This is a genomic window from Pedobacter gandavensis (genome assembly GCF_014172405.1).
GTDB lineage: Bacteria > Bacteroidota > Bacteroidia > Sphingobacteriales > Sphingobacteriaceae > Pedobacter > Pedobacter gandavensis.
In genome coordinates this window covers 1-115,343 of sequence record NZ_WNXC01000009.1, presented here as the reverse complement: position 1 = coordinate 115,343, position 115,343 = coordinate 1, and the positions used below count along the sequence as shown (strand labels likewise).

General features: G+C 39.8%; 101 protein-coding genes (1 of these 101 running past the window's edge). 52 read left to right on the top strand and 49 right to left on the bottom strand.

What is annotated here, in order from left to right; all coding sequences use genetic code 11:
- Positions 1-258: the beginning of a DUF3352 domain-containing protein gene (locus GM920_RS20600; protein ID WP_182961039.1), read on the bottom strand. 1,305 nt of this gene lie to the left of the window's left edge; only the first 258 of its 1,563 coding nucleotides appear in the window; it begins with the start codon at positions 256-258; the stop codon falls past the left edge of the window.
- A gap of 92 nt (positions 259-350) precedes the next feature.
- Here GM920_RS20600 and GM920_RS20595 point away from each other — a divergent pair, with 92 nt between their 5' ends.
- From GM920_RS20595 to GM920_RS20585, 3 genes are all read left to right on the top strand, one after another.
- Positions 351-740: a DUF423 domain-containing protein gene (locus GM920_RS20595; RefSeq protein ID WP_182961037.1), complete on the top strand. Its 390-nt coding sequence runs from the start codon at positions 351-353 to the stop codon at positions 738-740.
- A gap of 2 nt (positions 741-742) precedes the next feature.
- A complete protein-coding gene (priA, locus tag GM920_RS20590; RefSeq protein ID WP_182961035.1) occupies positions 743-3,220 on the top strand; it encodes a replication restart helicase PriA in 2,478 nt (825 codons plus the stop codon).
- Positions 3,221-3,305: 85 nt separating this feature from the next.
- A complete protein-coding gene (locus GM920_RS20585) occupies positions 3,306-3,962 on the top strand; it encodes a protein-L-isoaspartate(D-aspartate) O-methyltransferase (RefSeq protein WP_182961033.1) in 657 nt (218 codons plus the stop codon).
- Positions 3,963-3,977: 15 nt separating this feature from the next.
- Here GM920_RS20585 and smpB read toward each other — a convergent pair whose 3' ends face one another.
- The 3 genes from smpB to GM920_RS20570 form a co-directional block, all read right to left on the bottom strand.
- A complete protein-coding gene (gene smpB, locus GM920_RS20580; RefSeq protein ID WP_182961031.1) occupies positions 3,978-4,427 on the bottom strand; it encodes an SsrA-binding protein SmpB in 450 nt (149 codons plus the stop codon).
- A gap of 95 nt (positions 4,428-4,522) precedes the next feature.
- Positions 4,523-6,385 (bottom strand): Nramp family divalent metal transporter, encoded by a 1,863-nt coding sequence (locus GM920_RS20575; protein ID WP_182961029.1) that lies wholly within the window; start codon positions 6,383-6,385, stop codon positions 4,523-4,525.
- 1 nt (position 6,386) lies between these two features.
- Positions 6,387-7,040: a metal-dependent transcriptional regulator gene (locus tag GM920_RS20570; protein WP_182961027.1), complete on the bottom strand. Its 654-nt coding sequence runs from the start codon at positions 7,038-7,040 to the stop codon at positions 6,387-6,389.
- A gap of 138 nt (positions 7,041-7,178) precedes the next feature.
- Between GM920_RS20570 and GM920_RS20565 the strand changes: the two genes are divergently transcribed.
- On the top strand, positions 7,179-7,649 hold the full coding sequence (locus GM920_RS20565; protein ID WP_048906633.1) for an Lrp/AsnC family transcriptional regulator: 471 nt from the start codon (positions 7,179-7,181) through the stop codon (positions 7,647-7,649).
- 105 nt (positions 7,650-7,754) lie between these two features.
- Here the strand turns inward: GM920_RS20565 and ung are convergent, their stop codons facing one another.
- Both ung and GM920_RS20555 read right to left on the bottom strand, forming a co-directional pair.
- Positions 7,755-8,447 (bottom strand): uracil-DNA glycosylase, encoded by a 693-nt coding sequence (gene ung / locus GM920_RS20560; RefSeq protein WP_182961026.1) that lies wholly within the window; start codon positions 8,445-8,447, stop codon positions 7,755-7,757.
- 6 nt (positions 8,448-8,453) lie between these two features.
- Positions 8,454-8,966: a thioredoxin family protein gene (locus GM920_RS20555; protein WP_182961025.1), complete on the bottom strand. Its 513-nt coding sequence runs from the start codon at positions 8,964-8,966 to the stop codon at positions 8,454-8,456.
- A gap of 124 nt (positions 8,967-9,090) precedes the next feature.
- Between GM920_RS20555 and GM920_RS20550 the strand changes: the two genes are divergently transcribed.
- Positions 9,091-9,630 carry a DUF2892 domain-containing protein gene (locus GM920_RS20550; protein ID WP_182961024.1) on the top strand — a complete coding sequence of 180 codons (540 nt, stop codon included), beginning with the start codon at positions 9,091-9,093 and terminating at the stop codon, positions 9,628-9,630.
- 45 nt (positions 9,631-9,675) lie between these two features.
- Here the strand turns inward: GM920_RS20550 and GM920_RS20545 are convergent, their stop codons facing one another.
- From GM920_RS20545 to GM920_RS20520, 6 genes are all read right to left on the bottom strand, one after another.
- Complete coding sequence (locus GM920_RS20545) at positions 9,676-9,888, bottom strand: hypothetical protein (protein WP_182961023.1); 213 nt, start codon at positions 9,886-9,888, stop codon at positions 9,676-9,678.
- A gap of 87 nt (positions 9,889-9,975) precedes the next feature.
- A complete protein-coding gene (lysS, locus tag GM920_RS20540; RefSeq protein ID WP_182961022.1) occupies positions 9,976-11,697 on the bottom strand; it encodes a lysine--tRNA ligase in 1,722 nt (573 codons plus the stop codon).
- Positions 11,698-11,900: 203 nt separating this feature from the next.
- Positions 11,901-13,808 (bottom strand): AMP-dependent synthetase/ligase, encoded by a 1,908-nt coding sequence (locus GM920_RS20535; protein WP_182961021.1) that lies wholly within the window; start codon positions 13,806-13,808, stop codon positions 11,901-11,903.
- Positions 13,809-13,923: 115 nt separating this feature from the next.
- On the bottom strand, positions 13,924-14,250 hold the full coding sequence (locus GM920_RS20530; RefSeq protein WP_062549731.1) for a HesB/IscA family protein: 327 nt from the start codon (positions 14,248-14,250) through the stop codon (positions 13,924-13,926).
- Positions 14,251-14,310: 60 nt separating this feature from the next.
- Entirely contained in the window at positions 14,311-14,724 is a 414-nt protein-coding gene (gene iscU, locus GM920_RS20525) for a Fe-S cluster assembly scaffold IscU (protein WP_182961020.1), read from the bottom strand.
- A 66-nt stretch (positions 14,725-14,790) separates the two neighbouring features.
- On the bottom strand, positions 14,791-16,002 hold the full coding sequence (locus GM920_RS20520; protein WP_182961013.1) for an IscS subfamily cysteine desulfurase: 1,212 nt from the start codon (positions 16,000-16,002) through the stop codon (positions 14,791-14,793).
- A 124-nt stretch (positions 16,003-16,126) separates the two neighbouring features.
- Here GM920_RS20520 and mce point away from each other — a divergent pair, with 124 nt between their 5' ends.
- From mce to GM920_RS20480, 8 genes are all read left to right on the top strand, one after another.
- The gene (mce, locus tag GM920_RS20515; RefSeq protein WP_182961011.1) at positions 16,127-16,534 is read left to right on the top strand and encodes a methylmalonyl-CoA epimerase; all 408 of its coding nucleotides are present in this window, start codon (positions 16,127-16,129) and stop codon (positions 16,532-16,534) included.
- On the top strand, positions 16,534-16,821 hold the full coding sequence (locus GM920_RS20510; protein WP_182961008.1) for a hypothetical protein: 288 nt from the start codon (positions 16,534-16,536) through the stop codon (positions 16,819-16,821). The genes mce and GM920_RS20510 overlap by 1 nt, the downstream gene beginning before the upstream one ends.
- 95 nt (positions 16,822-16,916) lie before the next feature.
- Positions 16,917-17,165 (top strand): type B 50S ribosomal protein L31, encoded by a 249-nt coding sequence (locus GM920_RS20505; protein ID WP_062549726.1) that lies wholly within the window; start codon positions 16,917-16,919, stop codon positions 17,163-17,165.
- A 71-nt stretch (positions 17,166-17,236) separates the two neighbouring features.
- Positions 17,237-18,403 carry a putative sugar nucleotidyl transferase gene (locus GM920_RS20500; protein ID WP_182961006.1) on the top strand — a complete coding sequence of 389 codons (1,167 nt, stop codon included), beginning with the start codon at positions 17,237-17,239 and terminating at the stop codon, positions 18,401-18,403.
- 67 nt (positions 18,404-18,470) lie between these two features.
- Entirely contained in the window at positions 18,471-19,235 is a 765-nt protein-coding gene (gene tpiA, locus GM920_RS20495) for a triose-phosphate isomerase (protein ID WP_182961003.1), read from the top strand.
- On the top strand, positions 19,235-20,074 hold the full coding sequence (prmA, locus tag GM920_RS20490) for a 50S ribosomal protein L11 methyltransferase (RefSeq protein WP_182961001.1): 840 nt from the start codon (positions 19,235-19,237) through the stop codon (positions 20,072-20,074). Before tpiA ends, prmA begins: the two co-directional genes overlap by 1 nt.
- Before the next feature lie 52 nt (positions 20,075-20,126).
- The gene (locus tag GM920_RS20485; RefSeq protein WP_182960999.1) at positions 20,127-21,482 is read left to right on the top strand and encodes a UDP-N-acetylmuramate--L-alanine ligase; all 1,356 of its coding nucleotides are present in this window, start codon (positions 20,127-20,129) and stop codon (positions 21,480-21,482) included.
- A gap of 40 nt (positions 21,483-21,522) precedes the next feature.
- Positions 21,523-21,852, top strand: coding sequence for a helix-turn-helix domain-containing protein (locus GM920_RS20480; protein ID WP_182960997.1), 330 nt, complete (start codon positions 21,523-21,525; stop codon positions 21,850-21,852).
- An 8-nt stretch (positions 21,853-21,860) separates the two neighbouring features.
- On the opposite strand, the gene GM920_RS20475 is transcribed toward GM920_RS20480, so the two are convergent.
- Both GM920_RS20475 and GM920_RS20470 read right to left on the bottom strand, forming a co-directional pair.
- Positions 21,861-22,979, bottom strand: a complete 1,119-nt coding sequence (locus tag GM920_RS20475; protein WP_182960995.1) for a GNAT family N-acetyltransferase — start codon at positions 22,977-22,979, stop codon at positions 21,861-21,863.
- Positions 22,980-23,051: 72 nt separating this feature from the next.
- Positions 23,052-23,237, bottom strand: coding sequence for a hypothetical protein (locus tag GM920_RS20470; protein ID WP_182960993.1), 186 nt, complete (start codon positions 23,235-23,237; stop codon positions 23,052-23,054).
- 640 nt (positions 23,238-23,877) lie between these two features.
- On the opposite strand from GM920_RS20470, the gene GM920_RS20465 reads away from it, so the two are divergent.
- Positions 23,878-24,540 (top strand): acetyltransferase, encoded by a 663-nt coding sequence (locus tag GM920_RS20465; RefSeq protein WP_182960991.1) that lies wholly within the window; start codon positions 23,878-23,880, stop codon positions 24,538-24,540.
- 308 nt (positions 24,541-24,848) lie between these two features.
- Here the strand turns inward: GM920_RS20465 and GM920_RS20460 are convergent, their stop codons facing one another.
- The gene (locus tag GM920_RS20460; protein ID WP_317171581.1) at positions 24,849-27,803 is read right to left on the bottom strand and encodes a ligand-binding sensor domain-containing protein; all 2,955 of its coding nucleotides are present in this window, start codon (positions 27,801-27,803) and stop codon (positions 24,849-24,851) included.
- The gene (locus tag GM920_RS23950; protein WP_182960989.1) at positions 27,790-28,572 is read right to left on the bottom strand and encodes a LytR/AlgR family response regulator transcription factor; all 783 of its coding nucleotides are present in this window, start codon (positions 28,570-28,572) and stop codon (positions 27,790-27,792) included. Before GM920_RS23950 ends, GM920_RS20460 begins: the two co-directional genes overlap by 14 nt.
- 229 nt (positions 28,573-28,801) lie before the next feature.
- Here GM920_RS23950 and GM920_RS20450 point away from each other — a divergent pair, with 229 nt between their 5' ends.
- Complete coding sequence (locus GM920_RS20450) at positions 28,802-29,518, top strand: ferritin-like domain-containing protein (RefSeq protein WP_182960987.1); 717 nt, start codon at positions 28,802-28,804, stop codon at positions 29,516-29,518.
- 16 nt (positions 29,519-29,534) lie between these two features.
- Positions 29,535-30,380, top strand: a complete 846-nt coding sequence (locus tag GM920_RS20445; protein ID WP_182960985.1) for a ferritin-like domain-containing protein — start codon at positions 29,535-29,537, stop codon at positions 30,378-30,380.
- Positions 30,381-30,452: 72 nt separating this feature from the next.
- Here GM920_RS20445 and mqnC read toward each other — a convergent pair whose 3' ends face one another.
- Positions 30,453-31,577 carry a cyclic dehypoxanthinyl futalosine synthase gene (gene mqnC, locus GM920_RS20440; RefSeq protein ID WP_182960983.1) on the bottom strand — a complete coding sequence of 375 codons (1,125 nt, stop codon included), beginning with the start codon at positions 31,575-31,577 and terminating at the stop codon, positions 30,453-30,455.
- A 98-nt stretch (positions 31,578-31,675) separates the two neighbouring features.
- Between mqnC and GM920_RS20435 the strand changes: the two genes are divergently transcribed.
- The 3 genes from GM920_RS20435 to GM920_RS20425 all read left to right on the top strand — a co-directional run bounded on the left by GM920_RS20435 (position 31,676) and on the right by GM920_RS20425 (position 34,834).
- Positions 31,676-32,920 carry a M16 family metallopeptidase gene (locus GM920_RS20435; protein WP_182960981.1) on the top strand — a complete coding sequence of 415 codons (1,245 nt, stop codon included), beginning with the start codon at positions 31,676-31,678 and terminating at the stop codon, positions 32,918-32,920.
- Positions 32,913-34,187, top strand: a complete 1,275-nt coding sequence (locus GM920_RS20430; RefSeq protein WP_182960979.1) for a M16 family metallopeptidase — start codon at positions 32,913-32,915, stop codon at positions 34,185-34,187. The genes GM920_RS20435 and GM920_RS20430 overlap by 8 nt, the downstream gene beginning before the upstream one ends.
- 170 nt (positions 34,188-34,357) lie before the next feature.
- Positions 34,358-34,834: a GNAT family N-acetyltransferase gene (locus GM920_RS20425; RefSeq protein WP_182960977.1), complete on the top strand. Its 477-nt coding sequence runs from the start codon at positions 34,358-34,360 to the stop codon at positions 34,832-34,834.
- Here the strand turns inward: GM920_RS20425 and GM920_RS20420 are convergent.
- Positions 34,824-35,654 carry an AraC family transcriptional regulator gene (locus GM920_RS20420; RefSeq protein ID WP_182960975.1) on the bottom strand — a complete coding sequence of 277 codons (831 nt, stop codon included), beginning with the start codon at positions 35,652-35,654 and terminating at the stop codon, positions 34,824-34,826. The two genes, GM920_RS20425 and GM920_RS20420, sit on opposite strands and share 11 nt — an antisense overlap.
- 85 nt (positions 35,655-35,739) lie before the next feature.
- Between GM920_RS20420 and GM920_RS20415 the strand changes: the two genes are divergently transcribed.
- From GM920_RS20415 to GM920_RS20405, 3 genes are read left to right on the top strand one after another with little or no spacing between them, the layout of a single operon-like run.
- Positions 35,740-37,080, top strand: a complete 1,341-nt coding sequence (locus GM920_RS20415; RefSeq protein WP_182960973.1) for a TolC family protein — start codon at positions 35,740-35,742, stop codon at positions 37,078-37,080.
- A 1-nt stretch (position 37,081) separates the two neighbouring features.
- On the top strand, positions 37,082-38,143 hold the full coding sequence (locus GM920_RS20410) for an HlyD family secretion protein (RefSeq protein WP_182960971.1): 1,062 nt from the start codon (positions 37,082-37,084) through the stop codon (positions 38,141-38,143).
- Positions 38,136-39,731 (top strand): MFS transporter, encoded by a 1,596-nt coding sequence (locus tag GM920_RS20405; protein ID WP_182960969.1) that lies wholly within the window; start codon positions 38,136-38,138, stop codon positions 39,729-39,731. Before GM920_RS20410 ends, GM920_RS20405 begins: the two co-directional genes overlap by 8 nt.
- On the opposite strand, the gene GM920_RS20400 is transcribed toward GM920_RS20405, so the two are convergent.
- A complete protein-coding gene (locus GM920_RS20400) occupies positions 39,728-40,678 on the bottom strand; it encodes a ketopantoate reductase family protein (RefSeq protein WP_182960967.1) in 951 nt (316 codons plus the stop codon). The genes GM920_RS20405 and GM920_RS20400 overlap by 4 nt on opposite strands.
- A gap of 109 nt (positions 40,679-40,787) precedes the next feature.
- Between GM920_RS20400 and GM920_RS20395 the strand changes: the two genes are divergently transcribed.
- From GM920_RS20395 to guaB, 5 genes are all read left to right on the top strand, one after another.
- Positions 40,788-41,618 (top strand): alpha/beta hydrolase, encoded by an 831-nt coding sequence (locus GM920_RS20395; RefSeq protein ID WP_182960965.1) that lies wholly within the window; start codon positions 40,788-40,790, stop codon positions 41,616-41,618.
- A gap of 6 nt (positions 41,619-41,624) precedes the next feature.
- Positions 41,625-42,125, top strand: coding sequence for a GNAT family N-acetyltransferase (locus GM920_RS20390; protein WP_182960963.1), 501 nt, complete (start codon positions 41,625-41,627; stop codon positions 42,123-42,125).
- Between the two features lie 187 nt (positions 42,126-42,312).
- Positions 42,313-42,954, top strand: coding sequence for a TetR/AcrR family transcriptional regulator (locus GM920_RS20385; RefSeq protein WP_182960961.1), 642 nt, complete (start codon positions 42,313-42,315; stop codon positions 42,952-42,954).
- A 398-nt stretch (positions 42,955-43,352) separates the two neighbouring features.
- Positions 43,353-43,799: a DinB family protein gene (locus tag GM920_RS20380; protein WP_182960959.1), complete on the top strand. Its 447-nt coding sequence runs from the start codon at positions 43,353-43,355 to the stop codon at positions 43,797-43,799.
- A 140-nt stretch (positions 43,800-43,939) separates the two neighbouring features.
- Positions 43,940-45,415, top strand: a complete 1,476-nt coding sequence (gene guaB / locus GM920_RS20375) for an IMP dehydrogenase (RefSeq protein ID WP_182960957.1) — start codon at positions 43,940-43,942, stop codon at positions 45,413-45,415.
- Between the two features lie 72 nt (positions 45,416-45,487).
- On the opposite strand, the gene GM920_RS20370 is transcribed toward guaB, so the two are convergent.
- Positions 45,488-46,195 carry a hypothetical protein gene (locus tag GM920_RS20370; protein ID WP_182960955.1) on the bottom strand — a complete coding sequence of 236 codons (708 nt, stop codon included), beginning with the start codon at positions 46,193-46,195 and terminating at the stop codon, positions 45,488-45,490.
- A gap of 81 nt (positions 46,196-46,276) precedes the next feature.
- Between GM920_RS20370 and GM920_RS20365 the strand changes: the two genes are divergently transcribed.
- Positions 46,277-46,972 (top strand): Dph6-related ATP pyrophosphatase, encoded by a 696-nt coding sequence (locus GM920_RS20365; RefSeq protein ID WP_182960953.1) that lies wholly within the window; start codon positions 46,277-46,279, stop codon positions 46,970-46,972.
- Positions 46,973-47,026: 54 nt separating this feature from the next.
- Here the strand turns inward: GM920_RS20365 and GM920_RS20360 are convergent, their stop codons facing one another.
- The gene (locus GM920_RS20360) at positions 47,027-48,337 is read right to left on the bottom strand and encodes a TIGR00341 family protein (RefSeq protein ID WP_182960951.1); all 1,311 of its coding nucleotides are present in this window, start codon (positions 48,335-48,337) and stop codon (positions 47,027-47,029) included.
- Between the two features lie 650 nt (positions 48,338-48,987).
- On the opposite strand from GM920_RS20360, the gene GM920_RS20355 reads away from it, so the two are divergent.
- The 4 genes from GM920_RS20355 to GM920_RS20340 all read left to right on the top strand — a co-directional run bounded on the left by GM920_RS20355 (position 48,988) and on the right by GM920_RS20340 (position 54,448).
- Positions 48,988-50,616: an acyl-CoA carboxylase subunit beta gene (locus GM920_RS20355; protein ID WP_182960949.1), complete on the top strand. Its 1,629-nt coding sequence runs from the start codon at positions 48,988-48,990 to the stop codon at positions 50,614-50,616.
- A 126-nt stretch (positions 50,617-50,742) separates the two neighbouring features.
- Positions 50,743-51,705 carry a thioredoxin-disulfide reductase gene (trxB, locus tag GM920_RS20350; protein ID WP_182960947.1) on the top strand — a complete coding sequence of 321 codons (963 nt, stop codon included), beginning with the start codon at positions 50,743-50,745 and terminating at the stop codon, positions 51,703-51,705.
- 183 nt (positions 51,706-51,888) lie between these two features.
- Positions 51,889-53,790 (top strand): beta-N-acetylhexosaminidase, encoded by a 1,902-nt coding sequence (locus GM920_RS20345; protein WP_182960945.1) that lies wholly within the window; start codon positions 51,889-51,891, stop codon positions 53,788-53,790.
- Between the two features lie 37 nt (positions 53,791-53,827).
- Positions 53,828-54,448: a hypothetical protein gene (locus GM920_RS20340; protein ID WP_182960943.1), complete on the top strand. Its 621-nt coding sequence runs from the start codon at positions 53,828-53,830 to the stop codon at positions 54,446-54,448.
- A 100-nt stretch (positions 54,449-54,548) separates the two neighbouring features.
- Here GM920_RS20340 and GM920_RS20335 read toward each other — a convergent pair whose 3' ends face one another.
- Both GM920_RS20335 and GM920_RS20330 read right to left on the bottom strand, forming a co-directional pair.
- Positions 54,549-55,181 carry a response regulator transcription factor gene (locus tag GM920_RS20335; protein ID WP_182960941.1) on the bottom strand — a complete coding sequence of 211 codons (633 nt, stop codon included), beginning with the start codon at positions 55,179-55,181 and terminating at the stop codon, positions 54,549-54,551.
- The gene (locus GM920_RS20330; RefSeq protein ID WP_182960939.1) at positions 55,174-58,092 is read right to left on the bottom strand and encodes a ligand-binding sensor domain-containing protein; all 2,919 of its coding nucleotides are present in this window, start codon (positions 58,090-58,092) and stop codon (positions 55,174-55,176) included. The genes GM920_RS20335 and GM920_RS20330 overlap by 8 nt, the downstream gene beginning before the upstream one ends.
- Positions 58,093-58,374: 282 nt before the next feature.
- Between GM920_RS20330 and GM920_RS20325 the strand changes: the two genes are divergently transcribed.
- On the top strand, positions 58,375-59,232 hold the full coding sequence (locus tag GM920_RS20325) for a helix-turn-helix domain-containing protein (RefSeq protein WP_182960937.1): 858 nt from the start codon (positions 58,375-58,377) through the stop codon (positions 59,230-59,232).
- An 84-nt stretch (positions 59,233-59,316) separates the two neighbouring features.
- Positions 59,317-59,772 (top strand): hypothetical protein, encoded by a 456-nt coding sequence (locus GM920_RS20320; protein WP_182960935.1) that lies wholly within the window; start codon positions 59,317-59,319, stop codon positions 59,770-59,772.
- A 192-nt stretch (positions 59,773-59,964) separates the two neighbouring features.
- Here the strand turns inward: GM920_RS20320 and GM920_RS20315 are convergent, their stop codons facing one another.
- Both GM920_RS20315 and GM920_RS20310 read right to left on the bottom strand, forming a co-directional pair.
- A complete protein-coding gene (locus tag GM920_RS20315) occupies positions 59,965-60,564 on the bottom strand; it encodes a hypothetical protein (RefSeq protein WP_182960933.1) in 600 nt (199 codons plus the stop codon).
- Positions 60,551-61,048: an RNA polymerase sigma factor gene (locus GM920_RS20310; protein WP_062549678.1), complete on the bottom strand. Its 498-nt coding sequence runs from the start codon at positions 61,046-61,048 to the stop codon at positions 60,551-60,553. The genes GM920_RS20315 and GM920_RS20310 overlap by 14 nt, the downstream gene beginning before the upstream one ends.
- A gap of 147 nt (positions 61,049-61,195) precedes the next feature.
- On the opposite strand from GM920_RS20310, the gene GM920_RS20305 reads away from it, so the two are divergent.
- The 4 genes from GM920_RS20305 (at position 61,196) to rpmA (ending at position 63,966) form a co-directional block, all read left to right on the top strand.
- Positions 61,196-62,581: a dicarboxylate/amino acid:cation symporter gene (locus GM920_RS20305; protein ID WP_182960931.1), complete on the top strand. Its 1,386-nt coding sequence runs from the start codon at positions 61,196-61,198 to the stop codon at positions 62,579-62,581.
- 38 nt (positions 62,582-62,619) lie between these two features.
- A complete protein-coding gene (locus GM920_RS20300; protein WP_182960929.1) occupies positions 62,620-63,132 on the top strand; it encodes a hypothetical protein in 513 nt (170 codons plus the stop codon).
- A gap of 84 nt (positions 63,133-63,216) precedes the next feature.
- A complete protein-coding gene (gene rplU / locus GM920_RS20295; RefSeq protein WP_182960927.1) occupies positions 63,217-63,528 on the top strand; it encodes a 50S ribosomal protein L21 in 312 nt (103 codons plus the stop codon).
- Between the two features lie 57 nt (positions 63,529-63,585).
- Positions 63,586-63,966 (top strand): 50S ribosomal protein L27, encoded by a 381-nt coding sequence (gene rpmA, locus GM920_RS20290; protein ID WP_182960925.1) that lies wholly within the window; start codon positions 63,586-63,588, stop codon positions 63,964-63,966.
- A gap of 58 nt (positions 63,967-64,024) precedes the next feature.
- Here rpmA and GM920_RS20285 read toward each other — a convergent pair whose 3' ends face one another.
- Entirely contained in the window at positions 64,025-64,378 is a 354-nt protein-coding gene (locus GM920_RS20285; RefSeq protein ID WP_182960923.1) for a helix-turn-helix domain-containing protein, read from the bottom strand.
- A 208-nt stretch (positions 64,379-64,586) separates the two neighbouring features.
- Between GM920_RS20285 and GM920_RS20280 the strand changes: the two genes are divergently transcribed.
- Positions 64,587-65,549, top strand: a complete 963-nt coding sequence (locus tag GM920_RS20280) for a response regulator (protein ID WP_182960921.1) — start codon at positions 64,587-64,589, stop codon at positions 65,547-65,549.
- Between the two features lie 49 nt (positions 65,550-65,598).
- Here GM920_RS20280 and GM920_RS20275 read toward each other — a convergent pair whose 3' ends face one another.
- Entirely contained in the window at positions 65,599-66,567 is a 969-nt protein-coding gene (locus GM920_RS20275; protein ID WP_182960919.1) for a polyprenyl synthetase family protein, read from the bottom strand.
- A gap of 38 nt (positions 66,568-66,605) precedes the next feature.
- A complete protein-coding gene (gene rnr / locus GM920_RS20270) occupies positions 66,606-68,735 on the bottom strand; it encodes a ribonuclease R (protein WP_182960917.1) in 2,130 nt (709 codons plus the stop codon).
- Positions 68,736-68,909: 174 nt separating this feature from the next.
- Between rnr and GM920_RS20265 the strand changes: the two genes are divergently transcribed.
- Entirely contained in the window at positions 68,910-69,803 is an 894-nt protein-coding gene (locus GM920_RS20265; RefSeq protein WP_235964599.1) for a mechanosensitive ion channel family protein, read from the top strand.
- Between the two features lie 27 nt (positions 69,804-69,830).
- On the opposite strand, the gene GM920_RS20260 is transcribed toward GM920_RS20265, so the two are convergent.
- Positions 69,831-71,546, bottom strand: a complete 1,716-nt coding sequence (locus GM920_RS20260) for an ABC transporter ATP-binding protein (RefSeq protein ID WP_182960915.1) — start codon at positions 71,544-71,546, stop codon at positions 69,831-69,833.
- A 95-nt stretch (positions 71,547-71,641) separates the two neighbouring features.
- Between GM920_RS20260 and GM920_RS20255 the strand changes: the two genes are divergently transcribed.
- Entirely contained in the window at positions 71,642-72,955 is a 1,314-nt protein-coding gene (locus tag GM920_RS20255) for a nicotinamide mononucleotide adenylyltransferase (protein ID WP_182960913.1), read from the top strand.
- A gap of 75 nt (positions 72,956-73,030) precedes the next feature.
- Here the strand turns inward: GM920_RS20255 and GM920_RS20250 are convergent, their stop codons facing one another.
- A complete protein-coding gene (locus tag GM920_RS20250) occupies positions 73,031-73,471 on the bottom strand; it encodes a GNAT family N-acetyltransferase (RefSeq protein WP_182960911.1) in 441 nt (146 codons plus the stop codon).
- Positions 73,472-73,517: 46 nt separating this feature from the next.
- On the bottom strand, positions 73,518-74,009 hold the full coding sequence (locus tag GM920_RS20245) for a YajQ family cyclic di-GMP-binding protein (protein WP_062549667.1): 492 nt from the start codon (positions 74,007-74,009) through the stop codon (positions 73,518-73,520).
- A gap of 151 nt (positions 74,010-74,160) precedes the next feature.
- On the opposite strand from GM920_RS20245, the gene GM920_RS20240 reads away from it, so the two are divergent.
- The 3 genes from GM920_RS20240 (at position 74,161) to GM920_RS20230 (ending at position 78,110) form a co-directional block, all read left to right on the top strand.
- A complete protein-coding gene (locus GM920_RS20240; RefSeq protein WP_182960909.1) occupies positions 74,161-75,033 on the top strand; it encodes a hypothetical protein in 873 nt (290 codons plus the stop codon).
- A 129-nt stretch (positions 75,034-75,162) separates the two neighbouring features.
- A complete protein-coding gene (gene ppk1 / locus GM920_RS20235) occupies positions 75,163-77,220 on the top strand; it encodes a polyphosphate kinase 1 (RefSeq protein WP_182960907.1) in 2,058 nt (685 codons plus the stop codon).
- A 5-nt stretch (positions 77,221-77,225) separates the two neighbouring features.
- The gene (locus GM920_RS20230) at positions 77,226-78,110 is read left to right on the top strand and encodes a Ppx/GppA phosphatase family protein (RefSeq protein WP_182960905.1); all 885 of its coding nucleotides are present in this window, start codon (positions 77,226-77,228) and stop codon (positions 78,108-78,110) included.
- A 3-nt stretch (positions 78,111-78,113) separates the two neighbouring features.
- On the opposite strand, the gene GM920_RS20225 is transcribed toward GM920_RS20230, so the two are convergent.
- The 7 genes from GM920_RS20225 to GM920_RS20195 form a co-directional block, all read right to left on the bottom strand.
- Positions 78,114-78,584, bottom strand: coding sequence for a 4'-phosphopantetheinyl transferase family protein (locus tag GM920_RS20225; protein WP_182960903.1), 471 nt, complete (start codon positions 78,582-78,584; stop codon positions 78,114-78,116).
- Positions 78,581-78,835 carry an acyl carrier protein gene (locus tag GM920_RS20220; RefSeq protein WP_182960901.1) on the bottom strand — a complete coding sequence of 85 codons (255 nt, stop codon included), beginning with the start codon at positions 78,833-78,835 and terminating at the stop codon, positions 78,581-78,583. The genes GM920_RS20225 and GM920_RS20220 overlap by 4 nt, the downstream gene beginning before the upstream one ends.
- 64 nt (positions 78,836-78,899) lie before the next feature.
- The gene (locus GM920_RS20215) at positions 78,900-80,177 is read right to left on the bottom strand and encodes a beta-ketoacyl-[acyl-carrier-protein] synthase family protein (protein WP_182960899.1); all 1,278 of its coding nucleotides are present in this window, start codon (positions 80,175-80,177) and stop codon (positions 78,900-78,902) included.
- Positions 80,170-80,616: a 3-hydroxyacyl-ACP dehydratase FabZ family protein gene (locus GM920_RS20210; RefSeq protein WP_182960897.1), complete on the bottom strand. Its 447-nt coding sequence runs from the start codon at positions 80,614-80,616 to the stop codon at positions 80,170-80,172. Before GM920_RS20210 ends, GM920_RS20215 begins: the two co-directional genes overlap by 8 nt.
- Positions 80,617-80,656: 40 nt before the next feature.
- A complete protein-coding gene (locus GM920_RS20205) occupies positions 80,657-81,709 on the bottom strand; it encodes a type III polyketide synthase (protein ID WP_182960895.1) in 1,053 nt (350 codons plus the stop codon).
- Positions 81,706-82,458 (bottom strand): methyltransferase domain-containing protein, encoded by a 753-nt coding sequence (locus GM920_RS20200; protein WP_202986156.1) that lies wholly within the window; start codon positions 82,456-82,458, stop codon positions 81,706-81,708. Before GM920_RS20200 ends, GM920_RS20205 begins: the two co-directional genes overlap by 4 nt.
- A 3-nt stretch (positions 82,459-82,461) precedes the next feature.
- Entirely contained in the window at positions 82,462-83,601 is a 1,140-nt protein-coding gene (locus GM920_RS20195) for an NAD(P)/FAD-dependent oxidoreductase (protein ID WP_235964598.1), read from the bottom strand.
- A 356-nt stretch (positions 83,602-83,957) separates the two neighbouring features.
- On the opposite strand from GM920_RS20195, the gene GM920_RS20190 reads away from it, so the two are divergent.
- Complete coding sequence (locus GM920_RS20190) at positions 83,958-87,014, top strand: SusC/RagA family TonB-linked outer membrane protein (RefSeq protein ID WP_182960893.1); 3,057 nt, start codon at positions 83,958-83,960, stop codon at positions 87,012-87,014.
- Positions 87,015-87,035: 21 nt separating this feature from the next.
- Positions 87,036-88,460: a RagB/SusD family nutrient uptake outer membrane protein gene (locus GM920_RS20185; protein WP_182960891.1), complete on the top strand. Its 1,425-nt coding sequence runs from the start codon at positions 87,036-87,038 to the stop codon at positions 88,458-88,460.
- Between the two features lie 93 nt (positions 88,461-88,553).
- On the opposite strand, the gene GM920_RS20180 is transcribed toward GM920_RS20185, so the two are convergent.
- The 11 genes from GM920_RS20180 to GM920_RS20130 all read right to left on the bottom strand — a co-directional run bounded on the left by GM920_RS20180 (position 88,554) and on the right by GM920_RS20130 (position 100,360).
- Positions 88,554-89,495 (bottom strand): T9SS type B sorting domain-containing protein, encoded by a 942-nt coding sequence (locus GM920_RS20180; protein WP_182960889.1) that lies wholly within the window; start codon positions 89,493-89,495, stop codon positions 88,554-88,556.
- A 17-nt stretch (positions 89,496-89,512) separates the two neighbouring features.
- On the bottom strand, positions 89,513-90,295 hold the full coding sequence (locus GM920_RS20175) for a hypothetical protein (protein WP_182960887.1): 783 nt from the start codon (positions 90,293-90,295) through the stop codon (positions 89,513-89,515).
- Between the two features lie 28 nt (positions 90,296-90,323).
- Positions 90,324-92,573, bottom strand: coding sequence for an Ig-like domain-containing protein (locus GM920_RS20170; RefSeq protein WP_182960885.1), 2,250 nt, complete (start codon positions 92,571-92,573; stop codon positions 90,324-90,326).
- 542 nt (positions 92,574-93,115) lie between these two features.
- Positions 93,116-93,841 (bottom strand): 6-phosphogluconolactonase, encoded by a 726-nt coding sequence (gene pgl / locus GM920_RS20165; RefSeq protein WP_182960883.1) that lies wholly within the window; start codon positions 93,839-93,841, stop codon positions 93,116-93,118.
- A gap of 92 nt (positions 93,842-93,933) precedes the next feature.
- On the bottom strand, positions 93,934-95,445 hold the full coding sequence (gene zwf, locus GM920_RS20160; RefSeq protein WP_182960881.1) for a glucose-6-phosphate dehydrogenase: 1,512 nt from the start codon (positions 95,443-95,445) through the stop codon (positions 93,934-93,936).
- A 33-nt stretch (positions 95,446-95,478) separates the two neighbouring features.
- Positions 95,479-96,891 (bottom strand): NADP-dependent phosphogluconate dehydrogenase, encoded by a 1,413-nt coding sequence (gene gndA / locus GM920_RS20155; RefSeq protein WP_182960879.1) that lies wholly within the window; start codon positions 96,889-96,891, stop codon positions 95,479-95,481.
- Positions 96,891-97,652 carry an ROK family protein gene (locus tag GM920_RS20150; RefSeq protein WP_182960877.1) on the bottom strand — a complete coding sequence of 254 codons (762 nt, stop codon included), beginning with the start codon at positions 97,650-97,652 and terminating at the stop codon, positions 96,891-96,893. Before GM920_RS20150 ends, gndA begins: the two co-directional genes overlap by 1 nt.
- Before the next feature lie 105 nt (positions 97,653-97,757).
- Entirely contained in the window at positions 97,758-98,063 is a 306-nt protein-coding gene (locus GM920_RS20145) for a response regulator (protein ID WP_182960875.1), read from the bottom strand.
- Between the two features lie 6 nt (positions 98,064-98,069).
- Entirely contained in the window at positions 98,070-98,783 is a 714-nt protein-coding gene (locus GM920_RS20140) for a pirin family protein (protein ID WP_182960873.1), read from the bottom strand.
- Between the two features lie 10 nt (positions 98,784-98,793).
- A complete protein-coding gene (locus GM920_RS20135) occupies positions 98,794-99,423 on the bottom strand; it encodes an alpha/beta hydrolase (RefSeq protein ID WP_182960871.1) in 630 nt (209 codons plus the stop codon).
- A 1-nt stretch (position 99,424) separates the two neighbouring features.
- Entirely contained in the window at positions 99,425-100,360 is a 936-nt protein-coding gene (locus tag GM920_RS20130; RefSeq protein ID WP_182960869.1) for a ring-cleaving dioxygenase, read from the bottom strand.
- Between the two features lie 221 nt (positions 100,361-100,581).
- Here GM920_RS20130 and GM920_RS20125 point away from each other — a divergent pair, with 221 nt between their 5' ends.
- The 6 genes from GM920_RS20125 to GM920_RS20100 form a co-directional block, all read left to right on the top strand.
- A complete protein-coding gene (locus GM920_RS20125) occupies positions 100,582-101,199 on the top strand; it encodes a sterol desaturase family protein (RefSeq protein ID WP_182960867.1) in 618 nt (205 codons plus the stop codon).
- 125 nt (positions 101,200-101,324) lie between these two features.
- The gene (locus tag GM920_RS20120) at positions 101,325-102,881 is read left to right on the top strand and encodes an alpha-L-fucosidase (RefSeq protein ID WP_235964597.1); all 1,557 of its coding nucleotides are present in this window, start codon (positions 101,325-101,327) and stop codon (positions 102,879-102,881) included.
- An 81-nt stretch (positions 102,882-102,962) separates the two neighbouring features.
- The gene (locus GM920_RS20115) at positions 102,963-104,801 is read left to right on the top strand and encodes a beta-N-acetylhexosaminidase (protein WP_182960865.1); all 1,839 of its coding nucleotides are present in this window, start codon (positions 102,963-102,965) and stop codon (positions 104,799-104,801) included.
- A gap of 1 nt (position 104,802) precedes the next feature.
- Positions 104,803-107,064: an alpha-galactosidase gene (locus GM920_RS20110; RefSeq protein ID WP_182960863.1), complete on the top strand. Its 2,262-nt coding sequence runs from the start codon at positions 104,803-104,805 to the stop codon at positions 107,062-107,064.
- 774 nt (positions 107,065-107,838) lie between these two features.
- Complete coding sequence (locus GM920_RS20105) at positions 107,839-112,383, top strand: beta strand repeat-containing protein (protein ID WP_182960861.1); 4,545 nt, start codon at positions 107,839-107,841, stop codon at positions 112,381-112,383.
- 121 nt (positions 112,384-112,504) lie between these two features.
- Positions 112,505-115,343: hypothetical protein (locus GM920_RS20100; RefSeq protein ID WP_202986155.1), on the top strand; the 2,839-nt coding region annotated here is incomplete at its 3' end.

The window sequence follows — 115,343 nt, the reverse complement described above, 5'->3', positions numbered from 1 at the left end:
AAGTACCACATTTTTTAAGGATTGCAACGATTTGAATTTCTCAGGACCCATGATCTCTTCAAAATTATCCTGTCCTTTTAAAATATCCAGGACGCTTTTGTCCTGCTCAAAGGAGAATATAAAACCGGATTCACTAACCGCGGCATACAGGCTGAGGTCAGACTGTGCATGGGCCGTATTTAATTTAGAAAAATAAAGATAGGCCATGGTCACAATGGCCGTTAGGAGTGTGATGATGCTAAGTAGGATCTTTTTCATTGCTGTCCTTACAAATTTAATTTAATAAGTTGGGATTACTAAGAAAATGCAACCAAGTTTCTTAATTTTGGAAGATTAAAAAAGCCGATTTTATGAGCAACAGACCTATTATTTTAACCGCCTCTCTATTTGGATTAACTGCAGTCATACTAGGTGCCTTTGGTGCCCATGGTTTAAAAAGCCAGGTCAGTCCTGAAGCATTGGAAATTTGGAGCAAGGGAGTGGAATATCAGTTTTATCATACTTTCGCCTTACTGTTTCTTTCGCAGTTGAGTATGAAACAACCTAAGCTACTTAAATTGGCTTGTATTTTCTTCAGTTTTGGAATTATCCTGTTCTCAGGATCACTATACTTATTGGCGACCAGGGAGATTACTCATATTGGGTTTGGAGCTGTGTTAGGGCCAATTACGCCGATTGGTGGATTACTGTTTATTCTTGGTTGGGGAAGTTTGTTCTTTGCCGCTTCAAATAACAAGTAAGGATGAGTTCTGGTCAACTGGAATTTGCAGAAAGGGAAACCCTGTTTATTGAGGTAATCCTGCCACTTTCTTTGGCGAAAAATTATATTTATAGGGTGCCTTTTGAATTGAATGATCAGGTCGCGATAGGAAAGCGAGTGGTGGTTCAGTTCGGGAAAAGCAAGATTTATACGGCGCTAATTAAAAGCATCAGCCAACAGGCACCAGAAATCTATCAAGCGAAATATATCATTGATGTGGTTGATGAGCATCCGGTGATTACCGCTTCACAACTGGAGTTTTGGGACTGGATGACGAGCTATTACCTTTGTAATGAGGGTGAAGTGATGTCGGCTGCTTTACCGGCTGGACTGAAGTTGGCCAGTGAAACGATCATCGTGCTGAAAGAAGAATTTCCTCAGGATGGAGAAGTCCTCAATCTTAAACAGGAAACCCTAATCAATGCCTTAAAAGTACATGGTAGGCTTACCATTGATCAGGTATCTGCTTTATTGGGCCAAAAAACCGTGTATCCAATCATCAATACTTTATTGGATAAGGAAATGGTTTACATCGCCGAAGAGGTGATTGAAAAGTATAAACCATTGCTGAAGTCATTTGTAACGCTCCATTCTTTTTATCAGGAAGAGGAAAATTTGAAAGAATTGTTCGCTGTTTTGGAAAGAGTTCCAAAGCAATTGAACTTATTGCTGACTTATTTAAAGCTATCCAGACAACAAAGTGCGATCCCGAAGGCACAACTGCTTGAAGAGAGTGGTAGTGGGCCCAGTACGCTGAAAACGTTAATGGATAAGGAAGTTTTTGTGATAGAGAAGAAGCCGGTAAGCAGGCTAAAGGATCAGGACGAGGATTTCGTGCTGAACTTTGAGTTGAGTGAAAATCAGCAGCTGGCTTTGACACAAATTGAAACGGAATTTGAAAAGAAAGATGTGGTACTTTTACATGGAGTCACGGCTTCAGGTAAAACACAAGTATATATTAGGTTGATTGAAAAAGCAATTGAAAACGGCGGACAAGTTTTGTTCCTTTTGCCGGAAATTGCTTTGACTACCCAGATTGTAGAACGTATCCAACGCTATTTTGGAGATGCTATTGGGGTATATCACTCTAAATTCAATAACAATGAGCGGGTAGAAATTTGGAATAAAGTGCTTAACGGTAAATATAGGATCGTTCTGGGTGCCAGATCGGCTGTATTTCTACCTTTCCAAAACTTAAAGCTGATTGTAATTGATGAAGAACACGAGTCTTCTTATAAGCAGCAGGAACCAGCACCACGATATCAGGCAAGAGATGCAGCAGTGTACCTGGCTTGGTTGCATAAGGCAAAAGTAGTACTGGGCTCAGCAACGCCTTCCATTGAAAGTTATTTCAATGCCTTACACCAGAAGTATGGATTGGTTACTATGTCCGAAAGATTTGGTGGGGTAGCCTTGCCTATCCAGGAAGTGATCAGTATTTCTGAAGAGACTAAAAAGAAAAAGATGATTTCTTATTTCTCGACTAAACTGATTGAGGAGATTGAAGAAACTTTGAAATTAAAAGAGCAGGTTATTCTTTTTCAAAACAGGCGTGGTTATGCCACAATCCTGATTTGCGCAACTTGTGGATACGCTCCAAAATGTGTGAGCTGTGATGTGAGTTTAACCTACCATAAAACAAGTGGTAAATTACATTGCCATTATTGCGGATATCATCAAAATAGCATCAACGTTTGTCCGGCTTGTGGATCTGTACATATTGAGCAAAAAGGTTTCGGAACAGAAAGGGTGGAAGAAGAACTCACCTTGATCTTCCCGGAAGCGAAAATAGCAAGATTGGATGTAGACAGTACGCGCACAAAGAATGGACTGCAGCAAATTATATCCGATTTCCAGGAAAAGAAAACTGACATTCTGATTGGTACGCAAATGGTAGCCAAAGGGCTGGATTTTGATAATGTGACCTTAATTGGCGTGATTAATGCGGATACTTTATTAAACTATCCGGATTTCAGAGCATTTGAAAGAAGCTATCAATTGCTTGCACAAGTGGCCGGTAGAGCCGGAAGAAGGGATAAACAAGGAAAGGTGATTATTCAGGCATATGATGATAAACACAGAATCATTACGCAGGTAATTGACAATAAATACCAGGAAATGTACACGGATGAAATTCGTGAGCGAAGAGAGTTCCAGTATCCACCATTTACCAGAGTTATTTTTGTCAATATCAAGCATAAAGACATGAACTTGCTAAATGTTGCTGCGCAGAAATTCGCGAATGTCCTCAAAGGACATTTGGGAAGTCGTGTATTAGGACCAGAGCAACCAATGGTAGGCAGAATCAGGAATTATTACATCAAACAGATCATCATTAAAACCGATAAAAATACGGCCATCACTAAAGTGAAATCGATATTGAAGGACGTTATTTTGCAATTTCAGGCGGAAAAAGAATACCGTGGTGCAATTGTTCAGGTGGATGTTGATCCTTATTAGTTTTATTGCGATTGATACTGTGACGATTATAATTTAGCCGTCGATTATGTAAGCGCATTAGTTTTCAAAAACCTATTTTTGAGTAATGGCATATAAGTTTGTAGATAATTATAGGGAACGGGGAGCGAGAAAGAAGTTGGTTACACATCTTGAGGGTAGAGGGATCACCGATAAGCGGGTGCTCGAAGCCATAGGAAAAGTACCGCGTCATTTTTTCTTCGATGAAACTTTTTGGAATCAGGCTTATAAAGATATTGCCTTTCCAATTGGTGATGGTCAAACGATTTCACAACCTTATACCGTAGCTTATCAAAGCGAATTGCTCCACATTAAAAAAGGAGACAAGGTGCTGGAAATCGGAACAGGTTCTGGTTATCAAACCTGTATTTTAATGGAATTGGGTGCTAATGTTTATACAATTGAACGCCAGGAAAACATTTACCGACACACCATTCGCGTTTTACCTGGAATGGGATATAATGCTCATTTTTTCTTAGGCGATGGCTCTAAAGGTATTCCTGAACATGCCACTTATGATAAGATTATTGTAACTGCTGGCGCTCCATGGGTTCCTGAAGCACTACTCAAGCAGTTGAAAATAGGAGGGATTTTGGTGATTCCGGTAGGTGATGAAAATATCCAGAAAATGGTTACCGTGATCCGCATAAGTGATACAGATTACGATAGGATTGAACTGGATACTTTCCGTTTTGTACCTTTGGTAGGAGATCAAGCCTGGTAAGTAAAACCAGGTTAATTATTCCTTCATTGCACGATCCATTTCTCTTTTGGATTCTCTGTCTTTGATACTATCTCTTTTGTCGAATTCTTTTTTACCCTGCGCCAAAGCGATCTGGATCTTTGCGTAACCCCTGTCATTGGTATAAATCCTTAAAGGGACAATGGTATAGCCTTTTTCCTCACTCCTGAATTTTAGCTTCTTCAGCTCTTTTTTATGAAGTAGTAATACCCTGTCGCGCTTAATATCGTGATGGTGGAAAGAGCTGTGGCTATATTCAGAAATGTGTAAGTTTCTAACGTAAAGAACATCTCCTATGAACATGCAAAAGGCATCGGACATATTTGCTTTACCTTGTCTGATTGCTTTAATTTCCGTACCCAGCAGGGCCAATCCGGCATTAAATTCCTCTACAATATGGTAATCGAAGTAAGCTCTTTTATTTTTAATTTGAATGTCGTTCTTCATTGGTCTCAATTTTCACAAAGCCTGGTACAGATATATTCTATACCAGATTTTATAAGAATACCGCTAATATCCGAAAGATATTTGATTTCTGAATTTTATCGGACAATTAATACGGGAATAGTTACTTTATGTCGTACCGAATTCACCGTAGTTCCTAAAATAAGGTCCTTTAAGCCTTGATGACCATGGGCACCCATAACTAATAATTCCAGGTCATTTTGCTTACTGATGTCCACAATTGCCGCCACGGTACCACCATAGCCAATATGGGCGGTAGATTTATACCCCAGCTCTTTTAGGTTTGCCCGGTATTTTTCCAGATTTTCAGCATCACTCAAAGTTTCTGCATCTAATGCGGCTTCTCCATGATATCTGGCAGCAGCAGTTTCCACCACATGAATCAGGTAGTAGTTAGCCTTTTTGCCACCTTGAATCAGGGCATGACGAATGGTGTTTCTGTCATTTTTTGAAAAATCAACGGTAATGCCGATGCGTGAATAATTGATTTTTTCGATCTCCTCTATGTCCAGTGCATCGCCATGGGGCGCATTATGTTGCCCTTCTTTCGTTTTACTCAGGAGTGGATAAATGAAAACATACAATAACAATAAGCCGATCAGGATGGCTGCAGGAATAACCAGTACATATAAGTACCAACTGTGACTATCGCTCGTCCAGCCGTTAATTTCTTCTACTACGAGTTTCACATTCAGGGCGACAATAACAATAGAGCTGACCCAAGCGAGCACTTTCACCCAAGGCTTGATGGCAAAGCCTTTCATCGTTTCTTTATCCGAAGTGAAATGGATTAAAGGAATTACTGCAAAGCCCAGTTGTAAGCTCAATACCACCTGACTTAAAATCAATAAACCACCGAGGGCTTTATCTCCAAGAATTAAGATGGTAAAGAAAGCAGGGATGATGGCGAGTAGACGGGTAATTAAACGACGTAACCAGGGTTGAATTCTCAGTTTCAAATGGCCTTCCATCACAATTTGTCCGGCAAGGGTGCCTGTAACGGTTGAACTTTGTCCGGCAGCAATTAAAGCGATGGCAAACAATGCAGGAGCCACATTTCCAAAGATGTTTTGTAGCAGTCGGTGGGCATCCTGGATCTCTGCGACTTCATGTAAGCCGTTTTTATAGAAGGCTGCTGCGGCAAGAATCAAGATGGCTGCGTTGACAAAAAAGGCCAGGTTTAACGCGACTGCAGTATCAATAAAATTGAATTTGATCGCTTCTTTGATGCCTTTTTCATCACGCTCAAACTTCCTGGTCTGCACCAGAGAGGAATGAAGGTATAGGTTGTGTGGCATTACTGTGGCACCAATAATCCCAATCGCAATGTATAAAGCCTCGCCTCCTAACATCGAAGGCTCAAATCCTTTCACAATTTCTTTTAAATTCGGTTCCACAATAAACATCTCCACCAGGAAGGAAAGACCGACAATGAATACCATAGATACAATAAAGGCCTCCATTTTACGCATGCCTTTATTGAGCAAGAATAACAGCAATACGGTATCAAATATGGTCACACTAATTCCCCAGATTAAGGGAAGACCGAATAAAAGTTGTAAACCGATGGCCATACCAATGATCTCTGCAAGATCACAGGCGATAATGGCCGTTTGTGCAAGACCAAATAATGGAATATTGATCCATTTAGGATAGGCATTTCTGGAAGCTTGTGCTAAATCGAGTCCCCTAACGATACCCAGTCGGGCACTTAAAGATTGTAGCAATAGGGCAATCAGGTTGGACATTAATAGGATCCAGATCAACTGGTATCCGAATTTACTCCCCCCGGCAATGTCTGTTGCCCAGTTTCCGGGATCCATATATCCAACACTCACCAGGTAAGCAGGGCCAATGAATGATAAAATACGACGCCAGCCTTTGCGCTTACTGGTGTCTACGCTTTGATTTACTTCGCTTAGAGATTCGGAATGCTTCATGTTAAATCCTGATGAGTATGTGCTTGGCTATTTCTCTGGTTACACTTGTTTTTTTATCGTCTACAATTATTTCTACTGAACCATCAAAATCATTGATGGCACTAACAGTTAATGGTTTTCCTAACGTAAGGCCCAATTTTTCCAGATGCTTCAGGAAAGCAGAGGAATGTTCACTCACCCCCATAATCAATCCTTTATCATCCTTTTTAAGCTTACTGAGTTTTATGAATGGTACGAAATCAAAATTCCCGTTTTTGTCAGGAATGGGATCGCCATGCGGATCATTTTTTGGGAAAGCCAGAAATTCATCTAGTCGTTCTACCAATTCCGGGGAATTGATGTGTTCAAGTTCTTCTGCAATGTCATGAACTTCATCCCATTTGAAATTTAGTTTTTCCACGAGAAATACTTCCCAAAGCCGATGCTTTCTAATCACATTGATTGCGGTTTGCTTGCCTAGAGGTGTTAAATGTGCACCCTGATACTTTTTATAATTGATCAGTTCCTTCTCTGAAAGCTTTCTGAGCATATCAGTTACTGAAGCAGCCTTGGTTTGCATTTTTTCAGCAATCGCATTGGTTTGTACAGCGCCCTCATTGTTCTCCGATAAATGATAGATGGTTTTCAGGTAGTTCTCTTCAGTGAATGATTGCATTTTTAGGTGTCTAACTAAATGTTTAGACAAATCTAAAAAATTAAAGAGAAATAAACTATAATTATTTGTACGATTTTTAGAATAAAATTTGGTGAATTTCGTATTGATAGCCTACCTTTGGCTATATTTTAAACACAGATGGCAGCAGAATTAGATAAAACAGACTTTAAAATACTGAAACTATTACAAGAGAATGGTAGGATTACCAATCTTCTATTATCCCAGGAAATCGGACTTTCTCCGGCACCAACCTTAGAAAGGGTACGTAAACTGGAAATGTCGGGTTTCATAAAAAGTTACCATGCCTTAGTGGATGAAGAGAAGCTAGGATTAGGGATCAAAACTTTTATCCAGGTTCAATTAGATTTTCATAAGAACAATACCATTCAGATTTTCCTTGACGAAGTAAACCAAATTAAGGAAATTACAGAATGTCATCACGTAACCGGACAAGCAGATTTTCTTTTAAAGGTGTATGTGAACGATATTAAAGCTTATGAGCGTTTGATCATGGATAAGATCAGTAAGATCTCTGTAGTGAAAACTTTTCAAACGATGATGATTATGTCTACGACAAAGAAAGAACCGATCGTTCCTTTGGAGTATTAAAAATTGTTTCTTTAACCTATTCAATTAGGAAAAAAAACAGGGGGGATCCTGTTTTTTATTTCAAAAGGGGGTATTCAATGTAGGTTGGATAACCCCTTTTGCTTTTTAGCTGATTTGCCAGTTGATCGGATTTTCTCCCTGCTTGATCAATTGATCATTGGTTTTTGAAAAAGGCTTACTGCCGAAAAATCCGGTGTATGCAGAAAAAGGAGAGGGATGTGGGGCAATAATCACGGTATGTTTAGTGGTATCTATTAAAGTGATTTTCTTTTGTGCATAAGCACCCCAGAGGATGAAAATTAATCCTGTTCTTTTTTTCGATAACTCTGTAATGACCTTGTCGGTAAACATTTCCCAACCTTTTTTTTGATGGGAACCTGCTGTTTTTGCCCGGACGGTTAAGGTTGCATTCAGTAAAAGTACACCCTGATCTGCCCATTGCGTTAGATTTCCATGGTCTGGCGTTTCAAAGCCTTCGATATCAGTGCTCAGTTCCTTGTAGATATTTTTTAAAGAAGGTGGAACTTTTACACCTTTTTGTACAGAAAAGGATAGGCCATGTGCTTGTCCAGCCCCATGATAGGGATCTTGTCCGAGGATCACCACTTTCACCTGATCGAAATGCGTATGATTTAAGGCACTAAAGACTTCGTTGGTTTGAGGATAGATTTCGTGTCCCGCTTCCTTTTCTTCCAATAAAAATGCTTGCAAAGCTTTCAGGTAGTCTTTGTCAAACTCTGGTTCTAAATGAGCCAGCCAGCTTTTATCTAAATTCAATGGGCTGTCGGTATCTATCATGGTATTTTATTTTTTCGCGAAGATACTCAACATATCTTTTTCCAGTGTTTCTCTTGGTGATTCTGTAATGCGACCCAGTTCTTTTCCTGCAGCGGTAACGATGAAAGTAGGGACGTTTGTGATGCTCATTCCATCTATCAGACCATTTTCAGCTTTTTTACTGTGGTCTACACAGATCAAGGTGATGTCTGCTTCTTTAATGTTTAAAGCATCCAGCACTTTGTAAAAATGAGGTACTTGTAACTGACTGTCACCACACCAGGTTCCCATCACAATGGTGATTTTTTTATCTTTCATCAAAGGTTTTAGGGCGGTCAGGGTAGCCTGATCTGGCTGGTAGGCCGGATATTCCAGCTCATATTTGTGCTGCGTATCTGGAAGGGCTTGTAAAGCCGCTCTGCTGCAGATGTTGATTAAACCGGTGACCTTTCCGGTATCGTCCTTGGTTTTTTTGTTGATTTCTTGTGAACTGGCTGTCATAGCAAATAATAAGAGCGTAAAGGTAATTAACTTTTTCATGAAGGTTGGGCTTGGTTTATGAGGTTGATTGGGATACTTATCCTTTTCTTTTCTTGAAATTATAAATTAAATCTGCTTTTTGTGATATAAACACGATATTTGCAAAAAATAATTTAAAAGGAATATGCCAAATATAGTTCGCCTTATTATAGGTTTCGCAGTGTTAGGAGGGGCCATCGCCCTGATGGTCTTCGGTTTATGGGGATGGGGAATTTTAGCATTTTTCATCAGTCTTTTAATCCTGGTAACTTACTTCTTCAATGAGAATATGTTGCTTGCACAATGGTATTTAAGAAAAGATAACATGGCTAAATCTGAAGTTTTCTTAAGAAGAATTACTGACTATGAGAAACAATTGATTAAAGCCCAACATGGTTACTACAATCTTTTGATTGGTTTAATTGAATCCAGAAAAGCACCAATGGCTTCTGAAAAATATTTCAAGAAAGCACTTGCATTAGGAATGACCATGAACCACAACATCGCATTGGCTAAATTGAGCCTTGCGGGAATTGCAATGGGAAAGAGAAATAAAAGAGAAGCGCAGATGTATTTAACGGAAGCGAAGAAAGCCGATAAGAATAAATTACTTGCTGATCAGATCAAACAGATGAAAGATCAGATGGGCATGATGGACAGACAACAACAAGTAAGATACAAATAAGAATATTTAAGAATTGAATAAAAAGCCACATGAAAATGTGGCTTTTTATTTTTCACTCAATCTGTCAAAATCCTCATAGCTACGCTCGTTCGATCTGCTGATGATGTCATCTTCCATCGCTTCTTTCTTCTTGCTGAAGAACAACTGCTCCGACTGGATTCTGGTAATCAACTGACGGATTAAAGTCAAGTCAAAGTCTTCTTTATTGAGCTTAATGCAGTATTCACTTTCTGTGATTTCTAAACTTGAACTGATCATATTTTCTAGGTTTTAATATATGCCTAAAATTAAAAAAGGCTTGCTACAATTTATGCAGCAAGCCTTTAAGTTTATGTTATGAGTTTGTTAAGCAAACCAAGCTTCAACTTCCTCTTTCGAAGGCATCGTTAAGTCCAGTTTCAATTTCTTGCGCATTCCGCCTAAGTCGTTAAATACTTTATTCGGATTTGCTGCTTTTAGCTCTTCAATCGTATTGATGTTCATCTTTCTGATTACCGGAACCCATGCTGCTGGGATACCTGCATTGACGAAATCTTCATCAGTAGTTACTTTCGCTTTTTTCTCTGGTCTCATCTGAGGGAAGAATAAAACTTCCTGAATGGTAGACTGGTTGGTCATTAACATCACCAATCTGTCAATACCGATACCTAAACCAGAAGTTGGAGGCATACCATATTCCAATGCACGAAGGAAATCTTCATCCATGGCCATCGCTTCATCATCACCTCTTTCAGCCAGTTTCAATTGATCTACCAAACGTTCTTTCTGATCGATAGGGTCATTCAGCTCTGAGTAAGCATTGGCAATTTCTTTACCATTTACAAACAGCTCAAATCTCTCTACCAGGCCTTCTTTACTTCTATGTTTCTTAGCCAGTGGAGTCATTTCCAAAGGATAATCCGTGATGTATGTTGGCTGGATCAGGTTGGCTTCAACTTTCTCACTAAACAACTCATCAATCAGCTTTCCTCTGCCCATAGAAGCATCTACTTCAATATTCAGGCTTTTGCAAACTTCCTTGATTTGCTCTTCCGTCATATCAGATACATCGATACCTGTGTATTTCTGGATAGATTCATACATGGTTAGCTTTTCATAAGGACCTTCGAAATTGATTTTGTGTTTACCCACCTCAATTTCTGCTTTCCCATGAATAGCAATTGTAATTCTTTCCAGACATTCTTCTACCATGCCCATCATCCAGATGTAGTCTTTGTAAGCTACATAGATTTCCATTGCGGTAAATTCCGGATTATGCGTACGGTCCATGCCTTCATTTCTGAACATTTTACCGAACTCATAAACGCCATCAAAACCGGCAACGATTAGCCTTTTCAGGTAAAGCTCATTCGCAATACGGAGGTATAAAGGCATATCCAGGGTGTTGTGGTGTGTCGCAAATGGACGCGCCGCTGCACCACCATGGATCGGTTGAAGGATTGGTGTTTCTACTTCCATCCAACCTTGTTCATCAAAGTAGTTTCTCATCGTATTGATGACTTTTGAACGGTTGATGAAAATCTGTTTGAATCCAGGGTTTACGGTAAGATCCACATAACGCTGTCTGTAGCGCAATTCCGGATCAGTAAAACCATCGTAAATATTTCCTTCCTCATCACGTTTTACCACTGGTAAAGGCTTCAGAGATTTTGATAATAATTTGAATTCCGTCACGTGAACAGAGATCTCGCCAGTCTGGGTTGTGAAAACATAGCCTTTTACGCCTATAAAGTCGCCCAGATCCAATAACTTCTTGAATACGGTATTGTATAAGGTTTTATCTTCATCAGGGCATAGCTCGTCTCTTTTTAAGTAAACTTGTATTCTTCCTGTCGAATCTTGCAATTCTACGAAGGCAGCACTACCCATAATTCTGCGGGTCATGATACGGCCTGCAATGCTGATGTTCTTATATGCAGTCTTATCTCTTTCGTAGTTAGCTAAAATATCTGCTGCATGGGCATTGATTTCAAATGCTTCAGCAGGGTAGGGATCGATCCCTAATTCACGAAGTTGGTTTAGCGAATTTCTACGCAACAACTCTTGTTCTGATAGTCCTGTACTCATATTTGTGATCTGTCCGGCATCATGCCGGAAAAGGTTTATTTAATGCTGATTATCATCACAGATTCCTGTGACCTCACAAAAATAGTGATTTGTGAGGTTTTTATACGATTAAAGGGTGTATAATATCTCACAATTATTATAACAATTATAACAGATGTGAAAATTACCACCTTTATAAGGGGTGTTACGCGGGAAAAGGAGCTCTAGTCGACCTCAACTTCTTCCTCATACATCTCATCGATGTTGGCGGCATACTTGGTCTCAATTACTTTTCTTTTCGCTTTCATGGTTGGCGTAAGCTCACCGTCTTCAATACTAAAAGGGTTTCTTTTGATCTTGAAGTTCTTGATGCGCTCAAACTTGGCCAATTCATTAGAGAGTTTTTTGATGTCTTTGGCGATCCAGTCGACAATCTCTTTATCCTCAATAAACAGCTGAGGCTGTTGGAAAAAGGATTCCGGAAGTTTAAACTCTTCCTGTAAGGTTTCTTTATTCGGGATAATGATCGCAGTTAAATACTCTCTTTTATCACCAATTAGGAACAGTTGATCAATTTTAGGACTTTTCAGGTAAACGTTTTCTACCGGAGTAGGATATACGTTTTTGCCATAAGCATTGACAATCATGTTTTTCAAACGATCTGTGATTTGCAGGTTTCCTTTATAGAAGCGACCGATATCACCGGTATGGAACCAATTGTCTTTGTCGATGGCTTCGGCAGTTTCTGCAGGTTTATTAAAATAACCTTGCATGACGCAATGTCCACGGACAATAATCTCACCTTCTTCACATTCAAAACCTTCCTGAAAAGTTTCATGCGTTTGGATGTTGATGATCTTTTTAGTCTCTACATCCTGAATTCCGATTTCAATCCCTGGAATGACACGGCCAACAGTACCATATACTTGTCTGTCATATTCCGTTACTGCCATTACCGGCGAAGTTTCCGTTAGGCCAAAGCCTTCCAGTACTTTAATTCCCAGGTTTCCAAAAAACTCACCTACATTTTTAGGCAATGCGGCACCACCAGAAAGCATGAACTTTAAGCGGCCCCCGGTTTTCTCTTTAATCTTGCTAAAAACTAATTTCTCTGCGATTGCTTTTTCAGCGGATAAAAACAGGCCTGGATTTCTACCCGCCTCTTTTTCGTTGCGGTATTTTTGTCCGATGTCTAATGCCCATAGGAAAATTTTTGATTTTAGTCCGCCGCCAGCAGTACCGCTTTTGATGGCTTTATCGTGAATTCTTTCTAATAAACGAGGTACACAGCTCATCACCGTAGGCTTAATTTCCGCCATGTTTTTTGCCAGCAATTCCAGGCTTTGTGCATAGGCAATTTTACAACCCTGGGCACAGCAAACATGATAGGTGGCGGTACGTTCAAAAACGTGAGACAAGGGAAGGAAAGATAAAAAGGTTTCTGTTTCGTCGATGATCGGAATTTGCTGCAAACAAACTTTTACGTTTTGTACAAAGTTGTTGTGCGACAAGATCACACCCTTTGGTGTGCCTGTAGTGCCTGAAGTATAAATCAGGGAAGAAATATCTGAAGGACGTAAGGCTGTTCTGATGCGCGTAATTTCTGCGCGCCTCACTTCGCTTACCGGAGTTTCCAGCAAAGTAGAAAAAGGGATTACCTTGGCTTTCATTCCTTCTGGCAAAGCAATTTTTTCATAATCTGCGAAAACAGGAATAATGTATTCCAGGTTTCTACAGTTTTCCGCTATTTTGGTTACTTTCTTATATAGAAAAGGGCTTCCGATGAGGATCGCTCTGATCCCGGAGTCATTGATGATATAGGTGACTTCCTGCTCAGATAACGTAGGATAGATAGAGACATTAATTGCACCAATCTGCTGAATACCCTGATCATAATAAACATAATCAGGAGAATTCTCGATCATTAAGCCCATCCGGTCTCCTTTTACAATTCCTTTATCCAGGAAGAATGAAGCAACAGCATCCGCACGTTCCAGTGTTTTTTCAAAAGAGATCTCTTCCCAATCTGCATTCTTTTTATGAATGAGGAAAGTCTCGGTTGGTTTATGGATGTTTTCTACCACATTTCTCAAGAGACTAGGTACAGTAGAAAACTCATTAAATGATACCATGTTATTATATTTTGTTTGATTGGAGGAACAATGATAAACTTTTCTTTGGAAAGAAAAAATCAGTACATGAAAAAAGGGCACATGAGTGCCCTTTTAAATCAATAAGGTATATAAGTTAAACAGAGAAGCTTTCGCCACAACCACAAGAACGACTTGCGTTAGGGTTATGGAAATTGAATCCTTTTCCGTTTAAACCATCTGAAAAGTCAAGCTCAGTACCGGCAAGATAAAGGAAGGATTTCATGTCTAATGCAATCCTGATCCCTCTGTCTTCGAAAAACTGATCTCCGGTTTTCTCTTCGTTATCAAAATCTAAATTGTATGATAAACCAGAGCAACCACCACCTTTTACAGAGACGCGCAAAAAATAAGTGTCATCCATCTGCGCATCTTGCATCAGGTGATCAATTTTGCTTTTCGCTTTATCGGTTATCGTAATCATCGTTTTAAAAATTAAAGTTTAACAGGACAAAACAAATTGCCTGCCAAACTATGATTGAAATTAGTGATGAGATTTAGGCATTGCAATTGGCTCCATACCGTTTTTAACGCGGTAATCGTTGATTGCAGATTTGATCGCATCTTCAGCCAATACTGAACAGTGGATTTTTACCGGCGGTAAAGCCAATTCTTCCACGATATCCATATTGTCGATGGCCAAAGCCTCATCTACAGTTTTTCCTTTTAACCATTCTGTAGCTAAAGAAGAAGAAGCAATTGCAGATCCGCAACCAAAGGTCTTGAATTTTGCATCTGTGATCACATTGTTGTCATCTACTTCAATTTGTAGACGCATTACGTCACCGCACTCAGGTGCACCAACTAATCCTGTTCCTACGTTCTTGTTATCTTTATTTAAAGTACCAACATTTCTAGGGTTGGTATAATGTTCCATTACTTTTTCTGAGTATGCCATTTTTTTTTCCTCTAAATCTCCGTTTCCGGGGATTGTATTTAAATATTGTTTACTAATAGGTGAAGCTTAGTGCTCAGCCCATTCAATTTTACTTAAGTCAATTCCTTCTTTAAACATTTCCCAAAGTGGAGAAAGTTCTCTTAAGTGATTAACTGCTGCTTTAGTGTGCTCAATAGCGAAATCAATTTCTTCTTCAGTCGTGAAACGACCCAATCCAAAACGGATAGATGAGTGTGCTAAATCATCAGAAAGACCTAAGCTTTTCAATACATAAGAAGGTTCTAATGAAGCGGAAGTACAAGCAGATCCAGAAGATACTGCAAGGTCTTTCATCGACATCATTAAGCCTTCACCCTCTACATATTTAAAGGAAATATTGGCTACATGTGGCAAACGGTGTTCTGTGTTACCATTCACATAACTTTCTTCCATTTGAGATAAAGCGCCTTCTAATTTATCTCTTAATGCAGATAAACGTTTTGCTTCTTCATCCATTTCCAAACGGCAAAGTTCACATGCTTTACCCAAACCAACGATACCAGGTACGTTTAACGTTCCTGAACGCATACCGCGCTCATGACCACCACCATCAATCTGTGCAGTTACTTTAACCCTTGGGTTTTTACGACGTACATATAGTGCACCAACACCTTTAGGGCCGTACATTTTATGTGCAGAGAATGCCATTAAGTCAATACCATCAGCGTTTACATCTACAGGAATCTTTCCTACAGCTTGTGTCGCATCAGTCATGAATAATGCACCATGTTTATGTGCAATAGCAGAAATTTCTTTAATAGGTTGAATCACACCAATCTCATTGTTACCATACATGATCGTAACTAAGATGGTTTGTTCAGTCATCGCAGCTTCAAGCTCTTGAAGGTCAATTAGACCGTCTGCTTTTACTTGTAGATAAGTTACTTTAGCACCTAATTTTTCCAGGTGTTTACAAGCGTCTAATACTGCTTTATGTTCAGTAGTTGCGGTAATGATATGATTACCCTTGTCCTGATACATTTCATAAACTCCTTTGATACCTAAATTGTCTGCTTCTGTAGCACCTGAAGTAAAGATGATCTCTTTATCAGTACAGCCAATTAGTTTCGCCACTTGTTCACGAGCGTAGTCAACACCTTCTTCTGCCACCCATCCAAAAGCGTGGTTACGGCTGGCAGCGTTACCAAATTTGTTGGTGAAATATGGTAGCATCGCTTCTAATACCCTTGGGTCAAGGGGAGTAGTTGCATTGTTATCTAAGTAAATAGGAAGTTCCATCGTATGTAATTATTCTTAATAATAGACAAATGTACGAAAAAAGAACGCCAACAATTATAAATAATAGCTATGATGGTATAGGTAAAACCTGCATTTTTACATTTTTCTAACCGTTTAACCAGATATGAGGAAGATTGAACACATCGGTATCGCTGTAAAAGACCTGGATTTGTCCTGCGATCTTTATGAGAAATTATTGAACACGACTTGTTATAAAAGAGAAGAAGTCGCTTCTGAGGGGGTGCGTACCGCCTTTTTTCAAACCGGAGCCAATAAGATTGAATTGTTGTCGGCCAGCCATCAGGATAGTCCGATCGCTAAGTTTCTGGAAAAAAAGGGAGAAGGCATTCATCACATCGCTTTTGATGTCGCAGATATCCTGTTGGAGATGGAACGGTTAAAAAAAGAAGGATTTGTATTGTTGAATGAACAACCTAAATTAGGAGCCGACAATAAACTGGTTTGTTTTCTTCATCCAAAAGGTACAAACGGGGTATTGGTGGAATTATGTCAGGAAATTAAAGCCTTATAATGGAAGATTTGAAAGCGTTAAGCACCATCGTTAGCAGAGATTTTGAGGTAGAAGAAGTCTGGTCGGAAGCGCAAATCCGGGAGCGTTTAGTGCAGGCTTTTGCCTATCTGCTAGACAATGACATCTCCAAAATGATGAACATCTTGTACCGTGCTGATGTGGATGAGGAGAAATTGAAAAGTCTTTTGATCAGTAATTCGGAACTTCCTTCGGCTGAAGTCATTGCTGACGCCTATTTAAGACGGCAAAAAGAGAAAATTGAGACTAGAAAAAAGTATAGTAGATAATTTTTCAAGACTTCCTTGCTAATGAAAAATAATTTTAGGATATTTGCAACCTTAAAAATAAGCGAGAAATAAGGAAATAATAATATAAAAGCATCATGAAAAAAGATCTGCATCCATCAAACTATAGATTTGTAGTATTTAAAGATATGTCAAATGAGTACTCTTTCTTAACGAAATCTTGTGTAGATACTAAAGAAAGCATCAAATGGGAAGATGGTAACGAATACCCTCTATACAAATTAGAGATTTCTCATACTTCACACCCTTTCTATACTGGTAAAATGAAGTTAGTAGATACAGCTGGTCGTATCGATAAATTTAAAACTCGTTACGCTAAGAAGTAATTCTACCAAAAAAGTAATTATTTTAAAGTCCCGGTGCTATTGCTTCGGGACTTTTTTTATTTTTGTTGCTTATGACAATCAATTTATTTGATGATAATGCCTGGGCATCCTTGCGTCCGCTATCTTTCACAAGACCGGTTGCCGACCTCCGTGTGGGTATACTTACCATAGCTCAAAAATGGGAGCGGCATCTAAATGCTACTGCCGGCTTTCTGACCATCCCTTATCTTTCTATTAAATATCCCTTACAGCCTGGAGCTGACTTATCCATCAATGGATCCGTTTGTCCGGACGAAGGCTTGCTGGAAGCAATAGATCGTTTGCGCGAAGGAGAAGCTTTGAAACAAGGAGATTTACTGATTGCTTACCGTGCCACAGCAGACACGCTTCCTGAAGCGGCAACAGCGTTTAAGCCCATCGCTTATGAAGCTGAACTGGTCAGGATTTTTTATCCCGAAGATATTTTTAAAAACAACGATGTAGAGCTGAGAAAAGACTTTAGTCTATTGACTAAAGGTCGATCTTCCGCAATACTGAGCAGCACCAACGTGATACTTGGAGATGAGGTCTTTGTAGAAGAAGGTGGTGGGGCTGAATGTGCGACGTTAAATAGCCTTAGCGGACCGATTTACATCGGTAAAAACAGTCAGATTTGGGAAGGCGCACACATTCGTGGCTCTTTTGCGCTTTGTCATGATTCGCAAGTCAAGATGGGGGCTAAAATCTACGGACAGACCACAATAGGTCCTTTGAGTAGGGTAGGTGGAGAAATCAATAATGCGGTGATCTGGGGCTATTCCTCTAAAGGTCATGAAGGTTATCTTGGTAATTCCGTAATGGGGCAATGGTGTAATATTGGGGCAGATACCAATAACTCTAACCTTAAAAACAACTATGCTGATGTAAAAATCTGGGACTATGCCATGGCCGGTCTTCGGGAAACAGGAATGTTGTTCTGCGGCATGATCATGGCAGACCATGCCAAATGTGGCATCAATACCATGTTCAATACCGGATCTGTAGTTGGGGTAGGGGCTAATATTTTTGGCGCCGGATTCCCTAAAACTTTCCTTCCCGATTTTTCATGGGGTGGTGCTCAAGGCTTTGAAACTTATCGGCTGGATAAGATGTTTGAAACGGCAGAACAGGTTTTTAAACGTAGAAACCTACCTTTTGATGAGGTAGAAAGAAATATATTAACTGCTGTGTTTGAATTGACTAAGTCATACCGAAGTTAATAATCATTAAAAAAACAGCAGAATTGAAGCCTTTATCTTAGCTTCATGGCGCTAAAACAATAAAATTATGACCAGAAAAAAAATCGTTGCCGGAAATTGGAAAATGAATTTAGATTATGCCGAAGGGGTGTCTTTATTCTCAGAAATCGTAAATATGGTAAGAGATGAGAAAAAAGGTGACCAAATCGCCATCATCTGTGCTCCATTCATTCATTTAAACAGTTTGACGCAATTGGGTGCTGAAACCGTTAAAATTGGTGCTCAAAACTGCCACCAAAATGAAAGCGGCGCTTATACAGGAGAGATTTCTGCAAAGATGATCAAATCTGTAGGTTGCGAATATGTGATCATCGGACACTCTGAAAGACGTCAGTATTTTGCGGAATCAGATGAGTTGTTGGCTCAAAAAACTGTAATTGCTTTACAAAATAACCTGACTCCACTTTTCTGTATCGGTGAAACTTTAGACGAAAGAAATAACGGTAGCTATTTTGATGTATTGAAATCTCAATTGGTGAACGGTGTTTTTGGTTTAGATGCAGCTGATTTTTCTAAAATTGTGATCGCTTATGAACCAGTTTGGGCAATTGGAACAGGCTTAACTGCTTCTTCTGATCAGGCACAGGAAGTTCATGCTTTTATTCGTGCAGAAATCACTACTAAATATGGTATTGACGTTGCTGAAGGTACAAGCATCCTTTACGGTGGCAGCTGTAACCCTAAAAATGCAGCAGAATTATTCGCTCAACCAGATATCGACGGCGGACTAATTGGTGGTGCTTCCTTGAAATCAAGAGACTTTACTGACATCGTTAAAACTTTCAATTCTTAATGCAATACATCAAGGTAACATTCAGCTTTACAGCGATAGAAGAGTATCAGCAGGATTTGCTGATTAGTGATTTGGCGGAGATTGGCTTTAATACATTTGAAGATACCGAAAACGGCTTTGCCGCATTTATTGACCTGGACAGCTATGCTTTAGAAAATCTAGAGGAAGTACTGGAAAGGTATAAAGAGGAACTGGAAATCAGCTATGCAGTGACAGAGATTGCTGCAGAGAATTGGAATGAGGAGTGGGAGAAGAATTTCGAACCCCTTATTATCGACGAACAGTGCTATGTAAGGGCAACTTTCCATCAGGCACAACCACAGTATCCATATGAGATTGTGATTGATCCTAAGATGGCATTTGGTACCGGTCACCATCAAACTACGACCATGATGATGCAATACATCCTCTCTACTGACGTTCAGGGAAAATCAATCCTTGATATGGGCTGTGGAACAGGTATTCTTGCCATCTTAGCCGCTAAAAAAGGCGCTGCATCACTGGTAGCGATAGACAATGATGACGTGTGTTATCTGAGTACTTTAGAAAACTCGGAACTGAATGGGATTACCAATTTAACTGCCGCTTGTGGTGGTAAAGAAACCATTCCACAACAAACTTTCGACATCATTCTGGCAAATATCAATAGAAATATTTTACTGGATCAGATTCCTACTTATGCTGGGGTTTTGGCCTCAGGAGGAAGTATCTTCTTCAGTGGATTCTATGAAACTCCCGATTTAGCTATGATTAAAACGGCCTGTGAAGCTATGCAAATCAGGTATGTAGATCATAAAAAAATAGGAGAATGGGTAGCCGCCCAGTTTAAAAAAGACTAAAGATCAATACCGCTTCGGCGGTATTTTTCGTACCTTATTTTATCATTGAAATATGCGCATACATTTTATAGCTATTGGCGGTAGTGCCATGCACAATCTAGCCATTGCCTTACATAAAAAAGGCTACCAGGTCACAGGTTCAGATGATGTTATTTTTGAACCTTCTGCCAGCCGATTGGCTCGACATGATATTCTCCCTAAAGAATTGGGTTGGGATGCAAATCGGATTACTCCGGATTTAGATGCGGTAATTTTAGGGATGCATGCCTTGCTGGACAATCCAGAATTGCTGAAAGCACAAGAAATGGGCCTTAAAATCTATTCTTATCCGGAATATATCTATGAGCAAACCAAAGATAAACTTCGCGTAGTAATCGGTGGCAGTCATGGCAAAACCACGATTACCTCTATGATCCTTCATGTGTTGAATTATTATAAGCGTGATTTTGATTACCTGGTAGGTGCTCAATTGGCTGGATTTGATACGATGGTGAAAGTTACAGCGGAAGCTCCGTTGATCATTATCGAAGGTGATGAATACCTGGCTTCGCCGATAGACAGAAGACCAAAATTTCATTTATATAAAGCAAATATTGCGGTAATTAGTGGAATTGCCTGGGATCATATTAATGTTTTCCCAACTTTTGAAGATTATACCCGTCAGTTTGAACTGTTTATCGATACCATTCAACCAGAAGGAAAACTGATTTATTGCACAGCTGATGAAGATTTAAATCAGTTGGTGGACAGGTCTACAGCTAATGTACAGAAAATAGGATACGAGATTCCAGCTCATGAGGTCAAAGATGGTGTAACTTATCTTTTACCTGAGCATACGGTTTTAAATGTTTTTGGAAATCATAACTTAATGAACCTCAATGCAGCACGTTTAGTTTGTGAGGCTTTGGGTCTGAATCATACTGAATTTAATGCCGCTATTTCTTCCTTTACCGGCGCTGCAAAAAGGCTGGAACTATTGCTTAAAAAAGACCATACCAACGTCTATAAGGACTTTGCGCATTCCCCATCAAAGCTCAAAGCAACCATTGAAGCAGTGAAAACTCAGTTTACGGAAAGGAAATTGGTAGCGTGTATAGAGTTACATACATTTAGTAGTTTGAATAAAGAATTTTTAGCACAATATGCGGATACAATGAAACAAGCTGACTGTTCAATTGTATACATTGATGAAGAAACTTTTACGCATAAAAAGATTAAACCATTTAGCAAATTAGATGTGCAAAATGCGTTCAATTGTAATGAATTACAGTTTTTTAATAATTCTGACGAATTAAATGATTACTTATTGAGTATGAATTTTAATCGGAAAAATTTATTATTAATGAGCTCTGGCAATTTTGGTGGTCTGGATTTAATGAAATTGGCACGTGAGTTGACTACCAATTAACATAAAGTTCAAACTAGAATAATACACCTAAATTTATCACATGAATATCATTGGAAAAAACATTAGACAATTACGCCAGAAGAATGGCTGGAGCCAAGGGGAAGTGGCTAAACGTCTAAATATTTCAATTCCTGCCTTTTCAAAAATTGAAACAGGTATCACAGATATCAACATCTCCAGATTAGAGCAGATTGCTAACCTTTTTCAGGTCTCCACGATGGACATCATCTCCAAAGAAGGTGAAAATCCTCAATCCCTTAATTTTGAAGAAATTAATGCCCTCAAAGAAAAACTTTCTTTAAGAGAAGAAGAGATCATCAAACTTCAGAAGAAGGTGATTGATCTTTACGAAGAGATCCGCGAAAAATAGGCTGTCTATTAAAATATTTTACGTAGCGTCAGGTGTCGTTTGCCAAAAGTGGCACCTGTTGCTTCATGTAAAGAGAGCATCTTATCATTAAAGTCGCCCACCCAACTCAATTCCAGTTCATCGTATTGATCTAAAGGCAATACATATTCCTTCAGTTTAATAAATAGGGCAGATTCCAGTCCATGTTTCTGAAATGCCTGTTTTGTACCCATTACGATGGCGCGCATCCTGTTTACACCAACCCAGCGCTTGTAAAGGAACATTAACTTTTGGATTAAGCCCAACTTTCCATTAAAGCTTTTAATCAATTGATTGGCATCAGGGATGATCACCACAAAAGATGCAGGTTCTCCATTGATATAGGCAAACCAGATCAGCTTCTCATCCATAATGGTTTCCATCTTTTTAAAACTTTCCTGTAAAGTTTCTTTTTTAATGGGAACGAATTTCTCAAAATCCTGCCAACCATCATTATAGATTTCCATCAGGTCTTTTACGTACTTCTCCGAATTCTTCTTAGAGAAGTGCTCAAAAGTATAACCCGGCTTATTGGCTACCCAATTGGCAATTTTAGTGAAACGCTCCGGGAAAGGTTTCCTCACATTCAGGTGATTGGTGATTTGCTCATAGCTCGTCTCAAATCCATAGTTTTTGAAAAAACCATGATAGTACGGGTGGTGGTAATTCATGCCATAAGAAGGCGGCGTAAAGCCTTCTACCAATAAACCCCAGAAAGAATCATTCTCTCCGAAATTGATAGGGCCGTCCATCGCTTTCATTCCATGTTCCTGTAGCCAGGTTTTTGCGGTATCAAATAGGAGGAATGCAGCCTCTTGATCATCAATGCATTCAAAAAAGCCCATCCCGCCGGTTGGCTGTTCATATTGATAAGCTTTTTTATCGTTGATAAAGGCAGCTACCCTGCCAATGGTATGACCTTCTGTATTTTTCAGTATCCAGCGCGTACATTTTCCATGATTAAAGAAGGTATTCTTTTTAGCATCAAATATTTGTTCAACATCATGATCAAGCGGACATATCCAGTTGGGATCATCCTTGTAAAGGAGGCGAGCCACATTTAAAAATTCTTTTTTTGTCTTGGAATCGGATACCGGGATAATCTGCATGTATGCTGGGCTGAAATTAAAATAAAAAGCATCCCTATAAGGGATGCTTAAAAAAATAGTATGTTCTGTTTTTTAAAAATCGTCGTCGTCGTCGTCACTGAAATTGTCGAAACCATCCAGGTCGTCTAGAGGCATGTCAAAGTCGTCTTCATCATCTTGATACGACTTCTTTTTGCCGGTTTCTTCACTTGAATCATCGATGTCAGTTTCAGGGTCAACTAATGGACTTTTGCTAGTAGGTTTTTTGGGTGCTTTCATTACAAAAAAATAAATTCAGTAAGGTTTGTATTGATACGATAAAATTACAAAAAATCTTTTTAAATATAAACAACCGTGTTTATTTGATTTTTTGGTGCATCAAAATTAGTATAAAAATTTTTTATAGTCAGCGTATTTTTGAAAAAAAATGAGGGCTATCCGGGTTACTTTTCAGTATAATTTATGTTGATATCTGGAGCCAATTGCTGTGATTTTTTCCTTTAGTTGAGGAATGACGCTAAGGATAAATACTTTAGCGAATTTTTAAAAAGAATTGTAATTTTTTATGAAAATTTTAAAACTCAAAAGTTCAATGGTGCCTTGCAGCGCGTATGTAAAGGAAGGGAGGATTCGCTTTAAAATAGGAGGGACATTTCATTTGAAATTGTGAAACAGCGTGCTTTAATAATGTGAAGGAAGTTTACAGCCTAATCCTGATTAGGAGTACTCTAATTAGGAGTTAACCAGATTTTGAGGGCAAAAAATCACTTTGTTTAGAGATTCAACCCCTATTTTAAAATGAGATATTTGCTTGTAATTGACTGTGAATCTGTGAAATGTTGCTTTACAATGGGGAGCTGATTTTGAAAATTGTGTTCAATTAAGTTTACCTTTATTTCATAAATCCCGAATTGAAGTCATGAAAGTAGTTATTTATGGAAGCGGAAAAATGGCAGAGTTTATTTGCTATTCGTTTAACAATGATAGCCCCGATGAAGTGGTCGCTTTTTGTGTTGATAATGCTTATGTTCCTGAAATGGAGACGAAGTTAATGGGCTTGCCTATACTTAGTTTTGAGCAGGCGCTGGTACAATATCCAAAAGATAAGTACCTCATGCATATTGCGATTGGTCGAAATAATGCCAGGGAAAGTATTTTTCATAAAGTACGGGAATCTGGTTACCGTTTTGCAAACTACATTTCTTCAAGAGCCAATGTATGGCCTGATTTAAAGGTAGGAGAGAATGTCTTTATCGATCAGTTTTGTGCCATTCATCCCTTTGTACAGATTGGAGATAACTGTATGTTAATTGGCGCACGTATTGGTCACCATACCACAATTAAAGATAATGTATTGCTGTCTGCAAATATATTGGCAGGAAATGTGACCGTTGGAAATAATTCCTTTTTGGGCATCAACTCTTCCGTGAAAGAAGACGTTTGTATCGGAAGGAACAATGTGATTGGTGCCGGAGTTTTTATTACTAAAGATACAGAAGACAACATGCTCATCTCAAATCCTGAGACTCCCCATCGCATCGGAAATTCTAAAAGGATTACATTATTCCATAAAACAGCCTAATTCCTTGGTAGAAAAAGCAATTTTATTTAAAAATATCTCAGCGGGTATTGTTCCTGTATGGGGAATGGTGTGCTTAAAAAACAAAGCAAAAAAAAATGGTAAAGTTTGAGGCTTTACCATTTTTTAACACACAAATGAAACCTGAATTGAGATATAGTTTTAGGTTAGGTAAAATATCTTTGATCAATTCTATAAGAACGCTTTTTACAAACTATGTTTGCTTTAATATCTATAACAAGTTTAGTGCTAATTTAGATGCCATTAGTTTTAACTTAGTAAGTGGTACTTAAAATTGAGTAAACGGTAATTTAGTTGTATAAAGGGATAGAAATGGATACAAATGTACCCGATAAACCTGTTTGCTGTACATTAATTTGTATAGGATTTGCTTCTACCTGATTGAGTAAATGGATACGTTCTTTAGTCAGATCCATTCCTTTACTCTGGTGTTCTCCTTTTTTAGCACTCAAAGAGTTTTCAATACCTACGCCATCATCTATAATTTTAATGAGGAGGTGATCTGTTCTCTGCAGGTCAATCAGGATGTCTATTTTACCGCCCTCTTCTTTGGGCATAATGCCATGCCAGATTGCATTTTCAATGTAAGGTTGCAGAATCATGGAAGGAATCATTGTTTCCTCCTTGTCAATCGCCGGGCTCACACGGATCTGATAAATCAGCTTATCTCCAAATCTTTTTTTCTCCAGGCTCAGGTACAATTCCAGGTAATCAAGCTCTTCTTCCAGGGTAATAAAGCTGCGGGTACAAATTTCCAGATTCTTTCTAATCAACTTCGCAAAACCTGTCAATACTTTATTGGCGGAGTTGGTGTCTTTGGTATTGATGTAGTGCTGAATGGAATTCATCACATTAAATACAAAGTGTGGGTTCATCATGGCCTGTAAGGCACGCTGTTCCAGCATGAGGATCTTATTCTTCAATAGCAGTTGTTCCTGTTCCTTGTTTTTTTGTCTGCGGGTAACCACTACAGCCAATTTGTAAAAAGCCAGACCTGCCAGTAGGAACACCAAAACCAGGAACCAGGTGGTCTGCCAGAAATAAGCTTTAAGCACAAAACTCACCTTCGCCGGACTGCTCCAGTCACTGTTGTTGGATTTTGCACTCAGTTCAAAAACATACTTGCCGGGTTCTAGTGTAGAAAATTCAATCCTCCTACTTCTGGTTTCCGTCCATGGCGCATCTGGTTTTAGCCGATATCGATATAAGATGTTTTTATTTTGGAAATCAATGGCGCTGTAGAAAAAAGAAATACTGTTATTGGAAGGTTCCAGCACGTGATCCGGGTGATTCATCCCCAGTTTATTTTTGTTGTTTACGATCGATGTGATGTATACTTTTGGTGGCTCATTTTTATGGATGGAATAGTTGACATCAAAGTATACCAGACCACTATTAGTCGCGAAATAAGCATTTTTATCCCCTATAAATAAGCAATTCACATCATCTGTCAGCAGGGAATTGGTGAAACCAAAGGATTCGACCACAGGCTTGTCGTTTTTGAAATCAATCTTATTGATCCCATTGTTTGTGACTACCCAGGTTTCATCATTTTTGACAAATAACCTTTTGCAGATGTTATCGGCTAAACCATCTTCCTGCGTGATGACTTTTAAAATGCGACCAGCCCTCATGAAAATCAGGCCGTTTCCATCTGTTGCCAATACAATGGTATGGTCAGAAAGCTCCTGAATGTCGTTGATCCTTTTTGTTAAAAGCGGTTGTTTCGCATAATAATTTGACAATATCCCCTTAGAAAACTGAGACAAGCCATTTACATTGGAAAACCAAAGGTTTTGTGCCTGGTCATAAAATACCCGGTAAGAACGGTTGTTAAAGAAGTCTTCCCCTTGTTTAAAGGATAAAGAGGTAAATTCAAACCTGCGTTCCCGATCAGGAATAATCACCACGCCTGAAGAAAGTGCCAATGCAAGGTTGTTTCCTTTAGCAATGCTAAAACTTTTGATCACAAACATGGAGTTATTGGTCTCTTTCAGAAAATCAATCTGGCGGCTGTCCTTATAAATATCATTGATCCTACCTAATCCATAATCCGAAGCAAAATAAATGGCATGATTTAAGGAGTCGAAAGCAAGCTGTTTAATGATGTTATATTTTTTTTGATCCCTTAATGCGATCTTATGAATCTGACCATCGTTTAGATCCAGCGTATTAATTTTTGCTTCGTCCAGGCCAAGCCATAAGCGGTTGCGATCGTCCTTGGTAATGCTCTTTACGATATCGCTGCTCAGCCCATTTGCTTTATTGACCACATACAGACGTTCATTTTCCTGGGGTAACATGTAAATCCCATTGGTGGTGGTAAACCACATATTGCCTTTAGTATCTTTAATGGCCTGACTGGCGGAGATGTTTTCCAGGTAGCGTTTGGTTTTTCCATCCGGCTTGATGTGGTAAATGCCGGCGGCATTACTAATCCAAAGGTCCAGATTTTGGTTGGTATAGAAATAACCAGGATCATTGTTCAGGATGTCAGGACTGATCTCCATCTTCAATATCTGCTGCTTGCCTTTTCTGATGTTCAGTCCCTTTTGATCGAGGTAAGCCATCGTTTTATTGGGTAAATTAAGCGCAGTTTTATAAGACAAAGGTAAATTTTGGTGGGGAACTACTTTGAAAGTATCGGATTCCATTACCCGGACTGAAGTATTACTGATGGCCCAGATCTTTCCCTGCTCATCTTCATGTATAAAGGTATTGATGAATTGGCGGTCATGGTCAGCAGAAATATACTTTCTGATCGACTTACCATTGAACATAATCAGGGTGTTTTTATTTGTACCCAGCCAGATTCGGCCTTTACTGTCCTGGAAAAAAGAAACGATAACCGCATTGAATTTTAACAGCTTTAATAGCTGGTTGTTGGTCTCATTATAGATTTTACCATTCAAAAAGTAGCTGAGTTGCCCATTTAACGCCAGAAACCATATTTTTCCGCTTTTGTCTTCTTTCAGTTGCAGGATTTGGTTGTCTGGCAAGCCGTCATTAACGGAGAAAGTCTCCACCACCTTCCCATCAAACCGACTTACACCCGCATCGGTAGCAATCCAAATATAACCTTTGCTATCCTGCATCGTGTAAAAACAATTGTTGCTTGGTAAGCCACTCTTAGTATCCAGGTGCTGCAGGTAAGCGCTTTGTGAAAAGACATTCAGGCTGCTGATCAGGCAGAAAATAAAAGGAAATACCCATTTAAAGGCCCCTTTTGTGTTATGATTTATCACTTTCAATTCTGATATAGGATTTAACTTTTTCTGCAAAATCACTCGCCCGCCTTCTGGAAACGGCAATCTTTTCTCCGTTTTTCAAAAGTACCTCTACACCATTTTTAGAATTGTATTCCTTTAAATAGTTGAGGTTTACAATACTCGATTTATGAATGCGCACAAATTGCTGCTCAGGAAGGATTTCTTCATATTCTTTTAAAACTTTGGAAACGGTTATTCTTTCCTGATTCACCAGATGAAAAACAGAGTAATTACTGTCTGCCTCAATATGAATGATGTCGTTGATGTCTATCAAAGAATAGCCCTGGCCATTTGGTAGGCTAATTTTTCTAATTTCTGAGCGGTCTGAAAGGTTGTTTGCCAGGTTTTGTAAGCTGTCATTCCTGTTGTTTTCCTTTTTATTTAAGGCAATGTATTTATCGGCCTTTTCTACCGCAAGTTTTAATTCATCGATATCAATGGGTTTCAAAAGATAATCCAATGCATTGGCTTTAATTGCCCTTAGCGCATATTGATCATAAGCCGTTGTGAAGATGACATGAGCATTGTACTGCTGAGCCAAAGGGATAAGTTCAAATCCATTCTCTCCCGGCATAGCAATGTCCAGAAATATCAAATCAATCTGGTGATTGCTCAAAAGTAGCCTTGCTTCAGCCACTGATTTTGCAATCCCGGCGATATGAATGCCCTCACAATTTTCCTGAACCAGGAAATAAAGAGAGGAGCGGGCAAATTCTTCGTCATCAACAATAATCGTATTTAGCACTTCTATCGGGTTTATAGGGTGAATTTATTAAAAATTAGAGGGATGTAAGAATCTTTTTTGTCGGTATTGAAAACCAAGCAGTCATTTCTCCCGTAAGTGCCATTACAAAACCTAAGAAATTTTAGAAAACTATAACCTGCGCAGGTAAGTTTCATAAAAATTTGAACTAAAAACTAGAATTGTGATTTGCGAAAGCAAGATCGTGATTTTTTAACTCAAAGCTATAACTATGAAAAACTTACACGATGAAAAAGAAGTGCTGCAAGAGGAACGCAGTATTCTTACCGCACCTTTGCAACGCCGCTCATTCTTGCAATTTGCAGGAGCCGGCGCAGCAGGCATCGCTTTGATTGCCGCAGGATGTAAAAAAGACAAACACATTGACGATGGTGCTGGAAACATGGGCGGCGTTACGCTGGATTTTAAAGATGATCTCGGCGTATTAAATTATGCTTATGCCTTAGAACAACTAGAAGCAGCATTTTATATTCAGGTAGCTGCCACTCCTTATGCAAATATTAGTGCTCCGGAGCTTGCCTACTTTAAAGACATACAATTTCATGAAATTGCCCACCGTGAATTTTTCAAAAATGCACTGGGCCAGGCTGCAATCGCAGGATTAGAAGTAGATTTCTCCAAAATCAACTTCGCCGATAGAACCAGTGTTCTCGGTACTGCAAAAGCATTCGAAGATTTAGGCGTTTCCGCTTACAATGGTGCTGGGAAATTACTCAAAAGCACTGCTTATCTAACCTTAGCAGGGAAAATTGTTTCTGTTGAAGCGCGTCATGCAGCTTACATCAGAGAGCTAATCTCGCCAAACTCTTTCTCCAATGTAGAAGTGGTAGATGCGGTAAATGGGCTCGACAAATCCCGTGACCCAAAAGCGGTACTGGCCATTGCCGGTGGATTTGTGAAAACAAAAATCAACGTCATTAATTTATAGTCTTAACCTGAAAATCATGAATATCGTCGATATATTAGAAGAAATTGAAAAAGTGGATGGGGAAGTGTATGAACGCTTTAGTCCACGAAGAGCTGCAATGAAACAATTTTTCAATGTAGGAAAGAAAATAAGTCTGGCTGCAGTACCATTGGCACTAGGTTCCATGTTTAACAAAGCCTATGGACAGAGTACCCTACCTGCAAACGTAAAAGCAGTATTGCAATTTGCGCTAACCTTAGAACATTTTGAAGCCGCATTTTATACCCAGGCTTTGAAAGCAACCGGTGGTGCAGATTTCTCCGGATCTACACAAGCAACTTTAGATAAAGCTGCGATTGGGATCATCAGTGCCCATGAAACTGCGCATGTTAATTTCCTAAAAGGAGTAATTGGTGCAGATGCTGTTGCTGCCAAAGCGAGCTATGACTGGACCGCAAGTGGCAATTTTCCAAATCCATTTGCAACAGGTAATTACGGGGTTTTCCTTGCCGTAGCCCAAGCTTTGGAAGATACTGGTGTGCGTGCTTATAAAGGACAGGCACCGGCATTAGTAGGACAGGGTGGGGTGTTGGAAGCAGCATTGAATATTCACTCTGTGGAAGCCCGTCATGCGGCCAAAATCCGTTACATGCGTAATCAAAATGGCTTTAGCATTAAACCATGGATTACTGGTGGAAATGATAGTGGTGTGGCGAATGCTGCTGCTGTGTATGCGGGAGAGGAAAACGTGATTCAGGCCGGTATTACAATTACTGGAATCAATGGAACTCCAGTTAATGTTAATGCTGCTACAGAATCATTTGATGAGCCATTAACAACAGATCAAGTATTGGCTATTGTGAAACTATTTGGAGTTTCTTAAAATAAGAAAGGATTGTTTAGGTTTAAGATGGGGGAAGAAGACGATAGTCTCTTCCCTTTTTTCTTATGCCTTTTAGTAATTGATCACCTGCTCTTCCAAATGATCTGGAAGGTCGCGGTAATTGTACTGCTGACCGCGAAGCTGAGGTTCGAAACCTGCTTCTCTAATTGCATCCTGAATACCTTTTGCCGTAAAACGGTGTGGTGCTCCAGCTGCAGAAACTACATTTTCCTCAATCATGATCGAGCCAAAGTCATTGGCGCCTGCATGTAAGCATAATTCTGCTACATTTTTACCTACAGTAAGCCAGGAAGCCTGAATGTTTTTAATGTTAGGCAGCATAATTCTACTCAAAGCAAGCATTCTGATATACTCATCTCCCGAAACATTATTGCTGATCCCTCTTAATCTTTTCAATAAAGTACCATCATCCTGGAAAGGCCATGGAATAAAAGCAAGGAAACCTTTAGCATCTGCCGGTTTTTCACTTTGCACTTCTCTGATCCAAACCAAATGTTCAAAACGCTCTTCAATGGTTTCTACATGACCAAACATCATGGTTGCAGAAGTGGTAATGTCCAGTTGATGTGCTGCACGCATCACATCTAACCATTCTTTTCCACCACATTTACCTTTAGAAATTAACCTTCTTACCCGGTCGTTCAGGATTTCTGCTCCTGCACCAGGTAAGGAATCCATACCGGCGGCTTTCAAAGCACTCAGTACTTCTGTATGTGAAATCCCTTCCAGTTTAGCCACATGGGCAATTTCCGGCGGACCTAAAGCATGAAGCTTCAAATCAGGATATAATTCTTTTAATTTTCTAAATAGATCGGCATAAAACTTCAGTCCGAGGTCCGGATGGTGACCACCCTGCAACAGCAACTGATCTCCGCCTAACCTGAAAGTTTCTTCAATTTTAGCTTTATAAGTTTCAATGTCAGTGATATAGCTCTCGTCGTGTCCCGGTCTTCTAAAGAAGTTACAAAACTTACAATTGGCAATACATACATTGGTTGTATTTACATTACGGTCTATCTGCCAGGTAACTTTCCCACTAGGTACTTGTTTTTTCCTCAGTTCATTGGCCACATAGGCCAGTTCGGCAGTTGACGCATGGTGATACAGAAAAACGCCTTCTTCTTGTGTAAGAAAGTCGAATTTTAGCGCCCTATGCAATAATTCGGCTGTATTCATACCGCAAATATACCATAAGTTCCTTTCTTTTTATTTCACATTATTATCACATTTCCCTTTTGCTTTATTCCTATCTTTGCCTGATTATTTTAATATATATGGTAGATTTTAACCGTTTTACATTGGCCAATGGATTGCGTGTCCTGGTACACGAGGATGATACAACGCCTATGGCGGTGTTAAACATTCTATATGACGTTGGTGCAAGAGACGAAGAACAAGATAAAACCGGCTTTGCCCATTTATTTGAACACCTGATGTTTGGTGGTTCAGTAAATATTCCTAGCTATGACGAACCTTTACAAAGGGTAGGTGGCGAAAACAATGCTTTTACCAGCAATGACATCACCAACTATTACATCACCTTGCCGGCTACAAATCTGGAAACGGCTTTTTGGTTGGAAAGTGACCGCATGTTGAGCCTTGCTTTTTCAGAAAAAAGCCTGGAAACACAACGCAATGTGGTTTGTGAAGAGTTCAAACAAAGATATTTAAATCAGCCTTATGGTGATGTCTGGTTGAAACTAAGACCACTTGCTTATAAAGAACACCCTTACCGCTGGGCAACTATCGGACAGGATTTAAAGCAAATTGAAGAGGCTAAAATGGAAGATGTGAAAGCATTTTTCAAAAAACATTACCATCCACAAAATGCCATTATGGTAGTTGGTGGAAATGTGAAAACGGAAGAAGTAAAAGCATTGGCTGAGAAATGGTTTGCAGCAATTCCTGCAGGAGAGCCAATCGAAAGAAACCTTCCTGTAGAACCCAAGCAAACTGAGGCACGTGTAGAAACGGTGGTGGCAGAAGTGCCTTTGAACGCGATCTATATGGCTTTTCAAATGCCAGACCGTGCGGATAAAAATTACCAGGTTTACGACCTGATGTCTGATATCCTTTCTCAGGGTCAATCGTCCAGGTTATACAACAGTCTGCTGAAAGAACAACAATTGTTTAGCGATATCCATGCTTACTTAACCGGAAGTATAGATCAAGGTTTGTTCATTGTAGAAGGTAAACTGGTAGAAGGCGTAACCATGGAAGCTGCTGAAGCTGCCATCTGGAAAGAATTAAATGCCATTGCTACAGAAGAAGTAACGGTAGATGAGTTGACGAAAGTCAAAAACAAGTCGGAATCTATTATCGTATTTGCAGAAATGAGTCTTTTAGATAAGGCCATGAATCTGGCTTATTACGAGTTGTTAGGCGATGCAAATATGCTAAACAGAGAGATCGACAAGTACCATGAAGTGACTTCATCACGTATTTTGGAGGTGGCAAAACAAACCTTCGTTAAAGAACAGTCTTCAATTTTATACTATTTAACTGCCCAAGATGCTTAATCGTACATTAGCGCCTGAATCAAAACAGGTAGATGAAATAAATTTTATTGAGCCATTAAAGCAACAGCTGGATAATGGAATTCCGGTGTTTACCATCAATGCTGGTAAACAGGAACTGGTGCGTATTGAGTTTATCTTCGAAAACGTAAACTGGGATCAAAATAAACCCCTGCAAGCGGTAACGGTAAGTCACCTGATCAATAACGGAACAGCGAAATTAACGGCTAAAGATATCGCCGAAAAGGTAGATTATTACGGTGCTTTCCTGCAAACAGAATACGGTGCAGATCAGTCGAGCGTAAAAGTTTATACTTTAAATAAACACCTGGGCGCGGTATTGCCAATCTTACAGGCCATTCTTAATGAGAGTGTTTTCCCTCAGCAAGAGTTGGATATCTATGTACAGAATCAAAAGCAATCCTTACAGGTAAGTTTGCAAAAGAATGATTTCCTGGCCAGGAAACATTTTGCACATGCCATTTTTGGAGATTCCAGCTATGGATCAAACATTAATGCCGCAGACTATGAAGCGATTCAGCAGGCAGATTTGTTAAGCTATTTCAAGGCCGCTTATAAGCCGGAAAATTGCACCATCATTGTTGCCGGAAAGTTTGAACAGCCAGAATTTGATCTTTTAAATGGTGTTTTAGGGAAAGCCTGGAACAACAACGACAAATCTGTAGTCAACAAATTTGAATTTACCAAAGGTACAGCAGGAGAGATCCTGATTGAGAAACCGGAGGCGATCCAATCGGCAATCCGTATGGGTGGATTGGCGATCACCAGAAAACACAAAGATTTCCCTGGTTTCCAGGTAATGAACTGTTTGTTGGGGGGCTATTTTGGCTCTCGTTTAATGGCCAATATCCGTGAGGATAAAGGCTATACTTATGGGATCGGATCGGCAATTGTTTCCTTAAAAGATGCAGGCTATTTCTTCATTGCAACGGAAGTAGGCGTAGAGGTGTGTAACAACACCCTGATCGAGATCGAAAAAGAGATTGATTTGTTGAAATCTGAGCTGGTATCTGAAGCAGAATTAAACCTGGTTAGAAACTACATGTTGGGTTCTATGTTAGGTAGCTTAGAGAATGCTTTCTCTCATGCGGATAAGTTTAAAAATGCTTATTTCTCTGGCCTTGATTACACCTATTACGACAACTACATTGAAACGGTAAAAACCATCAGTCCAGAGGATTTAAAACAACTGGCGAATCAATATTTAAATACTGCCGACTTCACCAAAGTCATTGTTGGCAAAAAATAGTAAGATTATCCTGACTGATGCCCAATCAGTCAGGATTTTGTACCGAATTCGGTCATCATTTCGCAACATTTTATAAATGTTGATTTCATTCTTCCAAAATCATCTAAACCATTAAATACAGATGGATAATTTGTTGATATTTGTGCCCAATTAAAATCTTTAAGCTAAATATGTCTCCGATTAAAATAGATGTGAACGACCTGACTTACAAAATAAATCCTGATTTGTCGACGATCGACTGGACTTACGTATGTGAGTTATTTGATAAGGTAGATTGGAGAACAAGGGTAGAAGCAGACATAGAACTAGCTTTCAGAAGAAGCAGCTGGACTTTATTCATTTATAAAGGAGATCAGCTGATTGCTTTTGGAAGAACTATTGACGATGGCAGATATTATGCAATTCTTGCAGACATCATCGTGGATCCTGATTTTCAGGGGAATGGACTGGGTAAATACCTGGTAAATACCTTAAATGAAAAGTTAGGTGATAACTATCATTTTGTCAACCTGACTGCTGCTCCTGGTAAAGGCGATTTTTATAAAAGTCTGGGTTGGAAAAAACAGTCTACCTGTTATATCTGGCCACAAGGACCAAAACAAAAGAGATTGCATACCGAACCAGATGCCGAAGAACCTACTGCGTAGTTTCTGAATCCTGGCCCAGGCTGGCTTTTTTTAATTCTTTAAATGAAGAGGGTCTCCTTCCAGTCATCTTGAAAAAGGTGTTGCTAAAAGAGGAGATGCTATCATAACCTACTTCATAAGCGATCTCACTAATGGTTAGATCGCTTTCCAATAACTTTTCCATCGCTTTAGTGATCCTCACTAGCTTCAGGTATTGAAAAAAAGATATGTCCAGGGAAGCCAGGAATATTCTGGATAAGGTACGTTCAGAAAAGCCTGTAGCTGCGGCAATACCAGCTAAGGTCAGTTCTTCAGATAAATGCTGATGAATGTACTGTAAAGCTGGCCTGATGCGTTCATTGTCTGTGGTTGGCACCACAATCGGTAAGGGATGCTTACTGATGTCTGGCAGGATGTTTTTTAGGGTATTTAAGAAACCGTATTCCGGTGTTCCAGGAGCGATACTTCCATTCCAGTGCTCCGAATATTTGAGCATTTCCAATAACAAATTGTTGACCGGGTAAATGCCGATCTTATCATAAAAAGGATCCTGGTTTTCCGATGTAGGTGCAAAATATATATTTCGTACCACCGCAGAACGATAGCGATGTTCTAAATGGTGTGCCATCCCGGCAGGAATCCATAGGTAATGACGCCCAGGTAGAAAGTAAGATTTGTCGTTCGCATATAGAAAAATCACGCCGCCTTCCACATAAGTTAGCTGTCCCTTTACATGTTGATGGTGACGAAAACGGTCTTCAAACTTGCTATGCCACACATACGTGCTTTGAGGGTGCTCATCTATTGCCGATAATAGGCTTTCTTTACTGTTCTGATCCATATGGCTGGTTTGAACAAATATATGTCACTTTAGATAAAATAAAGAAAGAATACTTAGCCGAAATTTGTAGCATTAAATAATCTATATGAATTTTAGCTCGTATAAAAGAACATTCATGGGCTGTATGACCCTTCTTTTATCCTCTCTTTTTACCCATGCACAGGGGCAGGTGGACCCGGAAAAACCACTTTCTATCAGCCAGGTTTGGCAACTTACAGACAGCAATAGCAGGAAGATCCAAATGAACAATTTGGAAGTATTGGCTTCCGAAGCCAGCATCAAAGTTGCCCGCTCAGAAAGACTGCCGGAAATCGAAGCAAATGGCGTATTGGCGCATATCTTCAAAATGCCAATTTATGAAAATGGTTTGTTTCATACGCCTTCACAATATCCGGTAGAGCCAAAATACTACAAAGTATCTGGTGATGCTTACCTGAACCTCTACAATGGTGGGAAAACTAACCGTGAAATTGCGGCCTCAAAGACAGAAAATGAACTGGCCATTGCTAAAAAGAACCTAAGTAAACAGGAAATTCATTTCCTGGCTGCAGTTTATTTTTATGATGTATACCGCAATCAGTCTTATAAAACCTTGCTCCTGCAAGACATCAAGGATCGTGAAAAACAACTTCATGAAATTAATGTGTTGTATAAAAATGGAACGGTGCTTAAAAGTGACGTGTTGCGTGCAGAACTGCGTTTGTCGAAACAAAGAATGATGTTGACAGAAATTGAAAACAGCATTCATATTGCAGAACAAAAACTCAATCTGCTGATTGGCAGAGCCGATGATACGCCTTTAAAACCATTGATTTCTGAAAATGAAACTGATCCGGTTTTAATTAAAGGATTGGCTAATTATCTGGCTGCCGGACAATCGAATTCTTTTAAGCTTCAGATTTCTGAAAAAGAACAAAAACTTGGAGCATTGAAATTGAAACAGGTGAAATCTAATGTCCTTCCCTCAGTTGGTTTATTCGGAGAATATATGTTGGCCTATCCACAGATCCAGTTTGTTCCTTATGCACTTGCTCCTTATAGCAATGGAATGGCTGGGATCAAATTGAAGGTTCCTATCTCTGCCTTCTATACCAATAAACACAAGGTGAAAGTAGCTGAAATTAAGCTGCATCAGCAGGAAGTAGAAGACGAAGCAGTTAAAGATAATATCCGCCAGGAAGTACAAGAAAACTATATCCGTTATACAGAATCTTTGAAGCGGATAGAAGTGGCAAATGAAAACATTAAGCAAGCTGCAGAAAGTTATCGTATCGTTCAGAATACCTATTTCAATCAGCTGTCTTTGTTGACAGATCTGCTGGATGCCGAAACCCAACTTTTACAATCTCGTTTTGAACTGACGACTGCAAAAGTAAATGCCAAAATACAATATTATCAATTAGAAAAAGCTGTAGGAAATCTATAACATGAGCACGCAAACACAAAATAAAACAGATAAAAGAATTTCAGTAGTCACGACGGTCATTGCTGCCATAGTTATGGTGGTGCTCCTGGTATGGGGTGGGCGTACGGTCTTTACCTATTTGCGCTTCGAAGAAACCAATGATGCACAGGTAGAAGAATATATCAATCCGGTTACCGCAAGGGTAAATGGTTATATTAAAACAGTTCGCTACATCGAGAATCAAGAAGTAAAAAAAGGGGATACGCTGGTCGTTATTGACGATAGCGATTATACGGTACAACAAGATGAAGCGGCAGCTTCACTTTCTAATGCAAAAGCTCAGGTTTCCGTATTACAAAGTAATGTCCAAACGGCAAGTACGGTTGCTGCTGCAAGTAAAGCAAAAATTGGCGCAGCCAAAGCGAAACTATGGAAGCAACAAGCAGATTATGACCGTTATAAAAAACTCTTTGAAGCAGAGTCTGCCACACGCCAGCAATTAGAAAGTATGCAAAGTATGCTGGAAGTGGCACAGGCAGAATATGCTGCCGCAGAAGAAGATTATGCGGCAGCAATTTCTAAAACCAATGACATTAAAGCGCAGTCGGAAGTTTTGGTTTCTGAAATTCAACGTAGAGATGCGGTATTAAAAAGAAACCATTTGAATACTTCTTACACCGTGATTTTAGCCCCTTATAATGGTAAAATGGGTAGAAGAACCATTCAGCCAGGTCAATTGGTGCAAAGCGGACAAACAATTGCTTATATCGTAGATAAAGATGCTGGAAAATGGGTGATTGCCAATTTTAAAGAGACACAAATCGGAAAAATGTATGTTGGTGAGCCTGTAAATATTGAAGTAGATGCTTTTCCGGGTCAGTCTTTTTCAGGAAAGATTGAATCGCTTTCTGCAGCCACAGGTTCCAGATTTTCTTTATTACCTCCAGACAATGCAACCGGAAATTTTGTGAAAATTGCCCAACGTATTCCTGTAAGGATCAGGTTAGAAGGTGCTACAGCAGCATTAACCAATTTAAATGCAGGAATGAGCGCAACGGTTCACATTAAAAAAGACCATGAGTAAAGCGATTCCCATTTTTAAATCCTGGGTACCCGAATGGCTCATCAGAACAAGTATTCTGTTGTTGCTGCTGTCTTCGGTGTTACTATTCGCCCTATCCACTGCTGATGGAACCGCTGCGGCCGGGTACTATGGCATGGAACCTGCCGATGTGCAATTCTCCTTATTGCTGTTTTACGCTGCAGTAGCCAGTTTTGCAGGGGTAGAACGCAGGTTTTTTGAGCGTATCATCACTAAAGATTACCTGTTGATCTGTATTGTATTGGAAATCCTGATCGCTTATTTATGTTACCATACCCGTGAGATATATCTGGTTTTTATTTTTAGATTTTTACAGGGAATCGTCAATTGTGGCATTACCTCTATCTGTTTAACCTTATTGTTCGGAAGATTAAAATCTGAACATTCCAGGGAGGTAGGCTATACTATATTCTATGGAATGATCCTTTGTGTATCTCCCGTAACGGCATTGTTTGCGGCCCCGATAGTAGAGAACTTTGAATACAATGTTTTATATAAAGCGATTATTTTTTGCTTTATGCCCAGTGCAGCTTTGCTGTTTTTTATTTTGAACAGGGTTCACCTGATGCGTAAAAAGCCTTTGTATCAATTGGATTGGGCAAGTTTTTTACTTTTTGCAGTGATGTTAATCCTGATTGCCTATGTGTTAATTTATGGCCAGCAGAAGGATTGGCTGGAAGATAAAAGCATTGTTTACAGTATACTTGCCGCCATTAGTCTGTTTGTACTTTCTCTCCTCAGACAAAAAGCGTCTAAGCGTCCTACCGTAGATCTTTCCGTTTTTAAATACCGAAACTTTAGCATAGGGATTGTTTTTCTATTGATTTTATACCTGATTCGCGGTGCTTTTTCCTTAACCAGTACCTATTTTATTACGGTTCTGGGGATGGATTCTTTACATGCCAATCAACTCATGATTTTTAATATTCTGGGGATTATTGCCGGCTCTTGCATTGCGATTCGCTTTTTAATCGGACAAAAGATGCTGCGGGTATTGTGGATTACCGGATTTGCTTTGCTCATGGTGTTCTTTACCGTGATGTGCTTTTTATTTGCGACGGAAGCCGATGCAGAAACGTTTATCCTTCCGCTCTTCCTTCAAGGTCTGGGCGCAGGAATGGTCATGTCTCCAATCGTGATGTTTATCGTATCCGCCGTGCCTGCTCAAATGAGCCAATCTGCAGCATCGGTGGGGATATTTGTACGTTTCTCGGCATTTAGCCTGAGTCTGGCATTGATCAACTATTTCCAGCTCTACTTTAAAGGTAGCCATAATAATGACATGAGAAGTGGCTTGTCGCTATTGGATTTGGGTATTTCAGAACGATTAGCCGGCTATCAGAACGCCTTATCCAGTCATGGGATGTTAAAGGATGAAGCGGCAAAAGTAGCGGTTGGATTATTAAATAAAGCGGTACAGAAACAAGCGTTTCTTCAATTTTGTGTGAACTATTATGAGATGATCGCAGTGCTTTGCTTGTTTAGCATCGTGCTGATTGCCCTTCAACCGGTCATCAGTAAAACGATGATCAATTTAAAGGGCAAAAGGCCGGCAGCAGCAGGATTTTAACGGATCAATCCTGCTTTTATCTCTTCATAAATCCTGGTGCTTTCCAAAACAGGAAGGCCCAGGGATTTTCCATAATCCATAATGGCTCCGGCAAACAATTCGAGTTCCGTGTATTCTTTTCCAGCCTGCACATCCAGCTGTAAAGAAGTGGGCGTAGCATAAGGGAAAGTTGCTGCTTTCTGAAAAGTATTTGCGATGATCTCTGCAGGGATTTGAATGTTTTTCTTTATCGCAATGGCCTTGATTTCTTCCATAATCAAGCTGGCTCTCTGCTGTAATTCAGGTGTTTCAATAATTTGCCCGATCGAACGGCTATACCTTGCGGAAACAAGTCCGAAGCTGGCAATGAAGAAGAATTTTGTCCAGATATCAGGAAAAGCATCTGTTTTGTATTGGATGTCAATTCCAGCAGATTTCATGAGATCCACCAATTCCTGTGCATCATAAGCCGGATTTTGAGGGTCATTGCCGAGCACAATTTTACCTGCATTCCCTTTATGTTCCACAATACCTTTTTCTTTAATATGGGAAGCCACATAAACGCAGGCAGGAAGTACAATGCCATTGGTAATGACTTTTCGGATTCTTTCATAAATATCCACGCCATTCATTAAAGGTAGCATCACCGTATGCGCATTGACTTTATCTTTTAATTCCAGACAGACCTTTTCAAGGTCATATTCCTTGACACAGATGAGCAGTACCTCAGGAGTAGGGATATCGGTAAGCTGCTGATAAATTGCTGCGGGATGGGCGATAGGATTTTCATGTTCCGGAGAAAGTAAGGTTAATCCTTTCTCCTTAACGGTGGTATAGGTCTCTCCTCTGGCCACAAAAGAAACGTTTAATTCTTCTGAATTTGAATAGCGTTGGGCAAGTTTAAAGCCGAAATAACCACCGACGCCTCCAAGTCCAATAACGGTTAGTTTTTTGATTGTTTTGTTCATTTATAGGATAGATAAATTAGAAAATTACCTGCGCAAATTAAACAGTTAAATCCTGGATATTGGTTTGTTTATGTCAAATGATTTATAATTTTGGAAAAAACACCTATTTATGAAATACCTATTCTCTATGTTGATGTTGTCACTGTTGACACTCAATAATGCGACTGCCCAGCAACATCAAACCGCTCAAAAAATGGAAAACAACTCGTTTTCTATTGGTAAAATCAATAAAATTAAATCGAAGATCTTAGGGGAAAGTAGGACACTTAATGTTTATCTGCCAGATGGCTATCATCCGGATTCTGCAAAAACTTATCCGGTAATTTACTTGTTGGATGGCTCTGCAAACGAAGATTTTATCCATGTGGCTGGATTGGTTCAGTTTTTAACCATGACAGAAACTATGCCGGCGGCAATTGTTGTTGGAATAGCCAATGTAGATAGAAAAAGAGATTTTACTTTTCCTACGACTATTGCTAAAGATAAAAAAGATTATCCTACAACAGGGCAATCGGCAAAGTTCATCAGTTTTATCGGAAAAGAGCTTCAACCATATATCGAGAAAAACTATAAAACCAGTGGGGATAAAATGCTTGCCGGACAAAGTTTAGGAGGATTACTAGCTACAGAAGTCCTGTTAAAATCGCCATCACTCTTCAATCAATACATGATTGTGAGCCCAAGTTTATGGTGGGATAACGAATCCTTATTAGCTAAAGCACCAAGCTTGTTAAAATCATTACCTGCGCAAAAGATCAAAGTTTATGTGGCAGTAGGTAAGGAAGGAGCCGTGATGGAAGGTGATGCTAAAAAATTAGCAGAAACGTTAAAGGCGACCAATTTAGAAGTTCATTTCGCTTTCTTCCCAGAGGGGAACCATGCGAATGTATTACACAATGCATTGTACAAAGGCTTTGAGCTTTTCAATCCTAAAAAATAATTAGCTATGAAGATGCCTATCCTTACTTCCAATCTTTCTTTGGGGCCGCTGACCTTAAATGACGCGCCATTTTTGCTGGAATTGGTCAATACTCCTGGCTGGAAGCAATTTATTGGCGACCGGAATGTGCCTGATTTACAAGCTGCCCTGGTTTATATCCAGAAAATTATAGACACGCCAAATGTAACCTACTTCATGGTCAAGCTACATTCCTCAAATACGACTGTAGGGGTCTTGACACTGATCAAAAGAGATTATCTGCCGAACCATGATATCGGCTTCGCTTTTCTTCCGGCATATAGCGGAAAGGGCTATGCTTATGAAGCGGCATGGGCCTTGTTGAAAGAGCCGGAAATCCTTGCGGCACATTCCAGAATATTGGCCACTACTTTACCGGACAATGTTCGTTCTATCCGTCTCCTGGAGAAATTAGGGATGACATTTGAAAAGGAAATCACACAAGCAGGCGAAATTCTCCGGGTATATGGTTTAAAGCTGGATTACTAATCCTTTGAGCTTTAGTCTCTATCTCTAAAATATAACGCTTAGGATCAATTTAACGAAAATTGAGTGTAGATTTAGACTTAAAATCTTAATGTTTTATGAAGGGTTGATGGTTATACTCATCGGTGTGTTATTTTGCCTGATCATGTTGACCATAAACCCTCGATTTCTAAATTATAAAATTATCGTAATGACGCTGAATTATAAAAATGTTTCCAGCCATGTAAAAAACAAGAGTGAAACGATGCAAAGACTTGTTGATGCAGTGGGATCAATCATCAAGAAAAAGGGTTACAAAGGACTTGGACTTAATGTTGTTGCTAAGGAAGCAGAGGTAAGTAAGGTTTTGATTTATCGTTATTTTGGTGGCTTGGATCAATTGGTGGAAGCTTATGTGCTGAAAAATGATTACTGGATAGCAAAGGCTGCTGAAGTGAAAATCGAGGCCGATGGGGAAACAGATAAAGAATCTTTGAAAAAATTGATTGTAAATCTGCTGAGAGGGCATTATGAATATTTTAATACCCATGAAGCAATGCGTTCCATCATTTTATGGGAAGTCACCGAAAGAAACAGCTTGCTCAATAGTGTTTGCCAATTAAGGGAGGAAATCGGGAGCCTACTCCTGGAAAAAGCCGAACCGATGTTTGCCGGAAGTAAAAAGAGTATCAAAGCCATTACGGCCATATTGGTAAGTGGTATCTATTATATGATTTTGCATGCTAAAAAAAATGAGTCCACTATTTGTGGGATAGATTTAAATTCTAAAGATGGCGAGGAGGAAATATTGGAAGCCATAGCACAAATTGTGGACTGGGCATTTGCCGATTAATCCATTGTGTTCTATATAATTTCTTAGATGTCGGTTTAAAGAATCATTTGATCCCTTCCTGATTTTTTTATCCTATGCTTTTGTTTTAACTAGTAGTTAATCTGAGTAGCCGCCGTAATTAGTCCATAAATTTACTTGTTTCAATTTTGCTATTGTTTTGCCTTTGTTTTGCTCAGGGAAAACAGTAGCAAAACAATAGCAAAAGAAAAGCAAAACAATAGCAAAACAGATAGCGGTTTTAAGCAGGTAAAAACAACCGGAAAATGGGCTTAAAATGAGCATGTTTTTTAGAATTAGCCTTGCGTTTTTTAAAATTTTAGAAGAAAACTTCTAAAAATGATCTTCGTTTTTGATGGAAATAAATATTTCTATTTATGTTATTTCTTTTATTTTACGGTATGAAAAATTCTTTGCAACTGGAAAGGCTGATCTATTTGTGTGATACCATTCCTTCGCTACTTACTGAACTTTCGGAAACTGAGCTTTCGTATAAACCATTACCTGATAAATGGAGTAAGAAAGAAATCCTTGGGCATTTAATCGATAGTGCCACCTGTAATCACCAACGTTTTGTCAGAGCGCAATTTGAGACATTGCCAACTATTGTCTATGATCAGAATAATTGGAATGCTTTTAGCCATTATCAATTGATGGACTGTAAACAGCTCATCTTATTTTGGAGTACTTATAATCGCCATCTCGTCGAATTGATCCACTTTATCGACCTGGAAAATCTGGAAAAACGATGCCTTACAGGAGGGGGGGAGCAACACACGATCGCCTGGTTGTTTAATGATTATGTAACCCATTTAGAATATCATCTCCGGCAAATCCTCAAATATTAGTCAATTCATCGCTTCGGTTAAGGAATCTTAATCTCAGTGTAATCTTTTGGCTAAAACGGCCCATTTTTGCAGACCTGTTGCGTATTTGCAAGAATAATCGTATGTTTGCCCGGCAAATAGTAACTCCTAAATTATTTGCTATGCAACTCGATCCCAATAAATTTATATCTGAAGGTTTAACATACGATGACGTATTGTTAGTTCCTGCATATTCTGAAGTTCTGCCACGTGACGTGGATACCGGAAGTTTTTTAACTAAAAAAATACGCTTAAACGTGCCTGTAGTTTCTGCAGCAATGGATACCGTAACTGAAGCTGGTTTGGCAATTGCCATTGCACAGGCAGGTGGTATCGGAATGCTACACAAAAACATGAGCATTGAACGTCAGGCAGATGAAGTTAGAAAAGTAAAACGTTCAGAAAGTGGAATGATCCAGGATCCGGTTACTTTAAATGCAGACGCGAAAGTAGCAGAAGCATTCCAGATCATGAAGGATTTTAAAATAGGTGGAATTCCTGTGATTGATGCCGACAATAAACTGGTAGGTATCATCACAAACAGAGATCTTCGTTTCCAAAAAGACATGCAACGTAAAGTTTCTGAAGTGATGACCAGAGAAAATCTGATCACTGCTCCTGAAGGTACTACGCTTTTACAAGCAGAAGAAATCTTACAAGATTATAAAATTGAAAAGTTACCTGTAATTAATGCCGAAGGCCACCTTGCAGGTTTAATCACTTTCAAAGACATTCAAAAATATAAAAACTACCCTAAAGCCTGTAAAGACGAACGCGGAAGATTACGCGTTGGTGCAGCTGTAGGTGTAGCGGCAGACAATATCGACCGTGTAGCTGCATTAGTTGCTGCTGGTGTAGATGTGGTTACTGTGGATACTGCTCACGGCCATTCTAAAGGTGTGATTGACATGGTGAAAGCCATTAAAGCACGTTTCCCTGACTTACAGGTGATCGCTGGAAATATCGCTACTGCAGATGCTGCAAGAGCATTGGCTGAAGCTGGTGCTGATGCCGTTAAAGTGGGTATCGGTCCAGGTTCAATTTGTACAACCAGGATCATCGCTGGTGTTGGTGTACCTCAATTGTACGCAGTTTTTGAATGCGCACAAGCATTAATCGGTACAGGAATTCCTGTTATTGCTGACGGTGGTATTAAACAAACTGGTGATATCGTTAAAGCTATTGCTGCAGGAGCTAGCTGTATTATGGCAGGTTCATTGTTCGCAGGAGTAGAAGAATCTCCAGGTGAAACGATCATCTATGAAGGACGTAAATTTAAATCTTACCGTGGTATGGGTTCTGTAGAAGCGATGCAACAAGGATCTAAAGACCGTTATTTCCAGGATGAAGAAGATGTAGTCACTAAATTAGTTCCAGAAGGAATTGTTGGACGTGTTCCTTACAAAGGTACTTTAGCAGAAGTAATCTACCAATATGTTGGTGGATTGAGAGCTGGAATGCACTACTGTGGAGCTGCTACTATTGATGACTTACAGAAAGCTAAATTTGTACGCATCACTGCTGCAGGTATGAGAGAAAGTCATCCACATGATATTTCTATCACTAAAGAATCACCAAACTACTCTAGTAGAAGCTAGTTTTTGATCATAACAAAAAGGGTGTCCATGAACTGGACACCCTTTTTGCGTTTTATATAAGAAGGTTTTTTGTTATAAGAATTCGTCTGGATTGATTTCCCAGGTCCATGGTTTCTTAAAGCTCTCGAAGGTACGGAGGCTTTTTACCTTGAAGTCATGTGTAATGGTTTCATTAGGCGCTTTACTTTGCTTGCCGAGTCCGGTGGTGACCATCATTTTCTGATTAACGAAGTCATATTGCTTATCGGTCAGCTCTCCAGAGTTTGCATTGTAATAATAATTACTCGCTTTTTCCAGTGTCCAGTTCTTTTGCTGATAGCCAAAGGTGTATTTCAATTTCCAGCGCCATTCTCCACCTCCCTGAAAAGATAAGGAAAGCTGATTTTTGTCAATACCCATTGGACGTAAAGGATCACCCATAGCACCACCTTCTTCTGATCTTAAAATGAAGTTGTTGTTTTGTGCAGCCAATTGATAGCCTTGCTTAGTCTTAAAGTAAATGGCCAGTATTCTTGGCTTTTGAATTTCCGTGATGAGCTCAGTGGTATTGTCGCCATAAGCCCTGCTTTCACGAATTTGCTGGTGGTATTCCAAAATAAAGGCCATATCTTTTACCTGATCCTGATTCAAATCTCCGGATACGGAATCGAGTATTTTCCAGTTTTTAGGAATAAAATCGCTTAAAGATTTACCCTGATTTGGTAAGGCAGGAAATTTGAAGTTCTGTGCGTAAACTGCAGTCTGACAGCTCAGAAAGAATAGGATAATTTTTAACCTCATACGTTTAAACTAACGATCATACCCAGAAAAAAGTGTGCTTGTTGATTTGAACACCGGATTTTCTTGTATTATTGCAGCCTCATGGATAAAAAGATTAGCTTATTTAATTGGAGTGGCGGGAAAGATAGCTGCCTGGCATTACACCATATTTTAGCAGCGGGAGTTTTCGAAGTACGCTGTTTATTGACTACGGTAAATGAAGCTTTTAACCGGGTGAGTATGCATGGGGTCAGGGAAGCTTTACTGATCGCACAGGCAGAAAGTATTGGTATTCCTTTATACCAGATTCGTTTGTCGGAATCCCCAACGATGGAGGCTTACGAAGAAAGTATGCAGCGTCATCTGGAGGTTTTGCATGCAAAAGGAGTGGAGTATTCTATTTTTGGAGATATTTTTCTGGAAGATTTAAGGGCTTACCGAGAACGTAAGCTTGCCGAAATGGGACTTAAAGGGGTGTTTCCGCTATGGAAAAGAGATACGAAAGCGCTAATTACTGAGTTTATTTCTTTAGGCTACCGGACCATCGTGGTTTGCGCCCAGGAAGGTCTGGAAGATTTCTGTGGTCGGGTAATCGATGAGCATTTTATCGCGGACTTGCCTGAAGGAATTGATCCTTGTGGGGAGAATGGCGAATTCCATACTTTCGTTTTTGATGGGCCGATTTTTAGCAGTCCGATACAATTTAGTCTTGGGGAAAAGGTGTACAAAGAATTTCCAAAACCGAATGGGGAAGAAGGGGAGGCCTCAGGTTATTGGTATATTGACCTGATCCCTTAATTATTTGTATTCCATGCTGTAATTTTATCACCAATGGGCATATCATATTGTTTTTTATAGAATAATCAGCTTTAAAGAATCTGCTTTTACCCTGTTTTTCAACCATAACCTCAAGCGGTCTTGATCAGCCAAGGGAATTGGCTTGTAGAAAGAAGCCACAACCATCGTCAGTGTATCTGACTTATTGGTATCTAAACGGTTAAATATAGCATTGCTGATGCTGTAATCTTTTAAATCAGGATAGAGCACACGGAGTTCCGGTTTTAAATCAGGGATTAACAGTTGCAATGGGTCGTTGACAGGCTTTTCATTATTGCTTTTAAAAACATCCTCCAGAATGCTGGCTTTAATTTGAGAAAGATCGACTTCATTTTTTGCATTTAAGCCTTGTCTAATCACCAATTTGGTTCCTTTCAACTGGTAATTTGGAAGTTTCTGGTTTAAAGAGTCCAGTTGTAATGGCGAGAGTTCAGCACCCAATAGTAATAAGTCTATTTCACTACCTTTTCTATTGTATTTCAGATTTTTGGAGATCACCTGAGTGTTCTTGTAATTTAATTGCTGGCTAATGAACCTATTGGCATTGTTTTCAAAAATGCTTTTACCCACAATCTGATAGGTCAGGTAAATACTAGGTGCAATCGTAATCATCACAATGATCCAGATATAACGACTTACTTTCTGCTCATCTTCTTTATTTTCAAATGTTCTCTTCCTGAATTTTAGGTAACGAACGATCAGAAAGGTAGACACACAAATAAAGACACTATTGATGAAGTACAAGTAAATTGCGCCCATAAAATAGTAGAGATTTCCTGTCGCAATCCCAAAGCCGGCAGTGCATAATGGTGGCATTAAAGCGGTCGCAATGGCTACGCCCGGAATAACATTACTCTTTTCCTTCCTTGTAGCCGCAACAATTCCTGCTAATCCGCCTAAAGTGGCAATGAAAACATCCCAGATAGAAGGGGAAGTCCGGGCCAATAGTTCCGATGAAGCCTCATGAAGCGGTGTAAATGTGAAGTATAAGGTAGAAGCAATAATGCTGATAATGGTGGCCAATGTTAAGTTCCGAAGCCCTTTCTTAACCAAGTCAAAGTCGTTGGTGCCTATTCCAAGGCCTATTCCTACAATAGGGCCCATTAATGGAGAGATCAGCATGGCGCCAATAATTACTGCAGTAGAATTTACATTTAGACCAATACAGGCGACAAATATCGCGAAAATCAAGGTCCACAGATTTGCTCCTTTAAAGGCCACATTCTTCTTGATAGCAGCAATCGTTTCTGCTTGTGGGGCGCTATCTTCCTGTAGGTTGAAGCGATAGTTGAAAAATTTACTGAGTACACTGTAGAGATCGTTCATGTCCGGTATTTTTGAAATCATCACAATTATTGATCCTAAAAACTTTGAATTGCGCTTAAATACTATGTTTTAGGCATTCCAGAGGGGGAAATGGAAAAATAAGAATATTGTTCTTTTCTAACCACCATATACCTTAATATATATAGATTAGACTTCAACAGGTTCAAGGTTTTATGCTTGATCCTATTGTTACTCAAGTCTTTTTTTCTCAATTTTTAATGTAATCTATCTCCATATGAAAAGAATATCCTTTTTTATGATGGCTTTGTCCTGCTGTTGTTTTTCAGCAATGCCAATGCACATTTCCTCTTTATGGAAGAAATGCCTTGGAAAGAAGGGGTGTCGACAAGTGAGGCATGGTCATTTTTCGAGGAATTGCAATAGACCGGTACTTTTAATAATGGCTCAAAAACGCTGATGTCTTTTTATCGATAATGGAAGGATTGCTTAGGGCAGGGGGTGTTTGGATCGCGAAGGCGTATCAGGCAGGTGGAAAAGGAACATTTCCAAATGCCTGGTACCAACCTTTAATGTGAAATGTTTAAAATAATTAGCAGAAATTTATACCAATATGTGGAACAAATGAAAGCTTTATACCGAAGCCCGAAACGGACTTTTGTTTCAATGGAAAATAGATTTAACTTGCCCAAATGAATATAGAATTCAACAAAAATGAAGATTTGAATAAGCAGTCGGTTTACGAGTTGAAGACGAGGCTTAAAAAGATATATGAAGGTGGGGGAGCAAAGAATGCAGCAAAACAAAAAGATAAAGGAAAGCTCTTGGCGCGTGAGCGCATCGCCTATTTAATTGATAAAGAAAGCGAATTTCTGGAAGTTGGCGCCTTTGCTGCAGATGGGATGTATGCCGAGCAAGGAGGATGTCCTTCTGCAGGTGTGGTTGCTGGAATCGGTTATGTTTCCGGCAGACAATGCATGATCATCGCCAATGATGCCACGGTAAAAGCCGGTGCCTGGTTCCCGATGACTGCCAAAAAGAATTTAAGGGCCCAGGAGATCGCCATGGAGAACCGTTTACCGGTAATTTATTTGGTTGACAGTGCGGGGGTGTATCTTCCAATGCAAGATGAAATTTTCCCCGACAAAGAACATTTTGGACGCATGTTCAGGAACAATGCACTCATGTCTGCAGATGGCATCGTACAGATTTCTGCAATCATGGGTTCCTGTGTTGCCGGAGGTGCTTACCTGCCAATTATGAGCGATGAAGCTATGATTGTAGATGGTACAGGATCGGTATTTCTTGCGGGTTCATACCTGGTTAAATCAGCCATCGGAGAGGAAATAGACAATGAAACACTTGGAGGAGCGACCACACATTGCGAAATCTCCGGTGTAACAGATTATAAACACCCTAACGACCAAGCTTGTCTGGATAGTATCCGCAACATCATGAGTAAGTTGGGTGCTCCGGATGTTGCAGGATTTGATCGCATCAAACCAGAAATGCCAAAGTTAAATCCAGAAGATATTTATGGGATACTACCAGAAAGCAGAGAAAAACCCTATGATATGCTCGAGATCATCCATCGCCTGGTAGATGGCTCCGATTTTGAAGAGTATAAACAACTTTATGGGCAGAGTATCATTTGCGGATTAGGGAGGGTAGATGGCTGGGCGGTAGGTATCGTCGCTAACCAGCGTAAAGTAGTGAAATCTAAAAAAGGAGAAATGCAGTTTGGCGGCGTAATTTATTCGGATAGTGCGGATAAAGCAGCGCGTTTCATTATGAACTGTAATCAGAAAAAAATCCCATTGGTATTTTTACAGGACGTGACCGGATTCATGGTCGGAAGCAGGTCTGAACAAGGAGGAATCATTAAAGACGGGGCAAAAATGGTGATGGCAGTAGCCAACTCGGTGGTGCCTAAATTCACCATCGTGCTGGGTAACTCTTATGGCGCAGGGAACTATGCCATGTGTGGCAAATCTTATGATCCCCGATTGATTTATGCCTGGCCGAGTGCTAAAATAGCGGTTATGGGTGGCTCACAGGCAGCAAAAGTACTGCTGCAAATTCAGGAAGCCTCTTTAAAAGCGAAAGGGGAAACCATCACTCCGGAAAAAGAAGCAGAACTACTAAAAGAAATTACAGACAGATATAACAGTCAGACGACTCCATATTATGCGGCATCAAGGCTTTGGGTTGATGGCGTAATTGATCCTTTAGAAACAAGAAAGGTGATTTCTATGGGGATTGAAGCGGCAAATCAATCGCCAATTAAAAAAGCTTTCAATGTAGGGATCATCCAAACCTAATTTTTTCAAGCATTGCAATCTTTATGATTTTATAATCAGGAGCTCATAATGTGGCTTTCCGGTATGCAGGTACTTGATAGGCGTTGTAGAAAAGTGTAATTTTGTAGTATAACAGAAAAAAATAATATGTCACAAGAAATAGAACACGTTAAATGTTTAATTATAGGATCAGGCCCGGCAGGATATACTGCAGCAATTTATGCAGCTCGTGCTGAACTGAAACCAGTAATGTACACCGGTATGGAGCCGGGTGGACAATTGACACAAACCACAGATGTAGATAACTTTCCAGGTTACCCTGGTGGAGTAATGGGACCAGAAATGATGGAAGATTTCCGTAAACAAGCAGAACGCTTTGGAACTGACATCCGTTTTGGTTACGTAAGTTCTGTGGATTTTTCTTCAATGCCTCATAAAGTAGTTGTAGATGATATTAAAACCATTACTGCCGATACCGTAATTATCTCAACAGGAGCAACCGCAAAATGGTTAGGCTTACCTTCTGAGCAAAAATATAATGGCTTTGGCGTTTCTGCTTGTGCAGTATGTGACGGTTTCTTCTTTAAAGGATTAGATGTAGCCATCGTTGGTGCTGGTGATACTGCTGCTGAAGAAGCAACTTATTTAGCTAAGCTTTGTAAAAAAGTATACATGCTGGTTAGAAGAGATGAATTCAGAGCTTCAAAAGCAATGGTTAGCAGAGTACTTAATACACCTAATATTGAAGTGGTTTACCATACAGAAACGCTGGAAATTTTAGGTAACGGTAAAAATGTAACTGCCGTAAAAGTATTGAACAATCAAACTAATGTAGAATCAGAGATCGCTGTAGATGGTTTCTTCGTGGCTATTGGTCATAAACCAAACACAGATATCTTCAAAGGCTGGTTAGAAATGGACGAAACAGGCTATCTGAAAACCATTCCAGGATCAACAAAAACAAATGTAGAAGGTGTTTTTGCTGCTGGTGATGTTCAGGATCATTATTACCGTCAGGCGGTAACTGCCGCAGGTTCAGGATGTATGGCTGCTCTAGATGCAGAACGTTACCTGGCTGCGAAAGAAGATGAAGTAAAAGTTTTATCTTAATCGATTATAAACCTTATTGAAAAGGCGGGATTCGTAAGAATTCCGCCTTTTTAAGTATCAAAGGTTTTTTTTATCTTGTGCATTCAATTTAAAGACTAATTGGAAGGAAATCAATGTTCAGTAAGCTGAAATACTAGAAATTTTTCCGGTTTTAACCAAACTAAAAAACACACAAGAAAACAAATGAAGAAATTATTTACAATTGCACTGTTGGCATTTATTGCAATAGAAGCTTCTGCGCAGCAGGATCAGAACATGGGCATCATTCCCGCTCCGGTATCTGTAAAGAAGTCTAATGGTAACTTTAAACTAGATAAAACGGTAGTTTTAATCTCTAATGAACCAAAAAACGCTAGAATGGCAGATTTGCTCAATGCCTTTGTAGCAAATAAAGCAGGATTTGCATTGAGAGCTGCAAAAGCTGCAACAGCAAACGAAAGAGCAATCATCCTGACTTCTGTAGGTGCCGATAAATTACCTGCTGAAGGTTATAAAATCGATATCACCGATAAAAAGATCACGATAGTGGGTACAGATGCCGGCTTGTTTTATGGATTGAAATCTATGATGCAGTTGATGCCTGAAAAAGCAAACAACCAGATATTGATCTCTACTGCTCAGATTAATGACTATCCACGTTTCAAATACAGAGGAATGCACTTGGATGTATCCCGTCATATGTATCCGGTAGCACTGGTTAAAAAATATATCGACGTGATGTCTGACTATAAAATGAACAATTTCCACTGGCATTTAACCGATGATCAGGGTTGGAGAATTGAGATTAAAAAATACCCAAGATTAACAGAAGTTGGTAGCAAGAGAAATGGAACCATTATTGGACATCACCCTGGTGTAGCTACTGACAATACAGAATACAAAGGTTACTACACACAAGATGAAGTGAAAGACGTGATTGCCTATGCTGCGGCAAGGTTCATCAATGTGGTTCCTGAAATTGAGCTTCCTGGTCATGCTTCTGCAGCAATTGCTGCTTATCCTGAGTTGAGCTGCTTCCCGGAAAGAGATACTTTTGTAGATCCAAAGACGCCTTGGTCTGGTAGCAGAAAAGGAAAGCAGGTACAACAAACATTCGGTGTATTTGATGATGTTTTTGTACCTAATGACAATACTTTCAAATTCCTGGAGAATGTTTTAGATGAAGTAATCGCTTTATTCCCTTCAAAATATATCCACGTTGGTGGCGATGAATGTCCAAAAGAATACTGGAAAGAAAGTGCCTTCTGTCAGAAAATGATTAAAGATCTGAACTTAAAAGATGAGCATGGATTGCAAAGTTATTTCATCCAGAGAATTGAAAAACATGTCAATTCAAAAGGACGTAGAATCATTGGATGGGACGAAATCTTAGAAGGTGGTTTAGCACCGGATGCTACAGTAATGTCTTGGAGAGGTACTCAGGGTGGTATCGCTGCGGCTCAACAAAGCCATGATGTGATCATGACACCTAATGGTGGTGGTCTTTATTTTGACCATAAACAATCTGAAACTAAAGATGAACCAACAAATATTGGCGGTTTCTCTAATTATACTAAGGTTTATAACTATGATCCAATGCCAACAGAATTGACTGCAGCGCAACAGAAATATGTGATCGGTGTACAGGCAAACTTATGGACAGAATATATTGAGACTCCTGCGAAAGTAGAGTACATGATTATGCCAAGGATTTTCTCTCTGGCGGAAATTGCATGGACACAACCTGAGCGTAAAGACTTGAAAAACTTCTCTGAAGAACGTCTTCCTGTACATTTAGCAAGATTAGATAAAACAGGTACGAACTACTGGGTGCCTACGCCACTAGGTTTAAATGAGAAAGTACTGACCGGTGAAACCATCAGCATCGACTTAACAGCACCAATGCCAGGAGCTAAAATTTACTATACTTTAGACCTTACCCGTCCATCTTCTGCTGCAAACTTGTATACTAAGGGAATGAAAGTTATCGTTCCTAAAGGAGAGAAGCGCACCTTGAAAACCATCGTAATTACGCCATCAGGTAAACAAAGTGTGGTCACAGAAACCATTTTAAACAATGGTGCGGCAGATGTAGTAGCGAAATAGGTTGCAGAACGAAACACATTGCATAACAAATATATAAATGAAACCAGGTAAATATTTCTCAAAGTTACCCCTGTTATTTGCAGGGCTACTTTTATTCGCAGCTTGCAGAGAGAGTGCTTCCGAAAAGATGACTGCTCAATCGACAACACCCAATCCAGCAGAAGCTAAAAAAGGTCAGTTTCCGTTTTACAAGGATATTGCTATCCGTCCGGGTGTTAACTTTGAAGTAGTCAGCTGGGGAAAAGGAGTGGATAGCGTAGGCGGATACTTGATCTTGTTGTCAGATACGCTGAAAAATAATTATAAATCTCTTTCCAATGAACGCAAGGGAATCATTACAGATGCCTGGAATATGGACCTCGATAACGATGGTAACCCAGAAATTTATATTGAGTTGCTCAGTAAGAAAAATGTCCTGGATCTGAATGTATATGAATATGCAGGTGGAGAGTTTAGAAAGATTAACTTCCCCCCACTAAGTTCTTCAATCAAGAAGAATTATGCAGGAGGTGATAAATTTATCATTAAAAATGGAGACCTGTTCCGCTCTGTTCCGGTGTTGGATGATAAGGATACGACCAATAAAGCAGGTAAAGTGAAAATGTTGCAATACCAGTTAAATGGAAATAGCTTTTCCACTAAGGAATTAAAAGAATAAGTTGTAAACCCATATTGGAAATCGAGAATAACGTTTCCTTTAATACCGTAAAGCGGCCGTATCTTCAAAAAGGATGCGGCCGCTTTATTTTTAATAATGTTTACACCAGTCTTTTATCTTTTGCCACCTGTATGGCTTCCGCTTTGGAATTTACATCTAGCTTGGTATAGATGTTCTTGGTATGTGTCTTTACCGTTTCTATTTCAATGAAAAGTTCCTTGGCGATTTGTCCTCGATCTTTTCCGATGGTGATTAGCTCCAGGATTTGTGTCTCTCTTTTGGTAAGTGGACTATCCTGGTTCTTTTGTAAGGAAAGAATCACGGTTTTGGCAACATCCGGGCTCATAGGGCCACCACCATTCAGTACATCCTTAATCGCCTCAATTAATTTAGCAGTAGGGGTGTTTTTAGTGAAATAGCCGGATGCTCCGTTTGCCAGGGCATCAAGAATGGTCTTTTCTGTTTCATAAACAGTCAGCATGATGATGTAAACCTGTGGTAATAGCTTCTTCAATAATGGAAGTGCATCAATGCCATTGGTACCTGGAAGCTGAATGTCCAGAATGATGACATCAGGTTGGTCTTTACTGATTTTATGTTTTGCAGCGTCAAAGGAAGGATAGGTAGCCACCACCTGATAAGGAGAAGTATGGTTAATTAAATAAGCATATCCTTCCCTGATGGTCTGATCATCTTCAATGATCACAATTCTCGATTCTGGCTGACTATACATTTTTAAGGCGCATTAAAGTGGAAAGACTAACTGCGAGCTTAATTTCCGTGCCGGTGGCGTTTGAATTGATATCTAGTTTTGCATTGATTCTTTTTGCTCTCACATTCATATTGTTTATCCCATGACCATCCATGGATCCTATAGGATCAAGCCCTTGCCCATCATCCTTTACGGTGATTATCAAGGTTTCCCTATCTACTGTTGCTGAAAACACAACCATCCCCGGTTTTGCGTGTTTCAGCGCATTGTGTATTGCCTCCTTAAAGATCATCAGCAGATTTCTGCTCACATCTAATGATAGTTTTCCATCGTAGCCCCCAAGATCAATATGAGATTGGAAGTCGACACTGGTATTGTTAAACATTTCCTTTCCAAATTCCTGGATATGTCCCAATAGCTCAGTTAACTTATCATTTTTAGGATTTAATGACCACAATATATCTTTAGTACCCCTATATAATTCATTTACATTGTCGTTGATTTTTGAAATGATACCTCTCTTTTCGGTGTCATCTTTATCAATCATACTGCTCAATACTTCTGATAAGACGGAGATTCGGGTCAGTTTGTTACCAAGATCATCATGAAAATCTTCAGCTGTCTGTTTTCTTACCTTAAACTGTTCTTCCAGTTTGATCTTTAACCTTAATTTTCGTTTGCGCTCATTTAAGTTCAGAATGATGTAAACCGCTAGCAAAATCAACAGGACAATGAGCACAAAGATAAACAATCGGAATACTCCTGTCTGATAATATGGTGGGGTTATTTCAAAAGAAAAGGAAGCGGTATCTAAGGAAGTAACCCCGGCTTTTGTGATGGCTCTTACCTGAAAAGTATACCGTCCCGGAGGAACTGAAGAGAAGTTTGTAGACGTATTACTGGTGCTTTCACTGTACTTATTGTCCAGGCCTATTAATCGATACTGATAAACCAAGCCTTCAGGATTGGCTAAAAATATGCCGGTATAATTGATAATTAAGTTATTCTGTTTAAAGGGCAGGGTAAGCATATTCCCTAGTTCATTTGCTTTGAAAACGGTTCGTTGTTTGTTTTGCCGACCTTGATTTTGGGCGAAAGCAGTGACAGAATTCAGGTATACAAAAGGTGGAACAGTAGGAGTTAGCTGATGATTTCGGTTGTAAACAATTGCTCCTTTTGTTGTACCCACCCAAATTTCATCATTGTGCTGTAGAATGGCATTCTGATTACACTCTACCAATAAATTGGGTTCATTGCTGTTTTGTACGACCTTAAAGTCTTTTGAATTGATCTTGTTGATGCCTTTACCTGTGCCAACCCATATTAGGCCTTGCTGGTCTAATAGCAAACTGTAGATGTGATCTGAGGCTAAACCCTGTTTTGTACTTAGTGTTTTTATTTTCCCGGTTTTCCGATTCCAGATCAGAATGCCATTGTCAGAAGTTCCAAAAAGCAAGGTGTTTTGTCCTGATTTTGCCATACAAAGTATGGAGGAGCCACTGAGCTGCGGGAGGTTTAATGGCCTGGTTTGGTTTGGTGTATTGATTGCGTATACCCCATCTTGGGTGCCAACCAGAATTTCTCCTTCAGCAGTTTCTAACAAGGCACTGCCAAATTGCTTACTCACCGATTGCAATTGCCTGGTTTTTTTGTTCAACAGAAAACAGCCCGCATTCGTCGAAACCCAAATTTGGCCTTTCTGATCTTCTAAAATGGCATTATAGGCAATACCTTGTTTATCCATGGCCATGGAGACCATATTTTTGCCATTGTAACACCATAGTCCACCATAAACAGTTCCGATCCAGATGTTTTTTTGACGGTCATTGTATAGGAAATTGATATTCTTGCTGTCTTCCAGTTTTGAGGGGATTGGGATTTCCTTTATTTTTCCATCCTGATATTGAAATAAACCGCCATAAGTACCAATCCATATTTCTTCATTGCGCGGTCCATTAGCCAAGCTCATGACTGTTTTACTGTTGAGTCCCTGAGATTCATCAAAAATGACATAATCCTGGTCTACATATCTGAAAAGACCTGTTCCGTCGGTCGCCAGCCAAATGTTGTTTTCTGCATCTTTAAAGATGGCGTTGACGGTATTGTTCGTAAAACCATTCTTTCCATTGAAATGAATCAGATTATTACTGGTCAGGTAGTAAGCCCCAGAACTGTAGCCGATCCATATATTGTTCTTTGCATCTTGTTCTATGGCCGTAAATTTACCGGATACATATTGGCGGATAGGGCTTTTATCCAAGCCATAGAGCCCATCGCCGGTCAGGAACCACAGTTTATCTTTGTGGCGCGAATCCCTAAAGAAATCAGTAATCACCAGCGTTTTTAATACCTCATTTTGCGGATGGGCAACCCAATGGCCCTGCTCCAGATAGAAAATACCTTTTTTGAGAATGGCTACTGCTACTTTCCCTTTGGCATCTACTTTTAAAGCCGTCACATTTTCTTGTGGATCATCACTGACCGTCAGAAAAGTAATTTGTTTTGCATCTGTTTTGAAAAGGCGGGAAGAGGAAAGTCCATAAACCGTTCCACCGGCACTGGTGACCAATTTGCTTACCCATTCCTTGGTTTGCGCATAGTTATTGAACAGATGCCCATTAAATTTGGAAATGCCACGCGCTGTACCTAGCCATAGGTCGTCATTTTTCCCCAAACTGAGTGCCAGGACGAAGTTGTTGTTCAGGCCATTGGTTTTGGTATAGCTGTAAAACTGCTTTCCATTAAAGCTGCTGAGGCCACCCAGTGTGCTGATCCATAAACGACGTTTACTGTCTTGTGTGATGGCCGTGACCTGCGATTGCGTTAAGCCGTCTTCAATGTCATATTGGCGGAAATTATAGCGCTGAGCGAAACTGCAGATACTAAATAAAAGCAGCGCCAATACCAGGGGGGAAATCGTTTTGTAATTCAATTGGCTAGGAATTCATGGTGTAAACCATCGTAAATATATTTATCCTGACAGAATTAAAAAATCCCCCTTAAAGGGTGATTTTTTATAATGGTGCAAATATACCCCTTAAGGGGGGAATAGATGCTGATATGCGAAGCTTAATTTTGGTAAATAAATTATAATAGAACTAATCCCTGAACCTGTTAATAGGAAAAAGGGTTGTTTTTGAGTTTTATGATCCTACTTGGAATCATATTCAGTTAAGGAAGAAAGAGATTATACAGCTGCTTAATTAAAAAGGAAATGACGTTTCAGAGTACATTGGTTGATAAAAATGAAGTGATTATGGAGTCTGCCTATGAGGCGATTCATAGTACTACAGCTGGGAAGTATGCCATTCAGATGATCTTTAACGGCGCTGCAGCATATACCATTGCCAATCGGGAGCTGAATCTTTATGCTGGTAATTTCATCTTTTTAAATCAGGATACTTCCTACTCCCGAAAAATTGATTCGGAGCGGAGAGTCGATTCGATGTCTGTACGTTTCGATCCTGATTTTGTCATTGATTTTGAATATGCAAGAACGGCTAAAACGGAGCTGTTATTGGATGAGCCGGAATCCCATCAAAGAAAAGCACCGGTTTTTGTAGAAGCGATTTATCCCTTGCAGGGGGATATGAAGTTTAATATGCTAAACCTTAAAAAGTATCTTGATCAAGGAAGTCACGATAATTTATTGCTGAACACCTATCTGGAACGTTGCCTGGTTAATTATTATGCAATCTATAATGAAGAGGTGATCAGTAGAGAGGCCTCCCTGAATTTTTTGAACCATACCACAAAATCAGAAATACTGAGGAGGCTAAGCATTGCCAGAGATTACATCATTAGTAACTATAATAAAAATATTTGCTTAGAAGAAATTGCCAGGATTGCCTGTCTTTCTGTGAATCATTTTCTAAGAACTTTTAAACAAGCCTACCATCAATCACCTCATCAATTTCTGACCAGCATCAGGTTGCGTCAAGCCAAATACTTTTTGCGGAATACGGACTATCCAGTGAATGAAATTGTGGACATCATAGGCTTCGAATGTACCAGTTCTTTTATCCGTCTTTTTAGAAATTCCTTCCACGTGACCCCTGGGCAGTATCGCTAGTTTTTTTGAATTATTGAAGTTAAAAGTGTTTTTAGCACATTGGTAATCAGTTATTTGAGCGATTTTTAATAAAAAAAGAAGCTCATGAAAAAGAACTTGTTAGCGTGCTTGTTGATGCTGTGCATCAGCAGTACATTTGGCTTTAGTCGCTCGCTAAATAACGATGATCAATTACTCAAAAAAACAGTAAATAGTAAACCCCTCAGCGTTGTCAATGCTTTTATTGAAGCAAGCGTGCATATGGATGCCAAGTTGTTAAAATTGGTATTGAACGAAAATGCAAAGATCTGTGTCTGCCTCGGGCAAAAAATAGGTAAACAATCTAAAAGTCAGTTGGTCGCGTTTTATAAAAAAATGGGCAACATTGATTTGAATTGCGAGTCAGATTATGAGATCATTTCCAGTAGCAATACATTGGTTGTAGTGCGGGTTGATCTTAAGTTCCCGATATTTATACAAAGGAATATTATTACAATGGAGCAGGGACCAGAAGGACTTTGGGAGATTACACAGGTAAATAGATTTAATGAAAATGTTTAACTTGGTGATTTTCGCTTATCAGGTACTTTGAATCCCACTTATCTTTGCCAAAGGTAAATCCAAAATAACTTCGGATGAATTAGATTTGGGTTAGTTAATAAAAAGGAAAAGTCATCTCCAAACTGAAGATGACTTTTTTTGTGCAAAAAAAAGGAGCTATGTACATAGCTCCAGTAGATTTTATAGCGATTTTTAATGTTGCTCCTTGAACTGGCTTCCCAGTCGCTCAAATTTTTCAATCAATAAAGAGATTCTTTCTTTGTCTTTTCTAATGACTGCTTTTCTCACCAATGTAGAGCAAAAGACCATCCACAGGAAGGTGAAAACCACGATGAGCACCTGCGCCCAGGTTGGCATATAGGTCACAATTTCGATGAGATATAGTGCTGAACCAATACTTAATGCAGCGGTATAGATCCAGTACATCTGATGATAAAGGTTGAATCTACTGATTTGATATTGTTTCAGCCGACTCAAAAATTCATTTGGATGGGTCGTGAAATCATTTTTAGAAATCAATAGGTGGCCTTTATATAATATAAAGGTAGAGGCGGCAATGGCAATAAGGACTACCGCAATTCCGGCATCAGTTGTCCAAGATTGAAAATCAAAGAATACCCAAAGGCTAGCTACGGCAAGGAAAGAGATGCCCATACCCACAATATTTAAGATCGATTTCCTGCGCATGGAATTTACTTCCTTTTTTGCCTGTGCCAGCATTTCATCCGAAGAGAGTTTAACCTCTACAGAATGGGATTGCCAAAGCGATTGTATATGATCAAATTCTTGCATGCTGATTGTATAATTCGGTAAGTTTTAATTTTATGCGGTGGATTTTTACCCTCAGGTTCCCTTCGCTAATTCCTGAGATGTCCGCGATTTCATGGTATGGCAATTCATCCAATACCATGGTAATGATCAAACGGTCATTTTCTTCGAGTTGAGAGATTGATTTATAGAGTAAAGCGACCTGCTCATTTTTTTCTGAGAGCTCTTCCGGACGCGTTTCAATAATGTTTTCAGTGAGTTCGTCTTTTGCCTGACGCTTTTCAGACCTTAAATAGGTAAGGCAAGTGTTTACAGCAATTCGGTAAATCCAAGTGGAGATCAGCGACTTGTTCCTGAATTTGTCCAGGTTCTGCCAAACCTTTAAAAAAGTCTCCTGAAGTAGGTCATTTGCAGCGTCTTGATCGCCCGTGTAACCGTAACAAAGGTGGAATATTTTTTTGGAATTGGTGTCGAAGATTTGTTTAAATAACAGGTCTTTCTCTTTCAATATGCGTCTTTTTATTATTTGGTTAGATAAAAATATAGCTTTTTGTTACAAGTTGAATGTATAAAATTAGTTGCTTTGGTAATATAATTTATAGAATAAACTAATTGTTGTAGTTTTACAAACTGTATAAATACTTTAAAAGTTAGTATGTCAAAAAATAATAAGTTAACATTTTTCATTTTTCTAGCCTTGGTATTAGGCGTTGGATTAGGATATTATTTAAATGTGCATTCATTTAAAGATCACAATGAGAACATTGCCAAAGCAGAGACACACCTCAAAAATGTTGAAGTAAAATTACTCAACCTTAAAGACACTACAGTTGTGCAGTATGCAGAACTGAATGCGGAGAAAGTGCTGGCACAAAAGGAAAGAGCAAATGCGGAAGCAGTGAGAGAGAAGAGTTTGGAGCCACTTACTTTACTAAGTGATATCTTTTTGAGATTGATCAAAATGATTGTAGCTCCCCTTGTTTTCAGTACCCTGGTTGTTGGTGTTGCGAAAGTAGGTGATATCAAAGCCGTAGGGAGAATTGGTGGTAAAACTATGTTGTGGTTCATGAGTGCGTCTTTATTGTCGCTGATTCTCGGAATGATTATGGTGAACCTCTTTAAACCAGGATTGGCTATGAATTTACCACTTCCACCAGCAAATGCGGATACAGGGATTCATAAAATAGCGCTGTCGATGAAAGATTTCATCTCCCATATTGTCCCTAAAAGTATGACAGAGGCGATGGCAACCAATGAAATTCTGCAAATTGTAGTGTTCTCTCTTTTCTTTGGAGTAGCTACAGCAGCAATAGGAGAGAAAGGCCAGATCATCATTAAATTTTTTGATGCAGTAGCGCATGTCATCCTTAAAGTAACTGGCTATGTCATGAATTTTGCACCTTTTGCCGTATTCGGTGCGATGGCTGCAATTGTAGCGAAACAAGGTCTAAGCGTATTGTCTACCTATGCCATATTTATCGGTGAGTTCTATGGCAGTATGTTACTGCTTTGGGTCGTGCTGATTCTGATTGGCTGGTCCATTCTTAAAGGTCGGGTGTTTAACCTGATGAACAGGATGAAAGAGCCGGTATTGCTGGCTTTTAGTACGGCAAGTAGTGAGGCCGCTTATCCTAAAACCATGCTTCAACTGGAGCGTTTTGGGTGTAAAGATAAAATTGTGAGTTTTGTATTGCCATTGGGTTATTCCTTTAACCTCGATGGATCCATGCTGTACATGACCTTTGCTTCCCTGTTTATTGCCCAATCTTATGGTATACATTTATCTTTTGAGCAACAGATTACCATGCTTTTGATTTTGATGTTGACCAGTAAAGGGATTGCAGGTGTGCCTAGAGCATCTTTAGTCGTGATCGCAGGAACAATTGCCACTTTTAATATTCCGGAAGCCGGACTGGCTTTATTGATTGGTATCGATCCATTGTTAGACATGGGTAGATCGGCAACTAATGTGGTTGGTAACAGTATCGCTACTGCAGTGGTCAGTAAATGGGAAGGTGAGCTGACTGAGCCACTCGACTAATTCTTAACACACACACAAATAAATACAATACATATAACATGAGTACAAGAGCGAAGAAAATCTTCTTATTATTAACCATTGTCGTTCCCTTCCTGGCCTATTGTGTCATTTATTACACGCCAATGTTTCGTAATGCGCCTTTTAAATCTACAGAATTCGAATCTATTGAATACAAATGGGGCGTAGGTAACAACCTGGAGAACACTTATAATTCCGCAACAGGGGATTATCAGTATGTGGATGGGAGAGACTCAGTGATCAAGACTAATGTAAAACTGCGTCACAATGATATGCTTTATTTACACAGTAAAGCTGCAGAAATTGGTTTTTGGAATTTCCCGGACGTCATTGCCAACCAGGGGACAAATCTGGATTCTAATAAGGCATTGCGTTATGAGATCACCTTCAATTACAAGAAAAAATCTAAGAAGGTAATTTTCCTTATGGATTATAATGAGATCCCTAAATTAAAGGGGCTTGCAGAGCAAATGAAAACCCTTGTGTCACAGAGTATCAATGACGCAGAAGAAAGGTATGGAAAGAAAAAGTAAATCTGTTGCGGATTTAAAATAATTAATTCTATATTTGCACCTCGATAAAAAAAATAAACAGTTTAAAATAATAATTATTTAACAATGTACGCAATAGTAAATATAGCAGGACAGCAATTCAAAGTTGCAAAAGACCAGCACCTTTTTGTACACCGTTTGCAAGGAGATGAAGGCGCTAGTATTGAATTTGACAATGTATTGTTGGTTGAAGAAGATGGTAAAATTCTAGTAGGTGCTCCTACTTTGAAAGGCGCTACTGTTTCAGCTAAGATCGTGTCTCATTTAAAAGGTGATAAAGTAATCGTTTTCAAAAAGAAACGTAGAAAAGGTTACAAAAAGAAAAATGGTCACCGCCAGTACTTCACTAAAATCCAGATCTCTGGTATCAGTTTATAATTAATTGTTAAACAAAACGAATTATCAGATCATCAGATAGTTCATAAAATATAAATCATGGCACACAAAAAAGGAGCCGGTAGTTCGAGAAACGGACGTGAATCGCATAGTAAACGCCTTGGTATCAAAATCTTTGGTGGACAGGTAGCAATCTCTGGAAACATCATCGTACGCCAACGCGGTACAAAACACCATCCAGATAAACATGTAGGTATTGGTAAAGACCATACGCTATTTGCTTTAGTTGATGGTACTGTAATCTTCAAAAAGAAACAAGATAATAAATCTTATGTTTCTATCCTGCCTTTTCCAGTAGTAATTACTGAAGAAGAAGTTGTAGCACCAGTTGCTAAAGCTGAAAAAGTAGCTGCTCCAGCAACGGACGAAGCTGCTCCAGCTAAAAAAGCACCTGCTAAGAAAGCTGCTAAAGCAGAATAGTAGAACAATATTTGAAAAGGGCCATGACGTAATGTTATGGCCCTTTTTTGCTTACCGCTTATTTTGCGGATTTTACTTTTAACAGGTCCAGTTCTTCCGCTAACTTATCAACGGTTGCACTAAATTGCTTTAAGGTGTTCTCCAGGTCTAGAATGAGCTGATTAGCCATACCAAAGCGATCCTCATTCTCCTCCTCTATCCCATGAATCAGCCAATGGTAAGTCTTGCCATAATATCTGGCGAGTTTATGTAGCGTATGAAAAGAAGGATACTGATTTCCAAGTTCTATTTGAGAATAATTGCTTCGTGATAATTGGAGTACTTCCGCAATCAATGACTGTGAAAGGCCGTTCTTTGCCCTCAAATCTTTAATCCTTTCCCCAATATCCTTCTTTGATAGAATTTCTTGCATAACTAATATATATTTCGTTGATTTGCGTTGATTACAAATGAGTTAATTGTTTGATAAATAAGGCAATTATGACTCCATAAATAGGTCAGGGTGTTAGTTTATGATAAACAGAATTCAATTATGTTAATTATAAGGCTAATGAGGATAGACCAGGAGGGAAGTGTTTATGATTGTTTAAACTCATTAAGTGCTTTAAAAGACTTAAAATATGCCAATTAGAAGGATTTGCGAAGCTGCAGACTGCTCGTTTTTTACGATTGATAAAAATTACCTACTGGTGTCTTTTAACCTAGAGGCTCAAAATGATCTGGATAGTTTTTTGATTAAATCTCCCTCAATTGGGGACTTGGCTGTGGAAATCATTGCACAGAAATACAGGAAGAATTTTCAAAGTTTACTCATTAGGTGTTTTGCCGGACACAGTTTTAGTATAGCACAGCGGTTCGGTATTGAAAATACCAACGACCTATTTCTCCAAATTATCTTTACACCGTTGTTTAAGGATGGGCTGGTACATCAGGTATTGTGTACGCTTGTGAATGATAGCCATCATTTCGGTTCCTTAAAAATGATCGGTGAATATTCACATCTGACTTCACACGAATTAAGAGCACCCATTACCAATATCCTGAGCTTATCAACGCTCAGCAACTATCAGCAGCTGGAAAATTTTGAACTCGCTAAAATCAATCAATTACTGAATGATATCAACCTGCAAGCGCTGAAACTGGACGGGATCATTAAAATGCTCAATTCCATGATGCACAAGCAGGAAAATGAAGATCCTTTTGCCGAATTGAATGAAAAAGCCGATACCAATCATATTGTGCTCGTAGATGATGATATCATTACCAATAGGTTGCATCAGATGCTGATCAGGAAACAGTATACCGAGAAGAAAATCGCTTTGTTCAATGATCCCGAAATTGCTTTAGGATACATTAAAGAAAATAATCCGGACCTGATCTTGCTGGACTTGCATATGCCAGAAATTGATGGTTGGAAGTTTCTGGAGATGATGGAAGCGCATCAGATCTATGTAGACGTTATTATCGTTTCTTCTTCGATAGATCCAAGAGAGAAATTGAGGGCGAAATCTTTTATGTGTGTAAAGGATTTTTTCGTGAAACCTCTTACCGCAGAAAAAGTAAAGCAGCTATTAGAAGATTAGTTGTTTCCCCGATAGCTGCTTTATGTAGGCTAATTAGATTTTAAGCTGCTTAGTGCTCTCTATTCATAAGTTGATTAGATAGTAGTAGTAATTCCCCTTTTCTTTCCTCAGGGACCGCTAATGCGCTCAGTGCCTCGAAGGCTTTGTCAGAATAGTTTCTCATTTCTACGCTGGCCAGCGCCCTGATGTCGTACTTATTGTATAAATTCGTCATGTTGGCGATTTTATCCGTGAAATCTGTGTTGGTACTTTGCGCTCGCATTTCCAATAAATCAGCAGGCTCAGCCAATTCTTTTAATTTTAGCAGGAGTAAGGTTTTTTTATTCGCAATAATATCACCACCAACCTGTTTCCCGAATTTCTCGGGATCTCCGTAAACGTCCAGAATGTCGTCTTGTAACTGGAAGGCAATCCCGATATTTTCTCCGAATTCGTACAGTGTTGCAGCTTCCTCTGGACTGGCACCCGCCACCTGAGCCCCTAGCTTCATCGCTCCACCTAACAATACCGCAGTTTTTAAACGGATCATGTTGATGTATTCAGAAATACCCACCTGTTCACGTTCTTCAAATTCCATGTCTAACTGCTGACCTTCACAAACGCCTTGTGCGGTGGTATTAAAGGTATCCAACGCGTCTTTAAGTACGCTACTGTCTAGCATAGAGAGGTGCTTATTGGATTCTACCATCATCACATCGCCACTAAGGATGGCATTGTTAACTCCCCACTTTTCATGTACACTTTGCTGGCCTCTGCGTAAAGGTGCATTGTCCATGATGTCATCATGTATTAAAGTGAAATTATGAAAGGTTTCAATCGCCAATGCAGCAGGGATCGCTTTTTCAATACTGGTGCCAAATAAATCAGCAGCCATTAATACCAATGCTGGTCTGATTCTTTTGCCACCAAGGCTCATGATATAGCGGATCGGCTCATAAAGTCTTGCAGGGTGTGCAGGGTATTCGATCTTATCAATAGCATTTTCTATAATTTCTTGTAATTGGGTAGGAGTATACATGTTTTTTGCAAAGGTGTTTACCGAAGTATCTGTTTTAATTATTGGATTAAAGAAAAATCTATTTGTCTTTTGGAGAGGTCAACTTTTTTCACTTTCACTTGTACTTCATCGCCCAGCTGATAAGTTTTCTTTTTACGCTGGCCTACAATACAGTAGTTTTTTTCGTCAAGCACATAGAAGTCGTCCGTTAAGTCCCTCAGGCGAATCATGCCCTCACACTTATTAGCCATTAACTCAATGTACATGCCCCATTCGGTTACACCTGAAATAATTCCCGTATAGGTGTTTCCAATATTGTCTTCCAGGTATTCCGCTTGTTTATATTTGATCGAAGCACGTTCCGCATCTGCTGCACGTTTCTCCATTGCCGAGGAATGAGAAGCAGCGATTTCATATTCTTCCTCATTTGCGGATTTCTCCTCATTCAGATAAGCAGCAAGGAGGCGATGTACCATCACATCAGGGTAACGTCTGATGGGAGAGGTAAAGTGGGTGTAATGGTCGAATGCCAAACCGTAGTGACTGGTTTTCTTAGTCGTATAGACGGCTTTTGCCATAGAACGGATGGCCAGTTGTGTCAATACGTTTTGTTCTTTTTTACCTTCCACATCTTCCATCAGATAGTTCAGTGATTTCGCAATCTCTTTATCAGATTTTGTGTTGATCTTGTAACCGAAACGCGCTGCAAAAAGTGCAAAAGTATTTAACGTTTCAAGGTTAGGAGAATCATGTGAACGGTAAATGAAAGTGTATTTCTGTTTGCCTTTGCCTTTTTTAGCGATAAATTCTGCTACTTTTCTATTAGCAAGTAACATGTAATCTTCAATCAGTTTATGGGCATCTTTACGTTCTTTTACATAAACGCCAATTGGCTTGCCAGTCTCATCCAGTTTGAATTTAACCTCTGTGCTCTCAAAGCTGATGGCACCTTCCTTGAATTTCTTTTCTCTAAGGATGTAAGCAAGCTCGTTCAGTTTCAGAATCTCTTCTGCATGGTCGCCTGCTTTAGTTTCAATCACTTCTTGTGCTTCTTCATAGCTGAAGCGTCTGTTAGAATGGATTACGGTGCGACCAAACCATTGCGTGATGATATTTGCTTTTTCATCCAGTTCGAAAACAGCTGCAAAGCATAGTTTATCTTCATTTGGACGTAAGGAGCATACTCCGTTACTCAAGCGCTCTGGAAGCATCGGAATGACTCTGTCTACCAGATAAACTGAGGTAGCCCGGCCATAAGCTTCTTTATCCAGGGCTGAATTAGGTCTTACATAGTGAGATACATCGGCAATGTGGACTCCAATTTCGTAGTTTCCATTTTCCAGTTTCTTGAAGGAAATGGCATCATCGAAATCTTTTGCATCGGCAGGGTCAATCGTGAAAGTCACGGTATCTCTGAAATCTCTGCGACCTTCGATTTCTGCAGGGGATACTTGCTCAGGAATGGCATTCGCCTCTTTTTCTACTTCCGGTGGGAAGCTCAAAGGGAAGCCATACTGCGCTAGAATCGCATTCATTTCTGTATTGTTCTCTCCTTGTTCTCCAAGGATAGTTGTGATTTTGCCAATAGGATTTTTCGCCCCTTCCGGCCAATCTGTGATGCTTACTTGAACTTTTTGCCCGTTTTTAGCGCCATTAAGGTCACTTAAAGGCACAAAAATATCATGGAGCATTTTCTTGTCGTCCACGTTTACAAATGCGAAACGGTCTGAAATCTTAATGACACCAATAAAGTCAGTTTTTGCACGTTGAATGATCTCTACAACTTCTCCTTCATTCTTGCGGCCGCTTTTCTTGGCGTAGATGTAAACTTTTACTTTATCGCCATGAAGCGCATTGTGAAGTTTACGGGAAGAAACAAATACGTCTTTTTCAAACTCATCGTCAGGAACGATGAATGCATTACCATCAGCTGTCATGTCGACTTTTCCAATGATAAAGGTTTTCAGGTCTTTCAACCTGAACTTGCCACGTTCCGGTTCAGCGAAAATGCCCTTTTTAGCCTGTTGTTTTAATATATCGAGGATAGTTTCCTTAGCATCGGAATCTGTAATGTTTAATTTCGCGGAGACCTGTTTGTAATTCAGGGCCTCTTTGTTGCTTTTCTCCAGAACATCGCTAATTAATTGTATTAAAACGAGTTCTAAGTGAGATGATTTATTTTTTGCCATAGTATAGATATGAATCATTCGAAGGTAACAATTTGAAGTGGAAAAGCTGTCAAATGCCCAGTTAAATGTCTTTAATACGGCAATAGGAAGGTGTAGATGCGGTTAAATCTGTGATAATGGATGGCCGATTTTTGTATCTTTGGATAAATAAGGTTTTATTAAAGAATATAGGTTTTGATAACAATAGAAGATAAAGAGCGGGAAACAGGTAAAGAATTGATCATGATTCTGATCAAGGCATTGATTTGCACAGCGCTGATTTATTTTGCGATCAAAGTACCTCAGCTGTATACCGAGTATCCTTTTTTAGGGAAATTAAGTAAGGGTTTTATTCTGTTTTTAGGCCCGAGTTTGCTCGTTTCTATCCTGAGGTTGGTGGTGATCTACTGGTACATCAAGAAACACAGACTGAAAAAGAACATCAAGGATAACTTTATTCTGGGAATCAATAGGGTGGTTTCTATTTTTAATACCGTGTTTTTTGCGCTGGCATTGACGGCCTTGTTCAGCATAGATCCTAGAGAGCTGGTGTTTAGTGTATCGATTGTGGCGGCGGCATTGGCGGTGACTTTCAAGGATTACATCACCAGTATGATCAATGGATTGATTATCATGTTTTCAGACCGCCTATCATTAGGCGACTATATCAAATTAGCGGAACATGAAGGGAAAATTCTGGACATTACCTTGACCAATATGATTCTTCAGAATGAGGATAGTGATATGGTAATCATTCCAAATTCTGTGGCTTTTGGTTCTGTGATCGTGAACCAATCCAAGCAAAACACCAAGAAATTAAGTATAGAATTTGACTTGTCGCTACGGTATGGTTATACCCCTGAATTTCTAGAGGAATACCTGACAAAAGCGATTGAAAATGATGCTGATAATGTGGTAGAGGGAGGTTTGTCGATAAAGACGATTGCCATCAATAAAGATGTGGCCATTTTTAAGGTGATGGTGCTTTTGAAACACTATGATAAGGTAAAAGAGCGTGCTGTTAGAAGGTTACTGAATACCGCTTTAATCAAACTGGCCAGCGGTCCTGGGGAACCGGAAATTCATTAAACCTAAAATTTACTGTATTTGCGCTGACTAATTTTTGCCGGATGAGCCAGGTATTGCTGCAATCAGTTTTTTGGTATACTCCGCTTTAGGATGGAAGTAAATTTCTTCTGGAAAACCCAGTTCTTCTATTTTTCCTTTGTTCATCACCAGGATGCGATCGGAAATATGTTTGACTACAGAAAGATCATGGGAAATAAAGATATAAGTCAATCCAAAATCCTGTTGTAGCTGCCTTAACAAATTAAGCACCTGTGCCTGTACGGAAACATCTAAAGCAGACACTGATTCATCACAAATGATGAATTTTGGCTGTAGAGCCAATGCTCTGGCGATCACAATCCGTTGTCTTTGTCCACCAGAAAACTCATGGGGATACTTGTTGAATGTTGCCGGATCTAAGTCTACTCTTTCCAATAACTCCAATACATGGGCTTTTCTTTTCGTGTCATTTTCGAATAAACCATGGACTTGTAAAGGCTCCATTAACGCGTTTCCTATCCTAAGTTTTGGATTTAAAGAGGAGTAAGGGTCTTGAAAGATAATCTGTATCTCTCTTCTCATTTTTCTGAGTTCAGCTTTATGGAGTAGCGTAATGTCTTTTCCTTCGAAAATGAGCTGTCCGGATGTTGGGTTGATTAGCCTTAGAATGCTCCTGCCTAAAGTGGTTTTACCACAACCAGATTCTCCAACAAGACCAAGTGTTTCGCCAGGGAACACCTCAAAACTTACCTGATCTACTGCCTTGACATAATCTGTGGTTTTTCCGAAAAGACCCTTTTTTATAGGAAACCAGGTACAGAGTTCTTTGACTTGCAACATTGGCGATTTGGAGTACAATTCCTTTCTCCTGGTGGCAATTTCGGATTCGGTGTAGGTATTGCTGTCCAGTAGATGGGCCAGAGCCAGGTTGGGGTCTGCCGATAAAAAATCAGCTACTACCGGGAGCTTTTTTAGCAGGCGGTGTGGGTTTGGCCGGCAAGCCAATAAACCTTTGGTATAAGGGTGTCCGGGATGGTCAAATAGCTGTTTAACGGATCCCTGTTCCACAATTTGTCCCTTGTACATCACCGCCACCTCGTCGGCAATCTCTGCAATCACACCTAAATCATGTGAGATAAAGATCATCGCCATTCCCCTTTCTTTTTTGATCCTCATTAACAGCTCAAGGATGGTCTTTTGGACCGTAACATCTAAAGCGGTGGTGGGTTCGTCTGCAATTAAAAGCTCTGGGTTACAACTCAGTGCCATCGCAATCATGACGCGCTGTTTTTGTCCGCCAGACAATTGATGTGGATAGCTTTCAAAAATTTGCTCCGGACGGGGCAAATGCACTTCCTCAAATAGAGCAATAGTTTTTTCCTTAGCACTTGCTTTATCGCTATGCTGATGTAACATAATGGCTTCCTGAACCTGGTATCCGCAGGTGAATACCGGATTTAGGGAAGTCATAGGTTCCTGGAAAATCATCGCAATTTTGTTCCCTCTATACTTTCGGATTTCTTCCGGAGAGAGGTTGAGCATATCGATTTTGTCAAATTCAATGTCGCCACTTACCTTAGTGTTTAAGGGATCATGAAGCCTCATAATGGAAAAAGAGGTGACAGATTTTCCGGATCCAGACTCTCCAACAATCCCCAATACTTTTCCCTTATCCACCCGGAAACTAATGTCAGTCACCGCAGTAAGCCAGGATTTGTCTGCTTTATTTAGGAATTGTATGTTGAGGTTGGTCACGTTTAGCATCTGACAACCAAGGTAGTGTTTTGATCTTTAATTTTTTGAGCCAAGATCGGTAATTTTATGGCCTGAATTCCGTCTTATTGTGTTATTTTTGCAGCATGGAAAGAGAAATTCTGGATACCAAGCGTAAAGCTTTGAAGATTAACTTAAACCCTAAGATTTACGGAACTTTTGCGGAGATAGGTGCAGGACAAGAAGTGGCGCGTAATTTTTTTACTGCGGGTGCTGCCTCAGGAACGGTTGCTAAAACCATGTCGGCTTATGATATGACTTTCAGTGATGCGATTTATGGGGTAGAAGAATCAGGAAGGTATGTTAGTCAATCCAGACTGTTAAAAATGTTGAGCCATGAGTTTGGCCTGCTTAATGAAAGATTGAATGGGGAGAAGTATGACGACCGTACTTTCTTTGCTTTCGCAGATACGGTTACGACTTTAAATTACAACAAATCAAATGATCCTCACGGCTGGATTGGTATTCGTTTTCAATCGGAACCAGGAGGGGAGCCAAATGAAATCTTTTTCCATGTAAGATTACTAGATACTGATGCAGCATTACAGCAAAATGTATTGGGTATTATTGGTGTGAATTTAGTTTATGCGGCTTTCTATTACAACAATGATCCTAAAACCATGATCGAATCTTTAGCAGATAACCTGACTGTAGGTTCTGTAGAGATCGATTTAATTTCTGTGAGTGGTCCTGCTTTTGGAAAGATTAATAATATTCTTTTGAACCTTTATTTAATTGTGAAGGACTTTTCTGATGCCGCGATTTTTGATTCATTGGGAAACCCTTGTTTGCCGAAAGACTTGCTTTATAAAAAGGATATCATGATTTTACGCACCAAATACGCGCAGAAATCAAATCCTAACTTTAGTATGTTGAATAAGGCAGTAGATCAGTTTGTGCGTTCAGAAAGTGTAAGCAAAGAAAATCTAAGTGTATTAATCGAGGTACTTCTATCCAATGTATTGAGCGCCGGAGATGATGAGCCTGAAAGCTTTGACCTGGAAGCCGTTGCAAAACGTGCAGAGGATATGTGTAAAACAGGCAACCTGGTTATGGTGTCTAACTTTGCCAGACACAATAAATTGGCGAAATACTTAGATCGTTGTAAGCCAAAAAGTGTTGGGATCTCGACTAATATTAACAACCTTAAATTTGTATTTAACTCTAGTAATTTCGGAGAGAATTACTCAAGCCAGTTGTTAAGCTATGTGAGTGATATGTTTAGTAAAAATGTACGCTTATTTGCCTATCCTTTCCTGGATAAAAAGACAAATACTGTAATTACAAGTGCGAATATGCCTGTAACTCCGGATGCAAAACCATTGTTCGACTTCCTGATTTTAAATGGTTATATTGCTGATATTAAGGATTATAGTGAAGGGGATGTGAAAACGGTATAAAGCGTTCTGAAATATAAAAAATAAGGCCGGTCTTCATTTAATGAAGAACCGGCCTTATTTTTTTATGCGCTGTGATTAGTTGTTTAAATAAGCATCTTTAATGACGATAGCCATTAATCGATCTGGATGATCAACCTGTTTGAATCCAAATTGTGCATATAGACCATGTGCATCCATTGTAGCCAACATATACCTTCTCAATCCTTGTAAATCTGGATGAAAAAGCATTAAAGACATTAGTTTTTTAGATAACCCTTGTCCGCGGTATATTTCTTCAACATATACATCTGCGAGGTAAGCGAAGGTTGCGCGATCGGTAATCCACCTAGCAAAACCAACCTGTCTCCCTTCATAATAAATACCAAAACATAAGGAATTAGCAATCGACTTTTTTACGGTTTCCAGTGGGATATTTTGTGCCCAGTAAGATTGAGTGCTTAAATAATGGTGAATAGCAACCGGATCGATTTTCTGAGGGTCATCAGAAAATACAAATCCACTGTCAATAATTTCCATCGGCTTGTGTTTTTTAGTATCTGGTTGAAAAATTATAGAGGTATGATTAGTTACGCATATTGATGAATTGTAGGGGCTGACCGAAATCTTCGCCTTTACAAAGTGCAATGACACCTTGTAGGTCATCAATGCTCTTACTCTGTACTCGAACCTGGTCATCCATCATCGAAGCTTGAACTTTTAAGCCACTCGCCTTTATTTTTGCAACGATTTTTTTCGCAGTTTCTTTGTCGATACCTTCTTTTATAGATATCTCTTTTCTGATCATATTTCCAGAAGCGTAGGTCTCTTTTCCAAAGTCTAAACTGTTGGAATCCAGTCCTTGTTTAACCATTCTGGAGATAATAGCATCTTGAATAGCTTTTAAACGCATATCGTCTTCGGTTACGATCGTGATTTGATTGGTTTTCTTATCATGATCAATTGTACTCTTAGACGTATTGAAATCATAACGATTTAGGATTTCTTTTTTGGCATTGTTCATCGCGTTATCAAAAGTTTGCGCGTCAACTTTACTTACAATATCGAAAGTGGGCATGATTATAGCTTTAGAATAAAAAAAATATTAAATTTAAGTGAGATTTAACCCCTAATGGGTGCTCATTACAAATATAAACATTAAACGAGGAATATGAACTGAGCAGTGTCCTATTTATCTGATCAACCTAAAAACTTATAAATAAAAGAATATGAAAGGCAAAAAATCAAGAGTAGAAAAGAAAGTTGCTAAAAGTGCAGCAAAAAAACAATTGGAAAAAAGTCTAAGTGAGAAGTTTTTCGAAGTGGTAAAACATTTGGGACATGATGCAGAGAAGATAGGCGATGACATTGCAAAAGCGAGTAAAGTAGTAGCAAAGAAACTTTCTACGAAATTCTTTGAAGTGAGAGAAGCTGTGAATTCGAAATTGGAAGAGGCAGCAAAAGCCAATAAACCTTTGACTAAGAAAGCAGAGAAAAAAGCTAAAGCTTTCAAAAAAGAGATTGAAAAAGAAGTTAAGAAAGCAAAAAAAGTAGTGAAGAAAGCAGTAGCAAAAGCTAAGCCTGTTGTTCAGAGTGTAAAAGTTGCCGCAATTGCTACAGAAGAAAAAGCCGCTGATGCTTTGGCTAAGCCTTTGAAAAAAGCAGCAGTAAAAGCTAAATCAGCTGCAAAAACAGCCGCAGAAAAAGTGGCCGTATTGAAGAATGAAGTAACTGAAGTTGTGAATAAGACAACTGCAACTCCTAAAACTCCAGGAACGAAACCAGCTGCAAAGACAAAACCTGCAACTACAAAACCAGTAGCCGCTAAAACGACTGCTGCAAAAACAGCTGCAACTAAACCTGCTGCTAAATCTACAGCGACCAAAACCCCTGTAAATAAAACTACAACTGCTAAATCGGCAACCAGTAATACTCCTGCAAAAGCTCCTGGCGTTAAAGCAAGTGTGGGCAGACCTGCAAAAAAAGCAAGTATTCCTGCGGTAGCTAAACCGGTAGAAAAAGTTGCTGAAGCAGAAAAAGTGAATACTGATGCGGCATCAGCTTTAGATAAAACTGCAACAACAGATTCAACAACTGTGTAACATGAGATAAAAGATAATAACGGGACGTTATTTTTTAATTCTTGAATTGGTGATAATTAACACTGATTTAACAATAGAATTTGCAGTTTTGAGCATCCCTGTTTTTTACAGGGATTTTTTTATTTATACATGACAAGAAAAAAGGCACCATTCCTAAACAGAGAGATCAGTTGGTTATATTTTAACGAGCGGGTTTTGCAGGAAGCGGCAGATGAAACTGTACCCTTGATAGAGCGGATTAAATTTCTTTCTATCTTCTCTTCCAATCTGGAGGAGTTTTATAGGGTAAGAGTTGCTACCATGAGCCGGTTGGCCAATTTAAATGAAAAAGCAAAGGCCTTACTAGGATTCAACCCTAAAAAGATCTTAAATGAAATAAAGAATATTGTGGTGAAACAGGAGCGGAAGTTCGAGCTGCTGTTTCAGGCTACCCTGATCAATGAATTGGCGCAAAACAGGATTTTTATCCTCAATGAGACGCAGCTCAACGTGGCTAGAGGAGAGTTTGTAAGGAACCATTTTAGGGATAAAATCCTTTCTAATCTGGTGCCCATCATGATAGATCTGGAAAAGCCATTTCCGGAATTAAAAGATCGGTATCTATATTTCTTTGTACGTCTTTCTAAGGCATCCTCTAAAACCAGTGCAAGGTACGCGCTGATAGAATTGCCACCAAACCTTCCAAGGTTTCTGGTGTTACCAGAAACTAATGGATTAAAGTTTATCATTTTGGCGGAGGATATCATTAAATATTGCCTCGATGATATTTTTTATGTGTTTAATTACGATGTAATTGATGCCTATTCTATACAATTGACCAGAGATGCAGAATTAGATATCGATAAAAGAGTCAGTGATAAATTTATTGAAGAATTAAAGAGCAGTCTGGATAAGCGTAAAAGAGGTAAACCTATGCGACTTTTGTACGATACGGAAATGCCTTTCGAGATGCTGACTGTATTGCTGAATAAAATGAAAATCGAAGCGGAAAGCCTGATTCCAGGAAATAGATACCACCGTTTTGGCGATTTTATTGCCTTCCCAAATGTTGGAGGAAAAGAGCTGGAATACCCACCAAATGTACCTTTGAAAGTTGCGGGCTTACACCGTACAGAAAGTATTTTCAATAAGCTTGCAGAAAAAGACTACCTGGTAAACCTGCCTTATCAATCTTATGATTATATCATTTTGTTTTTAAGGGAAGCAGCAATTGATCCAAAGGTTACAGAGATTAACATTACGTTGTATCGTCTTGCAGAAAACTCAAAGGTGGTCAATGCCTTGATCAATGCCGCTAAAAACGGTAAAAAGGTGAATTGCCTGGTAGAGTTGAAAGCAAGGTTTGACGAAAAAGCGAATATTTTCTGGAGCACCAGATTAAAAGAAGAAGGGGTGAATGTAAATTATGGTCTGACAGATTATAAAGTACATTCGAAAATCTGCCTGGTTAAAAGAATGGAGAAAGGGAAAGCAGTATATTATGCCAACCTGGCTACCGGTAATTTCAATGAAAAAACTGCAGGCATTTATTGCGATCATAGCATCTTTACTGCAAAAAGAGAGATTACACAAGATTTGGTAAAACTTTTTGATGGCTTGAATAAAAAGACGGTAGTTAGTGGATTTAAACATTTGATCGTTTCGCCGCTGGAAACACGAACCAAGTTTTATCAATTGATTGATCGGGAGATTAAGATTGCCAAATCGGGTAAACCTGCTTACATGATATTTAAGGTAAATAGTTTGGCGGATGAGGGGATGGTAGAGAAATTATACGAGGCGAGTAATGCAGGCGTGCAAATCAAGATGATTGTGAGAGGGATCTGTACCCTGGTGCCTGGGATTGTTGGTTTTAGTGAAAATATTACCGTCATCAGTATCATCGATAAGTTTCTGGAGCATGCCCGGGTTTTCATTTACGGGAATAATGGTAAAGAAGAAATGTTTCTTTCTTCGGCAGATTTAATGAGCAGGAACTTCGAGCATCGCGTAGAAGTAGGTTTTCCGGTGTTGGATAAAGAAGTGAAACAAGAAATCCGTGACATCATAGAATTCCAGCTTCAGGACAATGTAAAGGCCCGAGACATCACCAAATTGAACAACAATAAATACCATAAAAATAGAATCAAGACAAAGGTTAGAGCGCAGGTTCAGACTTATAATTACTTAAAAAATAAACACCAATAAAGCCAATGCTTAGATATGCTGCTATAGATATAGGATCCAATGCCGTCAGGTTGTTAATTGCTGACATCACTAAAACTGAGGAAGGATTCGGCTTTAAGAAAAATACATTAATCAGGGTTCCTTTGCGTTTGGGAGATGATGCTTTTCTAGATCATCGCATCTCCAAAAGAAAGACAGAGGATTTACTAAAAACCATGCTGGCATTTAAAAACCTGATGGATGTTTATCATGTCAGTAAATACCTGGCTTGTGCCACCTCAGCAATGCGTGAAGCAGAAAATGGAGGAGAAATCATCAAACAGGTGAAGGAAAAATGCGACCTGAATCTGGAAATTATCCATGGTCAAAGGGAAGCAAATATCATCTACGCAAATCATATAGAAGAGACTCTGGACAATAAAAAGAGTTACCTATATATTGATGTGGGTGGAGGAAGTACAGAACTTTCCGTGTTTGTGAATCGAATTCCAGTAGCTTCCAAGTCTTTTGACATTGGAACGATAAGAATTCTTGACAACCAGGATAGGGAAGAAACTTGGGAAGAGATGAAATTATGGGTAAAAGAAAACACGAAATCACTTAAAAATCTAGCAGCCATTGGTACTGGTGGAAACATCAATAAACTGTACCGCATGTCTGACGAGAAAGAAGGGATGCCAATGTCTTTTATCAAACTAAAAACGCTTTATAACAACTTGAACAGTCATTCTTTAAAAGAGAGAATTCAGGTTTTTGGATTAAATCCAGACCGTGCGGATGTAATTATTCCAGCTTGTGAGATTTATATCACGCTGTTGAAATGGACAGGGATTAAGCAGATTTATGTGCCTAAAGTTGGACTTGCGGATGGTATTATTAATCTTTTGATTGAAGAAAATTTAATAAAGTAAAGCTTACTTTAAGTAGGCTAATGCCAGGAATCGGCCATGGTGACTCACTGTGGCCGGATCGGTACTTCTATAGCTACAATCACCAGGGTTATAAGTACTGATATTTACTTTAATTGCTTGCATGGGATATTGCTCACTAACAACAGTGTGGATGAAATCCGTTGCCAGTATCGTCTGACTGAAGAAGGTGATGTTTTCACATTGTATGCTACCTGTCGCCAGTTCCTCTTTGATTTCCAATGTTTGGCAAATGAGCTTTAAAGGAGCAAATGCCCGCCAGTTTTTTCTTCTGGAATGGATCTTATAAGCAGCTTCTTTCATGCTCCACAACAACCAGATCATTTGGGTAGGCTTGCTGGTTCCTTCAATCCATAATTGCTCTGTTCTTGAAAATAGTTTGTCCAGATACCCTTTTCTGCGCCAGTTGCTTTCCAGCATCGCTTGTCGCAAATCAACAATATCATTGCCTATCATTTTTCTTTCAATTTGTCGGTAATGATTTCAAGTGCAGCACTTACATTTAACATCCGCTCCATGGATAAGTTGTCGATTTCGATGTCGAATTCTTCTTCTACATCGAGCACTACATCTACCAGATTTGCAGAATTGATTTTGAGGTCTTTGATGAAATCGGTGCTTTCCGTAAGGTATTCTAAAGCGTCTTTATCGTGACTGTAATTGGCGACAATGACTTTTAATTTGGAGAGTATTAAGGATCTGTCCATGTTTTCATTTTGAAATGGTATGGCTATCATTTTAAGGATCTTTATGGTGTTTCTAACAAACAGATTAATTGCTAATATGTTTTTTAAAAATGATACAAGCATTGACATCTCCAAAACCGAAACTGGCTTTGGCAAGTACCCGAATAGGGAAAGGTAATTGTTTTTGAGGGATTTTGGAGGGAGAAATCAGCGAAGTAATTTCTGGATTAAGATCTTCACAATTGAGGTTTGGGGCTATAAAGTCGTGTTGCATCTGCAATAGAGCAGCTACGCACTCTACACTGCCAGCGGCACTCAGGCAGTGGCCGACCATAGATTTTAAAGAATTGATATAAGGGAAGTTCTCGCCAGATCTTTGTAGCGCCTCGCACCAGTTCTGGATTTCTAAGCTATCTTTTGAGGTGGCGGTAAGGTGTCCGTTGATGAGGTCGATTTCGTTGGCTGTGATCCCTGAATTTTGAATTGCAGTGCGGATGCAGCGCTGTACAGCCATCGCATTTGGGGCAGTCATGGTTCCAGTTCCCCTTTGTCCCCCGGAATTGAGGTTTCCCCCAAGGATTTCTGCATAAATCCTGGCGCCTCTGGCCAATGCGGATTCCAGTGATTCTACAACAAAGGCCCCTGCACCACTTCCGGGAACAAATCCACTGGCACTGGCACTCATGGGCCTGGATCCGGATTCCGGTGCATCATTGTGTTTAAAAGTGCAAACTTTCATGGCGTCAAAGCCCGCCCAAATGTAAGGCCCACTGTCGCTGGTACTCCCGGCAAGTATTCTTGTTGCCAGACCAGATTTGATACGCTCATAGGCCATTAAAATGCTTTCTGTGCCTGTTGTGCAAGCGGATGAATTACTGCTTACCTGATTACCCAGTCCCAGTTTTCCGCCGATGTAAGCGCTGATCCCACTAGCCATGGTTTGTGAGACCACATTGCTGCCTAAGCGTCGGGTCTGTAAATCATCTATTTTGTAAATAGCCTCTCTGAATTTATCCACTCCTGTAGTACCACTACCAAATATTGTCCCGCTATCCCAGTCTGGTTCTCCGGACTGTTCAATAGTTAGTCCAGCATCTGCCCAGGCATCCATTGCTGCGATAACGCCATACAGGATGCCGGAACTGTTGAAGTTCCTCAATTCAAGCTCAGAGAAATAATTGGCGATTAAAGCATCCGATAGGACGGGTGTTCCGGCAATCTGGCAGGAAAACTGAAGTTTTTCTAATAACGGATGATGGGTGATGCCGGAACGACCGGTTCGAATAGCCTCAAGAAAAGGAGCTAAACCGACTCCATTTGGTGCGACCACACCCATACCCGTTATGACAACCCTGTTAGCCATTCATTTTATTGGTTACCATTCCTGAAATGGTTCCTTTACAAACTACTTCTCCGGCCTCATTGGTCATTTGTACATTACAATGCAGCTTTTTGAAACGGAAATATACTTTTTCGGTGGTCACCGTTACTTTTTCACCAGGGAAAACCGGTTTCATGAAATCGATGGCAGTAGAGGTTAACATCACATGTCCCGGAAGACCAGAAGCTGCGGTTGCAGTCAGGTAAATACCCAGGCAAACCAAGCCAATTTGTGCCATAGTTTCTGTTAAAATCACACCAGGAGTTACCGGATGGTCTTTGAAATGGCCTTTGTAAAAATCAAGATCTTTATCGTAAGTGTAGGTTCCAACAGAGCCATTCTCGTCGATCGACAATAGTTCGTCAACAAATAAAAACGGTTTGCTATAAGGTAAGTGGGTTAGGATTTCTTCTTTGTTCATGTTTATATCAATATATCTTTATCTCAATGATGTGGTAAAGTTACCACTTTAATAATATTCTCTGCGCAGAAAAACCAGGTCCAAAGCTCAGCATGAGTCCATGATCGCCATGAGCAGGGCTTTTATCCATGAAACGTTCCAGTACATATAACACAGTTGCACTAGACATGTTTCCATATAGTCGCAGTATTTCTTTGGTATCCAGAATGTTTTTCCCAGAAAGGCCGAAAAGTTCTTCGACCACCTGGATGATCTTTTTTCCACCCGGATGAAAGATCAAATGATCCATGTCTTTTAAGGATAAACCGTATTTTTTTAGAAAAGGATGGATAATATCTGGAAAATGAGTCGCTATGTTATCTGGAACATCCACATCTAACACCATTTTAAGACCGGTATTACTCAAATGAAACCCCATTAATTGTTCTGAATTGTAGAAATGATACATTTCTTCTCCAATGATTTCGGGGCCCTGGTCATTTTCATCAGAAGACAATAGAACACAAGCTGCACCATCACCAAAAATTGCGGCACTGACCATATTGGCCATCGAAAAATCATTCAGTTGAAGGGTCGCCGTTGGAGATTCTACCGCAACTACTGCTGCGCGTTTTCCCGGATTCGCTTTTAGGAAATTCTTAGCGTAAATGATACCAGAGATTCCTGCGGCACAGCCCATTTCTGTTACCGGAAGACGGACAATATCCTGCCGCAGGTTTAAAGCGTTAATCAGGTAGGCATCTAAGGAAGGAATCATGATGCCCGTACAACTTACGGTAATGATATAATCCAGGTGACTGGCTTGCCAATTTGCTTTTTCTAAGGCATTCCCCAAGCAGTTAATCCCTAATTTGATCCCTTCACGTATATAAATGTTATTTCGTTCTTCAAGAGAAGCTTTTCCAAAAACTTCTTCAGGAGACATGATGGAATACCTTTGGTCGACCATGGCGTTTTCAAAAACTTTCTTTACTTTTCTTTTGAAACGATCCTCTTGCCCAGACAACCAGGTGTCTAAGAATGGAATGATTTCCTCCGTAGTTCTGGAGTATTCTGGAAGGGATTTTGCGACCGTTATAATTTTTACACTCATATCGTAGGGATAATCCACTGGTACCGGAATGCCCATTTCCAACGGATAGTGGTGTTGATTAGTTTCAATTGATTGGAATATTGCTCCAGGTCTTTTCTTTTGAATCCCCTTAAAATGGAAATCAGGCCATCTTCTCTTGACATTTTATTGAGCCTGAATACAAAACACAAGGCGATAAAGAGGTAATAGGGGATTGCATGGCGTTGTAAGTCGTTAACAATGATGCCCAATCTGGCTTTTTCCCGGAATATGGAGAGTAGTTGTATAATTTCCTGGTCTTTAAAATGATGTAAGGTAAGGGTACATAATATGATATCGTAAGAATCAGATAAAGCTGATTCTTGAAAAATATCTACACATTCATAACTTATGTTTTCATAAGTGGATGATAAGTAATTGGCATGTAGAATAGTAAAAGCATTCGCATCTATTCCTTTAAGCTTAAAATTTAAATGATTTTTATTGGCATAATCTGCTAAAAACCGCAGCATATCCCCATTCCCACAGCCAACATCAAGGATACTGATTTCAGCTTTCTCGTTAATTTTGTCGATGTCCTGCGCTTTTACCGAATGATGCAGTGCTGCAGAATGGAGGAGTTCTTTTACCCCGGTAAGGGTTACTTTATTTCCCCCTAATAATTGGTTAATGCTGGCTATTTTATCGAGCGCGTCTTTTAATATTTCTCCTTCCATGGAAAAATTATCCATGATTTCTGGCAATTCGCTTCTGTAACGGGTATCTATCATAGTTTATACCTGATCTGTCATTATTGGATTTCCATGGGTTTTTTTGACCATCATTGACATTAAAAATGGATATTTTATTAATATACGCATGAATTTACTGGTCAGTTGTTTTTTTCTTAAAATTCCTGACATTACCTTTCCTGCGGTGATGCGACTCCCGAAATTTTGATTCCATAAACGCTGGTATCCTCGCTCTAATTGAGTTCTGGATGAAGATTCGCTGGTTAAATAATCGATCACCGCGGATGCGCAGAGTTTGGCGCTATGAATCGCCATTGCCATTCCGTTTCCGCAGAAAGGATGAATCAGGCCAGCGGTATCCCCGATCATGAGGACATGGTTTTCTACAATTGATTTCTTTTCAAAAGAGATCTGACCAATGGTAATCGGTTGATCAAACAGGGGGCTCATCTCCTCAAATATCTTTTTCAAATGAGGATTCTGATATAATACCTGCATGCGGTGCTCCGGAATACTTTTGTACTTCTTGAAGGAAGCATAGTCTACGAGGTAGCAAATGTTAATTTTGTTGTTTTCTACTTTTGATACGCCACAATAACCACCCTCAAAATTATGAAGTGCAACCAAATCATCCGGAAATGGACCTTCATAGTGTGCTTTTACAGCTAGCCAGGGAGATTTTTTTTGGATGAAATGGCGAGATAATTTCTGATCCAGTCCATCACGTTTACCATAAGCCCCAATCACAATTCTCGCTTTTATCAATTGTTGGCTGGCTAGCTTCAGGCTGAAGATATCTTCTTCAAAGCTAAGGTCTACCACCGTGTCATGGATCATTTGACAACCCCTGGCAATGGCCTCCTGGAAAAGATAATGATCCAGAGAATATCTGCTGATACCCATACCTCCTAAAGGCAAAGGGATTTGCAACAATTGACCGTCATTGGTAGAGAAATTAAATCGATGAATGGCCACAGGAGCTAGCGAGCTCAGGTTTAAGTCTAGCCAATCCAGATAGGGTAATACTTCATTTGATAAATACTCGCCACAGACTTTATGATGAGGGTAAGTGTTTTTTTCAACCAGCGTTACCGGGAAGCCTGATTTTAAAAAATGAAGGGCCGCTGTTAGACCCGCTAAGCCAGCTCCTATAATAAGTATTTCCACTTTAGATTCCATCATCTTTATCAATTATGCTAATAACAAGGATGTTAAAGATTTGGTTTTTAACTTATTTTATAATTTTCATCCTATTGATTTAAGAATTTCACCCCTCGATGAGCCTCTGGATTCCTACATTGGATCACCAAATATTAAATTCATGAACAGGTACTTTCCAGCAAAGTATCCGCCTGTATAGGAAATTTTCCATACAGATCTCCTGCGGTAATATTTGAGCAAAAGAAAAAACAACGCAAATCCCTTCTTTTTTAAAGGAGTTAAAACAGCTTAATCGCCATAAGAAATTATGGAGGTTGGATTGTATATCAGCGTAATTAACATTAAGAATCAAACCAATAACCAAAACCAAATATAATATGATGAAAAGAATCACACTTCTTATTGCTTTCCTGCAGTTCTGTTGCATGATCGTATTTGCGCAAACCGGACCGGTCACAGGAACCGTTAAAGATAAATCCAATAACCCAATTCCTGGAGTTTCTGTAAAAGTTAAAAGCTCAGGAGCCGGTACCTTAACCAATGGGGAAGGTAAATTTTCTATAACTGCTAAAAGTGGCGATGTACTGATCTTTACGAGTATAGGTTTTATCACTCAAAATTACACCTTAACTTCAGGCTCAGTAAACATTACGCTGGCTGAGGATAATACTGATTTAGATGAAGTTGTCGTGGTTGGCTATGGCACCCAGAAGAAAAAAGACCTGACGGGTGCGGTTTCTTCTATTACGGCGAAAAGTCTGGAGAATGTACCTATTACACGAGTTGATCAAATGATACAAGGGCGTGCAAGTGGGGTACAGGTGACTCAAACACAAGCGCAACCTGGTGGAACTGTAAGTTTGAGAATCCGCGGGACCAACTCTATCAATTCAAGTAATGAGCCTTTATTTGTGATCGATGGATTCCCGGGAGCAGGGAATTTAAGTTCGATAAACCCAAATGACATTCAATCTATTGACATCTTGAAAGATGCTTCTTCTATTGCGATTTATGGAAGTAGAGGGGCAAATGGGGTGGTTATCGTGACTACTAAAAAAGGTGCTGCTGGTCAGTCGTCTATTAATTTCGAAGCTTATTATGGCCTTCAAAAAGTAAGAAATCCATACAAGATGATGGATGCTACCCAATATGGAAACTACCTGAATGATGTTCAAAGGCTCACTAATATCGAAACTCCTGCTTCAGCTAAGGCCTTACCTTATACTGATGCGCAATTGGCAGCTTTAGGTAAAGGAACAGATTGGCAAAATGAAATTTTCAGAACTGCTCCAATCAGCAATTATCAGCTTAATTTTATCGGAGGAACGGCGGATACAAAGTATAACCTGAGTATGAATTACTTTGATCAGCAAGGGATCATTATCAATTCTGGTTATAAACGAGCATCAGTCAGGTTTAATCTGGATAAAAAAGTAGGAGAGAAATTGAACTTTGGTTTTACTTCTCAACTTACCGCCGGATTAGATAAACGTGCTTTGGTGAACACCAGTGGTGGTTCTAATGGTGGGGTTCTATTGGAAGCCCTAAGGATTAATCCAGCAGTACCTGTCTTTACAAATGGTGATTATACCGTTCAGAACGGTCCTACAGGCTATGTTTTTGCACTTGGAAATCCAGTTGCTTATGCCAATAAAACGACGAATCAATACAAAAACCTGCGTGGCCTGATGAATTTCTATGGAGAATATGAAATTATTAAGGGCTTGAAATGGAAATCTACATTTGGTACAGATTTCAATTTACAAACCAGAGACTTTTATGTGCCTTCGGATCTCTTTGTGGGGAGTAATACGCTTGGAACGGCAAGGAAAGAATATGCAGATAACGTCAGCTGGGTAAATGAAAATACCCTGACTTATGATAAACAAATCAATAAAAACAATGCGATAAATGTAATTGGCGGTTTTAGTATGCAGGAATTCTATAATACTGATTTCTTTGCTGCAAGTAATAATTTCTTCACCAATGTATTGGGGGTAGATAATATCGGAATCGGTGCGAATGTGCTGGTTCCAGGTTCGGGGAAAGTGAAAAATAATTTGGCTTCCTTTTTTGGCCGGGTTAATTATCGCTTGATGGATAAATACCTGGTTACTTTCACGATGCGTGCGGATGGTTCTTCGAAATTTGGTGCCAATAATAAATGGGGTTATTTTCCCTCGGGAGCGATTGCATGGCGTGTGATAGCAGAAGATTTTATGAAAACTTTGCCCTTTGTGAGCGATTTGAAATTGAGGGCCAGTTACGGGGTTTCTGGAAATCAAGAAATAGATCCCTATCAGTCTATTGCCCGTTACAGTGTTAATGGCGCAACATTGGGCGGTAATCGTGTGGTAGGGGTTTCCCCAAATAACATCCCGAATCCTAATCTTGCCTGGGAATCTACCGCTTCATTTGACCTCGGTTTAGATCTTGCTTTGTTCAATAACAGAATCTCTTTAACAGCGGATTATTACAGTAAAAAAACCAAAGATTTGTTGCTCAATGTTTCTATTCCCAGAACAGCTGGTTATAGTAGCATTTTATTAAATGCCGGAGGGGTATCAAATAAAGGGTTCGAGTTGGCGATCAACACAGAGAACATCAATGGAAAGAAATTCCAGTGGAGTACCAACCTGAATTTCTCCCTGAACAGAAATAAGGTGACTGACCTGGCCGGTGAAAAAGAACGTTTTGTAGGTGATGCGAGCAGTGCGCTATTTCCTTCTGGAAATGGCGGAACCAGCGTATTGAGAGTAGGGGAGTCTATAGGTTCCTTTTTCGGATATCGCTTTTTGGGTATCTGGCAAACTCAGGCAGAGATTGATGCGAGTGGCATAAAAGGGGTATTACCTGGAGATCCAAGATATGCAGACCTTACCGGAGATCAGGTGATTGATGCCAAAGACCGGGAAATTATCGGCCATGCGCAACCCGATTTCATTTATGGAATCACCAATAATTTTACTTTTGGCCGTTTAAATCTGAATATTTTTATTCAAGGTGTGCAGGGCGATGAGGTATTAAACCTCAACAGGTATGAAATGGAATCCGGGGACTTCACCACGAACAAGTTGGCCTCAGTAGTCAATAGGTGGACAGGTCCAAATACAAGCAATACCATTCCGAAAGCCAATAGTACCTTACGTAGAAGAACTGGGGTAACGAGTGACGTAGTCGAAAATGGCAGTTTCCTAAGGTTGAAAACAGTTTCTCTGGCTTACAATCTACCAATCAGTAAAGGATTGGGTAAAACAATTAAATCTGCGGGCATTTTTGCGACAGGGACGAACCTGCTGACTTTCACTAAATATAGTGGTTATGACCCTGAGGTAAATTCTTTCGGCCTCAGCAATGGTTTAAGTTTAAACACAGATTATAACGCTTATCCGACCGCCAGAACCTTTACTGCGGGAGTTAGATTGGGCTTTTAATTCACCTATTAAGAAAAGATAATGAAAAAGATAAATATACTAATCGCCATTGTGGTGTTGCTCAATATGTCGTCATGTAAGAAATTCCTTCAGGAGGATGCTTATGATTTTATTTCTCAGAATAAATTTTACAAAACAGAAGGAGATGCCAATGCGGCTTTAAATGGTGTGATCAGTGTGATGCAAACACAACAGTATTATGGACGAACGGTATGGGTGATCAATGACCTTACCGGAGATCAAATGAAAGTGGGACTACCTCAAACCAACCGACCAGAATTGTATAGTCAGACCTATACTTCCACCAATGGAGAGATCAGTAATTGGTGGAACAATTCTTATGTGCTGATTAACCGCGCAAATGATGTGATTCAAAACGTAGAAAATGGGCCGATTACACGTGCAACCAGGGATCAGATCGCTGGAAATGCCAAATTTTTACGTGCCCTTGCTTATTTCGATCTGGTGAGGAGCTTCGGGGACGTACCCTTGCTGATTAAGGCAACAGAAGGTGCTGATGATTTAAAACCTTCCAGAATGCCAATCAAGGCAGTATATGAACAGATTATTTCAGATTTGAAATTCGCAGAAATCAGCTGTCTAAAAGAAGACAAGATTCCTGCGGCAAGTAAAGGCCGTGTTTCTAGTGGTGCTGCGAGTGCTTTATTGGCCAAAGTATACCTGACCAGGGCAGCTACAGCTGCCGCAGAGTCTACAGATTATCAGGATGCTTTAACGGCTTGTAATAAGGTGATTGCAGTGAGCCCTGGAGTATACACTTTACTGCCTTTTGCTGATGTCTTTAATCCCGATAAAAAAGCATCAAATAAAGAAGAAATATTTGTCGTGCAATTTGGGTTAGCACCCAGTACAGGAACGATTACCCCAAGGATGCATTTACCTAAATCGGTATTTCCTAATGATGGAAATGAAGCTTTCTATGTGGAAAATGCATTTGCGTTATCTTATGCAAATAACGACTTAAGGAAAGCAGCAACAATTGCTGCGGTTCCAGGTACCGCGAACTTCTATTACCTAAAGTTTACTGATCCCGCCAGACAAGGGAATAGTGCTAGAAATAATTGGGTGATCTTGCGTTATGCTGATGTATTGCTGATGCAATCAGAGGCCATGAATCAGTTAAATAGCGCTGATCCTAATAAGTTTAATGGGATTAACGCAGTTAGAAATAGAGCCGGATTGTTGCCACTCAGCTTGGTTACCACACCAGGAAAAGAGGAATTCATCAGCGCATTGGTAGATGAAAGAGGTTGGGAGTTTGCTGCTGAAGGACAAAGAAGGTACGATTTGTTAAGACTTGGTAGAATGAAACAGCAACAATTGAAAATTCATAATATCACATTGGATGATAAATACCTACTGATGCCTGTTCCTGAAACAGAAAGGACATTAAATGAAAACCTGTCGCAAAACACCGGTTTCTAATCAGGTTAATCATTCATAAACCTACAAAATAAATCCGGCCGCTAAAACGGCCGGATTTTTAGGTAGTGTAGGGTCTTTAAAACAGAATGGATGTTAACGGATAATGGTTATAAATCCTTTGTAAACTTCCCAGGTATTATTGGCCATTTTCACCTTTATCAGGTAAAAATAGGTGCCTTCCGTAAGCTGAGAGCCATCCCAATCATTCTTGTATGGTTTTTTCTCCATTACTGCTGATCCCCAGCGATTGAAAATACTCAGTTCATTTTCAGGATATCTTTCTAATCCGGTAATGACAAAGGCATCATTTTTTCCATCACCATTTGGTGTGAATACGTTAGGAATAAATAAATCTGATACTGATTTACGGTTGGTAGAGGTGTTGTTTGCCAGATTAGGGTCGACTTCATTGGCTGTAACAGTCGCCGTGTTTTCTAAAACCCCTGGCTTTAATGGCTTGACTTTTATTCTTAGCATGGCAGATTCCCCATTCTCTAGTTTCGGAATTTGCCAAAGAACAGTTCTGGTACCCGCTGCATAATCGGCAAATCCGATACTCGGATGTAGGAGCTGTTCTAAAACCATATTCTCCGGAAGAATGTCTTGAACTTTAACACTATTTGCCACTCCAGCTCCATTGTTTTTTACCTGCAACTGGTATTCAAAGGCATCATTTACAGTGATAGATTTATTTTCTGAACTTTTGGTGATCATCACGTCTGCACTTAAAGTCAGTACGCTTCCACCGGTAAGTAGCAGTGGATCTGAGATGTGCGATGCACATCCGTTTGTATTGTAGGAAATTACGGTGTAAACACCGGGTAGGAAAGCAGCATATTCAATATTTACAGCATCAGGTATAACGACACCGTCTTTTAACCATTGATAACTGACTGCATTAACAGAAGCGGCCCTCAACTTTAAGGAAGCTCCAGCAGGAATAACTGCTGTTGCCTGGCCATTAGCTTGCGCAAAGCATGCCGTTGCACTAAGCAACAGCATACCTGACACGAAACCTGTTTTTCTGTTAAACATTAATTATGATATAATGATTATGGTGCAATTACGATAGTTGGAGTAGCTGGTTTAGGAGTTACAGTAATCGTTGGAGAGGCAGTTGATGTACCCACACAACCAGTGCCCGCATCACTTTTTAGCGTGCCACTAGCCACTTTATATTTAACAGTAGCGATGAACACGTAATCACCTTTGGTAGCACTGCTATTTAAAGTAAAAGTATTTACATTTACAGGGGTAGTTATCGCCCCGATTTCACCTATTGTGGTTACATTTCCTACCGCAGCAGCATTTTTTGTTGCTGTCCATGTAAATTCATAACTCACATCTGAAAGTACTGTTGCAAGTGACAATGCAGTTGCTGTAATTACCGCAGACCTTACCGCATTAGAATTCTCCTCACAAAAACTGGTTACAGGCGCAGTCAATGCAACTGTTGGTACCGGAAGTGAATAAATTTTGAAGGCTGGTGATACATCTCCAGAACAAGAGTTTGGGCTGGCCGAGATGACAAAAACTTTAAAATTATGAGCGCCAGTAGCTAAGGCCGGAAGTGGAAATGAAGGAGCCGTTGCATTTGTAGTTACGTTAACCTGGGTTACAGTACCTATTGGGGTATCACCAGCTGGATTCCATTCTTGCCAAACCAAGATGTCACCGGCTTTAAGTGTGGCCGTTACTGTGGCATCTGGAATCAGGCTGGCTGTTCCGGTACCACACAAATACAAGTCAAAGGAATCTGCAAGCGCATTGAAAGGCAGTGCGAATAAGGCGAATGCTACTGCAGCTAGTCTAAGGGGTTTGAAGTTCGTTTTCATAATTTTAGTTTTAAGAGTTTTATGTAGGTTAATTTAAAATGACATGCGGTGTTGGTGGTTTAGGTGTGACAGTGATCAGCACACTACTGTCGCTAAAACATCCATCTTTGGTATACCTCAGGTAGTAGGTGGTGGTGTTAAGTGGAGGACTAACTGTAGTTGAACTTAAAGCAGCTCCGCCTACGCTGGCAGACCATACATAAGTCCCACCGGTTGTTCCGTTCCCATCAGCAGGGTTTAAGGTGTTCAAGTCTATGGCCTGTCCGAGGCATAAATGATGTGCGCTGATTGCTGGGATGGACGGTTGTAGGTGGATAACAACGTTTGTGCTAACCATAGTGATGCAACCGTTAACATTGGTCACCGTGTAGTTAATGGTTGCTGTCCCGGCAGTAACTCCAGTAACCAAGCCGCTACTATTTACGGTGGCAATCGCAGGAGTAGCACTTGTCCATACACCTCCGGTAGTGGTATTGGATAGTGTTGTAGTTTTGCCCACACAAGCAGATAATGTTCCCGTAATGGCATTAACGGTTGGTAATGGATTTATCGTTACCGTTGCAGTTTGTGTGGCAACACAACCATTTCCATTGGTCAAACTATAAGAAATAGTAGTTGTGCCAGCCGAAATACCCGTTACTAATCCACTGCTATTTACAGTGGCAACGGCAGGACTTGTACTGCTCCATGTGCCTAAAGTAGTCGTGCTAGACAGCAGCGTTGTTTTACCTACACAGGTGGATAAAGTTCCTGTAATTGCATTTACTGTAGGGAGCGCATTGATGGTAACCGTAGTGGTGATGGTGCTCGGACAGCCATTCGGGTTAGGCACAGAATAGGTGATCAGGGAAGTTCCCGCAGTTACACCAGTCACTTGCCCGGTACTATTTACTGTAGCAATGGCTGGACTAGCACTAGTCCAGGATCCGCCTGCAGTCGTGTTGGCCAAGGAAGTCGTGTTGCCTACGCAGGTTGAGAACGTACCGGTAATCGCAGGAAGTACGGGGACAGGAAGTACTGTGACCAATACCGGGATTCTAACAGACTCTTCGGTACAGCCATTTTTAGCAATTGCAACATAATAAGTTGTGGTAGCCGTTAATACCGGTGTTGTAAAACTATTCCCCGTAGTCAACAAGTTCCCTGCAGTAGCAGCATCATACCATTTTGCAGTACTTAATGCAGAAGCGGTAACGGTTAATGTGGTGGTGGTATTGGCACAGATGGTAGGAGCCGGAACCGTTAATACCGGACTTGCAGCAGTGATTTGCACCTCATGCACACGTAATGAAAATAAGAGACTGAGTACGGCTGCACTATTAACCGTCAATCGGTCAAAGGCGACGCCGGGTTTAATGGATGTAGTCACGGGTGTTCCATTACCGAGTAAAGTTAGCAGGTCAAGGCTGAGTAGCGTTCCAAGGGTCTTAGTCCAGACAGCATTTGGATTACTCCCATTGAAGGCACTTACAGTAATCGTATTTGCCAAACCAAGCGTTAGCGGCATTGGTGGTACTGATAGGGTCACTTTAATTTCGTCAGTTGGATTTGATAGTGCAGAAAAGAAGAAATATTGGTCTACACTACTTAATAAGGCTGCGGGAGTGATGGTAGAGTAGGTAGTTAAATTACCATCTACTGCTTGCTGCATATTGTCTACTGTTCCATTTCCTCCTTTTGCAGTACCAATAGCAAGTCCGCAATCTAGGGGGGCAGAGGAGCCATTAGTATTGTAATAAGCATAATGTACATCTAAACCGACACTTTCTAAAGGAGGAAGACCTACTGCGCCACTTCCTGCTGCAGTTAGCGTGACGCGTATGGAGTTAAATGCAGCGGTTGCATAAATAGCCAGATATTGCGAGCCATCACCACCAGCAAGAAGATAAAAGTTAGAACCATTTGCCAGAGATCCGGAGGAATGATAGGCTGCCCCGGTGATGGTGCTTGACTGAGTGGCAGTAGGTCCACCTGTAACTTTGGCAAACACAATCGTGTTTGCTGGAACTGCAGCGTCAAATTGAAGATTTACAAAAGCCACACCTAATGAACCACCTAAAGCACCGAAAGATCCAGCAGCAGCTAAATGGGTATAGGGCGTTGCAGTTGGTTGATTGGCTGAGTTTCCAATTCCACTGACGCAATTGGCAACATTAGTTACTGAACTTGAGGGGCTGCCAGTAACTGTGGTACTAGCGGTACTTCGCGTCGCATACACCCTTTGCCCTTTCACATCAGCTCCCCAGATCACTATTAACGTTAGAGTTAACAGTAACAAAAAACAATTTCTAGTTATGTTTTTCAAACTGAACAGCGACATTTTTGAGAGGTTTTAACCATTTTATTGCCCTTATGGCCTGATAAAACAGTTTTTTATTTATGTTACCTCAAACTTAATAGAGAATATGGGTTTAATAGCCGTTCATTCTGTTCATTTGATTTTGATTATTCCTGCTATTTATTCCTATTAGAGGTAAATGAAGCTTCGTTATTCTCTTTTTTATTGTTTTTACGGAAAAATATTACTTTATTGGAGAAATAGTTGATTTGGGTTTGCTTCCTCATAAATGATCACAATTTCATCATCAGAGAATTTGAATTTTGGAACGTGATTTTTGCCTTAAAAGGTATGCTTATTGGCTGTTTTTGGGGAAGGGTGTACTCAAAACTCCACATACTAAATGAAGAAGAATACGATACGGTGGTTAATCTAAATCATCCATCGATCACATTGATACCGCAAGAGGAAATCATTGTAAAAAACAAAGGCCGGCAGCCATTTTATGACTACCGGCCTTTCCTTCCGTTTTGAAAAGATTCTTAATGATCTAGTAATGCTGCGGCAGCATCATCCAAGAACCAGGTCACGCTTCCGTCAACTGGGTTGATTAATTGTGTAGGATATAATTTTGGGTTTTTCTTTGGATCTTCAATCACATGTTTCACTGCTTCGGCTTTATTCTCGCCAAACACTAAAAACGCGATGTTCTTAGCTTTATTGATCAGTGGAGCGGTAAAGCTAATGCGATACGTAGAAAGTTTTTCAACGAACACAGAATCTACTTCAACTTCCTTACTATTCAGGATAGTTGTACCTGGAAATAGGGAAGCCGTATGAGCATCATCACCCATACCTAATAAAATTAAGTCAAAACAAAGGTCTGCACCATCGAAATGTGCATTAATTGCTTTCGTATATTCGATTGCAGCCTTTTCGGGAGCAAGCGTAGTATCCACATAGAAAATCTGATTTGCAGGAATCTCTAACAGGTCTAGCATGGCTCTTTTTGCCATTAATCCGTTATAGCTTTCATGATCAGGCATCACATTTCGTTCATCGCCGAAGAAGAAATATACTTTAGTCCAGTCGATTTTATCTTTATAGGTTGTAGCCAGTGAGTGGTACAATTCTTTTGGAGAGTTACCCCCGGTTAGTACAAAATTGAAATAGCCTTGTTCTTCAATCGCTTTATTGGCAATTGCAACAATATAATCTACTAAATCTTTTTGTAATTCTTCCTGGGTTTTATAAATCAATAAGTTCATTCGTAATTGTTTTATTAGCTAAAAGGCTAATCCTAAATCGGTGTGTAGACCGTATCAGGATTAGCCTCTTGAACAATGTTTATTTTATTTTGTTATTCGTCTTTCAATGGTAAAGTGAACCAGTGGAAGCCATCTCTGGCAATCAATGCTTCCGCATCTTCTGGTCCCCATGAGTCTGCCGCATAATTAGGGAAACTCAGGGATTTCTTATTCTCCCAGGCATTTACGATTGGCATCAATAATTCCCATGCGCTTTCTACCTGATCTGCACGCATAAACTGCGTTTGATCACCAGTCATCACATCTAATAATAAAGTCTCATAAGCTTCTGGTGCTTGAGCAGTATAAGTGCCTTTATAGTCGAACACCATGTCTACAGGGTTTAAAACCATATCTAAACCTGGTCTTTTTGCTTGTACCTGTAAACGGATACTCATTTCCGGTTGGATGCTAATGATCAACCTGTTTTGTTGCCAATGTTCTGTTACTGCTGAAGGGAATACCTGGTGAGGTACATCTTTAAACTGAATCGTAATTAACGAAGAAGTCTGGAATAAGCGTTTTCCTGTACGAACATAGAAAGGAATTCCTTGCCATCTCCAGTTGTCTACAAAGAACTTAATTGCGGCAAAAGTTTCGGTGTTAGAGTCTGCAGCAACACCAGTTTCATGTCTGTAACCAGGAACTTCTTTTCCTTCTACCCAACCTTTAGTATACTGTCCGCGGACGGTACTAAATCTGATGTCTTCCGGACTAAAAGGTCGCATTGCTTTCAATACATCTACTTTTTTATTTCTGATCTCGTCTGCGTCAAAGTTAATTGGCGTTTCCATTCCGATCAAACAAAGCAATTGCAACAGGTGATTCTGGATCATATCTCTCAATGCACCTGCGCTCTCATAGTAACCGCCTCTTTCGCCAACTCCCAATTGCTCTGTCACAGAAATCTGCACATGATCAATATAAGTACGGTTCCATAGTGGCTCTAAGAATGAGTTTGCAAAGCGGAAAGCCATGATATTTTGTACGGTTTCTTTACCTAGGTAATGATCAATACGATAAATCTGTTTTTCAGTAAAGATGCCGGTAAGAATGGCATTCAGTTCTCTTGCAGTTTCTAAATCTCTTCCAAAAGGTTTCTCAATTACAATTCTGCAATTGTCCTCATCACCAGCCAATCCGTAATCTGAAAGACATTTGGCAATTAATGGGAAAAGGTTAGGGGCTACTGCCAGGTAATAAAGCACCTGTGTAGTTGGGCCAAACTCCTCTTGAAACTTCTCGATATTAGCTTTTAAAACACCGAAAGTTTCTGGAGCTTCCACATCTACAGGACTATAAGAAATATGTTCTGCAAATTTACTCCATTTCTCTTCCTTCACCTTACCGGATCTGGAAAAGCTGTTTACACCGCCCATTAGTGTTTTTCTGAAGTCATCATCCGTAAGCTTCTTTCGGGCTGTACCAATAATCTCAAATTTTGCTGGCATGAAACCATCAGAATATAGATTGTAAAGTGCAGGCGCAAGTTTGCGCAAATTTAAATCACCGGTACCACCAAAAATGACGATTATGGTTGGATTGACGTTGATGCTTGTTTTCATTTGTGAAATTGTTGTATTAGTTCACTGGGTTATTTATATGTTATTCTCGTTCCAGTTCGCATGGAAAATACCTTCGCTGTCTGTACGTTCAAAAGTATGCGCACCAAAGAAATCTCTTTGTGCCTGTGTTAAATTCAACGGCGAATTAGCTGTTCTTAACGAGTCATAATAGGTTAGGGCAGAGGCAAAACAAGGCACCGCAATACCATGATTGATCGCTGTAACCACTACATTTCTAGTTCCCGGTAAAATATCTTTTAACTGTTTTTGGATACTTTCATCGGAGTATAAATGAGGAAGTTCAGGTTGTTTTTTATAAGCCTGATAAATGTCTTCTAACAATACCGCTCTGATGATACATCCACCGCGCCAGATCTGAGAGATCTCTTGTAGGTTCAGTTCGTATTTAAATTCTATAGAAGCTTGTGCTAATAAATGTAAGCCTTGCGCATAAGAAGTGATCATTGCAAAATAAAGCGCTTGCTCTAGATGAGCTTCGAATTCTTCAGTATGCTCTACTTTTTGTGATGGGTGAGGCAATGCAGCACCTAAGGCAACACGTAAAGTTTTGAATTTAGACAGATCTCTCGCACTCACCGATTCATTAATCGTTGGGATTGGTAATTGCAGGTCCATAGAAACCTGAGAAGTCCATTTTCCTGTACCTTTAGATTTCGCCTGATCTTTGATCACATCAATCAGGTAACCACCAGATTTCACATCTTTCACTTTGAAGATGTCTTTGGTCACTTCTAATAAAAACGACTTCAATCTGCCGTTGTTCCATTTGTCAAAAGTGGCATAAATCTGCTCATTGTTATAACCAAGGCTGTTTTTCAACAGGTCATAAGTTTCAGCAAGGATTTGCATTACACTGTACTCAATACCATTATGCACCATTTTCACGAAATGACCGGAAGCGCCAGGGCCGATATAAGCGACACAAGGATCACCATTTACTTTAGCAGAAACTGCTTCAAGGATAGGTTTAACCGCATTGTAAGCTTCTTTATCACCACCAGGCATCATACTCGGACCAAATCTGGCACCTTCTTCACCACCAGAAATACCCATACCGAAGAAATGGAATCCTTGTGCTGCAAGCTCTTCTGCTCTTCTGCTGGTATCCGTAAAATGAGAGTTTCCACTGTCAATGATCAAATCACCTTTATCCAATAATGGAACAAGCTCTTGAATTACACTGTCTACAATTGCACCTGCTGGTACCAAAAGAACAATTCTTCTTGGCAATTCCAGACTTTGGATAAAGTCTTCCAGTACGGCAAAACCTTTCAATTGATGTGCTTTTCCGTCCTCTTCCAGCTTCTTTAACATGTCAGGACTCTTGTCATAACCGGTTACAGAATAGCCATTGTCGGCCATGTTAAGCAATAAATTGCGGCCCATTGTGCCCAGGCCAATCATTCCTAAAGTGTACTTGTTCATTATTTGTTGTTGATTTTAGGGTGAGTAGTAAATACATGAAATTTTTCTTCCAGGTCCCATAATTTTGCACCACCCTTGATTCCGTCTTTATTGGAAGCCAGTTTGATGTTAGGATCTAAGGTAAAAGTAATCTCTTTTGAATTGCCACCACCAATATATAGGGTGTCGTAATTAAATACGGTTTTATAAATTTCTATAATGCGCTGCAAACGCTCATTCCAATCCTTCTTACCAACTTTATTAAAGGCCTTATTGCCGATATAATCGTCGTAGTCTTTGTTTTTGCTGATTGGAAGGTGCGCAAGTTCCAAATGAGGAAGTAGGTCGCCATCATATAACAAGGCGGTGCCAAAACCGGTGCCCACTGTAAACACAATCTCAAAGCCTTTTCCGGATACGATACCTAAAGCTTGTTGGTCGGCATCATTTACCATACGTACAGGTTTACCAAAGGTATCGCTTATCAGCTGAGCAAGATCTACATCTTTCCATTTGTTCTTTGCCAGATTGGGTGCGGTGAATACTACACCACATTTCACATAACCAGGAAAACCAATAGAAATTTTAACAAAAGACTGGTCTAATTTTGCAGCCAGCTCTTTAATGCATTTGATCACTACTTCTGGAGTAGCATTTTTTGGGGTAGGAACTTTGGTGTATTCAGAAAGGAGTTCACCTTTAACATCTAAAATACATGCCTTAATGCTGGTTCCACCAATATCGATGGATAAAATTTGACTGTTTTTCTCTGCTGCAGGCATGTGTAATTGATGTAAAAATAACCCGGGTGTATTATAAACACTCAAAATAACAAAAAATCGACCATTTAAAGATGCTAAACATCAATATAAAACAATAAAAAAACATTATGTCTGGTCTAAACCTTGTTTGATCTCTGCAAAAAGCAGGCCGCTTCCTCCCCCAAAGTGGTAGATTACAGGAGTTTCGGGATTGATTTTGTGCAAATCCCGTTCAAGTTCCTTTTCTGCCTCCGGAGCTAGTCCGGCACCCATCAAAACGAGGTCAAAAGCTCCGGTGCTAAAGCGGTTTAATACTTCCTCTGCAGTTGCAGCAGGAGTAGCTTTAAATTCTCCACTTTTTTCAATCAAGCGGATCAGGGTTTCCAGAATTCCGGGATGACAACACATCACCAATATTTCTTTCTTTTTCATGGATTTTTAATTCATCGGTACTTCAATCAACAAGACTTCAGCTTCCGTTAAGGTGTTTATCTCCAGGGCATCAATTTCCCATAATCCAAAACCATCGCGGTCCGCTAAATCCTGGCCATTTACTTGGATTGTTCCTTTGATCACAAAAACATAAATCCCGTTTTTTTTATGTTTTAAAGGGTGATTAATCTTTAATCCCGCTTCGAATTTGCCAAGGTGAAACCAGGCATCCTGATAAATCCATACCCCGGCATCATCAGGATTAGGGGATAAAATTTGTGTAAACTGATTAGGAAGTAAATTCTTGTCATAACGTTCCTGTTGATACCTGGGCGTTACATTTCTTTGATTTGGAAACAGCCAGATCTGTAAGAATTTAGCGGGAACCTGTTCATCATTATTGTACTCCTGATGGTAGATGCCAGTGCCGGCACTCATCACCTGAACTTCTCCAGGTTCAATTACGGCTACATTATGCATGCTGTCCTCGTGTTTTAATCCACCTTCCAATACAATGGAAATGATCTCCATGTTGTCGTGTGGATGTTCGCCAAATCCGGTGCCACCATCGATGTAATCGTCATTTAATACTCTTAATGCCCCAAATTGAATGCGTTCTGGATTATAATTTCCTCCAAAACTGAAGGTCTGGAAACTTTTTAACCAACCATGATCTGCAATGCTGCGGCTGTCGGCTTTATGTAATACGGTCTTTGCCATAATATGATGCTTAATTTGATTGAAAAACCAAGGTTCTGGCCAATTCAATCTCTGCTTTACTAATGGTGTGTGCTCTTCCTGGATAAATCTGAACGCTGACTTTGGCGTTCATTTCTTCCAGTATTTTTTTACTTTCATTTACTCTGGAAACCGGAACATGTGGGTCAGGATTTCCAGTAGTAATCAATATTGGTGTTTGGTCAAAATTTCCCTCGTAATTAGAAAGATCCAGTTCTTCTCCAATTAATCCACCTGTAAAGGCGACCACCCCAGCATATTTTCCAGCATTTCTGCTGATGTATTCTAAAGTGAGACAGGCACCTTGTGAAAACCCCACAAAGAAGATTTTGTTTTTGGGAATTCCTTGGGCCTCAATATTTTCAACTAGATCTTTGATTAGCAATAAGGCGCTATCCAATGCGGGTTGGTTTTCTGAAACCGGTGCCAGAAAACTATAAGGATACCAGCTGTGGTTTGTGGCTTGTGGTGCAAATAATGCGGCATTATTCATTTGTAGATGTTGGTTTAAAGAAATAATGTCTGTTGCAGATGCCCCTCTGCCATGTAAAAATATGATGGCATTTTCCGCCGAATCAATTGGCAATCCGGCGGTGATTATGTTTTTATGATGGGTATACATGTTAGTTTAATTTTGGTAGAATACCTTCAATGATGGTACGGTTACTTTCATATTGTGCAGGCAGCTTCAGGTGTGTACCCAATTCTTCCAAAGGCTCATCAATAGTGAAGCCCGGGTTGTCTGTTGCTATTTCAAAAAGTACCCCTCCTGGTTCACGGAAATACAGCGAATAGAAGTAATTACGGTCAATTTTTTCTGTAATATTCAGACCCAATTTTACAATCTGATCTCTGAAATACATTAAGGTAGCCTCATCTTTCACCCTAAATGCCACATGGTGAACAGAGCCTCCTGCTACGTGTCCGATAGACTCGCCTGGTGCTTCTACCAAATCGACAATTGCTGCATGAGCCACTGCATCAGTGATAAATCTGGATCTATTTACTTCCGTAGTCGATAGTTTATAACCCAATACTCCTGTTAAAATTGCTGCCGTAGCCTCCATTTTGTTGGTGGTAATGGTGATGTGGTGAAAACCATGTGTGGCATGCGCTTTGGTAACTTCTTTGGTTTCCCATTGCGGTCTGGAATCTGGTGTCTGTGCTTCTGTCAATTCGAATTTCAAACCATCAGGATCTAAAAACGTCAGGTACCTTTCTCCAAATTTTACTGCTGGTTTATTATAGATCACATTGTTTTCTTCTAATCTCTTTTGCCAGAAATCGAGGCTCCCTGCTGGAACGCTATAGCCTATCTCGGTCACTTGTTTTGTACCTCTTCGGCCTGCGCCAATTCCTTCCCAAGGAAAGAAGGTTAAAATGCTGCCTGGATTTCCATGTTCATCACCATAATAAAAGTGATACGTATTTGGATCATCGAAATTAACGGTCTTTTTAACCAACCTTAATCCCAATACCCTTGTGTAAAAATCATAATTTTTCTTTGCATTACCTGCAATTGCAGTAATGTGGTGAATACCTAAAATTTCATTTTTCATAGCTCAATTATTAATTACAATACAAATTTAAGGCTAAGCATTTCCCTGGATCTTACCATATCGTAAGAAATACTTTTTTTGCTATATTTAAGAAATGTAAAACATAAGCAAGACGCAAACTGTTAATTAATGTCATAAAAGTTTCATAACTCTTGAGCTGGATTCCTATTTTCAAGATTCCTCCCTAAGTTTGTCGCTTCCACAAAAGACAGCACGATACGATGAAAAAGAATTTTATATCCAATTCTCCCGAGTCAACACGAATGTTTAAGAGTCCACTATTAGAGGGTTTATCGAAAATTCCTTATTTCGTTCCACTAATTGTGTACGTTCCGGTAATTTTATATTTCTGCTGGCAAGCGGTTCAATTGAATTCGGTATTTACGGCGATTGGGCATGTCTTATTAGGACTTTTCATCTGGACTTTAACAGAATATGTATTGCACCGTTTTGTGTTTCATTTCTATCCGAAATCAGAATGGGGTAGAAGGATTCACTTCATCTTTCATGGCGTACACCATGATTACCCAAATGATGCCCAAAGGTTGGTGATGCCACCCTCTGCCAGTATTCCTTTGGCCGCAGCTTTTTACTTCTTGTTCCGTGCGATTTTTCCAGTAAATATGTTGGATGGCTTCTTTGCCGGATTTATCATGGGCTATCTGTTTTATGACATGACACATTATATGTTGCATCATGCAAAATTTAGTAACCCTTTCTGGAAAAAATTAAAACAGCACCATATGCTACACCATTATGATGATTCCACCAAAGGTTATGGTGTAACTTCAGATATTTGGGACAAAGTATTCGGTTCTGAGCTTACAAAACGTTCCTAAATCATCTCTTGCCAAAAAAGCTTAACGTTTTGGCAAATAACACAAACTTTTTGTTTTAAATTCCTGCGTTCTTTGAATTGGCCACCATCTTTTTTAATGGCTGAACCAATTTATAAACACACAAAATGAAAACAAAGGTTGTAAGGGGTAAAGCAATCCATAGCCTGATGGGCTTAGTTGCTTGTGGAATCCTTGCGGGTTTACCACAAAAAGGAACTGCACAAATTTTTACTGACAAGAACTATGTCAAGATCAGTCCAAGTGATACGGAAGCTGACATCATTAGGAAAGCCGCGAATGTGACGCCTTCTCCGAGGCAACTTCGATGGCAACAATTGGAGCTCACTGCTTTTATTCATTTTGGGATCAATACTTTTACCAATAAAGAATGGGGAGATGGTACCGAAGACCCTAAAATTTTTAATCCTGAAAAACTAGACACCCGTCAATGGGTCAAAGTATGTAAGGATGCGGGATTTAAGCAGGTGATCTTAACCGCAAAACACCACGATGGCTTTTGTTTATGGCCAAGTAAATTCACTGAACATTCGGTAAAAAATAGCCCTTGGAAAAATGGACAAGGTGATGTGGTAAAAGAAATGGCTGCTGCTTGTAAAGAGTTTGGCATTGGTTTCGGAATTTATCTGTCTCCATGGGATCGTAATTCTCCATATTTCGGAAGTATGGAGTATAATAATTATTTCATCAATCAGCTGACCGAATTACTGACCCAATATGGTCAGATTGATGAAGTATGGTTTGATGGCGCCAATGGAGAAGGACCAAGCGGAAAAAAACAAGTCTACGAATACAACAGGTGGTATAACCTGATTCGTAAATTACAACCTAAGGCAACAATCGCTGTTTCTGGGCCCGATGTAAGATGGGTGGGGACAGAAACAGGTTATGGAAGAGAAACCGAATGGAGCGTCGTTCCTGCTGATCAGATGATACCGGAAGCTATTGCTGCAAACTCTCAAAAAGCAGAAGACTTTGCACCAAGAGATATGATGGCGAACGATCTTGGTAGTAGAGCCGTGATTTCGAAAGCCAAAAGTTTGGTTTGGTATCCAGCTGAAATCGATGTATCTATCCGTCCGGGATGGTTTCACCATCCTGCAGAAAACAATAAAGTGAAAACTCCTGAAAAATTAATGGACATCTATTATAGTTCTGTTGGCCGCAATGGGGTGTTACTGTTGAATATTCCACCAGATAAAGAAGGGTTGATCAACGAAAGTGATGTCAATGCACTAAAAGGTTTCAAAAAACAATTGGATGAGACGTTTGCTCACAATTTATTGAAATCAGCAAAATTAAATGGAAGTAACCCTAAGAAAACTGCTGTTTTATTTGACGGGAGAGATGCCTCTTATTTGAAAATGACTGAAAAATCTGCACCATATGTGATGGACTTTAAAATGGATAAGCCTCAAAAATTTGATGTACTGTTGCTACAAGAAAACTTGCAGATGGGACAAAGGGTAGAATCTTTTGTACTGGAGTATAAAGATGGGGATACCTGGAAGAAAATTATAGATGGAACTACTATTGGTTATAAACGCTTGTTGCGTTTCCCTGCGGTAACCGCAGAAGAGGTTAGATTACGGATTCTTTCTTCCAGACTTCAACCTGCAATTGCAGAAGTAGGTTTGTATTTACGTCCATCTAATACAAAGTAATCGTATTTATTGGACGCAATATCTTCTTTGACTTTTTAAAGAGGATTGTATAAAACACACCATAAACCAAATATAAACCAAATGAAGAGAATTTTTATTTTAATGCTCCTTGCCATTTGTACGGTCAGACTTTCTGCCCAGTCTAAAATTTCCCTGGTTCCTTTGCCTGTCAAGATGGAAGAAAGAAAAGGGAGTTTTGTCCTGGATAAGCAGGTGTACATCAGTTATCCCAATGCGAAATTAAAAGATCTCGCTGTTTATTTGCAAGCCGCACTTGTAGAAACAGGGGCAAAAAAACCGGAACTACGCACTGGTATGTGGATGCAAAAAGGAGTAAAAACCATCAGCTTAAGAATTGATCCATCAGTAACAGCCAAAGAAGGATATAAACTTGAAGTAACACCAACCAAAATTAACCTGATTGCCGGTACAGAAAATGGGTTATTTTATGCCATTCAAACTTTACAGCAACTGGTGCCTGTGGATGGAACAAAAAAAATACCGGCAGTATATATTGAGGATGAACCGCGATTCAGCTGGAGAGGAATGATGTTCGATAATTGTCGCCATATGTTCTCGGTAGATTTCATTAAGAAGTTTATTGACCAGTTGGCTAAACATAAATTGAATAAATTCCATTGGCACCTCACCGAAGATCAGGGCTGGAGAATTGAGATTAAAAAATATCCACGCTTACAGGAAATTGCCGCTTATCGCAATGGAACTCAGATTGGGCCGGATCGTAAGAAAGATGTAGATAGCATCAGATACGGGGGCTACTATACCCAAGACCAGATCAAAGAAGTGGTGGCTTATGCGACCTCAAGATACGTAGAAGTAATTCCAGAAATTGAGATGCCAGGCCATTCAGTGGCCGCCATTACAGCTTATCCTTACCTGGCTTGTGGCGAGGTAAGCTTTGAAAATGGAAAACCTTTTGAAGTGAGAAAAGTATGGGGCGTATCTAAAGACTTATACTGTGCAGGTAATGAACAGGTATTTACCTTTTTAGAAGATGTGCTTTCTGAAGTGATGCCTTTATTCCCATCTCAATATATCCACATTGGAGGTGATGAAGCCCCTCATGATGCCTGGAAAACTTGTCCGAAATGTCAGGCAAGGATGAAAACAGAAGGACTAAAAGATGAGGCTGCTTTACAAAGCTGGTTCATTAGTAGAATGGAAAAATTTATCAATAAAAAAGGGAAGAAAATCATTGGCTGGGAAGAAATTATGCAAGGTGGATTGGCAGAAAATGCAACGGTTCATTCTTGGTTAGGTGTGGAAAGCGGATTGAAAGCGGCGAAAAGTGGCCATGACGCCATCATGTCGCCTTACTCTCATATGTATTTTGACGGTTATCAGGCAGATTCGAAAATAGAGCCGATGGCGATTGGCTACTGGGTGCCTTTAGATAGTGTATATGCGTTTGAGCCAGTACATCCGGCATTAAATGAAAATGAAGCAAAACATATTCTTGGAGCACAAGGTAATCTGTGGACAGAATTTATCGGAACGGAAGATTATTTCCAGTACATGGTATTCCCAAGAATGGCTGCTCTTTCTGAGATCGACTGGTCGCCAAAAGCAGCGAGGAACTTTGATAACTTTAAAGGGAGATTGGTGGATCAATACCAACGTTATGACCAGCAAGGGATACAGTTCAGAATTCCAGTCGCGAAAATTGAATTGGCCATCAACTCGGCAGATGGAAGTTCCAGCGTGAGCTTAATAGACCCTACTCAAAATAGTGTGATTCGTTACACCTTGGATGGAACTGAAGTTAGCAAATCATCTCCGCGTTATCAGCAGCCTGTAACACTTCAAAAAGACCAGGTGATTCGTTATGCTTTGTTCTTTAAAGATCAAAGGAAAGGCTCTACTGACAGTTATCCGAAAGTTAAAAAGCAAAAAAAATAAGATGAAAAGATTAATTTTTTCCGCTATAACAGTTTCAGCATTTTCGTTGATCATGTTTAATTCCACAGCTGTAAAAGCACAAAACGTTGGCCAGACCCTAAAGGTCTGGCCAACGTCAGTTAAAAGCAAAGCCTCAGTTAATCGTTCAGTAAAAAAAGATTGGTTGTTGGATAATTCGGCTTATCTAGCTAGAATATATGCCATCCCGGAAAAAAAAGAATTGGTGTTGGACAATGGCTTGCTGAAAAGAACATTCAGGATTAGTCCGGATGTGGCTTGTGTAGATTTCCTGAACCAAATCACCGGGCAGCAGTTACTCCGAGCCATAAAACCGGAAGCACGTTTGGTAATTGATGGACAGAATTATAATGTTGGGGGCCTGTATGGTCAGAAAGAGCATGCTTATTTGTTGCCTTCCTGGATTGATGATTTTAAAGCTGGCGACAGTAGTTTTCATTATGTTTCCCATCAAATCACGGAATTAACACCATTCCTGAACTGGAAAACAAAAATGTGGGCCGGAAATAAACAACAACCTGCTGGGAAAGTGCTTTCCTTTACTTATCAATCCGATTTGCCAGCATTGAAAAATATCCAGGTTCAAGTAAACTATGCCATTTATGACGGCCTTCCTTTAATCAGTAAATGGTTAACGCTAAAAAATAATTCTGGTAAAACAGTGCAGTTGGATCAGGTGGTAAATGAAGTTTTGGCTGTGGTAGAAGAGGAGAGTGCCGTTGTAGGAGCTGCTTCTTTGGATAATAAAACAGCCCGTGGAATGAAAGTTCCACAAGGGATTTATTTGGAAAGTAATTTTGCTTTTAACAATGCAATGCGTTATCCAATTAGCGACCAGAGTACGCATTGGAAAGTTGATAAAAGCTATACCTCGCAAGTAAATTATGATTATCAAACCCCATGTTTATTAGAAGTACACCCGACCAGAGATATTGGCATTCCGCTAAAGGATGGGGCTACATTTCAGTCTATCCGTACCAATGAATTACTAATGGACAGCTACGATAGGGAGAGACGGGGACTCGCGATTCGGAAAATGTATCGTACCACGATGCCTTGGACTACTGCAAACCCAATTTTTATGCACCTGGTGAGTAAAAACGATGATCAGGTGCGTACGGCAATTGATCAATGTGCGGTAACAGGTTATGAAGCATTGATTTTGAGCTTCGGTAGCCATTGCAATATGGAAGATACTACGGCTACCAATATTAATAAATGGAAAACACTAAGTGATTATGCCCATAGTAAAGGGATTTTTATAGGTAGTTATTCCTTGTTTAGCTCGCGCAAAATTAGCGATGCCGATGATGTGATTGATCCTAAAACCGGTAAACCAGGAGCTGCGTTTTTCGGAAATGCACCTTGCTTTGGGAGTAAATGGGGGCTAGGGTATTTGAAAAGTTTAAAGACTTTTATGAGTAAAACCGGTTTCGATATTTTTGAAAATGATGGCCCTTATCCAGGAGACGTTTGTGCTTCTACCACACACCCTGGTCATGAAGGACTGGAAGATTCTCAATGGAAACAGATGGAATTGCAGAAAAGCCTTTACCATTGGTGCAATGAACAAGGTATTTATGTGAATGCGCCAGATTGGTACTTCATGGATGGTATTAATAAAATTGGAATCGGTTACAGAGAGGTGAATTTTTCCCTATCTCGCGAGCAACAAATGATCCTGAATCGTCAGAATATTTTCGATGGTACCTGGGATGAGATTCCATCTATGGTATGGGGCTTTGTTCCCCTGACAAAATACCAGGGTGGGGGACCGGAGGCGGTGTTAGAGCCTCTTAAGGATCACCTCAAAGATTATGAACAATTGATGATGCAATATTATGGTGCGGGGATTCAGGCCTGTTACCGTGGACCAAGGTTGTATGATACCGATGAAACCAAAGAAACTGTTCAAAAAGTAATCAATTGGTATAAAGGTAATCGGGAGATTTTGAATGCTGATATCATTCATCTGAGGAGAGCTGACGGTAGAGATTGGGATGGACTGATGCATGTGAACCCAAGGCTCAAAAGCAAAGGGATGATCCTATTGTACAATCCGTTAAAAGAGGAGATTCGAAGAGTGATAAAAGTTCCGTTGTATTATACTGGATTGAAAACCACAGCGAGCTTAAGCGTGGAGAACGGAGTTCCGAAAAAATACACTCTGGATCGGGATTATAATATTTCTGTACCCCTAGTGATGAAACCTGAAAGCTATACCTGGATAAAGATCACGGAGTAAATCTAGCCGTATCCGGAAAAGGGGATATGCTTTTATTATGATAAAGCACTAAATATCAATTGGAATACTAATGTTAGTTTTCTTACGTTGTGCATTTTTGGTGATTTCGATACAAGATATTTATGGCAATATAAAAGCAATTTTAAAGTTGAGAAAAAATCTAAATCTCATGTTTTTGCTCATGATATGAAAGTCTTTTGATTAAAAAAGATAAACTATAATTAAACACCCTCCTTTGTCAATTTCCTATTGACACATCGCCCTGCATTTTGCAGGGCGATTTATAAGCAAAAGTCAAGAGATTAATCCATCAATTTAGACTTTTGTTCTTTTTAGTTCATTTAATTTTGCAATACCCATAAATAGGTAAAATCAAAAAAGACTGATATACAGTTGTTTATGTGATTTTATTGCAGTTTACATCAATTATTTTACTATAGTTACAATAATATTCCATTTATCTATATTAGCTTTGCTCCCAAACTGATTTTTTTTGTAACCTATTGACATTCCAATATGTACAAAAAAGCAAATGCCTTATTGTTCAATCTTGTCCTATTCGATATGTTTCCAGTAAAGAAAAGAGAACCGCGGTGCTATAAAAAAGACTATAGTCCAGAGGATACCATGCCACATTATTGGCTGGTTATTTTTGGTTACCCTTAAGGATATCTTACGAAGAAAAGAATGACTGAATGCCTGGGCCTATAGCGAGGTCCGACCGGGGTTAAAACCCTATTATATCACGATCTATTTTAACGATACCGTAATCTCATGAATAAAACAGTTAAGCAATACTCCATGCTTATTGGGTTGCTATTTGCATTTGGTGCAAAAGCTCAAGTAGGAATAGGCACTAATGCCCCAGATGCCAGTGCGCAACTAGAAGTACTTTCAACTTCAAAAGGTCTACTTATTCCAAGACTATCCCTTGTTCAACGTGAAGGGATCAATAACCCTGCCAATGGTTTGTTGATTTACCAAACAAATAATCTTCCTGGTTTCTATTATTTCAATAACGGGCAATGGCAACGTTTGGTAAATAGCTCAGAATTAGGTTCTGGTGGGACAGGCACAAGTGGAAACACCATTCTAAGTGGTACGACTGCGCCTTCGCCAACTATTGGTACAAATGGTGATTTTTACCTGCATTTGGGTAATAACAGCCTGTACGGACCAAAAACTTCAGGTAGCTGGCCTAATAATGGAATTTTGTTAGTTGGTCCAAAAGGAGACAAAGGTGATCCGGGGAATTCTTTGCCGGGTACGGGGAAAAACGTAACCTCGACTGGTACAATTGATATTGCCAACGGAACAGGAGCGGTGTTAACTGATCTTAAACTTGACTTGGCTGATAATGCAGTTACTTCTGCAAAGATTGCGGATGGCTCTATTTCGAATATTGATTTGGATAAAAAGAACATTCCTTTAAGTGGATTCGGCGCTGCTGCGAAAAATATTTCTATGGGTGGTTTCAAATTGACAAACCTGTTAGATCCAACCAATAATCAGGATGCTGCAACCAAAAAATATGTAGATGATAAATTAACGGCGGGAGGGATTTTACCTGTATTGAGCTTTGATAATATGTATAACCTGTCTATTAAGGGCAGTAACACCGTGAGTTTATCCGATTTAAATCAAAGTTTAAGTCTGGAAGGAACGGTGCTTTCTATTTCCGGCCCCAGACAAAGTAAGGTTGACTTAAGTGGATTAGTAGGCAGTGGAGGTGGTACAGGTGGTTCAGGAGGAACTGGTACTGTGAAATCTGTAGCTGTAGTTTCTGCAAACGGTTTAACAGGTTCAGTAACAAACCCTTCGATCTCTCCATCTATTACTTTAGGAACTTCTATTGCTGCTCCTGTATTAAAAGGGGAGAATGGCGCAATTGCAGCAGCAACAACCACTGGTGCAGGTGGAACTGTGGTGTTAAGCGATGGTCCAACTTTAAAAGATCCAATCATTAATGGTGTCATTACTGGTAACCTGAATGGTAACGCAACTAATGTAATTGGTGTTGTTGGTATTGCCAATGGTGGAACCGGTGCAACTACTGTTGCTGGTGCGATTAAAAACTTAGGTTTAGATGGAATTCTTTTTGGCAATACGCCCATCACAGGAGATACCAAAACAAAGATTACTTATGATGCTAAAGGCCTTGTTACTAAAGGAGAAGATGCAAGTACCGCAGACATTAAGGAATCTGTAGATAGAAAATATGTAACTGATGCACAGTTAAACGTCATAAAAAATACAACGAACATTAATTCTGGTGATCAAAGCGCAATCAATGTGCCTGTAACACCGAATGGTGGTTTATCCGCTAGTAATGTCCAGTCTGCATTGGAAGAATTACAGGCAAAAATCAGCACCTCTGCTGGAGGTGGTTTAACTGCGGTGAAACATGATGCGACCTTAACCGGTGATGGTAACGCCACCAATTTAGGTTTAGCAGATAAGGCAGTAAGCCTTGCTAAGATGGCAGACATGGCCAGCAATTCATTATTAGGTAGAACATCAGCTGGTGTAGGTAGCCCGGAAGTAATTACTATGGGCCCCGGACTTACACTAAATGGAGGTGTGATTTCAGCAGATAACCCAGATGCGACTACTACTGCTAAAGGTAAAGTTAAACTGGCAGGTGATTTAACAGGTACTGCAGATTTACCTCGCGTAGCTGATAATGCCATCACCTCTTCGAAGATCAAAGATGGTGCAGTATTGGATGATAAAATTGCCAGTGTGAGCGGTTCTAAAGTAACTGGGAATATCACTGGGAGTGCAGGAAATGTGACCGGAATTGTTGGTGTTGTAAATGGCGGTACGGGTGCAAATACACCAGATGGCGCTAAGAAAAACCTTGACCTGGATAAGGTAACCAATACCAGTGATGCTGATAAGCCGGTAAGCACGGCGACGGCAGCAGCACTGTCATTAAAAGAAGATAAAGCAAATAAAAGTACAGATGTATTAGCGGATCAGCTTTCTGATGAAAAATACCCTACTGTAAAAGCGACTAAGAAATATGTGGATGATAAAGTAGCAGATGCTGTAATTGGAGCAGGTGGAGTTCCTGATGCTTCAACTACCGTTCTAGGTAAAATTCAGCTTGCAGGTGATTTAACCGGTACAGCTACTAGTCCGACAATTGTAAACAATGCGATTGTTACTGCGAAAATTAAAGATGCAAACGTTACAGATCCTAAAATTGTTTCGGTAAGCGGATCTAAGGTAACAGGTGATATTTCTGGAAAAGCATCTAATGTAACAGGTGTGGTTGGTGTCGCTAATGGTGGTACTGGAGCAAGTACTGTAGCAGATGCGAAGATTGCTTTAGGGCTAGGTAATGTAGACAATACAAGTGATCTCAATAAACCATTAACTCAAGCGACGAAAGACGAACTAGCTAAAAAAATAAACCTCACTGAAAAAGCAACAGCAAACGGAGTGGCGACATTAGATGGAACAGGTAAAATTCCAAGCAGTCAGATTCCTGCGATGTCTTTTAGCTCAGTTGACGTAGTGGATACACAAGCAAAAATGTTGGCATTGAGTAGCGCTGTTGTAGGTAGTACCGTGATCAGAACAGATCAAAGTAAGAGTTATGTGTTAAGAACAACACCAGCTTCGGTACTTGGTAACTGGGTGGAAATTTTGACACCTTCTACTGCTCCGGTACAATCGGTAAACGGACAAACGGGAGTGGTTACAATAACCAAAGCGGATGTGTTATTGTCTAATGTAGACAATACCAGCGATGCCGGTAAACCAATTAGTACATTGACTGCTGCAGCTTTAGCAGGAAAAGAAGATATCTCGAATAGAAGTAATAATTTCAGTACGGATGGAACCTCAATCGTTAAATACCCATCAGTAAAAGCGGTAAAAGACTATGTAGACGGTGTAGTAAGTTCAGGTGCTCCTGCAGCAACAGCAACTAAACAAGGGTTAATTAAATTGGCTGGTGACTTAGGTGGTTCAGCTGATTTGCCAACCGTAGTGACAGTTGGTGGCGCAACAGCAGGAAATATCGCTTCGACAGTTACTACTGTAACTAATGCAAGTAGTGGTAGTGTTGCAAATACATTGGTAAAAAGAGATGCTTCAGGTAACTTCTCCGGGAATTTAACTGGAAATGTAACCGGAAATGCAACAACAGCAACTACTGCAGCTACCGCAACAAAATTGAGCCCGGGAAGAAGGATTAATACCGTTTTATTCGATGGCTCAGCAGATATTACGCTTCCTGTAACTCCAGATCCTTTAAAACAAGATAAAGATCAAAATCTTACTGCTCTGGCAGGTGTAGCTGGTAATGGGATTTTGGTGAAAACAGCAGCTGGTGCAGCAACTACGCGAACGATTACAGGTAATGGTTTAACCGTAGCGAATGGTGATGGTGTAAATGGTAATCCAACGATTTCATTACCAAACTCAGGTGTTGCTGCCGGAAATTATACTGCAGCAAATATTACAGTAGATGCACAAGGTAGAATCACTGCTGCGGCAGATGGTTCAGGTGGTGGTGCAGCTTATACTCTGCCAGTAGCTACTACCTCAGTTCTAGGTGGGGTTAAAGCAGGTGCCGGAGTTACTGTTGATGCGGCAGGTGTGATTGCTACTAAAACAGATCTTGGCTTTACCAGTGACGCTTCTTTCGGAACAATAAGCAGTTCAACAGGTGCCGCTGCAAAAATTCCTGTGGGATCAATATCTGCCTCATCTCTGATGCTTGCTACTGATAAAACGAAACTGAATACTTATCCTGCAATTACCAATGCTGATAAAGATAAAGTTCTTACAGTGAATGCAGCAGGAACGGGCGCGACATGGGCTACTCCCGCCGCTGGTGGTGGTACTGGTGGTGGAGGTACAATGCCTAAAATATACTTTCCACAAGGTGCTCCCTATGTAATGGTAAAATCCGTTGGTACATCAGAGGTTACAGTAACACAAAAAGACGGGCCAATATCGGGGGTAAAAAATTTATTTACCGTTACTATTCCGGACGGGGTGATTTTGCAAACCATTCGTTTTAATATTGACAATGTCTTATTAGGAAAAAACCCTTCAGATCCGCCACCTACAGTCGTATTTGATATTAAAGATTTAAGTGGTAAGGTCAATAACTCAATAAATGATATCTGGGCTCCTACATCTCAGACTACATTTGATAGAACATCAGGGGATTTTCCTTTTAGTGCAAAACCCAATGTGAGTAGAGTTCAATTTACACTTGAATCAGTAGGGGGTGGGGTTTTAAGTCTTAAATACCAGGGTGATACATTCAAAATTTACACGGTTGTACTTGGTTTTTAATTGAATTCATATGGTTATCGGATTGATTATGAGAATAAGTAAGTGCTTTTTTATTGCCTTGAGCTTGGTTTTTTTGACTCTAATTTGTCATGCACAAACACCGTTTGCTGGAAGGTTTTATTTGAGCGGAGCGTCGGATGTTGTTTCAACTTCAACTTCTGATTTTTCTATAGAAGGGAAATTTACGGATTTAAGTTATACTTACTCTGCATCAGATATTTTAATTGGAGATGTCATTGTTGATAATTTGGGGTTGACTTTTAGAATTGATAAAATTACTAGTTTAAAAGGTAGTCAGATTACTGCTGATGTTACTTATTTGCGCGGAGCATCAGCGGATTACTTGATTTACCCTACGATTTATAGTTATGGAGTCTTGATTCGTCCAACGTCCAAGGGTTATGCATTAGGCTTTTTAGATCAGGATTATGTGAATGCGACCCTACAGATGGCTATCCAAAACTCTGCAATTCAGGATATAGATAGAGATATTCGAGCTTTCAAATCAGGCACCGAGGCTGAGATCCCTAAAGACGCCAAATTCGGTGATATTTTTTACAATGTAACAGACAAAAAACTTTACGCTTTTACAGAAAAAGGTTGGATACCTTTAGGAGGAGGGGTCATTGCCAGCGGAACTAAATCTGAGTTCCCAAATCCGGCGAAAGCAGGGGAAATGTTTTTCAATAAAGATGATAACAATACCTATATCTATAACGGGGCGCTATGGTTTAAAATATCTACGAACGGCTCTACCCCAACAGGGAAATCTACTCCTGATCCTTTGATCGTAAAGGTAAGAGAAGGTGACTTGTTCTATAACGAAGCCGACCATAAACTTTATGTATTTAATAAAACCAGTTGGGTGTCTTTGGATAATCTATTAGAAGAAGCACATATTTTTGTCGGGAATGCTTCGAGTGAAGCGGTTTCTGTTCCTTTATCAGGAGATGCTGGCATTACCAGCGAAGGTAAATTGACCATTAACAAATTGGCCATTACCAATGAAAAACTGGACAAAACCAATATTCCATTGAGTGGTTTTGGTTTCCCAAACGCAGATATTCGCATGGGTAATGGATCAACCTCTTTTGCCATCAAAAACCTTAAAAGTCCTTCAGTAGCGACTGATGCGGCAACAAAAGGTTATATCGATGATTTATTTAAAGATCCAGCTTCTTTGGCACTGGAAAATAATAGTTTTTTCGTAGGTAATACTTCTAATGTCGCTATTTCAACTGCAAAAGGCTTAATTCCTATCTCTGGGTTTGGAAAAGCCATGGAGGATGTCCAAATGGGTGTAACAGGAGTTGGAGCCAAATATAGAATTATCAATATGGCTGATCCTACAGATCCACAGGACGCCGCCACTAAAAGCTATGTGGATAAGCCAATTAACGCAAATAAAATTCTCCTGACAAAAGGCAGTTTCTTAATCGGTGGCGACCTGAATGTGGCGACTCCCATCCTAAAAGGCGGGATTTCGATCACCGGATTTGGGGCACCTACTGCTGACTTATCAATGGCTGGTTTTAAAATTAGCAACTTGAAGGCGCCAGATCTTGATCTGGATGCAGCAACTAAAAAATATGTGGATGATAAGGTGATAGGACCTTCTAGTTTAACATTAACCACAGGCAACTTTTTTGTAGGTGATGCCAATGGAAAAGCAGCTGATGTATTAAAGAATACAATTCCATTAAGTGGATTCGCAGACCCCTTAACTAATGTTTCTTTTGGTGGGTTTTTACTGACTAACCTTTCCGATCCTAAGTTAGAGACTGACGCGGCAACAAAGAAATATGTGGATGGTCTTTTTAAAATGCCGGTGACAGTAATGACACTTCCTGAGGACAATATGTTTGTTGGAAATGATAAAGGGAAAGCAGCGGCAGTTCCTAAAATACAAATTCCTTTGAGTGGTTTCGCTCCGGCAGCAGAGCATATCGCAATGGGAGATGCCACTACACAGTTTCAGATCAATTTTATGGCTGATCCGAAGCAACCACAGGACGCAGCAACAAAAAACTATGTGGATACAAAAGTAGCTAATCCTTCCACAATGGTATTGGCTACCGATCATATTTTGGTAGGTAATGGGGTAAATAAAGCGGAAGCAGTAAGGAAATCAGCTATTCCATTGAGCGATTTTGCTACGCCAAAAAAAGATGTTTCCTTTGGTGATGGTACGACTAATTTTAAATTGATTAACCTTGCCGATCCAGAAGATGCACAAGAAGCGGCAACAAAAGCATACGTAGATTCAAAAACTACTGGTACTGGACTTCCTGCCTTGTCATTAGGTAACTTCTTTATTGGTGATATCAATGGTAAAGCTTCTGAAATCGCCAAAACTGCGATTCCATTAAGTGGATTCGCAAATGCAGCTAAGGATATCGAAATGGGTGGTTTTAAACTAACTGGTCTTGCTGATCCAGGGTTAGCACAAGATGCGGCCACTAAAGCCTATGTAGATTCTAAAACTTCTAAAACTCCACAACAGCCAACAGCACCAACAACAGCAGTTGCGGGAGATACTTATTACAATACCACAGACCAGCATTTATATGTGTACAATGGAACAGAATGGATTCCGATGGACAACAAACTGGATGATGGAAATCTATATTTAGGAAACGCAAAAGGCATTGCTACTTCAACACTTAAAACTGCAGTTCCATTAAGTGGATTCGGTGCAGCAGCAAAGGATGTAGAAATGGGAGGTTTTAAACTAACCGGTCTTTCGGATCCAGGGTTAGCACAAGATGCGGCCACTAAAGCCTATGTTGATTCTAAAACTTCGAAAACACCTCAACAGCCAACAGTACCAACAACAGCTGTTGCTGGTGATACTTATTACAATACCACAGATCAGCATTTATATGTTTACAATGGAACTGAATGGATTCCGATGGACAACAAACTAGATGATGGAAATCTATACGTCGGAAACGCAAAAG

Coding starts and splice junctions, on each gene's coding strand:
- GM920_RS20595 (WP_182961037.1), top strand. CDS start 351: ATGAGCAACAGACCTATTATTTTAACCGCCTCTCTATTTGGATTAACT.
- priA (WP_182961035.1), top strand. CDS start 743: ATGAGTTCTGGTCAACTGGAATTTGCAGAAAGGGAAACCCTGTTTATT.
- GM920_RS20585 (WP_182961033.1), top strand. CDS start 3,306: ATGGCATATAAGTTTGTAGATAATTATAGGGAACGGGGAGCGAGAAAG.
- smpB (WP_182961031.1), bottom strand. CDS start 4,427: ATGAAGAACGACATTCAAATTAAAAATAAAAGAGCTTACTTCGATTAC.
- GM920_RS20575 (WP_182961029.1), bottom strand. CDS start 6,385: ATGAAGCATTCCGAATCTCTAAGCGAAGTAAATCAAAGCGTAGACACC.
- GM920_RS20570 (WP_182961027.1), bottom strand. CDS start 7,040: ATGCAATCATTCACTGAAGAGAACTACCTGAAAACCATCTATCATTTA.
- GM920_RS20565 (WP_048906633.1), top strand. CDS start 7,179: ATGGCAGCAGAATTAGATAAAACAGACTTTAAAATACTGAAACTATTA.
- ung (WP_182961026.1), bottom strand. CDS start 8,447: ATGATAGATACCGACAGCCCATTGAATTTAGATAAAAGCTGGCTGGCT.
- GM920_RS20555 (WP_182961025.1), bottom strand. CDS start 8,966: ATGAAAAAGTTAATTACCTTTACGCTCTTATTATTTGCTATGACAGCC.
- GM920_RS20550 (WP_182961024.1), top strand. CDS start 9,091: ATGCCAAATATAGTTCGCCTTATTATAGGTTTCGCAGTGTTAGGAGGG.
- GM920_RS20545 (WP_182961023.1), bottom strand. CDS start 9,888: ATGATCAGTTCAAGTTTAGAAATCACAGAAAGTGAATACTGCATTAAG.
- lysS (WP_182961022.1), bottom strand. CDS start 11,697: ATGAGTACAGGACTATCAGAACAAGAGTTGTTGCGTAGAAATTCGCTA.
- GM920_RS20535 (WP_182961021.1), bottom strand. CDS start 13,808: ATGGTATCATTTAATGAGTTTTCTACTGTACCTAGTCTCTTGAGAAAT.
- GM920_RS20530 (WP_062549731.1), bottom strand. CDS start 14,250: ATGATTACGATAACCGATAAAGCGAAAAGCAAAATTGATCACCTGATG.
- iscU (WP_182961020.1), bottom strand. CDS start 14,724: ATGGCATACTCAGAAAAAGTAATGGAACATTATACCAACCCTAGAAAT.
- GM920_RS20520 (WP_182961013.1), bottom strand. CDS start 16,002: ATGGAACTTCCTATTTACTTAGATAACAATGCAACTACTCCCCTTGAC.
- mce (WP_182961011.1), top strand. CDS start 16,127: ATGAGGAAGATTGAACACATCGGTATCGCTGTAAAAGACCTGGATTTG.
- GM920_RS20510 (WP_182961008.1), top strand. CDS start 16,534: ATGGAAGATTTGAAAGCGTTAAGCACCATCGTTAGCAGAGATTTTGAG.
- GM920_RS20505 (WP_062549726.1), top strand. CDS start 16,917: ATGAAAAAAGATCTGCATCCATCAAACTATAGATTTGTAGTATTTAAA.
- GM920_RS20500 (WP_182961006.1), top strand. CDS start 17,237: ATGACAATCAATTTATTTGATGATAATGCCTGGGCATCCTTGCGTCCG.
- tpiA (WP_182961003.1), top strand. CDS start 18,471: ATGACCAGAAAAAAAATCGTTGCCGGAAATTGGAAAATGAATTTAGAT.
- prmA (WP_182961001.1), top strand. CDS start 19,235: ATGCAATACATCAAGGTAACATTCAGCTTTACAGCGATAGAAGAGTAT.
- GM920_RS20485 (WP_182960999.1), top strand. CDS start 20,127: ATGCGCATACATTTTATAGCTATTGGCGGTAGTGCCATGCACAATCTA.
- GM920_RS20480 (WP_182960997.1), top strand. CDS start 21,523: ATGAATATCATTGGAAAAAACATTAGACAATTACGCCAGAAGAATGGC.
- GM920_RS20475 (WP_182960995.1), bottom strand. CDS start 22,979: ATGCAGATTATCCCGGTATCCGATTCCAAGACAAAAAAAGAATTTTTA.
- GM920_RS20470 (WP_182960993.1), bottom strand. CDS start 23,237: ATGAAAGCACCCAAAAAACCTACTAGCAAAAGTCCATTAGTTGACCCT.
- GM920_RS20465 (WP_182960991.1), top strand. CDS start 23,878: ATGAAAGTAGTTATTTATGGAAGCGGAAAAATGGCAGAGTTTATTTGC.
- GM920_RS20450 (WP_182960987.1), top strand. CDS start 28,802: ATGAAAAACTTACACGATGAAAAAGAAGTGCTGCAAGAGGAACGCAGT.
- GM920_RS20445 (WP_182960985.1), top strand. CDS start 29,535: ATGAATATCGTCGATATATTAGAAGAAATTGAAAAAGTGGATGGGGAA.
- mqnC (WP_182960983.1), bottom strand. CDS start 31,577: ATGAATACAGCCGAATTATTGCATAGGGCGCTAAAATTCGACTTTCTT.
- GM920_RS20435 (WP_182960981.1), top strand. CDS start 31,676: ATGGTAGATTTTAACCGTTTTACATTGGCCAATGGATTGCGTGTCCTG.
- GM920_RS20430 (WP_182960979.1), top strand. CDS start 32,913: ATGCTTAATCGTACATTAGCGCCTGAATCAAAACAGGTAGATGAAATA.
- GM920_RS20425 (WP_182960977.1), top strand. CDS start 34,358: ATGTCTCCGATTAAAATAGATGTGAACGACCTGACTTACAAAATAAAT.
- GM920_RS20420 (WP_182960975.1), bottom strand. CDS start 35,654: ATGGATCAGAACAGTAAAGAAAGCCTATTATCGGCAATAGATGAGCAC.
- GM920_RS20415 (WP_182960973.1), top strand. CDS start 35,740: ATGAATTTTAGCTCGTATAAAAGAACATTCATGGGCTGTATGACCCTT.
- GM920_RS20410 (WP_182960971.1), top strand. CDS start 37,082: ATGAGCACGCAAACACAAAATAAAACAGATAAAAGAATTTCAGTAGTC.
- GM920_RS20405 (WP_182960969.1), top strand. CDS start 38,136: ATGAGTAAAGCGATTCCCATTTTTAAATCCTGGGTACCCGAATGGCTC.
- GM920_RS20400 (WP_182960967.1), bottom strand. CDS start 40,678: ATGAACAAAACAATCAAAAAACTAACCGTTATTGGACTTGGAGGCGTC.
- GM920_RS20395 (WP_182960965.1), top strand. CDS start 40,788: ATGAAATACCTATTCTCTATGTTGATGTTGTCACTGTTGACACTCAAT.
- GM920_RS20390 (WP_182960963.1), top strand. CDS start 41,625: ATGAAGATGCCTATCCTTACTTCCAATCTTTCTTTGGGGCCGCTGACC.
- GM920_RS20385 (WP_182960961.1), top strand. CDS start 42,313: ATGACGCTGAATTATAAAAATGTTTCCAGCCATGTAAAAAACAAGAGT.
- GM920_RS20380 (WP_182960959.1), top strand. CDS start 43,353: ATGAAAAATTCTTTGCAACTGGAAAGGCTGATCTATTTGTGTGATACC.
- guaB (WP_182960957.1), top strand. CDS start 43,940: ATGCAACTCGATCCCAATAAATTTATATCTGAAGGTTTAACATACGAT.
- GM920_RS20370 (WP_182960955.1), bottom strand. CDS start 46,195: ATGAGGTTAAAAATTATCCTATTCTTTCTGAGCTGTCAGACTGCAGTT.
- GM920_RS20365 (WP_182960953.1), top strand. CDS start 46,277: ATGGATAAAAAGATTAGCTTATTTAATTGGAGTGGCGGGAAAGATAGC.
- GM920_RS20360 (WP_182960951.1), bottom strand. CDS start 48,337: ATGAACGATCTCTACAGTGTACTCAGTAAATTTTTCAACTATCGCTTC.
- GM920_RS20355 (WP_182960949.1), top strand. CDS start 48,988: ATGAATATAGAATTCAACAAAAATGAAGATTTGAATAAGCAGTCGGTT.
- trxB (WP_182960947.1), top strand. CDS start 50,743: ATGTCACAAGAAATAGAACACGTTAAATGTTTAATTATAGGATCAGGC.
- GM920_RS20345 (WP_182960945.1), top strand. CDS start 51,889: ATGAAGAAATTATTTACAATTGCACTGTTGGCATTTATTGCAATAGAA.
- GM920_RS20340 (WP_182960943.1), top strand. CDS start 53,828: ATGAAACCAGGTAAATATTTCTCAAAGTTACCCCTGTTATTTGCAGGG.
- GM920_RS20335 (WP_182960941.1), bottom strand. CDS start 55,181: ATGTATAGTCAGCCAGAATCGAGAATTGTGATCATTGAAGATGATCAG.
- GM920_RS20325 (WP_182960937.1), top strand. CDS start 58,375: ATGACGTTTCAGAGTACATTGGTTGATAAAAATGAAGTGATTATGGAG.
- GM920_RS20320 (WP_182960935.1), top strand. CDS start 59,317: ATGAAAAAGAACTTGTTAGCGTGCTTGTTGATGCTGTGCATCAGCAGT.
- GM920_RS20315 (WP_182960933.1), bottom strand. CDS start 60,564: ATGCAAGAATTTGATCATATACAATCGCTTTGGCAATCCCATTCTGTA.
- GM920_RS20305 (WP_182960931.1), top strand. CDS start 61,196: ATGTCAAAAAATAATAAGTTAACATTTTTCATTTTTCTAGCCTTGGTA.
- GM920_RS20300 (WP_182960929.1), top strand. CDS start 62,620: ATGAGTACAAGAGCGAAGAAAATCTTCTTATTATTAACCATTGTCGTT.
- rplU (WP_182960927.1), top strand. CDS start 63,217: ATGTACGCAATAGTAAATATAGCAGGACAGCAATTCAAAGTTGCAAAA.
- rpmA (WP_182960925.1), top strand. CDS start 63,586: ATGGCACACAAAAAAGGAGCCGGTAGTTCGAGAAACGGACGTGAATCG.
- GM920_RS20285 (WP_182960923.1), bottom strand. CDS start 64,378: ATGCAAGAAATTCTATCAAAGAAGGATATTGGGGAAAGGATTAAAGAT.
- GM920_RS20280 (WP_182960921.1), top strand. CDS start 64,587: ATGCCAATTAGAAGGATTTGCGAAGCTGCAGACTGCTCGTTTTTTACG.
- GM920_RS20275 (WP_182960919.1), bottom strand. CDS start 66,567: ATGTATACTCCTACCCAATTACAAGAAATTATAGAAAATGCTATTGAT.
- rnr (WP_182960917.1), bottom strand. CDS start 68,735: ATGGCAAAAAATAAATCATCTCACTTAGAACTCGTTTTAATACAATTA.
- GM920_RS20260 (WP_182960915.1), bottom strand. CDS start 71,546: ATGCTAAACGTGACCAACCTCAACATACAATTCCTAAATAAAGCAGAC.
- GM920_RS20255 (WP_182960913.1), top strand. CDS start 71,642: ATGGAAAGAGAAATTCTGGATACCAAGCGTAAAGCTTTGAAGATTAAC.
- GM920_RS20250 (WP_182960911.1), bottom strand. CDS start 73,471: ATGGAAATTATTGACAGTGGATTTGTATTTTCTGATGACCCTCAGAAA.
- GM920_RS20245 (WP_062549667.1), bottom strand. CDS start 74,009: ATGCCCACTTTCGATATTGTAAGTAAAGTTGACGCGCAAACTTTTGAT.
- GM920_RS20240 (WP_182960909.1), top strand. CDS start 74,161: ATGAAAGGCAAAAAATCAAGAGTAGAAAAGAAAGTTGCTAAAAGTGCA.
- ppk1 (WP_182960907.1), top strand. CDS start 75,163: ATGACAAGAAAAAAGGCACCATTCCTAAACAGAGAGATCAGTTGGTTA.
- GM920_RS20230 (WP_182960905.1), top strand. CDS start 77,226: ATGCTTAGATATGCTGCTATAGATATAGGATCCAATGCCGTCAGGTTG.
- GM920_RS20225 (WP_182960903.1), bottom strand. CDS start 78,584: ATGATAGGCAATGATATTGTTGATTTGCGACAAGCGATGCTGGAAAGC.
- GM920_RS20220 (WP_182960901.1), bottom strand. CDS start 78,835: ATGGACAGATCCTTAATACTCTCCAAATTAAAAGTCATTGTCGCCAAT.
- GM920_RS20215 (WP_182960899.1), bottom strand. CDS start 80,177: ATGGCTAACAGGGTTGTCATAACGGGTATGGGTGTGGTCGCACCAAAT.
- GM920_RS20210 (WP_182960897.1), bottom strand. CDS start 80,616: ATGAACAAAGAAGAAATCCTAACCCACTTACCTTATAGCAAACCGTTT.
- GM920_RS20205 (WP_182960895.1), bottom strand. CDS start 81,709: ATGAGTGTAAAAATTATAACGGTCGCAAAATCCCTTCCAGAATACTCC.
- GM920_RS20200 (WP_202986156.1), bottom strand. CDS start 82,458: ATGATAGATACCCGTTACAGAAGCGAATTGCCAGAAATCATGGATAAT.
- GM920_RS20195 (WP_235964598.1), bottom strand. CDS start 83,601: ATGATGGAATCTAAAGTGGAAATACTTATTATAGGAGCTGGCTTAGCG.
- GM920_RS20190 (WP_182960893.1), top strand. CDS start 83,958: ATGATGAAAAGAATCACACTTCTTATTGCTTTCCTGCAGTTCTGTTGC.
- GM920_RS20185 (WP_182960891.1), top strand. CDS start 87,036: ATGAAAAAGATAAATATACTAATCGCCATTGTGGTGTTGCTCAATATG.
- GM920_RS20180 (WP_182960889.1), bottom strand. CDS start 89,495: ATGTTTAACAGAAAAACAGGTTTCGTGTCAGGTATGCTGTTGCTTAGT.
- GM920_RS20175 (WP_182960887.1), bottom strand. CDS start 90,295: ATGAAAACGAACTTCAAACCCCTTAGACTAGCTGCAGTAGCATTCGCC.
- pgl (WP_182960883.1), bottom strand. CDS start 93,841: ATGAACTTATTGATTTATAAAACCCAGGAAGAATTACAAAAAGATTTA.
- zwf (WP_182960881.1), bottom strand. CDS start 95,445: ATGAAAACAAGCATCAACGTCAATCCAACCATAATCGTCATTTTTGGT.
- gndA (WP_182960879.1), bottom strand. CDS start 96,891: ATGAACAAGTACACTTTAGGAATGATTGGCCTGGGCACAATGGGCCGC.
- GM920_RS20150 (WP_182960877.1), bottom strand. CDS start 97,652: ATGCCTGCAGCAGAGAAAAACAGTCAAATTTTATCCATCGATATTGGT.
- GM920_RS20145 (WP_182960875.1), bottom strand. CDS start 98,063: ATGAAAAAGAAAGAAATATTGGTGATGTGTTGTCATCCCGGAATTCTG.
- GM920_RS20140 (WP_182960873.1), bottom strand. CDS start 98,783: ATGGCAAAGACCGTATTACATAAAGCCGACAGCCGCAGCATTGCAGAT.
- GM920_RS20135 (WP_182960871.1), bottom strand. CDS start 99,423: ATGTATACCCATCATAAAAACATAATCACCGCCGGATTGCCAATTGAT.
- GM920_RS20130 (WP_182960869.1), bottom strand. CDS start 100,360: ATGAAAAATGAAATTTTAGGTATTCACCACATTACTGCAATTGCAGGT.
- GM920_RS20125 (WP_182960867.1), top strand. CDS start 100,582: ATGAAAAAGAATTTTATATCCAATTCTCCCGAGTCAACACGAATGTTT.
- GM920_RS20120 (WP_235964597.1), top strand. CDS start 101,325: ATGAAAACAAAGGTTGTAAGGGGTAAAGCAATCCATAGCCTGATGGGC.
- GM920_RS20115 (WP_182960865.1), top strand. CDS start 102,963: ATGAAGAGAATTTTTATTTTAATGCTCCTTGCCATTTGTACGGTCAGA.
- GM920_RS20110 (WP_182960863.1), top strand. CDS start 104,803: ATGAAAAGATTAATTTTTTCCGCTATAACAGTTTCAGCATTTTCGTTG.
- GM920_RS20105 (WP_182960861.1), top strand. CDS start 107,839: ATGAATAAAACAGTTAAGCAATACTCCATGCTTATTGGGTTGCTATTT.